This is a genomic window from Natronococcus roseus, from assembly GCF_043677095.1.
In the GTDB taxonomy this organism is placed as follows: Archaea; Halobacteriota; Halobacteria; order Halobacteriales; family Natrialbaceae; genus Natronococcus; species Natronococcus roseus.
In genome coordinates, this window is the sequence record NZ_JBHLJR010000010.1 from 1 (window position 1) to 81,711 (window position 81,711).

Genomic DNA, 81,711 nt, shown 5'->3' on the forward strand with positions numbered 1-81,711 from the left:
ATTACAGTCAGTCACTAATGGTGATGACGCTGTGGAGTTCTTACGTGAGTCCGCAGATAACGAACTTCCCGATCTCATCCTGCTGGATCTGAACCTTCCCGGTCGAGACGGATGCGAGATCCTTGAAGTAATTCGGGATGATCCCCGACTTAAGCCACTTCCTGTGCTTATGCTCACGAGTTCGGAGGCGGAGGAAGATGTTGCGCGGTGCTATGATGCCCGCGCTAACGCCTATCTGACGAAACCAACAGACCCTGCCGAGTTCATCTCTCTTCTAGATGCTTTTGAGGGGTTCTGGGTTGAGCAAGCACGGCTCCCACCAATCCCTCCCTAATGTTCACCTTTTGCGGATGTCGACCTGTGCTGAGTAGTTGGCTTGTACCGACCGCTACATCAATTCCCTGTACATGACGCGACTTTCACACGGTCTGGTCATCAAATCTGTGTCATCATCGACTTCTAATACTTTTGTACCGACAGATCGAGCGTATGGTAATGACGGACGACATCAGCGACGGAACTCGAGCGCCGTTACGACGACACCCGCTCGTCAGAGCCGGAGCCTCAGTGCTCCGGTACGACGTGTCCGTCGCGTTCCTCGTCCTGATCGTCGCGGAGATCGGCCTCCAGGCGTCGACGTGGCTCTCGGCGCAGCTAGTCGCTGGTCTCCTTGGGAGTGTCGTCCTCGTTGGTGTAGCGTGGGTCGTCGTCGAGCGGACGGCGCTCGACCGATCGGCCGACCAGGCCTTCCGGCGACACCGTCTGCTCGGGACCCTACTGATCGTGGTGTTCGTCGGCGTCGGCGGGATCGCCGTCTCGTCTGCACTCGAGGGGATCCCCCGCCTGTTCTCGCTGGCGCTCGCTCTCGGAGTGGTCGGCGGATCGGTGATTCTCGAGGGAGTCGCGGACTACCGACAGTAAAGGGTGTTTCGCGGTACCGGCCTCGAGCGTCGACCCCGTCACGACCGGTCGAGCGCCCGCCGAATCGGTGCCGTCCCCGGGTAGCCGTCGGCCCGCCAGAGCACGATTCCCGCGACGAGGATGACGGCCTCGAGCCACAGCGTCGTCGCCTCGACGCCGAGTACGGGGACCGTGCCGAGCGGCTTGACGCCGGAGTATGCGGGCATGTACGTGATCGGCCAGAGGAGGAAGCCGAGTTCGTGGAAGTCGCCCCAGAACAGGTGCCACGGGACGTCGGTCGCGATGTGGGTAAGATAGCCGATCGCGAAGGCGACGCCGAGGATCTCGCGGTCTCGACGTCGCATCAGGAGCCAGACGGCGGCGATGACGGGGAGAGCGAACACTAACGAGTGCACAAACGTCCGGCCGACGGGGGTCACGCCTGCGGCGTGGAGCGGGTGATCGACCAGATCAGGCAGCGCCGCGCCGAAGATGGCGGCGAGCGCGGGAAGCTCCGCAGGCGCTTCGTCGCGGCTCCAGCGCGTGTACGTCGCATAACAGAGGTAGCCGACGGCGAGATGAACGACCGGTTGCATTCGATATCGGGTACGGGAACGCCCCCCGTAAACGTCCGGCCGTCGACTGAACTAAGCGGTGACCGAAGACCGCCGTAAAACCACCTCAGAGTCTCGAAAACAACCATTGCATCGTTTGGGACGGTCCCTAAATCCGCTCGGCACTCAGAGTCACATATGGGACGAACACCCAGCGGTGACGACGGCGGGTCGACGGTCGCGACCGACGTCGCGGGCGTCGAAAACCGTATCGATGGCGGCACCGACGCCGCAGCCAGCGGCCTCGAGTACGACGTCGTCACGACGCCGGTGCTCGTCGTCGGCGCCGGAGCGGCGGGGGCGCGCGTCGCGATTTCGCTCGCCGAAGCGGGCGTCGAGCCGCTGGTGATCGGGAAGCGCGACCACGGCGACGCACACACGACGTGGGCGGCCGGCGGCATCAACGCCGCGCTTGGCTCGCTCGATCCCGAGGACGACTGGGCGATCCACGCGGCGGACACGCTGAACGAGGGCCACCACCTGAACGATCCCGAGGCCGTCGAGCTCACCGCTCGAGAGATGCCAGATCGGATCCGGGAACTCGAGGAGTGGGGGATGCCGTTCGACCGCACCAACGACGGGGAGATCAACCAGCGCTACTTCGGCGCCCAGTCGTACCGACGCACCTGTTTCGTCGGCGACCGCACCGGTGAGGCGATGCTTGGGACGCTGATCGACCGAGCACAGGCACTGGAGATCCCCTACCGGGAGAACGTGATGATCACGCGGCTGCTCTCGGACGGCCGGCGGGTATCGGGAGCCGTCGGCTTCGACATGGAGACCGGTCGCGGCCTGCTCTTCCGGAGCGAGCACGTCGTGGTCGCCGCGGGCGGCTTTTCGGCCCTGTACAACCGTCACTCCTCGCGGAACGACGAGAACAACGGCGACGCCCAGGCGCTCGCGCTCGAGGCCGGCGCACGGCTGCTCGATACCGAGTTCGTCCAGTTTCACCCGACCGGGATGGTCGGCGAGCGCTACGGCGAGGAGTGGGACGGCCGCCTGGTGACCGAGGCGGTTCGCGGTGAGGGCGGTCGGCTCTACAACGCGGAGGGAGACCGCTTTATGGAGCGGTACTCGCCCGACCAGATGGAGCTCGACGCCCGCGACGTCGTCGCCAGGGCGATCGCTCGGGAGGTCCGCGAGGGCCGAGGAACGGAGAACGGCGGCGTCTATCTCGACATCTCTCATCGAGACGACGACTACGTTCGCGACCGACTTCCGTCGATGGTCGAACGCTTCGAGTCGCTGGGCATCAACATCACCGAGGAGCCGATGGAGGTCGCGCCGACGGCCCACTACACGATGGGGGGCGTCGACATCGACTTCCGGACCGGCGAAACCGGCGTCGAGGGGCTGTACGCCGTCGGCGAGGCCGTCGCGGGGGTCCACGGCGCGAACCGTCTCGGCGGAAACTCGCTGGCCGAGACCGTCGCGATCGGGAAGCTCGTCGGCGAACACGTCGCGAACGCGGTGACCCCCGACGACCGCGAGCCGGCCGTCGAGGACGGACAGCGCGCGCTCGCCGAGCGCGAGTTTCGGGCGCTCGAGACGCTCTCGGCTGCCGACGGCGAGTACACCCCGGAGGCGCTGCTCGAGGAACTCGGCGAACTCCTGTGGGAGCACGCGGGGATCTTGCGCGACGAGGCGGGGCTCCGAGAGGGACTCGAACGGCTCGGCGAGCTGCGGGCGCGGACGGCCGACCTCCGGGTCGACGGCGACCGGACCTCGCGGTCGTTCGAGTACGCCGTCGATCTCTCCGTCAGCCTCACCGCCGCCGAGGTGTTGCTCCGGACGGCGCTCGAGCGAACCGAGTCCCGCGGCGCTCACTACCGAACCGACTACCCGGAGACGGCGTCGGACTGGCAGACGAACCTCGTCGTCTCGGTCGACGACGGCGGGTTCTCGATCCGTCGTCGCGGCGTCGGCGAGCCAAGCGAGTCGGTCCGGGAGGCACTCGAGGAGGGGTACGAGCTCGACTACCACCACCTCGAGTGAGCCTCCGTTGCCGTGAGGCCCGTGTCGGCCCCGCGCAAGCGCGATACATATGGGTTCGGGGTCCTGTACCTTCGCTGGACACACCACATGAGAGAAGAGGCTGAATCCGTCCTCCGTCAGGATCCCGTGATGGCGGAGATCGTCGAGCGACACGATCCCTACGAGGAGCCCGACTGGACCGAGTACGAGCGACTCTGTATTTCGATCATCAACCAGCAGGTGTCGACCGCCAGCGCGGCGGCGATCCGCGAGCGCGTGTTCGACGTGCTCGGCGACGAGGTGACGCCGGAGACCGTCCTGGCCGCCGACGAGGACGCGCTGTACGAGGCCGGGCTCTCACGAAGCAAGATCGAGTATGTCCGCAACGCGGCCGAGGCCTTTCGGGCGAACGACTACACGCGATCCGGCCTGGCCGACCACACCAACGAGGAGGTGATCGACGTACTCACCGAGATCAAGGGCATCGGCGACTGGACCGCGCGGATGTACCTCCTGTTCGTTCTCGAACGCCCCGACATCCTCCCGCTCGGTGATCTGGCGGTTCGTCGTGGGATCGAGAACCTGTACGCCGACGACGGCGAGGAACTCACTCGCACGGAGATGCGCGAGATCGCCGAGACGTGGCGTCCACACCGCAGCGTCGCGACGCGGTACATCTGGGCGGAGTACGAGGCCGACTGAGGAGTCGTCACTCGTGGTCGCTGCTGACGGGTCTCGAGCCGATAAAAAAAACGATCGCGGTTCGAGCGCGTTTCGACTACTCGAGGTCGAAGCGGTCGAGCTGCATGACCTTGCTCCACGTCTCGACGAAGTCCTGGACGAACTTCTCCTCGTTTTCGTCGGACGCGTACACCTCCGCGATGGCCCGGAGCCGCGCGTTCGAGCCGAAGACGAGGTCGGCGCGGGTCGCCGCCCACTCGACCTCGCCGCTCTCGCGGTCGCGGAGGTCGTAGATCTCCTGGGCGTCCTCGGATCCTTCTTGCTCCATGATGTCCTTGGACTCCTCGGAGGACTCCCACTCGTAGTCCATGTCCAGCAGGATCACGAAGAAGTCGTTGGTCAGCGTCTCCGGTTCGTCGGTGAAGACGCCGAGGTCGGTGTTCTTATAGTTCGCACCCAGCGCGCGCATGCCGCCGACCAGCACCGTCATCTCGGACGCCGTCAGGTCCAGCAGGTCGGCCTTGTCGACCAACAGCTCCTCTACCGACCGGTCCTCGCCGTCCTCGAGTTCGCCGAGGTAGTTCCGGAAGCCGTCGGCCTGCGGCTTGAGCGCTTCGAAGGATTCGACGTCGGTCTGTTCCTGTGAGGCGTCGGTTCGGCCCGGCTCGAACGGTACCTCGACGTCGTAGCCGGCGTCGGCCGCCGCCTGCTCGACGGCCGCGTTGCCGCCCAGCACGATCAGGTCGGCCAGCGAGACGCGTACGTCGTCGGATCGCGAGCCGTTGAACTCCTCCTGAATCTCCTCGAGCGTCGAGAGCGTCGTCTCGAGCTGGTCGGGCTCGTTGACCTCCCAGCTGCGCTGGGGCTCGAGGCGGATGCGGGCGCCGTTCGCGCCCCCGCGCATGTCGCTGTCGCGGTACGTCGAGGCCGACGCCCAGGCAGTTTTAGCCAGCTGGGAGACCGAGAGTTCGGAGTCGAGGAGCTCCTGTTTGAGCTCGTCGATCTCCGCCTCGCCGATCAGTTCGTAGTCGGCGTCGGGGATCGGGTCCTGCCAGAGCATCTCCTCCTCGGGAACCTCCGGACCGACGAGCCGGGTCGGCGGACCCATATCGCGGTGGATCAGCTTGTACCAGGCCTTCGCGAAGGCTTCCTGGAACTCCATCGGGTTCTCCCGGAAGCGCTCGATGATCTCCCGGTACTCGGGATCCTTCTTCAGGGCGACGTCCGTCGTCAGCATCATGACGTCCTCCTTCTCCGAGGAGTCTTCGGCACCCGGGGCGACGCCGTCGAGTTCGCCGTCAGTCGTCGTCCACTGCCACGCGCCGCCGGGGCCCTTCTCGGCCTCCCACTCGTGGTCGAGCAGGTTGTCGAGGTAGCTCGTGTCCCACATCGTCGGCGTGGCGTTCCAGGGACCCTCGATCCCGCTGGTGATCGTATCGGCACCCCTCCCGGAGCCGTGGCTGCTCTCCCAGCCCAGCCCCTGCTGTTCGATGGGGGCTGCCTCGGGTTCGGGACCCATGTGTTCGTCGGGGTCCTCGGCGCCGTGGACCTTCCCGAAGGTGTGTCCGCCCGCGATGAGCGCCGCCGTCTCCTCGTCGTTCATCGCCATCTGGCCGAACGACTCGCGGATCCGCTCGGCGGACCACTCCGGATCCGGATTTCCTTCCGGACCCTCGGGGTTGACGTAGATGAGACCCATCACGGTCGCCGCAAGCGGGTGCTCGAGGTCGTCGTCCTCGTCGAAACGGTCGGCCGTTTCCCACTCGTCTTCGGGCCCCCAGTCGACGGCTTCGTCGGGCTCGAACTCGTCCTCGCGCCCGCCGCCGAAGCCGAACGTCTCGAATCCCATCGACTCCAGAGCGACGTTACCTGCCAGGACGATCAGGTCGGCCCACGAGAGCTGGTCGCCGTACTTCTGTTTGACCGGCCAGAGCACGCGACGTGCCTTGTCGAGGTTCGCGTTGTCCGGCCAGCTGTTGAGCGGCGCGAAGCGCTGCGTGCCGCCGGACGCGCCGCCGCGCCCGTCGCTGGTGCGGTACGTGCCGGCGCTGTGCCACGCCATCCGGATAAACAGCGGCCCGTAGTGGCCGTAGTCGGCTGGCCACCACTCCTGGGAGTCCGTCATCACGTCCTCGATGTCCGACTTCAGTTCGTCGAAGTCGAGTTTCTGGAACTCCTCGGCGTAGTCGAACTCTTCGTCCATCGGACCAGCACGGCGAGCGTTCTGGTCGAGGATCTTCAGGTTCAACTGATTCGGCCACCAGTCTTGGTTGGACCTCGTCATGGCTGAGCAGTTGCGGCTTTCGCGTATTAAGATTACCTACTTGGATAAGGAACTCTTCGCTACCGCCCAACCGATCTTTCGAATTTGCGAAGTTTTCTGGCCGATAGGATCACGTCACGTCCACCGTACGGTCACAGCGCCTGTCGCTGACGAGGGTTTCAGACGGGGGCGAAGTCCTCCCCTCGAGGCCGTGAGAGCGAGGGATCGGCGGCTGCTCGCGGTCGGATTCCTGGGGGAGGTGATTCGCCCCAACACGAACCCGAAGTTCGAAGAGGACACAACAGTGGCTGCGTTCCGCGACGAAAAGGGCCGAGTTTCACGAACTACCCGATCCCGCGGGAGTCTACTCCTCTTCTTCCGGCTTGTCGGCCGCGTCACGATCGATCCGCCGGCTGACGTCGACCTGGTAGTTTTCGAGGATATCCCGGCCGAGCAGGACGGGGTAATCCATGTGGCTGCGGTCCTCGACGCTCGCGGTGACGGTGTGCTGGTTGCCGCCGACGCCGACGACGACGTCGACGACGGGTCGGCTCTTGGAGGTCTTGCTGCTGCCCGATTTGACCCGCGTGATCGACTTGATCGGGCCGGCGCCGATGTCGGCCGCGAGCGAGGTGTCGATGCTGGTTCGGGTCGCACCGGTGTCGGACTTCGCGAGGACCGTCTTCGAGCCGCTGGTTCCCGACAGGACGACCTCCTCGGTGTAGCCGATCACCGCGGACTCCTCGCCGAACGTCGACGCCTCGGGCGGCTTGGCCGAGGGCTGGGAGTCGTCGAGCACCGCCGAGAGCTCTCTGACCCGTTCGTCGTCGACCTCGCCGCCGGCGCGTTCGATCGCGAGCTTGGCGATGTAGGGTGCGGGGCTGACCTGGGTCGCCTCGTACAGCCCCTTGAACCCGGCCGTCGGGTTGACCTCGAGGACGAACCAGCCCTCGTCGCCCTCGACGAGGTCGACGCCGGCGTAGTCAAGGCCGATAGCGTCGCTGGCGCGTCTGGCCATGTCGCGGGCCTCCTCGGGGAGGTCGTCGGTCGCGTTCTCGACGGCGCCGCCGAGGGCGACGTTCGTACGCCAGTCGTTGTCCGGGGCGTAGCGGTACATCGCGCCGATGATCTCGCCGCCGACGACGTAGACCCGGACGTCGCGGTGGCGTTCGTCCTCGCGATCGATGAGTTCCTGCAGGAAGGCGTAGCGGTTGCCGACCTTCGCGTTGATCGGGTCGTCGCGGCCGACCTTCCAGGTCCCGCCGCCGTGGGTGCCGATCGCCGTCTTGTAGACGGCCTCCTCGCCGTACCGGGATCGGACCTCGTTGAGCTTTTGGTTGCCCAGCGCGAGGGTCACGTCCGGAACTCGGACGTCGTCGGCCGCGAGCGTCGTCGCGGTCGACATCTTGTGGATCGCCGTCAGCACTGACCGGGGACCGTTGAGCATCGGAACCAGTCCCGAGAGGGCGCTCGCCAGCCCAAGTTCCTCGCAGGGTTGTTCGGTGTTCGACAGCAGCATCCGGTTGGCGATCACGTCGACCGACGGCTCGAGCGTGGCGCTCCCGTCGGCGACGCTGACCGCGGTGTTCTCCGTGCGAAGCCACTCGGTGTCGTGGCCCAGCTCCTCGGTCGCGTTGAGTATCGCTTTGGTCTCCTTGCTGGTGTGCAGGCTCAGTACGCCGACAGTGACGGGATCGGAAACGGTCATACAGTATAGAGACGAACGGTATTGATAAGCGTTCATGAGCGATGGCAAGCCATCGAACGACGCTCGTTCCGCTACGTGATAACCGATCGAACTTCCTGGACGTCGATCATCCCGGTCGTCACGGCGAGCACCCACCAGGTGGCGACGCCGAGTCCGATCGCGACGAACAGCATAACGAGGTTCGAGATCAGCGGCGTCACGAGCAACACGGCGACGGCCATCACGCCCGTGATCGCACAGATCCGACCGACGGTCCGTGCGAGGGACTCGAGGCGCAGGGAGAGCTCGCTGTGGACGATGTAGAGGTTGACCGCAACGTAGACGGTGTGGGTCGCGACGGTCGCCGCGGCGGCGCCGACGACCCCGAAGGTGGGGATGAGGACGAGGTTGAGCCCGAAGTTCGCCACCGACGTCGTCCCCTTTGCAATCGCGCGCGAGCGGGCCCGGCCGAGGTAGTCCAGGCTGTCGCTTGTCAGGTTCGTGATCGCCTGCAGGATAACGAAGCCCGCGAGGATCTGCAGGACCGGGACCGCACCGGCGTAGTCGGCGCCGAACACCATCGTCACGAACGGGTCCGCGACGATGACGAGTCCGACCGTCGCCGGAACGTACAACAGGAGGACGTTCGTCAGCGACGTCTCGTAGATCCGGCGGGCGCTCTCGAGCTGGCCGGTCGCCTTCTGTTCGCCGAAGTTCGGCGAGATCGTAAAGCCGAGCGACTCGGCCGGCGCGAGCAGGAAGTCGGCGATCTGCTTGCCCAGCTGGTAGAACGCGACGGCGGCGGGCGTCAGGAAGATCCCGACGAGGACGACGTCGATGCGCTTGTCGATCACGTTCGCGCTCCGGGTCGCGGTCAGCGGAACGCTGTACTCGGCGAGGCGACGGGCGAGTCCGGGTTCGTACTCCTCGGCGGGCTCGTATCTGGTGTAGTACTCGAGGTACAGGATCGTCAGCCCGACCGCGGCCGAGAGCGCGTAACCGACGATGTAGCCGAACAGCGCCCCGAGTGCCCCCATTCCGAGCACGACGAACGCGACGGCGAAGAGCAGCCGCGCGGCGCCGCTGATCGCCTGGATCGCGGCGCTGTACCCCAGGCGGTTGAACCCCTGCAAGGCGATCTGGGAGCTGGTGCTGAAGGAGAAGGCGACGATGTACAGCGCCCCCGCGGCGAGGAAGGGCGCGGCGCCGGGATCGCCGAGCGCGGCCGCGAGCCACTCGTGGCCGAGCAACAGGCCGGTGGTGACGACCGCGAGCAGCCCGAGCTTCAGCGCCAGCGTCGTCCGGATCAGGTGCGGGATCTGCCCCGGGTCGCGCTCGCTGTACTCCGAGAAGTACCGCGCGGCCGACTTGCCGAGGCCGAGATCCGCGACCAGCTGGATCACCGCCAGCACGCCGATCGCCCAGTACAGCGCCCCGTAGCCGTCGGGATCGAGGAGAAAGCGCGCCAGTACGAGCATCAACAGCGCGCTCGAGATCATGTATATCGCCCGCGCGACCAGCGTCGCCTTGAATCCGCGAACGATGTGGTCCTGCCTGTTCATGCGTCGTCCCCGTCGCGATCGCCGAACGCCGGGCTACGGCGTCGGGAGCGGAACCGCGACTCGTCGGATACGTCCAGCGAGGAAGGGATTGTAATGCAGGGACAACTCCTGGAAGGGAGAGGCAACTGCACGAACGAAATCGACACCGGCGGCCCGCGGTCGGCGCTCGGGAGGGTAAGCGCGGCCTACTCGAGCGCGTCGCTCTCTCGCGGTGTTCGAACGGATCGAAACGGGCCGGATCGACGCTCCAAAAGAACCGCACCGGTTCGCTACAGGTACGAGGAGTCCCAGCGAGTCGGCTTGCGACGGTTGCCACAGGAGTTGCACTCGATGCGGCCCATCGTGTCCATCGCGTTGTCGATCGAATCGCAGTTGCCACAGAGCCAGCCGTAGCGATCGGACTGGTCCTCGCCCTCGTAGGCGCCGTAGAACGGCGCCTTCGAGCCGCGATCGGCGTCCCCGTAGCTGACGTACACCGTCCGGTCGTCGATCTCGAGTTCGTCGATGGCGTTCCAGTCGTCGCCGCTCTCGATCTCGCTTTCGACGTAGATGTTCTCGGTGAACGTCTCCTCGCCGATCTCGACCTCGCGCTGGTCGGCCTGCTCGAAGCCGTGGTCCGCGTAGAACTCGTTGCCGCCCTCGTTGTCCTCGAGGACGAAACACTGGACCTGATCGGCGCCGTCATCGAGGAGCTTCTCGCGGGTCCGAACGAGCAGCCGGACGCCGATGCCGTCGCCGCGGGCGTCGGGATCGATGTGGAGCCACAGTAGCTGGCCGTTGCTGTACTGCTGGCCGACCAGTTCGCTGTGAGAGAAACCGATGACCTCGCCGTCGCGTTCGATAACCAGGATCAGCGAGTGGTCGTCGGCGATATCGTCGGCGAACTCCTCGCCGTACCACTGGTCGATGGCGGTGTCGATCGTCTCCGCTCCGAGAAAGTCCGTGTAGGTCGACGAGAGCGAGTCGTGGGCGATCGAACGGATCGTGTCGGCGTCGGCGTCGGTCGCTTCGCGAATCTCCATGCGCGTACCGTACAAGTCGGGCATACAAAATCTATGCCCTGAATTTCAACTGCCTTACGCTACCTGGACGACCGGGCCGGACGAGTGACTCCGAGCATGTCGTGGCACGGTCCCGGAACGGCAAACAAAGATTCACGAGGGCTCCGGCCCAGGGGCAACTATGAGCGGTAACGACGCGGCCGACGACTCGAGCGAGTCGTCCGACTCGCCGCCGATCGACGACGACGACGTCTTCACCTACGACGGCGGCCGGGTCGATCCCGGCGAGTCGGCGAACATCCGGTACGGCATCAGCGAGACGTACCTCGGCGATCCCGTTCGGATCCCCGTTACGATCATCAACGGGGAGCGGTCGGGGCCGACGATGTTTCTCTCTGCGGCCGCACACGGGGACGAACTCAACGGAATCGAGGTCGTCCGCGAGGTAGCTCACGACTGGGACCACACCGACCTCCACGGCACGCTGGTCTGTCTGCCCGTAATGAACGTCCCCGGATTCCTGGCCCAGGAACGGTACCTGCCGATCTACGATCGGGACCTCAACCGATCGTTCCCCGGTCGCGAGGGATCGACCAGCGCGAGGCGGATGGCCCACCGGATCTTCACGAACTTCATCGAACCCTGCGACCTGGGGATCGACTTTCACACCTCGACGCGGGGGCGGACGAACATGCTCCACGCCCGGGCGAACATGGACGATTCCGGCGCCGCCCGGGTCGCGAGCGCGTTCAGTTCCCACGTCATCATCGCGGGTCAGGGACCGTCCGGAACCCTGCGCCGCGAGGCGACCGACGCCGGCGTTCCGACCGTTACGATCGAGATGGGCGAGGCCCACCGATTCCAGCGACGGCTGATCGACCGCGCGCTCACCGGCGTCGCCAGCGTGTTCGCGGAGTTCGGACTCCATCCGGGCGCGGCCGTCCACTGGCCGGGCTGGCGGACCGTCATCGACAGCGACGACGAGAAGACCTGGCTCCGGGCCGACGCCGGCGGCATCGTCGACATGAAACACGGACGGGGCTCGCTCGTCGAGGAGGGTGACGTAATCTGCACCATCACGAACCCGTTCAAGGAGAAAGAGGATATCGTCACCGTCGAGGCCCCCTTCACGGGGCTGATCGTCGGCGTTCTCGAGAACCCCGTCGTCTACCCGGGGAACCCGCTCTGTCACCTGGTCGGACTCTCGCAGGACACGCGGAGGGCACTGGAGAACGAACGGACCGGGACTGGAACCGAATCGCAGTCACAGCTTCGGATGTAGCGGTCCGGGAGCTGTCGGCGCGGACTGTGGCAAAGCGACGCGATAAAGGTAACTTCTATACGCTCACGGTCAAACGGTCCACACGAGCGTATGAGTCAGTCTTACAATCGCGGTCTCATCGAGGACTTCGGTCGCTGGAAGGAGTTCTCGGCCGGAATGTGGGCGTGGATCTTCCACAAGTTCACCGGGTGGATGCTGATCGGCTACCTGTTTACCCACATCGCCGTGCTGAGTACGGCCATCGGTGCGGCGGCCGGCGACCCGGCGGCGATCCAGCAGGAAACGGACGTGTACACGACGACGATCCAGGGTCTCGAGTCGCTGTTCATCATTCGCGTGCTCGAGGTCGGACTGCTGGCGGTCGCCGTCTTTCACATCCTGAACGGGCTTCGGCTGCTGATGGTCGACCTCGGCGTCGGCCTCTCGGCCCAGGACAAGAGTTTCTACGCCTCGCTGGTGCTGACCGGTATCATCACTATCGCGAGCGTGCCGACGTTCATGGACGGGGTGACGATCTGATGGCGGAACACTACTCCTCGTTCAGTCGCGGCGGCACCGGGTGGCTCCTCCAGCGCATCACCGCGGCGTTTCTGATCGTCGTGCTGGCGTTTCACTTCTTCCAGCTTCACTTCGTCAACCACGCTGCGGACGTAACATTTGCAGGGACGCAGGCCCGAATGGAGAACGTCGGATACTTCGTGACGATGGTGTTGTTCCTGATCACGGGGACGTTCCACGGCGTCAACGGCGTCTACAACGCCCTGGTCAACCAGGGGCTGGAAGGCACGCAAAAGAAGGTCGTGCTCGCCGTGTTGTCACTCGCCGGGATCGCACTCATCGCCCAGGGTATCTGGGTCGCAGTCGCCATGGCGGGGTGGACCTAACATGAGTACACAACAAGAACAACCGCAAGAACCCGAATCGCAGGAAGCACCGGAAGACCCCGAGATGCGGGGCACCGAGTCGCCACAGCAGGAGCGACTCAAGGAAAAAGAGCAGGGCCTCGCCCAGGAGGAGGCCGTCGACGAGTCCGACGTCGAAGGCGAGACGGTCCACCTCAAGGTGTTCCGCTACGACCCCGAGGTCGAGGGCAAGCAGGAACCCCGATTCGACGACTTCTACGTCCCCTTCGAGAAGGGGATGACCGTCCTCGACGCGGTGATGTACGCCCGCGACGAGTTCGACTCCTCGCTTACGTTCCGTCACTCCTGTCGGCAGGCCGTCTGTGGCTCCGACGCCTTCTTCGTCAACGGACGACAGCAACTGGGCTGTAAGACCCAGATCTCGGATCTCAAACAGCCGGTTCGCATCGAACCCCTCCCCCACCAGGAGGTCGTCAAGGACCTGGTCGTCGACATGGACCACTTCTACGACCAGATGCACGCCGTCGAGCCCTACTTCCAGCAGGAAGAGCTCCCGGACGGCGACTTAGAGGAGCAGCGCCAGTCCCGCGAGAACCGCGAGAAGGTCAAGATGTCGACGCGGTGTATCTGGTGTGCGGCGTGTATGTCCTCGTGTAACATCGCGGCCGGCGACAACGAGTATCTGGGCCCCGCGGCGATCAACAAGGCCTACCGCTTTGCGATGGACGAACGCGAGGACGAAGAGATCAAGGAGCACCGCCTCCGCATCGTCGAACAGGAACACGGCGTCTGGCGCTGCCAGACCCAGTTCTCCTGTACCGAGGTGTGTCCGAAGGATATCCCCCTGACCGAGCACATTCAGGAGCTCAAACGGGAGGCAGTCAAGAAGAACCTGAAGTTCTGGTAAGATGTACGAACACGACGTTATCGTGGTCGGCGCCGGCGGCGCCGGCCTCCGGGCCGCAATCGCAGCGCACGAGGCGGGCGCCGACACGGCGATCGTCTCGAAACTCCACCCGGTCCGCAGCCACACCGGCGCGGCCGAGGGCGGGATCAACGCCGCCCTCCGCGAGGGCGACGACTGGGAACTCCACGCCTACGACACGATGAAGGGGTCGGACTACCTGGCCGACGCCCCCGCGGCCGAGACGTTGGCTCAGGACGCCCCCGAGGAGACGATCCAGCTCGAGCACTGGGGGATGCCGTTCTCGCGCGAGGAGGACGGTCGGGTCTCCCAGCGGCCGTTCGGCGGCCTCTCGTTCCCGCGGACGACCTACGCCGGCGCGGAGACCGGTCACCACCTGCTGCACGTCATGTACGAGCAGGTCGTCAAGCGCGGCATTCAGGTGTACGACGAGTGGTACGTGATGAACCTCGTCACCGACGACGCGCCCGACCCGAACGACCGGGAGTGTCACGGCGTCGTCGCCTACGACGTCCAGTCGGGCAACGTCGAGGGGTTCAAGGCCAACGGCGGCGTCATCCTCGCGACCGGCGGTCCGGGGCAGGCGTTCGACCACACCACCAACGCCGTCTCCTGTACCGGCGACGGCCACGCGATGGCCTACCGCGCGGGCGCACCGCTCGAGGACATGGAGTTCATCCAGTTCCACCCGACGTCGCTGCCCTCGACGGGCGTCCTCATCAGTGAGGGTGTCCGCGGGGAGGGTGGGATCCTCTACAACGCGAAGGGCGAACGGTTCATGTTCGAGTACGGGTACGCGAACAACTCGGGCGAACTCGCTTCCCGCGACGTCGTCGCCCGCGCCGAACTCACCGAGGTCAACGAGGGCCGGGGCGTCGACGACGAGTACGTCCACCTCGACATGCGCCACCTCGGCGAGGAGCGCATCCTCGACCGCCTCGAGAACATCCTCCACCTCGCGGAGGACTTCGAGGGCGTCGACGGGCTCGTCGAGCCGATGCCGGTCAAACCCGGGCAACACTACGCGATGGGCGGCATCGACGTCGACGAGAACGGCCAGACCAACATCGACGGACTCTACGCGGCCGGCGAGGCCGCCTGCGTCTCCGTCCACGGCGGCAACCGTCTGGGCGGGAACGCCCTGCCCGAACTGATCGTCTTCGGCAAGCGCGCGGGTCGCCACGCCGCCGGCGACGACCTCGGAACGGCCGAGATCGAGACCGGCTACGGCCCCGATGTCGAGGACGAGACCGAGACCGAACTGCCGGTCCAGCCCGGTTCGGCCGGGCTCGATACCGCCGGCGGCGTCGCCGCCGACGGAAGCGGCGTCGCGACCGAAACGGACGGACTCCTCGAGCGCGCCGTCGAGGCCGAGCGCGCCCGTGTCGATCACCTGATGGAGAAAGACGACGGCGTCCAGCACGCCCAGATCCGTGCGAAGCTCCAGAAAGCGATGACCGACTACGTCAACGTCTTCCGCACTGACGAGGGTATCAGGAAGGCGCTGCGGGTCATCCGGGAGTGTCGCGAGGAGTACCAGAACGTCTACGTCGACGACCCCTCCCGCACCTTCAACACCGACCTCCAGCAGACCTACGAGACGCGCAACCTGATCGACGTCGCCGAGACGATCGCGCTGGGTGCGCTCGTGCGAAACGAGTTCCGGGGTGCCCACTGGCGCCAGGAGAACCAGGAGCGCGACGACGAGAACTGGCTCAAGCACACGCTGATCTCCTGGGAGGACGGTGATCCGAACATCTTCTACCGGCCCGTCATCCTCGAGGGCGAGAAGACCTACGAGCCGAAGGTGCGCAGCTACTGAATCGCGGCCGAAATTTTCACTCGCCGACACGAGCGCCGACCGAGACCAGCAGCGCTATGTGTCCGCTCGCGTTTCTGCCGGATAGATGGGACTCGAACGATTCGTCCGAGTGAACGCAGTTCTCGTTCCGATACTCGTCGTCGGTGGCTATCTGCTACTCGATTACATCCCGTTGCTCATCTGGTTTTTCGGCGTCGCCTACGTGACGTTTGCAGCCTTCATCTGCCTCCTGTGGGGGCTCTCGGTAGCGTCGCTGAAGATCCGACCCTGACGCCCGGCGAACGCACGGAATCCACAGAGCTAAACCGCTTCGTTGGCTACCGGAAGAGGGTATGTTGCTGTCGGGAACCGTCGTCGCCGACGCCGACACCGTGATCGAAGACGGTGCGGTCGTCGTCGAGGACGACGAAATCGTCGCCGTCGGGAAACGGTCCGACTGTCTCGAGACGTATCCGGATCACGAACGACTCACTTACGACGTGCTCGCGCCGGGAACGGTCGGCGCCCACGTCCACTCCGTCCAGAGCCTCGGTCGGGGCATCGCCGACGACACCGAGTTGCTCGACTGGCTCTTCGAGTACGTCCTTCCGATGGAGGCCGAACTCTCGGCCGAGGGGATGCGCGTCGCGGCGGAGCTCGGTTACCTCGAGCTGATCGAGAGCGGGACGACGACCTGCATCGATCACCTCTCGGTCGCTCACGCCGGGGAGGCGTTCGAGGCCGCCCGGGAGCTGGGGATCCGCGGTCGGCTCGGCAAGGTGCTGATGGATCAGGAGGCACCGGAGGGGTTGCTCGAGGACACCGACGAGGCCTTAGCCGAGAGCGAGCGACTCATCGAGCGGTACCACGGAGCTGCGAACGGGCGCATCCGCTACGCCGTCACGCCGCGCTTTGCCGTAAGCTGCACGGAGGCGTGTCTCCGCGGCTCGAGGGAGCTCGCCGACGCCTACGACGGGGTGCGGATCCACACCCACGCAAGCGAGAACCGCGGCGAGATCGAGACCGTCGAGCGGGAGACGGGAATGCGCAACATCCACTGGCTCGACGAGGTCGGGCTCACGGGCGAGGACGTCGTGTTAGCCCACTGCGTCTGGACCGACGAGAGCGAGCGGGAGGTGCTCGCCGAGACCGGCACCAACGTCACTTACTGCCCGTCCTCGAACATGAAACTGGCCAGTGGCGTCGCCCCGGTGCTCGACTACCTCGACCGAGGGATCACCGTCGCGCTCGGCAACGACGGCCCGCCGTGTAACAACACGCTCGATCCGTTCACCGAGATGCGTCAGGCCTCGCTGCTCCAGAAGGTCGACCGCCTCGAACCCCAGGCCCTGCCCGCGCGGACGGTGTTCGAGATGGCGACGGTAAACGGCGCCGAGGCCGCCGGCTTCGAGCGCGTCGGGAAGCTCCGTAAGGGATGGACGGCCGACATCATCGGTCTCGAGACCGACGTCACGCGCGGGACGCCGATCCACGACGTGCTCTCGCACCTGGTTTTCGCCGCCCACGGCGACGACGTCCGGTTCACGATGGTCGACGGCGAGGTCCTTCAGCGCGACGACGAAGTCGTCGTCGCCGACGCCGCGGCGATCCGGGAGCGAGCCCGCGAGTTCGCCGCGGGGCTGGACGTCGCTCCCTGAGGTGGGCGGCTGCCTCAGAGCCCGATCGACTCGAGAACGTCGAGCGTGACGCCCGAGGCTTCGACGAGCTTGTACCCGAGATAGATGCCGACGATCCCCATCAGCCCCGGCAGCTCCGGCGGCGCGGGGATCGGTACGTCGACGAGCGCGAAGAAGGCTCCGGTGAGCGTACCGGTTAGCAGACCGAGAACGATAAGCTGAATATTCATACCCGCCCGGAGGGCCAGCGACGACAAAAGCGTCCTGACTCGGTTACGGTCCACGGGGAGCGATGTGGATGCTGCTTTCGACAGATGACGAGGTTAGGTTTTAATATCGTCGAACTATGGAGAGGGAAGTATGCAACTGGAGACGAGACCCGACGTTTCGATCCCCGGGAGCCTCGAATCGGCGCAGGCGAAGCTACTCTACCTCTACCTTCGGGAGTGGCCCGACGCCAGCGCCGACGAGCTCTGTGCGGCGCTCGACGTCGAGAAGAGAACGGTGCTCTCCATCACACGAACGCTTCGAGAACGGGGCTACGTCGAACGGAACGACGGTCGGTACCGACTCGTCTAAAGCGCTCTCCTGTCGCATCGTTTCGGAGCGACCGCAGAGCTGATCCTCGAGACCGACTCACGGCAGTTCGTCCGACTACAGCTCGATTCGCTCGACTAACTGCTCGTGGTTCTCGTTGGTGTTGACGGCGACGATCCGGATCTCGTTCTGGAGTCCCGAATCTCGGAGCTTCGCCTTCAGCAGGTTGTCGACCTGGTAGACGCCCGCGGCGTTGGTCATCGCGATCTCGACCATCACGGGCCGGGACTCGCCCTCGTGTAAGGTAACGTGGCTGATCGCCTGGCTCGAGAGCGTGTTGATGCCGCGTCCGCCCTGCTCGTAGGGGATCCGCGAGCGCCCTCGCTCCATGTCCAGCGCGTCGGCGACGCGGATGACGCCGGCCTCGGTGGTCAGGGGGGTCTCGGCGGTGTGATGACAGAGGATCGCGTGGAGCACCTCGCCTTTCATCCGGACCGTTTCGGCGACGTCGTAGAACTCCGGCAGCACCCGCTCTAAGATGTCCGCGGCGAGGGGTATCGAGTAGTAGGCGTGCTGGTCGCGGTGGACGACGTGGCCGACGTCGTGGAGGGTCGCCGCGAGCGCGACGATGACCGCCTCGTCGGCCTCCTCGAGGCCCTGCTCTGCGGCGCCGTTGAACTCGACGTCGCCCGCCTTCAGCAGATCGTACAGACAGAGCGCGCGGTTGCGAACGATCTCGATGTGTTTCGCGCCGTGGTCGTTGTACCGCATCCGGTCGACGGCGTTGATGTTCTGGGCCTCGAGGTAGGTCTGGATCTCCTCGTCGGTTTTGACGAACTCGAGAATCTCGTTTAGCTTCTCGTCGGGGAAGTGATGATCCGCAGTAGGAACGTAGACGCGGCCCGCCTGCTCGTCGGTCGTAGAGTCGCTCATATCCGCACGAGGCCGCCCGGCTAAAAAAGGGCTGCGGGTAGTTACGCCGCGTCGGCGGCGGCGTCCTCGACCTCGGCGTACTCCGGCTCGACGCCGGGATCGTCGCTGACCCACGCGTAGGTGACCTCGCCGTCCGCGTCGACGACGAACACCGAGCGCTTGGCGACACCGTAGACGCCCATATCGTCGAAGTCCATCTCGACGCCGTAGTCGGCGATAACCTCCTTGTTCAGGTCGCTGAGCAGCCCGAACTCGAGGTCGTTCTGGTCGCGGAACTCGTTCTGGGTGAACGGCGTGTCACGGCTGATCCCGTACACCGTCGCATCGACGTCGTCGAACGCCGAGAGCCGATCCTGGAACGTACACATCTCGTCGGTGCAGACGCCCGTGAACGCGCCCGGGAAGAAGGCGAGGACGATCGGCGCCTCTTCCTCGAGGCGTTCAGAGAGCGTGAAGGAATCGACGTCGCCGTTCGCGAGCGGTACGGTAAAGTCGGGTGCGGCGTCTCCGGTATCTACCATCGCTCTCGAGTTACGGGTAGACAGGAAAGACAGTTTCGCTCCCGGACCGATCTCGAGCGCGCCGGGTCGCCGGGACGGCGACTGCCGCTTCGAACGACTCCGGTACCGTGCGAAGGAGTGGGTTCACGGTCCACGGTACGTCGTTACGCCGGAGGGCCCGTCGGGACCCGAGCGCTCGAGTTCGACGTGGGTAACGACTTCGTGATCGACGACGTGCCACTCCTCGTCCCGGCGCTCCTCCTCGGTCCGGTTCCACCCGCCGATCTCCCGGGGCTCGAAGGTCAGCCGGCGTCGACACGCGTTCAGCGGAGTCCACTCGAGAACGATCGGATCACTCACCCGTACCACCCGACGCTCTCGGTCGCCCCGGACGCAACCGTCGGCGTCCGTCCGGTCTTCCCGGCCGTGCGAACGCCGCCGAGCGACGGAGCATATCTAATCATACATGAGTAACAGTTTTTCTTACATAATATACTTACTGGCAGCAGAAAGGGATCGGACGGCGTCGTTCAGCGACGCCGAACGGTCTGTCCCGTTGGTCTCGGGACGATTCGGATCTCTCGAGATCGTTTCATACTGACCCGACAACGGCCGAGCTCGCCCGTTCGGGCGGTATCGGTTCGTGGTTCCCGTTGATTCGAACGGACTGTGGATCAGCGGAGCCGCTGATGGCGGATTCGCGCGATCGGTGAGTCGCGAGGCCGGGAGAAAGCGGGCGCACGATGGACAGCCGTTGACCACCGACGGCAGTTTCGGGGCGCTGACTGTCCGGAGCGCTGATTTACCGTCCGGTCCAAAAAGGTTATAATTGCCAGCCCGTAAGCCACGCATAGAGATGGTAGAAATCGCACCGCTGTTTGCCCCTATTCCAGGGGGTCCGGAACTACTGATCATCCTTTTCATCGCCATCTTACTCTTCGGGGCGAACAAGATCCCGAAACTGGCTCGGTCGACGGGTGAGGCGATGGGCGAATTCCAGAAGGGGCGTGAAAAGGTCGAAACGGAACTCGAGGAAATGCGCGACGGATTCGAGGAGGGCGACGAGGAGTTCGGTGAAACCGACGACTTCGGCGAGACCGACGAGTTCGACGACGGCGACGACGAGTTCGTCGACACGGAACCGGTCACCTCCGAGGAGGAGACCGAACCCGACACGGAACCGAACTAACACTTTTCTGACGGGGCGTGTGGCCTAGCGGAGAGGGCAGGAGGTTCCTAACCTTCTGATCGCGGGTTCGAATCCCGCCACGCCCGTCCGCGACGAACGGACGTGAGGAGCGGACGGGCACGGGATTCGAATCAGGGAGTGAAGCGAAGCGGAACGACCGTGGTTCGAATTCCGTCTCGCGAGCGTGACGTAGCTCGCGAACGCGGGGCGTTCGCTCACTCCCGCCACGCCCGTGTGGCGAGCTACGAGCCCCGCATTGCCCGCTCTCCTCGAATCGCCGCTTCTCACCCCTGCCTTTCGACCGGCTCACCGAAGCGGGTGAGGTACTCGAGTTGGGCCTCCTCGAGGCCTTCGAACGCGTGGCGAGCGATCACGCGTCGGTGCACCTCGTCGGCGCCGTCGACGATCCGGAACTGGCGGACCGACTCGGAAAACTCCGGAAACGCGTTCCGGAAAGCGACCCCGTTCCACCGGGAGCTGCGGCGCGTACACGTCGCGGTCGCGCGCTGCAGCGCGCAGTTCGGCGACGGTTCTCTCGGAGACGCCCACGCTACCGGCCAGCTCCCGCTCGAGCGGCAGGACGACCTCGTCCATCAGCGTCCGGACGCGCCTGGCGAGCTCCCGAGCGCGTTCCGAATCGTCGTATCGCATGCGAACCACTCGAGGCGCGCCCGCCGTAGAGAGCGAGGTCGATTTTCAATCAATAAAAATTAACGCCATTTATTTTCCAATGATTTCTATTACCGTATTTTACCTTACAAAGTTGTCTTCAGTTCGGGCGTCGGAACCACAGTCGGCCTCGTTCTCGGAGCCTGGAGTTTGACGACCGTACCAGAATCCCGCGACGATCGACCACGTGACCGCTACCGGGCCGTCCACCCGCCGTCGGCCGCGAGAACCTCGCCGGTGACGTAGCTCGCGGCGTCGCTCGCGAGAAAGACCACCGGTCCGGCGACCTCGGCTGGTTCGGCGAACCGCTCGAGAGGCGTCCGCTCGAGGATCGACTGGCGGAGCTCCGGGTTGGCCTCGAGCTCCTCGGTCAGGTCGGTCGAGACGTAGCCGGGTGCGACCGCGTTGACGCGGACGTCGGGCGCCCAGTCGAGCGAGAGGCTCCTCGTGAGTCCGACCAACCCATGTTTCGAGGCGACGTAGGGGTGCTGGCGGGGGAGCCCGACGAGCCCGCCGACACTGGCGACGTTGACGACCGTGCCACCGGTCTCCCGCAGCGACCGGGCCGCCGCCCGCGTCACCTCGTAGGCGCCGTTGAGGTTGACCTCGAGCACCCGGTCGAAGCTCTCGCTCGAGACGTCCTCCGGACGGCCGAGCGCGTCGTCGGGGTTGAGCCCCGCGTTGTTGACGACGACGTCGACGGGCCCGAACTCCTCCTCGGTTCGATCGATCGCGTCGGCGACGGCGTCGGGGTCGGTCACGTCGGCTGGAGCCGCGACCGCGTCGCCGCCGGACGCGCGGATCTCCGCCGCGACCGCCTCGATCTCGTCGGTCGACCGCGCCGACGGGACGACCGCGGCGCCGGCGTTCGCGAGTTCGACGGCGATCGCGCGGCCGATACCGCGGCCGCCGCCGGTGACCAGTGCGACTCGGTCCGAGAGATCGAAGATGTCCTGCATCGTCCCGTAGTAGGGGAGCCGGACCCGGTAGTTCTTTCCCGAACACCCGACCTCGAGTTTTTGTACTATCGGGCGGCCAGGCCCGGACGATGTACACCGACGACATCGGGGCCGCCGGTCGACGTCGGCGTCCGAGCGACGAGCCCGAGGACGGCGCCGTCCTCGAGCGACGGCTCTCGAGCGGCTCCCGGGCCGGAGCCGAACTCGAGGCTCTCGTCGACGATCGGACCCTGACCGTCAGAGCGGGCCTCGAGGAGGACGCGTTTTTTATGAGGGCGGACGGAACGCCGACGGTCGCAACCCGGTACGACCTCGAGCGGGCCGTCCCTGAAAGCGAGAAACCCCACCTCGAGGAACTCGAGCGGTACTGGGTGAACGAACCCTACGCTTTCGTCGTCGTCTTCCGCTCGGTGCGAGAGAACGAGCGGAAGTACTACCTCGTTGAGCCGCTTCTGACTCCAATCGAGCGCGAGTTGCGGACGTTTCTCGCGGACAAGCTCCGGACCACGATCAGCTACGCCGACGAGGGCCCTCCCGGCGTCGACGAGACCGATCGACGCGCGGTCGTCGAGGCGCAGCTACGGACGCTGCTCGAGCGGTACGACCTCGTTCGGAAACCAGCCCGCGGGAGCGACGGACTGCTCGGGACGGTCGCGAGTCTGTTCGGAGCGAGCGAGGACGACGGCGACGGCGGTGCCGACGAAGCCGGAAGCGACGGCGTCCGTCCCGAACGGGCGATCCTCGCGTCGGACCCGGAGACCCTGAACGACCGGCAGGTCGAACGGCTGCGGTACTACCTCACGCGCGACTTCGTCGGCTACGAGCGCATCGACGGGATCAAACGCGACAGCGCGGTCGAGGACATCTCGTGTAACGGTTACGAGTCGCCCGCGTTCGTCTATCACGCCGACCACGGACAGCTGGTCACGAACGTCCGCCACGGGATGGGCGAGCTCGACGAGTTCGTCGTCACGCTCGCCCAGCGATCCGGCGCCGGGATCAGCAAGCGGCGCCCACAGGTCGACGCGACCCTGCCCGACGGCTCGCGGGCCCAGCTTACCCTCGGGCGGGAGGTCGCCGACCGCGGCACCAACTATACGATCCGGCAGTTCACGGACGTCCCGTTCACGCCGATCGACCTCGTCAACTGGCACACCTTCTCCCTCGAGCAGATGGCGCTGCTCTGGCTCGCCATCGAGAACCGCAAGAGCCTGCTGGTTGCCGGCGGGACGGCCTCGGGGAAGACGACGACACTCAACGCCATCTCGCTGTTCATCCCCTCGAGCACGAAGGTCGTCTCGATCGAAGACACCCGCGAACTCGAGTTGCCACAGCGCAACTGGATCGCAAGCGTCACTCGGCCGTCGTTCGCCGACGGAGGGAACGAAGTCGACGAGTTCGACCTGCTCGAGGCGACGCTGCGCCAGCGACCGGATCACCTTCTGATGGGTGAGGTTCGCGGTGAGGAAGGGCGGACGCTGTTTCAGATGATGTCGACGGGTCATACCACCCATACGACGTTTCACGCGGACTCGGTGGACGAGGTGTTGCGGCGGTTCACGACGGCGCCGATCGACGTCTCGAAGACGATGTTTACGGCGCTGGATCTGGTCGCGATCCAGACCCAGACTAGCGTCGACGGGCGGACGGTCCGCCGGAACCGAACGCTGACCGAGATCAACCGATACGACGCCGAACGCGACGAGATCAACATTAGCGACGTCTACCGGTGGCGGGCCGAAACCGACGCGTTCCGCCGGGTCGGCGCCTCGAGCGTGCTCGAGGAGATCGCGTTCGACCGGGGCTGGAGCGAGGAGCGCCTCGAGCGGGCGCTGTTCGAACGGCGGGTCGTGCTCGCGTACCTCGTCGAGAACGGGATCGACGGCTACGCCGACGTCGCCGCGGCGGTGCAGGCGTTTATGAACGATCCGCCGAGGGTCCTCTCACTCGTCGCAAACGGCGAGCTGGAATCCCGTTTGCCGGCGCTCCGGAACCTCGAGAGCGTCTCGATCGACGTCGATCCGGAGACCGAGGCGCGCGCCGCCCGGCCGGAGCCGTCGGCTCGAACGGAGCGGACGGCAGCGGACGTACTCGAGCGAGCCGAGAAGTCGCTGTTCCAGCGGTATCGAGCCGGAGCGCCAGAATGAGTTTCGGGGCCGAACGCCTCCCGAGAACGACCGCGCTCGGCGACCGCTTCTACCCGGTGTACGCGCGTATTTTCGACGAGGACGATCGGTTCGTCACCCGCCTCGAGCGGACGCTCGCGCAGGCCCGGATCGACGACACCGTCGAACTCTACCTCTCGCGGGCGATCGGAACCGGCGCCGTCGCCGGCGTGTGCCTCACGATTCTGGGTTCGATCGTCGGATACGGGCTGTTCGGGACCGGGTTCGTCGACGTCGGCGAACCGTTCGGCGTCCACGTTCCGAACCCGACGATCCTCGCGCTGCTCGAGGCGCTCAGGCTCCCGGTGCTCGTCGCGACCACCGGTCTCGCGTTCGGCACGCTGGGGTTTCTGGGCGGGTTCGGCTCGCTCGTCGCGATCCCCCACGCGCGCGCCTCGGCGCGGCGACGCGAGATCGACGCGCTGCTTCCCGACGCCGTCTCGTTCATGTACGCCCTGTCGATCGGCGGACTCGACCGCCTCGAGATCGTCGAGGCGATGGCCCGAGCGGACGACGCCTACGGGGAGGTCGCCCGGGAGTTTCGAACCGTCCACGCCGAGGCGACGGCTCTCGATATCGACTACCGAACGGCGATCGGACGGCGAGCCCGAGAGACGCCCAGCGACGAGCTGAGCCAGTTCCTGACGGACCTGCTCTCGGTCGTCGATAGCGGGGGCGACACGGAGCGGTTCCTCGAGGAGAAGCGGCGAAAACACGCACGAACGGCGAGACAGGAGCAGGAACGCACCCTCGAGACGCTCGAGCTGTTCGGCGAGCTGTACATGACGCTCTCGTTGTTCCCGCTGTTGTTGCTCATCGTCACCGTCGTCGTGCAGCTGTTGCCGAACGCGACGGTTCCGCCCGAGATGCTGTACCTGACCGTGTACGCGTTGCTTCCCCTGATCGGGGTCGCCTTCCTCGTCCTGATCTCGACCGTCAAGCACGATGACCCCGGCGGCGGAACGCTCTCGCTCGGAACCGACGGCGACCGCGTTCGGAACGGCGAGGAACGCGCCTCGTCCGGCGGCAGACCCGTCGAAGAGCTCGCCGGAACGTACGCCGTCTTCGATCGGATCGGGTCTCGAGAGGCGACCCATCGAGCGCTGAGGATACTGCGACGCCCCCACCGCTTCTTTCGGGACAACCCGTCGTACACGCTCGCGCTCACCGTTCCCTCGTCGCTTATCGTCGTCGCGGTCGCGGTAGCGAGTGGTTCGGTACCGACCGACCGGGCTGGCGTACTCGAGCGCCCGCTTCGAACGACGGTCGTCTACGCGTACGTCCCGCTGTACGTCGTCGGCGGTCCCCTCGCCGTCGCCGCCGAGTGGAACAGACGCCGCCGCGCGGCCGTCACTGGGACCCTCTCAGAGGAGCTGTGGAAGCTCTCGAGTGCGAACGAGACGGGGCTGACACCGCTCGAGTCGATCGAATCGGTCGCGGGAACGGGTACCGGGAAGCTGAGTCGAGAGCTCGAACGGATCCGAGCGAAGGTCCGATACGGAACGAGCCTGCGGCGCGCGCTCGTCGAGTTCGCGAACGCCTACCGGATCCCGCGTTTGACCCGGACGGTGCGACTGATCGCCGAGAGCCAGGCGGCGTCGAACCGGATCTCGGCCGTCCTCCGAACCGCCGCTCGAACGAGCGAGGTCCACGACGAGCTTGAACGCGAGCGACGATCCCGGACCCGGATGCAGGTCGTCATCATCGTCATGACGTTCCTGACGGTGTTCGCCGTGATCGCGATCCTCGAGACGCAGTTCCTCGACGCGATGGCCGGCGGCGGGATCGCGACGCCGGGAGCCCCCGCCGACTCGGCGTCCGGCGGGGCGGTCCCGCCCGACGCGCTAAGCCTCTTGCTGTTTCACGCGGTGGTCCTGCAGGCGGTCATCTCCGGCACGCTCTGTGGGTACATCCGGAACGCCGACCTCCTGAGCGGGCTGAAGTACGCCCTCGCGCTGGCGACGGTCGCGCTCGTCGGCTGGGCGGTGGTGATATAGCGTGGGTCACGCATCTCTACCGGGCGCACGCGGCCAGACGACCCAGGACTTCGTCGTCGGGATCGGCGTCTTTCTGCTGGCGGTCGCGCTCGTCTTCGCCGCGATCCCGTCGGTCGCGACGCCGGCCGATCCCGTCGGGGACGCCGAACAAGGGCAGGCCGACCGGATCGCGGATCGACTCGTCGCGGAGTTCGCCACCCACAACGAACTCGACGGGGATCGGCTCGTCGATGAACTCGGAGCCGACGGGATCGGCCACCGGTCCGGACTCGAGGGCGGCCCGACCGACGAGGTCAGCGTGCGCCTCGAGCGACTCGACGGAACGACCCTCGAGCGCGCGGACGAGACGCCCGTTCTCGAAGCGGAAACGACGCCGTACGAGGACCAGCCCGCGGCGAGTTCGGGTCGGATCGTCGCGCTCGATGGGTCGTTCGAACTCGAGTCGGGAGCGGACGAACCCGCGTCCCGACTCGTCGTGAGGGTGTGGAAATGATCGGAAGCGACAGTTCCAGAGGCCAGGCGTACGCCCTCGAGGGAACGATCGCCGCGACGATCCTGCTGGTCGCGTTCCTCGTCGCGGCGCAGTCGGCGGTCGTCGCGCCGGCGACGGAGGATCCGGACCGAGCGACGCAGTCCCAGCTTCAACAGGAAATCCGAGATGCGCTCGTCGTCGCCGCCGGCGAGGGCGACCTCTCCGCGACGGTTCGGAGCTGGCACGACGATGCGTCGACGTGGGCCGACGACGCCGAGGCGGGCGAGAGCGCGTTCTACGGCACGGATCGACCGCCCGCCGACGGGGACGACGAGCGAACGTACGGCCCCGACGCCTTCGCCGAGCGGTCGACGCTCGGTGCGATCCTCGAGGCGCGATTCGGGGCCGAAGATCGTCGCTACAACGTCGAGATCGTCGCCGACGAGAGGAGCGAGGGGGCGATGCTGGTCGATCAGGGGTCGCCGTCGGCCGAAGCCGTCACCGCGAGCTACGTCGTGACGCTTCACGAGGATGATCGTCTCACCACGGAGGGGAACCGAATCGGACTCGAGCAAGCGTACGAGGATCAGGGGTATCCGATCGCACCGGCAGATGACGCCGGGACGGTCTACGCTCTCGTGGAGGTACGCGTGACCGTATGGTAGACGAGTCCAACCGTCCGAGCGAGCGAGCCCCGCAGAAACGAGGCCAGATGGTCGTCCTCGGTGCGATCGCGCTGGCGGTCGTCATGTTCGGGATCGTCGCCACAATCGGGGCGCTCGAGGCCGGATTAACGACCGAGACAGGCGTCGACGCCGGCGAACAGGCCGTCGTCGAAGCGGAGCTCGAGCGAGGGGTCGGCTGTCTGCTCGAGAGCGCGAACGAACGGACGGAGACGGAGGAGGGAGAGGTCGAGTCCGCCGTTCACGACGACGTCGAGGCGTTCGCCGACCGGTACCGGGACGCCCGCGTACACTCGAGCGCGACAGTGGTCGACGTCGAACTCGAAGGTGTCGGCCTCGACCGTGCCGACGGCGCGAACGAACTGGAGAGCGCGACCGTCCGCGTGACCACGGCGTCCGCAGATCACCGTGCCGAACGAACGCGAACGATCGAGGCGGGCTGTCCGGAGGACGAGCCGTGATCGACGACGACACTACGGACCGGGGCGTCACGATGGCCGTCACGCACGTCCTCGCGCTCGGGATCTCGGCTGCGCTGCTCGCGGTCCTGCTGGCGGGCGCCGGGGCCGTCCTCGAGGCCGAAACCGAACGGGCCGCCGAGCGCTCCCTCGAGACGGTAGGACAGGAGCTGGCCGGCGAGATCGAAACCGCGGATCGCCTCGCCGACGGCGAGGGCGCCGAAGCGGTCGCCCGTGTCGACGCCGCACGAGCGGTCGCGGGAACCGGCTACGCCGTCGAAGCCCGAGGAGACTGCCCCGAAGCTGCGAGCGACGAAAACTGTCTCCGATTGTCCGCACATACCGTCGACGCGATCGCCTACGTCCCGATTTCGGCCACAGCCGACCTCGAGTCGAACACCGTTTCGGGAGGACCGATCGAGATCGTCGTCGAGGACGATCGAGTCACGCTCGAGAGGGACGACCGATGAGCCGGGAGCGAACGGCGTGGGACGACTCCACGGGAGATCGCGGGGTCTCGGCGGTGCTCTCGTTCGTGCTCGTCCTCGGGATCGTGCTGGGATCGGTCGCGGTCCTCTCGGTCGCGGGATTCGAGTTGCTCGATGACCAACGGGAGGCCGAGGAGCTTCGAACGGCCGAACGGGGAATGACCGACCTCGCGACCGATCTCGGCGAACTCGCCCGCTACGACGGGCTCGAGGGTCGAACGGCCGCGCTGCCGGCCGGCGACGGGACGCTTGTCGTCGACCAGGGAGGAACCGAACTCGAGGTCGCCGTCGACGGCGACCCCGTCGCCGATGAGGGAACGATCGAACTCGGAACGTTCTCGTACCGGTCGGGTTCGGAGACGGTTGCGTACGACGGCGGCGCCGTGGTTCGGAGCGACGAGGCGGGGGGTCAGCTCCGCCGCCAGCCGACGGCGACCTGTCGCGAGGAGCGGGCAATCGTTTCGCTCGTCCGTATCGAGCCGGACGAGCGGTCGGTTCACACCGGTGGACAGGTTGCAGTAACCGCGCGCGTCGTCGAGCGCTCGAGTCGGACGGTCGACGTCGAGGACAGCGTCACGATAACGGCCGTCGAGACCGATCACGAACGAGCCTGGGAACAACTGGAGAACGAGTGGGCGGACTGCGATCCGGATCGGGTGCGACTGACCGTCACGACGGTCTCGCTCGAGAGCTGAGCTGAAGGGGAGAACAGTTGGGCTACTTCATCCCCGGCGGCGGTCCGTCGTCAGAGTCGTCGTCGATCTCGACGTCCAGTCCCATCTCCTCGCGCTGTTCTTTCAGCTTCTGGACCTTCCGGTAGTAGTAGGCCATCGCGGCGCCGCCGAGCAGGACGACGGTCCCGACGAGGCCGGCGAACAGCGGAATGTCTCGGGTGAGGTAGTAGCGCAGCGAGATCGTGCTGTCGACCTCGTCCCAGACCAGCCGCTCGCGGTCGTCGACGACCTCGCGTTCGTACCCGCCGGGGTTCACGTCGCCGAACAGGAAGTTCGAGGTCCGGTACCCCTCCGAGAGGGTCACCTCGTAGGAGCCGTGGACGTAGGCCGGGAGCTGGAAGGTTCGGCTGCCGGCGCTACCCGAGAACGCGAGCGTGCCGTTCCCGTCCGGCACCTCGACCTCGGTGCTCGAGCGACCCTGATCGATCTCGAGATCCGAGCCCGTTACCTCTGTCCCGTTGGGGTACCAGTAGCGGACGCTGTGGATGTCGAGTGCGTCCTCGGTGTAGAAACTCGAGCGGTACAGCGAGAGCTCATCGGTCTCGTTGAGGTCGTACACCGCACGGAACTCGCCGCTGGTGAGGACGGTGCCGCCCTCGATGTCGACGGCGACGTCGGCGTCGCTGTCCTGCAGATCGTCGTACTCCTGCTCGCGGTCGAGTTCCTCGTCGGAGATGCCGCCGAAGATCGCCGAACAGCCGGCCGTCGTCGCCAGCAACGCGACCGCGATCACCGCGAGAGCGAGCCGCCGATTCATGCTAGGGAACGACACATCGCAGCTCCGCGGGGAGGTACTCGCCGACGCTCGCGACCAGGCCCGGGGGATCGGTGCCCTCGGTACAGATCACGCTCTGCTCGAGCAAGCCGAGTCGCTCGACGGTGACGTAGTCCTGGGCGTGGCCCGCGCGGTTGAGCGTCGCCCGGACCTCGGCGCGCGTGGCGCTGTTGACGTTGAGCCGGCCGTCGCCGCGGGTCCACTCGTAGAGGCGGTCCTGTTCCTCGTCGGCCAGCCGCGAGGGGTCGCCCTCGCCATCGGATCGCTCGCCGCCGTAGACGAACCGCATCGGCAGGTGCTGGACGAGGCCGTAGCGCTCGCGGATCTGGGTCGGCGAGCCGGGGCCGAGCCCGAGCTCGTCGGTCGGGATCTCGACCGGTCGTCCGGCGTCGAGGACGAAACCCTCGTCGCTCCAGGAGTCGAGCGTGCCGACGTAGGTCTCGCCGGGCTCGAGTTCGGGGACGATCTCGCCGAACTCCTCGCGGAGGACGTTCTCGGCGACGACGGCGTCCTCGCCCTCGACGCTGACTTCGGGGAAGTCGTCCTCTCGGATCGAGAGGTCGAACGCGGCGTCGAGCTCACCGATCTCGTTGCCGATCAGCGACCGCAACGAGTCAAGCGAGCGTTCGCGGGCGTCGCCTTCGACGTAGAGTTTGGTTGCGAGTACGACCATCAGGCGTCCGCGTCGATGTTCAGTTCGTCCTCGAGGTCGTCGAGGCGGTCGTCCATCGCGTCGACCAGGCGGTTGTTGTCCATCGATTCGACCGGCGAGCCACACTCGGGACACTCGAAGCCGAAGTCCATCGCCTCGCCGAACTCGAAGCGGATCGAACAGATCTCACAGAGGTAGAACTCGTGGTTGCGCTCGTACTCCCGTCGGTCCTCGAGGGCGTCGTGGAGCCGGTACATCTCTTCCTCTAGGTTCTCCGGGATGTTGTCGTACTCGAAGGTCCAGAGGTAAGTCAGCCAGCCCGAGTCCTCGTCGCGCAGCCGGCGGTAGCTGGCGAGGTCGTTCTCGTAGAGAATAAACAGCGCGCGCCGGACGTCGTTCAACTCGAGATCCAACTCCTCGGCAAGCTCCTCGTCGGTCACTTCCCCGTCCGGCGGCGCCGCCGCAACGGGCATCCCCGTGGGACCGACCAGCTCGTGCAAGTACTTCTGGATGACCGGATCCTCGAGCAGGTCCTCAAAAGCCATTGCCTACACGTAGCGCGATGTGGCCATTAAGTCTTTTGAGCGACGACGTGCCGAACCGACAGCCTCCGCTCGAGGATCACAAAGGTATATAGGTTGATATGACGTTCGACCGAACGATGACGTCGTTTCGAGCGGCGCTGGGCGACGAGCTCGATCCGGTGGGGATCGCCGGAGTGACGGCCGTACTCGTCGTCTTCTACGCGCTGGCGGATCTCTCGGCCGGGTCGGTGGTCGCGATTCCGGCGGGACTCGTCGCCCTCGACGCGCTCAGGGCCGTCTGTACCACGCGTGGCTATCCGGACGCCGCCGCCGGAGCCGTCCTCGGCGTGGTCGGCGGAGTCGTGTTCGCGTTCCTGGCGGTCGACGACGGCTCCGTCGTCCTCGGCGTCCTCGCCGCCGTCGCTGCGTGGCTCTGTCTCGACTCGCTGTACGACCTCTGTCTCGGGATCGACCGCTCGAGCGAACCCGACGACGATATTTCGGAAAACGAGTACTACCTCGTCTCGGCCCACGGCTGGGCGGTCCTTCAGGAGCTTCGGGAGGCCGACGGGCCGCTGTCGCGTACGGAACTGCAGGATCGAACGGGGCTGCCCGACGAGGACTTCGAGCGCGTCCTCGAGACCGTCGGCGACTCGGGGCCGATCGAGCGGGTCGGCACGGGGTACGCCCTCGACGAGTCCGAGACCGGTGTCGGTGCGGTAGTACGGCTGGTCGGTGCTCGGCTGCTTCGTCCCCTTCGCCTGTTCCGGTCGGTCGTTCCCCGTTGAAATTATCCGCGGCTCGGAGGCGTTGTATTGCGCGTTGTAAGCGTAAAATTACCGTATTCGCTCCCTTGTGAGTCCAGACGACCACCTCGAGCGGCGGTGTCGTTCTGCTGCCGTGCCACAGTGGATTATATTTCGCCACACCTCGGAGAAAACATATGCCGTTCCGGTAGCGATGCCGATCGTATGGACGACGCTCGGAAGGGACGTATCGCCGGACTGCTCGGAATTGTCGGCTCCGTACTGACGATTCTCTGGGGATCGGGACTGCTCTAATCCTCGAGCGACTCGACGCGCTTGCCCGTCTCCATGGGAATTACCTCGCGATCCGCATCTTCCCACTCGCGCTCGAGTTCACGGCCCTCGAACAGCCGATCGAGAAACACTGCGAGGCCTGCTACCTCGGAGTGGGGCTGGTTAGTGACGCCGACGTTCCAGTCGGCAGCCTCGTAGACGTCGAACGGTACCTTCTCGGAGCCGACGACGACCAGCAGCGGCTCCCCGTCGTCCTCTCGGGCCGAACGGATCTCGCTCTCGACGTCCTGGATCCGCTCGCCGTACATCGTGAGATGGACGACTCGACCCTCCCAGTTCCGGATCAGCGCCTGTGGCGAATCGGTCAGTTCGGCCTCGAAGGGGCCGCCGAAGCGGTCGGTGATGTCGGCGACGGTCTCGAGGGACTGGCCGGCGTTGTCGGGGATCCAGACGCGGTCGGCCCCGAGCGCACGCGCCGTCAGCCCGACGTGGGTCGTCATCCGCTCGTCCCGGCCGGGGCGGTGACCGAGCCGGAGGACGGCGACCTCGGCTGTCTCGTTCATATCGAGGTTCAGTCCCGGCCGGGGTTAGGGGGTTTCGCTTCGTCAGCGGGAGTCGGCGGGACAGCGGCAGGCTTTTCGACGCGCCGACGGAACCGTCCACCCGATGACGAACTTCGGCGAGTGGCTCGAGAACGCGCGCGAACAGCGGTGGGGGATCTTCGTCGACCTGGTCTTCGCCGTCAGCTGGGTGACGATGGTCGAGATCATCTTCCGGGTCCTCGAGGGGCCGACCTGGGCGTACTACATGTTCATGCTCGCAGGGATCGTCGCGTACTTCGGGTTCGTCACGAGTCTCGAGGTGGCGTCGAACGAACAGTGAGAGCGGAAAACGGAACGTGGCGGAGCCGCCGGCGGGTCAGTCCTCTCTGTCGACGACCAACACCGGAACCGTCGTCGAGCGCAGCGTCCGCTCGGCGACGCTGCCGAGCAGTGCTCGCCGGACGCCGCTGCGACCGGCCGACCCCATTACGATCAAGTCGACGTCGTTGTCCGCCGCGTAGTTGCTGATCTGCTTGTGTGGCTGTCCGGCGACGACCGCCTCTGTGACGTCGATGTCGTGGGCCTCGGCTTTCGCCGCGACGACGCCCGTCGCCTCGTTGGCTCGCTGCTCGAGTTCGGGCATGTCGCCGAACTTGCCCTGCTGGATGCGATCGACCTGCTCGGTGCCCAGGCTGACGTCGATCGCGCTCGTGTCGACGACGTACAGCGCGTGGACGTCGGCGCCGTACTTTTCGGCGAGCTCGATCGCGTGTTCGACCGCGTATTCGGCGGTGTCGCTTCCGTCGGTCGGGACGAGTATCGTATCGTACATGGTTAGTCGTCTGCGGGGGTACCGCCGTCAGCTGCGGCGTCTTCGGCCGATTCCATCTTGCTCATCGGTTCGGGACTGTGACACTGTCGAACGAGGCGCTTGACGTCCTGTGGCGGCTCGTCGGTGACCAGCGAGACGACGATGATCACGGCGAACACCACCGGAACGCCGACGAGGGCCGAGGAGGTCCCTGGCAGCCACGTTGCGACTGCGGGAATAACGGCCTCCTCGTAGCCCGTGTACATCGGGATCGCAGTGTCGTTGAGGATCGCGCCGAACGAGAGCGCGATGCCCGTGAGCATCCCGGCCAGTGCGCCCTCCCGGGTCGTGTTCTCCCACCAGAGTCCGAGGAAGAACACGGGGAAGAACACGGTGCCGGCGATCGCGAACGACATCGCGACGAGTTCGCCGATCAGCGCCGGTGGGTTGAGTCCGATCAGCGCCACGAGGATACCGATCCCGACGATCGTCAAGCGACCGACGAGCATCTGTTCGCGCTGGGTCGCGTTCTCCTTGTAGAGGTTCGTGTAGATGTCGTGTGCGGCCGCCGAGGAGGCGGTGATGAACAGGCCGGCGGTGGTCGCAAGCGCCGCCGCGACGGCGCCCGCGGCGACCAGTCCGACCAGCCACTCGGGGAGGCCCGCGAGCTGCGTCGTAAGGACGACGAGCGCGTCGGCCTCGACGCCGAGCATCTGTGCGAACCCGTCACCGCCGGTCACCTCGCGATCGTACAGCAGGCCGCCGAACGCCGCGTAGGTGGCCGTTCCCCAGTACAGCAGGCAGATGAAGAACAGGCCCCAGACGGTCGACCAGCGGGCCGTCCGCTCGTTGTCGACCGTGTAGAACCGAACCAGCACGTGCGGGAGTCCACAGGTGCCGACGATCAGGCTGAACGCGAGCGCGATCCAGCCGTAGTAGCCCGCCGCCGCGAACGGCTCGACGAACTGCGCCTCGATGCTCGCCGCCTCGGCGACCTGCGGTCCGGCCTCGAGGTAGGGCAGCACCGTCGACCATCCCTCGGTCCAGCCGACGGCGTACAGACCGAGCGTGAAGGCGATGATCAGGATGGTGTACTGGATCGCCATGTTCTTCGTCGTGCCGAGCATCCCCGAGAGGGCGACGTAGGCGATGGTGACGGCCATCAGCCCGATGACGCCGGCCTCGTAGGAGATGCCGAAGATGTACTGGGCCATCAGCCCCATCCCGCTGGCCTGACCGATGGCGTAGGTAAACGCGATGGCGAGCGTGGTAAACGCCGCGATACCGCGTGCCCAGTCGGAGTAGAACCGGTCGCCGACGAAGTCGGGTGCGGTGTACTTCCCGAACCGGCGGAACTGCGCGGCCAGGAAGATCAGCAGGATGAAATACCCCGTCGTCCAGCCGACGACGTACGCCAGCCCGAAGTAGCCCGAGAGGGCGATCAGGGAGGCGACGCCGAGATAGGAGGCGGCGCTCATCCAGTTGGCGCCGATCGCCATCCCGTTCTCGATCGAGCCGATCGAGCGGCCGGCGACCCACAGCTCGTCGACCGCGGCGACGCGGAACAAGTAGCCGACGGCAAGGAACAACACCAGCATCGCGACGACGGTCAGCGCCGGAAGCAGCTTGAAGTCGCCGACGTCCAGCGCCGTCTCCTGCATGACGATCGGGTCGATCGCTTCGATCATTCGTTACCTCCGTCGGCAGCGACGGTGCCGGAGTCGGTCTCCTCTTCGGTCTCGTGAGAGATGCCGTACTTCGTGTCGAGCCGGTCGCGCTGCATCGCGTAGCCGACAGACAGCAAGAGTGCCGCCAGCGGCGTAAAGATCGCCGTCAGGACGAAGTGCAGCGGGAAGCCGTTGAGGATCGTCGTCTCGGTCATCAGATCCGGTGCGAGGAAGGTTGCGGTCGTTGGGCCAAAGACGACGAGGATCCAGGCGAGAAACGACAGCCAGATCACCTTCAGGTGATCCCGCATAAACGGTGTCGCTGGTTTGAAGATGTTTATCTCCTTATCGAGGTACTCCTCGGTCTTGACCCCGCCGTCGGTTTCGACGGCGTCGTCGGTGTCTTGAGTGGTATTCTCTGTCATATTAGCGCGTTCACGTGTCGTGTCGTGGTTTGTGAGTTGTTTCGAAAGGAAGACAGGACGCTTAGTCCTGCACCTGCTCCGCAATCTCGTCGACGACCTCGGGGTTGCGAAGCGTCGACGTGTTACCGAGTTCGTTTCCGCTCGCGATGTCCTCGAGCAGGCGGCGCATGATCTTGCCCGAACGGGTCTTCGGGAGTTCGGGCGTGAAGACGACCTCCTCTGGTTTCGCGATCGGGCCGATCGCGTCGACGACGCCCTCGACGATCTGCTCGGAGAGTTCGTCGTCGCCCTCGTAGCCGTCCTCGGTGATGACGTAGGCGTAGACGGCCTCGCCTTTCACGTCGTGGTCGCCGCCGACGACCGCAGCCTCGGCGACGCCCTCGACGCCGACGATCGCGCTCTCGATCTCCATCGTCCCCAGCCGGTGGCCGGAGACGTTGATCACGTCGTCGACCCGACCGAGGACGGTGATGTAATCGTCCTCGTCGATCTTCGCGCCGTCCTCGGGGAAGTACACCCATTCGTCGGCATCGGGGTCGGAGTACTCCTCCCAGTACTCCTCGATGAACCGATCGTCGTTCTGATACAGCGTCCGGAGCATACCGGGCCAGGGCTTCTGAACGGTGAGGTAGCCGGCCTCGCCGGCACTGACTTCGTCACCCTGTGCGTCGACGATTCGCGTGTCGACGCCGGGGAGTCCCGGACCGGCGGAGCCGGGTTTCATGTCGTTGACGCCCGGCAGCGTGGTGATCATGTGGCCGCCGGTTTCGGTCTGCCACCAGGTGTCGACGATCGGACACTCCTCGTTGCCGATGTGCGTGTAGTACCACTTCCAGGCCCGCGGATTGATCGGCTCGCCGACCGTTCCCAGCAGGCGCAGCGAGGAGAGATCGTGTTTCTCCGGGTACTCCTTGCCCCACTTCATGAACGCTCGAATGGCCGTCGGTGCCGTGTAGAAGACGTCGACCTCGTTCTTCTCGACGATCTCCCAGAACCGGTCTTTCTCCGGGTAATCGGGGGTTCCCTCGTACATCACCGTCGTCGTCCCCAGCGCGAGGGGGCCGTAGACGATGTAGGAGTGGCCCGTAATCCAGCCGATGTCGGCCGAACACCAGTAGGTGTCGCCGGGCTCCAGGTCGAGCACCGCCTCGGAGGTCCAGGCGGTGTACGCCAGGTAGCCCGCGGTCGTGTGTTTGACGCCCTTGGGCTGGCCCGTCGTCCCCGAGGTGTACATCAAGAACAGCATGTCCTCGGCGTCTCGAGTCACGGGCTCGACGGTCTCGCCGCGGTTCTCGTCGACCAGTTCCTCGTAGTCGTGCTGGCCGTCCTCGAGCGAGTGGTCCAGGTCGTCGCCGAGGCGGTCGACGACGACGGTCGTCGTCTCGTGGTCGACGTCCTCGAGGCCCTCGTTCGTCTTCGAGATGTGATCGAGCGCGTCGCCGCGGCGGTAGTAGCCGTCGGCGGTGACGAGGTACTCGCTGTCCGCGGAGTTCATCCGCGTCGCGAGCGCGTCGGCGGAGAAGCCCGCGAAGACGACCGAGTGGGGTGCGCCGATCCGCGCACAGGCAAGCATCGCGATCGTCAGTTCCGGAATCATCGGCATGTACAGCGTGACGACGTCGTCCTCCTCGACACCGAGGTCACGGAACGTCGCGGCGACAGCCTGAACCTCCTCTAAGAGTTCCTTGTAGCTGTACGAACGGGTCTCGCCGAGTTCGCCCTCCCACTCGACGGCGGTTCGATCGCCGTCACCCGACTCGACGTGCCGGTCGATGCAGTTGTAAGAGGCGTTGAGTTTGCCGCCGCCGAACCACTCGTAGAACGGCGCGTCCCCCTCGTCGAGGACGGTGTCGTACTCCTGCTCCCAGGAGAGCAGGTCGGCTGCCCCCTCCCAACACTCCGGCCAGTTCTCCTCGAACTCCTCGTAGATCCCCTCGTCCGTTACGTTCGCCTGTTCGACGAACGATTCGGGCGGCTCGAAGGTATCCTGCTCCTCGAGCCGCGCCTCCAGACTGACGTCGTCCTGTGACATGGTACAACCACTCAGTATACAACAGCCATAGTAAAGCCTGCCTCTAGTTGTACAAAACGAGCCCCGAATTCCGGGGGAACCAGTGACAGCGGTCTAACTAGTCGAGACGATATCGGCCGGAAATCGTGACCGTCATCGATCCGATTCGGTCGCGCGACGACGACCACCGAGGCGCGCCGTCGGCAGGTGGGCGACGAACGGCGGCCGACACTAAGGACCTAGGTTTGTGCCGTGAGCCCGTTCGTCGTTCGTCGATCCGACTACTCCTCGCCCGACGGGTCGTCAAAGAACGTCCGCAACAGCTCGTGTTGGCCCTTCCGGAGGTGGCTGTGCAGCGTCGGCGAGGAGACGCCCATCGCGTCGGCGATCTCCTCGGCCGTGCTCTCGCGAGGCCAGTCGTAGTATCCTCCGGAGTAGGCGGCCCGCAGCGCGGCCTCCTGGCGGTCGGTCAGTCGCTCCTCTAACCCCTCCCGGAACTCCCGACCGGTCTGAACCGGCCGTTCGGTCTCGCGCTTTCCGGCCAGTTCGGAGTCGGGAAACGCCGACCGCAGCCCGGCGACGATCGTCCGGATGTCGGCGTCGGCCGCACACTCGGCCGTGATCGTTGCGGTGCCCCCCTCGAAGCGCGCCTCGCAGACGGTGACGCCGTACTCGGTCAGCGTCAGCGTCGGCGAGGAGCCCTCGACCACGAACTCGAGCCGACAGGCGTCCTCGTAGGTCTCGATAAGTCGGCAGTCGCTGATCCCCGGATCGGCCTCGGCGCGCTCGAAGACCTCGGCCGGCGACGCGCCCTCGAGGCGGACGTAGTACAGCTGCGTCGAGTCCGAGAGCGGGACGAGCGAGTCCAGCTGGAACCGACAGTCGAGCCGCCGCGTCGTCTCGACGAAGAACGAGCTCTCGTCTCGGCAGACGAACTCGAGTTCGACTACGCGATCCGACAGCAGGAGGTTTCGCCGGCGGATCGCGGCGATCGCGTACCCGACCTGGCGGCCGATCGTCTCGAGCCACGCCCGTTCGGCCTCGCCGAACGCTTCCGTCCGTTCGGTCGCGACCGATAGTCGTCCGTACACCGTGTCACCGTACCACAGCGGAACGACCGCGACGCGGCCCTCGAAGCTCCCGGCGTCGTCCCCGAGCGTCGCCTCGACGTTCGTCACGACCGAAACCGACCGCGCGTCGGCCGTCTCCGGGATGCTGACGGTCGATTCGTCACTCCTCGAGAGCGCGGTCCCGGAATCCACCCCGTCACCGCGAGAGCTGGGCTCTCGATCCGGAGCCGAGGGGTGGGGCTCGCTCCAGTCCTCGGGAACGAGCCGATCGACGCGCTCGGCCTCGAGACCGCTGGCCGTTCGCCAGTTTCCGTGGCGGTCCGAGTGGGTCGTCCGATCGATCCAGGCGACGTCGTAGGTACGTCCCTCGGTAAGGGCCTGACAGGTCGCGGCTTCGACCGCCTCGTGGCTCGTGGCCTCGAGCAACGCGTCCGTCAACGCCCGGTGGCGGGTAGCGACGTCGTACACCTGCTCGAGCATCTCGCGGTCCGAGCGAACCTCCTCGAGGCGGTCGTGGTACTCCGAGACGTCGTAAACCAGCAGCGCGAACCCCTGTAGCCGGTGTCGATCGTCGCGCAGCGGCGTGACGATCTCGGTCGCGCGAAACCGGCTTCCGTCCCTGCGGACGCGCCAGCCCTCGGCCTCGTAGCCCGACTCCTCGAGGGCCCGGGTCAGCGTCTGGTCGGGCCGACCCCGCTCGACTGCCTCCTCGGCGTACAGCGTCGAGACGTGGGTGCCGACGATCTCGCCCGCGCGGTAGCCAAAGACCGACTCCGCGCTCCGGTTCCAGCGGTCGACGTAGCCATCGGCGTCGAGGCGAACCAGCGCGCAGCGCTCGCTCGCCCCGAGCAGCGATCGAACGACGCTGCTGTCGCTTACCGAAGCTCTGTTCCCGGAGCGAGCGCTCGAGCCCGTTTCGACCGCGGCGAACTCGTCGACGATCTCCGCATCGGTCGGGCTCGGCAGGTAGGATTCGAGGGCCTCGAAGCTCCCCCAGCCGCCGACGCGCTTGACGACCAGCGGGTTGATCTCGTGATCGGTCAGCGCGGTTTCGAGGAAGTACCGCCGGAGACCGTCCGTCGAAACGTCCTCGAGCGCAGGCTCGTCGAACCGCTCGCTTGCCCGCGCTGCGACCTCGGTTACGAGCATCTGCAGCCGCCGCGTCGAGACCGAGAACACCGGGTCGTCGCTCAAGAGCCCGTTGCTCCGCGCGTACCGTCGTAGCTCCCGCTCGACCCCGGTCGGCAGGTACGCAACTCGCGACTCGGGGAGGCGGAGCAGATACCGGGGGGGATCGGTCCGCACCTGGTCGATGGCGCCGATCGTCACCCGCGTCAGTTCGGCCGGACGGAGACCGACCTCCCCGCAACAGCGGACGACCAGCGCCTCACGGTAGGTCTCGGCGGCGTCGAGAAGCGACTCGTACTGCTCGCGAGAGACGGCGGCGGGCTCGGGCTCCTCGAGACTCACGCTTCGGGTATTCTGAGTCGGCGAAAATAACTGTATCGACACGGGCCGAGTAGGCGCCGGTTACTCACCGGGATGGCGATCGAAAGAGGGGAACTTCCACGTTTCGCAAACGTCGCGTTCGCGAAGCGTACTACTCGGTCTGTACCTCGGTCTGGATCTCCCCGACGATCTCGGGGTTGCGGAGCGCGCTCGTATCGCCCAGCTGGTTGCCGTTCGCAACGTCCTCGAGCAGGCGACGCATGATCTTGCCCGAGCGGGTCTTGGGAAGTTCGGGCGTGAAGACGACCGACCCAGGGGTGGCGATCGGACCGATCGAGGACTCGATGCTCTCGACGATTCGGTCGCGGAGGTCGCCGTCAGGATCGCAGTCGGCCTCCGTACTCACGTAGGCACAGACCTCGGTTCCGTCGGCCTCGCTCGAGCGGCCGACGACGGCGGCCTCGACGACCCCATCGACGCCGGTGATCGCCCCCTCGATCTCCATCGTGCTCAGCCGCCGTCCGGCGACGTTGATGACGTCGTCGACCCGACCCATGACGGTGATGTAGCCGTCCTCGTCGACCGTCGCCGCGTCGCCGCTGAAGTACCACCACCGATCGTTCTCGGGCTCGGCGAACTGGCTCCAGTACTCCGAGCGGTACCGCTCGTCGCCGTCGTACAGCGTGCGGGCCATCCCGGGCCACGGACGGGCGATGATCAGGTAGCCCGTCTCGCCGGGATCGACGCGGTCGCCCTCTGCGTCGACGACGCGCGCGTCGATCCCCGGCAGGGAGGGGCCGGCCGAGCCGGGTTTCATCTCGTCGACGCCGGGTAGCGTCGAGACGGTGATCGCACCGGTCTCGGTCTGCCACCAGGTGTCGACGATCGGTGCCTCGCCGCCGCCGATGTGGTCCCGGTACCAGTTCCACGGACGGGCGCTGATCGCCTCGCCGACCGTTCCCAGCAGGCGCAGCGAGGACAGATCGTGTTTCGAAGGGTACTCCTCGCCCCACTTCATGAACGCCCGGATCGCGGTCGGCGCGGTGTAGAAGACGTCGACCGCGTTCCGGTCGACGATCTCCCACAGGCGGTCCCGGTCGGGGTAGTCGGGGGTGCCCTCGTACATGATCGTCGTCGTCCCCAGCGCGAGGGGGCCGTAGACGATGTAGGAGTGGCCCGTGATCCAGCCGATGTCGGCCGCACACCAGTAGGTGTCCTCGGGTTTGACGTCGAGCACCGCCCGCGAGGTCCAGGCGACGTGGGCGAGGTAGCCGCCCGTCGTGTGAACAACGCCCTTGGGTTCGCCCGTCGTGCCGGAGGTGTACATCAGAAACAGCATGTCCTCGGCATCTCGGGTGACCGGCTCGACGGTCTCGCCGGCGTGGGCCGCGACCAGCTCGTCGTAGTCGTGCTCCCGCTCGCCGAGCACGTGGGGAAGGTCGTCGCCGAGGCGGTCGACGACGACGGTCTCGACGTCCTGGTCGAGGGAAATCAGGGCGTTGTCGGCCTTGCTCTTCTGGTTGAACGCGTCCCCGCGGCGGTAGTAGCCGTCACAGGTCACCAGGAACTCGCTGTCGGCGGCGTCCATCCGGGTCGCGAGCGCGTCGGCAGACAGTCCCGCGAAGACGACCGAGTGGGGCGCGCCGATCCGCGCGCAGGCGAGCATCGCGATCGGCAACTCGGGGATCATCGGCAGGTACAGCGTGACGATGTCGTCCTCCTCGACCCCGAGATCCAGCAGTGTCGCCGCGAACTCGTTTACCGCCGTCGCCAGATCCTGGTAGGTGTAGGTCTCGCGCTCGCCGCGCTTGCCCTCCCATCGGATCGCCGCGTGAGTCTTCCGTCCGGCCTCGAGGTGACGATCCAAACAGTTGTACGAGGCGTTGAGCCGACCACCCGAGAACCACTCGTAAAACGGGGCGTCGTCGGCCTCGAGAACCGTGTCGTACTCCCGCTCCCACGACAGCAGGTCCGCTGCTCGCTCCCAGCAGTCGGGCCACTCCGTCTCGAACGCGTCGTAGACGCCCTCCTCGGTCACGTTCGCCTGTTCGACGAACGACGCGGGCGGGTCGTGGGATGGTCCCGCCGACACCGACGCGTCGGCGTCCCACCCGTTGCGGTCGACCATGTCTTAGTTGACCCGAGGTCGCTCAGTCGAATAAACGTTCCTCCGATCGTCGTCCTCGAGCGGCATTCGGGATCGGCGCAGTGTCACCACGCCGCTACGAGCGCACGGAGTCGATGTCCTCGACGTTGCCGATCTCGGCCTCGGAGTGGCGAACGACGTAGACGTCGTACCGGTGGTCGTTCGCGACGGGACTCCCGACGCTCGACTGCGGAGAGATCACCGATCCCGCGTTCTCCGAGCCGATGAAGACGACGCTGGCGCCGATCTCGGCGGCGATCCGTTTGATCTCCCGGACGACGTTCGTCGTCGCGGTCGCGGTCGGCTCGTCGGAACTGACGCGCTCGACGCGGAACGTCGCCTCCGGTGCGATGTCCGCGACGCGTCGCTGCATTCCCGAAGCGATCGCCTCGGGATCGAACGGCTCACCCTCTCCGATCCAGCCCCGATTCCGGGCGTACTCCTCGTCGTCGGGAACGACCGTCAGGGCGACCACGTCTTCCTCGAGGAGGTCTCCGAACGTCGAAGCGCGCTCGAGCGCCTTCCTCGCAAGCACCGAACCGTCGAACGGAACGAGCAGTGACATTACGCCTACCCACACTGACGGTGGAGGTAAATGTTCGGTCTCGAGCAGTCCTCCCGGCGTCGAACGAAGGTGTTCGGCGGCCGATGTCCACGGGAACGAATCGATACAGGACCGAACGCACGCTCGAGTATGGACGCATATCATGTTATATTTATATTTATATCATATATTGTATGTAGTGCGCGTTCTCGCTTCAGTAGCGCTCTAGCGTATAAGTGGGTGATAGCGCTCGAGGACACAACTAAGAGCAAAATCAGGAAAATTACAGCAGACAGCCGTTGATACAGCTACTTCGGCGGTAATGATGGTCTCCGTAACGGTTCTGAGTATATCGGGACGATACGCTTAATAGATAGTTTCTTTATATTTCGTATATTCACTCGTATATCTTATATTCTTGAGTCGCCGGAAGCGGTACCCCATGACAGTCACCTCGACAGTGATGGAGCTCGAGTCGAACGCCCTCACCTCACTCCCTGGTTTTGATGAGAAACTTCATGTCGCCCTGAAAGACCACAGTGCCGTCCTGATTGGTCATCTCGGTGTCGAGGACGACCAGTCCGGCATCGTCACGGCTGCCGGCGTCCTTGACGTCGGTGACCTCAATCTCGAGCGAGAGCGTGTCACCGATGTAGACCGGGTTCGGCAGGTCCATGTAATTCATCCCGAGGAACGCGAATGCGGTCCGTTCGACGATTCCGGTACGGTAGACGAACCCGGTCGCCTGAACGAACGTCATCGGACCGTGGGCGATCCGCTCGCCGAACGCGCTGTCCTCGGCGTACTCTTTGTTCGTGTGCAGTTCCGTCCAGTCGCCGGCCAGCGCCGAGTGCATGACGAAGTCGGCCTCCGTTACCGTGCGTCCGACGCTCTCGAACGTCTGTCCTTCCTCGAAGTCCTCGAAGTAGTGTGGCTCGTAGCTGTACGCCATATGATACGTATCAGAATCACAGCATAAATAATTTACTTCGAGAATCGCCCGACGGAACGGGCCGTCGACGCGAGTTCGATCGACCGACGGTCGGCTCTCGAGTCATTCGAGTCAGGAGAACATCTGTTCGAACAGTGTCGCCTCGGCCCGGCGGAGTCGCTCGAGAAGCGCCGACTTGCTGATCCCGAGTTCGCCGGCGACCGCCTCGGAACTGGCCTGTCGCGGGATCTCGAAGTAGCCCGATTCGAGGGCCGTCCGGAGACACTCCTCCTGGGCCGGCGTGAGTTCCCACCGCTGGCTGGGCGACTCCGTGGCTTCCGATTCGAGAGGGTAGACTCGCTCGAGTTTGACGCCGATGGTCTCGCCGGCCGCCTCCATGACGCCTTTCAGCACATCGCGGCCGACGACCGCGCCGAAGATCCGTGCCTCCCCATCGCGGTATCGCAGGGTCTCGACGATGAGACCGCCGTCGATGAGTCGTCGGACGACGCAGGGGTGTTTCGAGAGACACCGATATCGCGAACGGCCGTCAGTCCGGGAAACATGTAGGTACGAGATCCGATCGTCGTCGTCTAAGTGCGCCGTGAGTCGGTCCGTCCTCGCCGAACTGAACTGCAGAAGGTCGTAGCCGTCGCTGCGCCGCTGGGGCGCTCGCGCGTCGATCTCGACACCGACGTCGCGACTCGCCTCCGCGAGCGGGCAGTCGTCGTTTCGAACCCTGAACTCCACGGCGAGACACTCGTCGATCATGCGAACGTATATTAGAAAACTTGTGCGAATACTTAAAACCCCGTTATGTGGCGGTCAACTGCTAAGGACGCAACTGTCGTAGTTTATAATGAGATCATGGACCTGGATACAGTCAAAGAACGCGCGGGCCCCCGGGAGTTCAGCCCCGCGGACGACCTGCCACGGGAGTACCGGGAGGCCGCGACGCGGATGATCGAGTTCCACGCCAACAGCGAGATCATGGGCGCCTACCTCGAGCGGCCGTTCATCCGCCAGGCGCCCAGTATCGACCGGAAGCTGGCGTTCTCGGCGAAGGTCCAGGACGAGATCGGCCACGGCCAGTTGCTGTACCGTGCCGCCGAGTCGCTGGGCGTCAAGACTCGCGGGGAGATGCTCGAGGATCTGGCGAACGGCGACGGCAAGTTCCTCAACTGTTTTCATTACCCGCTGAAGAGCTGGGTCGAGATTCCGATGATCTCGTTTTTCGTCGACGGGGCAGCGATGCGCCGGCAGGCGACGCTTCGTCGAACGAGCTGGGAGCCCTACGCCCACGCGATGGACAAGGTCTGCTTCGAGGAGGGCTTTCACGTCAAACACGGCGAGGACATCCTCAAGGAGCTGATGACCGGCTCGCGGAAGGAACAGCGGATGACCCAGGAGGCCTTCGAGGAGTGGTGGCCCCGCATCATCCAGTTCTTCGGGCCCACCGACGACAAGAGCACCCACCACGACTTCGCCGCCTCGGTGGGGCTCAAACAGCAGTCCAACGACGCGCTGCGCGACGCCTTCCTCGATCAGTACATCCCGAAGGCTCGCAAGCACGGCCTCGAGATCCCCGACGAACCTCGCATTCGCGAGCGCGACGACGGCACCTACGCCGTCGAGGAAAGCGACCTCGACTGGGAGGAGTTCTTCACCATCGCTAAAAACGACTACGAGCCCGGACTCGGACAGATCAACGGCCGGAAGCAGGCCCAGGAGGCCGTTCAGTGGGTTCGTGACACGATCGAGGACGACGCCACAACCGCCGGCGGCCACGCGCCGCAGGCGGCCGACTGACCATGATCTGGGAAGTGTTTCGCCAGGAGAAGACGGGTGGGTACCACACCCACTGCGGCAACGTTCACGCACCGGACCGCGAGATGGCCAAACAGTTCGCCGCGATCCAGCACGGCCGGCGCAAACCGACGAACAGCCTCTGGGTCGTTCCCCGCGAGGAGATCGGCGAGATCGACAGCGAAGACGTCGCCTTCGGCGGCGCCACCGACAGAAGCTACCGCTGGGCGACCGCCTACAACACCACCGGCGAGGACGCCCGCGAGGTCGTCGAAAGCGAGGACGAACAGGCCACCGCCGAGCGACAGCGGGGTGACGACTGATGGCGGCGACCCTAGACCCAGGGAAGCTCGAGGCCCGCGAGCGCGAGGCCCTCGAGACGCTGCTCAAGCGGCTGGCCGACGACGAGTTCGTGCTCGCCGAGCGCTACACCGAATGGCAGGTCCGGGCGCCGACCCTCGAGTCGGATCTCGCGCTGGCGAACAACGCCCAGGACGAGCTGGGTCACGCCCGGCTGTGGTACGACGTCCTCGAGGATCTCGGTTTCGAGGAGCAGGAACTGGTCTACGAGCGCGATCCCGCCGACTTCCGCCACGCCACGCTGGTCGAACTCCCCTTCGAGGAGGGCGACTGGGCCGACGCCGTCCTCCGGTCGTACCTCTATGACGCCGCCGAGGAGCTCCGACTCGAGTCCCTCGAGAAGTCGACGTACCCGAAGATCGCCGATCGCGTCGGCAAGATCCAGAGCGAGGAGGGGTACCACTTAGAGCACGCCCAGAACTGGGTCGAGCGCCTGGCCGACGGTGAGGGGGGTCACGAGCGCCTGCAGGACGCCCTCGATCGGCTGTTCCCCCACGCGTTGACGCTGTTCGAGCCGGTCGATCCCGACGTCGAGAACGACATCGTCGAGCTGAGACTCCGCGACGCGACGCTCGAGGAGCTGGGCGAGGAGTGGCTCTCGATCGTGGTACCCTACCTCGAGTCCCTCGAGCTCGAGGTGCCGGTCAGCCCGCAGGTCGACGACGACACCTTCGAGATCACCGAGGAGATGCTTCCCGAGAAGCGCGGCCGGGACGGGAACCACACCGACGCGTGGGCCGACCTCCACGACGAGCTGACCCACACCTATCGCGACCTCGGGCGCAGCGACACCACCAAAATCATGGAGAAACCAGAATGAGCAGCGAGATTCCGGATCCGGACGCCGACGCGACGCCGTGTGCGTACACCGACTACCGCGAGGGCGAGGGCGCCGAAGAGCTGCCGGCGACCGGCGAGGACGCCACGGGCGTCGAGGCCGACGTCTGGGAGGCCCTCTACGAGATCGAGGATCCCGAGATGCCGATCAGCATCGTCGACCTCGGGCTGATCTACGGCGTGACCCTCGAGGACGGACACGCAGTCGTCGACATGACGTTAACCTACTCGGGCTGTCCAGCCAGGGACATGCTCACCGAGCAGGTCCAGGAGACGGCGGCCGACGTCGAGGGCGTCGACGACGCGGAACTGCGACTCGTCTGGAGCCCCGAGTGGACGATCGAGATGGTAACCGAACAAGGGAAAGACGATCTCCGGGAGTTCGGGCTGAGCATATGAGACGGTCCCGAGATCCGAGTGTCACGACCGGCGGCGAGGACGCGGGCGCGGAGTGTCCGTACTGCGAGTCGACGGACACCGTCCGCGAACACCCGAAGGGGCCGTCGCTCTGCCGGTCGATGCACTACTGCAACGCCTGCGACCAGCCGTTCGAGAAGTTCGAATAGCGGACGCCGGTCGTTTTCTACAGCCGTCAGCCGCGAGCGAACGCGCTCGCTGACGAGCGGGGATCAAAACTTTGGTACTCGGTATCGTGCACTCGGGACGAGCCATGGCAGGCACTACCGAGCGAACCGGCCTCGAGGAGCGCCGGGAGCTGCAGTCCGAGCGGCTCCGCGACACCGTCGCTCACGCCTACGAGAACGTCCCGCTCTACCGCGAGCGGCTGGACGAGGCCGGCGTTTCGCCCGAAGACGTACAGTCAGTCGACGACCTCGAACGGTTGCCGTTCACGACGAAAGAGGACTTCCGCGACGAGTATCCCGACGGCCTCTTCGCCGTCGACGACGACGAACTCCTGCGTATCCACGCCTCGTCGGGCACGACGGGCAAACCCAAGATCGTCGGCTACACCGAGCGCGACCTCGAGCTGTGGGACGAGGTGATGGCTCGATCGCTGGAAGCCGCGTGGATCGAACCGGGAGATACCGTCCAGAACGCCTACGGCTACGGCCTCTTCACGGGCGGGCTCGGCTTCCACGGCGGGGCCGAGGCCCTCGGCGCGACGGTGATCCCGACGGGCAGCGGCAACACCCAGCGTCAGGTCGAGCTCGCCCGCGACCTCGAGAGCGACGCCATCGCCTGCACGCCCTCGTACGCGCTGTACTTCGCCGAAACCGCCCGCGAGGTGGGCGTCGATCCCCGCGAGCTCCCGCTCTCGACGGTGCTGTACGGTGCCGAGCCCTGTACGGAGCCGATGCGCGCGGAACTCGAGGACCGCCTCGGCGCGGTCGGGATCGAGAACTACGGCCTCTCGGAGCTGATCGGGCCCGGCGTCGCCGTCGAGTGCCGCGAGGCTCAGGACGGGATGCATATCTGGGAAGACCACTTCTTCCCGGAGATCGTCGACCCGAAGACGGGCGAGCCCCTGCCGGAGGGCGAGGAGGGCGAACTCGTCCTGACGTCGCTCTCGAAGGAAGCGCTGCCCGTCCTGCGCTACCGGACGGGAGATCTCACCTCGCTCACCATCGACGAGTGCGACTGTGGGCGGACGATGGCGCGAATGGACGGCGTTACCGGTCGAGCCGACGACCTGCTCACCGTTCGGGGCGCCAACCTGTATCCGAGCCAGATCGAGGACGTCGTCCTCGAGTTCGACGCGGTGGCACCCCACTATCGGATCGACCTCTCCCGCGAGGACGAACTGGATCGGCTGGAGCTGACCGTCGAGCTGACTCGGGGGTTCGACGGCGACCGCGAACGACTCCACGAGACGATCCTCGAGCGGCTGCGGAACGTCCTCTCCATCCGACCCGACGTCCTCGAGCTGGTCGAGTACGGAACGATCGAGCGGACGGAGGTGGGGAAGGTCAAGCGAGTCTACGATCACCGCTGACGCGCTCTCGTCGGGAATCGCGAGCGGCCTGTTACTTTTATTAGGATTCGTACGGCACCGTGTTGCATGGATATCGAAGCGTTCTTCGAGGGGATGCCCTTCGCATCCCTGCTGGGGATCGAGGTTACCGAGTGTGCCGACGGACACGCCGAGGGTCGCCTCGAGATGCGCGAGGAGCTCTCCTGGAACGAGGACGAACTGATGGCTCACGGCGGCGTCACGTTCACGCTAGCCGACACCGTCGGCGGCGCGGCGCTGGTCTCGCTGGTCGACCAGCCCGTCCCGACGATCGACATGCGTATCGACTACCTCAGCGCAGGAACGGGCGATCTCTACGCCGAAGCCGACGTCGTGCGCTGTGGCAGCGACGTCGGCACCGTCGACGTCAAGGTCTACACGGTGGGGGCCGAGACACTCATTGCCGACGCTCGAGGCGTCTACAAAACCGGTTAGTTCTATTCTACCGCGATTCGACTGGAGCTACCGAAGTTTGGGGGCGACTTCGTCGCCCAGCCGGTGAACACAGTCGATCATCTCGTCGGTCTCGACCCCGGGATAGTACGTTCGGAGGATGAAGTGAACGTCGTCGCCGAGCGTCTCGCGGTAGGTCTCGAGTTCCTCGCGAACCTGCTCGGACGTACCGAAGATGGCCTGTTCTTTCAGCTCCCGCTTGCGCCCCTCGTCGAGTTCGTCGACCGACTCGCCCGAAAAGATCTCCGCGTAGCGACGCTGGAGGTAGAAGTAGCCCTCGCGCATCGCCTCCCAGGCCGCCTCGCGGGAGTCGCCGACCCAGCCGTGCTGAAGGACGTAGATCGTGAACTCTCCCTCGAGCCCTTCCTCCTCGCGAACGCTCCGGATGTCCGCGACGCGTTTCCTGACGCCCTCGAGCGACAGTGCGGACGGCGCACACCAGCCGTCGCCGATTCTGGCCGCGCGGCGAACGGCGGGTTTGGCCGCGCCCCCGAGCATAACCGGCACGTCCCCACCGACGGGTTTCGGCGTGATCGAGACGTTCGTCGGGACGTCGTGGAACTCGGCGTCGTACTCGAGATTCCCCTCGCTCCAGGCACCCCGCAGGAACGGGACGAGATCCGCGAGCCGTTCGGCACGTTCCTCGCGCGGGACGCCGAAGACGTCGAACTCCCGCGGGTTCGACCCGATGGCGAGCCCGAGCGTGAGCCGACCCTCCGAGAGCAGATCGACCGTCGCCGCGTCCTCGGCGAGCCGGATCGGGTCGTACAGCGGCCCGAGCGCGACGCAGCTGCCGATCTCGAGGTCGTCGGTCTCGGCGGCCATCGCCCCCAGCGTGGGCATCGTCCCCGAGAGGTAGCCGTCCGCCTCGAAGTGGTGTTCGGACACCCACGCGCTGTCCAGGCCCGCGTCCTCGATCTCGCGGGTCAGCCGCAGGACGTCGTCGTACAGCTCGCTCGGCTCGCGGTCGTCGCCGGGCCGCCGCTGGGCGGTAACAAGGCCGGTCCCGAGTTCCATACTCACCGTATCATCGGGACTCGGCATAATTGTTAGCGAACCAGCTAGTGGTCGCGTTCCGGTTCGAAGACGAGGATACCTGCTTCACTTTCGTCATGAACACCACGAAAGCCCCTGCCGGTATCCGCTCGAGGGGCTTGCTGCGCGCTTCCCTCACTTCGTTCGGTCCAGTGCTTGCTGCGCCCGTCTTCGCGGATACCGGCAGCCCCTTTCATTCCCACCCGCGGTAGCCCGTCCGATCGGCCGATACGGGTGGGAAAGAAAGGGGCTGCTGTGGTGGACGAACCCGGCCGACGTAAGCACCACAGGACGAAGTCCGAGGCGCGCAGCGAGGCCTGGGGGTCCACCGCAGCAGGGGCTTTCTGGTGTTCGTAATGGATCCAACACCGCTCGAGATGCCCCGAATCGAGCGTTCAGTAGTCGATGACGGTGATCTCCTCGGCGGGCCACTGGCTCAGGATCTCGACGCCGTCCGATCGGACGACGACCATCTCCTCGACGCGGACGCCCTGTCGACCCGCAGGCTCCTGGGTCTCGACGGCCATCGTCATCCCCTCCTCGATCTCGATCGGGTGGTCGGGGGAGAGGCCACGCCAAATCAGGGGCACCTCGTACAGCTGGAGGCCGAGCCCGTGGGCCCAGTGGTTGGTCGTCAGTTGCCAGTGTTCCTCGGCGTCGTAGTAGTCGGCGTGCTCGCCTTCCATATCGGGAAACCCCTGCGCGATCTCGTCGGTCGTCGCGCCGGGTTCGATGCGCTCGAGGACGTCGTAGAGGTTGTCACGCGCTGTTTCGTACGCCCGCTGTTGCTCCTCTGTCGGCTCGCCCATCGAGAACGTCCGGTAGTAGCACGATCGGTAGCCCAAGTAGCCGATATTATAAAAATCGGCGTAGACGAGGTCGCCGGGTCGGATCGCCCGGTCGGTCGTGTTCGCCTGGTGTTTCGGCCAGGTGTTCGGCCCCGACGTGAGATACCCCCCGCCGACGAAGGCGCCGTGGCGCCAGAGTTCTTGAACCGCTTCACCCCAGACCTCGTTCTCTCGCATCCCGGGTTTCGCAGAATCCGTGATCCGCTGGAAGCCGGCCTCGCAGATCGCCGCGACCTGCCGCAGGCACTCGATCTCCTCGGTGGTCTTGATTTTTCGGGCGTCCTCCATCACCGACTGCGCGGTTCCGGAATCGGTCTCGACGCCACGCTCTTCGAGGGCCTCGAGCAGCCCCCAGTTACCGACGTCGACCCCCAGTTTCTCGTCGGCGACGCCGTACTCCTCCATGGCCTCGTGGACGGTTTCGGCCATCGTCGACAGCAGGAACCGCCGCGCCGAGGGGCTGCCCGAGGCCCGCGGCACGTTGCCGAGGCCGGGACAGGCATACCGGATGTCGTGGAGCCAGGGGCAGTTCGCCCGCTGGTTGCTCGCGTGATCCGCAGTATCCCAGTGGACGACGTCGCCGTTCTCGGTGAGCAGCGTGTAGTGATCCGCGCCGCTGCCGCCGGTCATCGCCAGCCCGGTCACGTACCGGATGTTCGGATCCGAGACGAGCAACAGCGCGCCGAGGTCGGTCTCCCGGAGCCGCTCGAGGGCACGTTCCTTGCGCTTCTCGCGCAGCCGCTGGGTGTCGATCCGTTCCTCCCAGTCGACGGCCTGCGTACCGAGCGTGCCCTCCATGTAGTCGCGCTCGTGGAACGTCATGGCGTGACGTATCAGGGGAGCCTACTAAACCGTACCGCTGTCGGACGGCCGATCGCACGCCGAGGCCATAGTATAAAAGCATCGACGTAGTGTGTTATCCTATGCCAGTGCCAGGATACGATCCGGAAGATATCGACGACACGCTCGAGGCGCTCCTCGAACCCAACGAGATCGAAGACTATCTGGACGACGAACAGCTCGAGGCGTACCGAAACGGTGGCCAGGACCTGGTCGACCTGCTGGAAGGCAACGAAATCCGCCGCATCCTGGACCGGAAGGAAGGGGCGATCGACGCCCCCGACTGAGTCGCGACGAGATCAGTCGTCGTCCGCGTCAGCCGAGCAGCTCTCGCCGTGGCCCGGGACGTCTTGGCCCTCGATCGCGTGCTGGGGCGGGACGTCGATCGCCGGACTTTCCTCGAAGAAGTTGACCGGCTGTAGCTTGAAGCTGTAGACCTGCACCGGCAGGATCGGCCAGTCCTCGGGCCGGGTGACGTGGTTCACGCCGAGCGTGTACCACAGGACCAGGTCCTCCTCCTCGAGATTTCGGTCCGCCGCGGTCCAGGCCGGGAGCCCCGCGCCACCGGGATGCTGATTGGGGTACCGACCCGACGGATACCGTTCGTCCTCGCGGAACGGCGTCGCCCATAGGTGGTACTCGATGAATCCGGAGCGTTTCATCACGCTCGAGCCCGGCTGCACTGCTGCCTCGACGTTGCCGCCGGGCATGAGTCGGTAGCCGGTCGGCCTCCCGAGCCGGTTCTCTTCGGTCGGATTCACGACCTGCCAGTAGCGGCCCTTGAGCGGATCGATCAGCTCCTTGGCAGACTCCTCGCTCGCGAGTTTCGTACGCTTCGCGTAGAAGGCGTTGCCGCCGGGGTTGTGGGTGCGGTCGTCGGCGTCGCCCATCGGCTCGAGGCCGTCCGGCCCGGCCGGGACCTGCTGGTTCTCGACGCGGTAGAGCGTGTTCGGCCCGTCGTCGACGTTCACGTCCAGCCGGAAGTTGAAGAAGTGCTGGTGGATCGGGCCGTTGAGCTGTGGCGCGACGAGTTCGCCGTACCCCGAGGGATCGTCGTCCGGACCGACGGCGGAGACGCTGTCGATCCCCGTCAGCCGGACCTCGACCTCCATCGAGGCGTCCTGGTAGAAGTACCAGTTGAAGATGTAGTCGTAGTTGCCGACCGCGGCGACGAACGAGACGACGAGTCGCCGGCGCCTGCGGACCTCGTCGCTCCCGGTGCGCCAGTCGCTTCGCTCCCAGAGGGTGCCGTTGTCCTCCTCGTGGAGACAGATCGCGTTCTCCAGTACGTTCGCCTCGCCGCCGGCGGTGTTCATCACGGCGTCCCAGTAGTGCATGTGGCCGAGGCAGTCACAGCCGTTGGTCAGCGACTTCGCGAGCCGGCCGATGTTGTACTCGCCGACGTCCATCGCGTTCTTAAATCGGTCGTTGATGTCCGTCGTACCGTACGGCACGGACATCTCGGCACACGACGCGCGGTCGATGATCGAGCGCACCTCGCCGTCGTCCTCGTAGCCGATATCGTGGAGGACGAGCCCCTCGCGTTGGGTCCAGCCGATGCGTATGTGCCACCCCTGCCACTCGAGCTTCTGCCCCTCGACGCTCCAGCTCGGGCCGTCCGGCTGGTCGACGTTGTACGCGGTCAGGTCGTCGCGCAAGTCGACGTCGTCCTCGCGGTAGGCCATTCCCTCTGGCGGAAGCGGCTCGTCCTCGTCCGGCGGACCGTAGTCGACGACTTTCACGACCGCCATCCGGTCCAGATCGACGAAGGTGTGAACTCCGGTGACCGGCTTCGCGTACCCCTCGTCGCCGGCGTCCTCGTTCGGCCGGAGAAAGGTCAGCCCGTGAGCCAGCCGCTTCGACCGGTCGACGCCCTCGGGGACAAATTCGTGGCCGACCGACCACGGGTCGACCATCGCCCGATCGGTGTTCTCGATCCCGCGGCGCTCGAGGGCCGCCTGCCACTCTTCGTTTTCCTTGACCGTCTCCTCGCAGGCGACGAACTCCTCGATCGCGATCGAGGGCTGTGCACCCTCGACGTGCTCCCAGGAGACGACGGCGTCCTCGTCCAGCGAGACGACGGCCTCGATCGTCTTCCGTTCCGCACCGTCCCTGACGACGATCCGCGCCCGCCGGTCGGGAGCGTCGCCGCCGTCGTCGTAGGCCTCGATGGCCTCCTTCGGCGGCTCCGCCAGTTCGATCTTGATACAGAGACTCGAGTCGCCGATCGCTCGCTCCGCTGTCAGGATCTCGTATGCGGATTCGATCTCGTGCGGTGAAAGCGGATCGAGCGGGTGGTCCGCCGTGTGCGTGGCTTCCTGTGCCATGTGTACGGGGTACACGACGGGAACCAAATAGCTTCGTAGCGGTCCGGTCTGCCACTCGAGCGCTGGCCCGTCGGACTCGCGCCGTAGCTTACACCGGCTCGAGTCCCTCCTCCTCGCGCAACACGTTGATGTACTTCCGGAAGCCCGACTCGAGGTCGTACTCGGGCTCGTAGCCGAGGTCCTCCTTGGCCTTCGTCATGTCGAGGTTCTGTGTCCAAGGAAGTTCGCCGTCGTCGGAGACGTCGATGTCGGCGTCGGGCAGCACGCTCTCGACGGCCTCGGCGGCCTCTCGCACCGTCGCGAGCACGCCGCGGACGTTGTAGACGCGCTGCGTGAGCTCGTCTTTCGGGGTAAAGGCCGCCTTCTGGAACGCCTGGGCGATGTCCTCGACGTGTTGCCAGTCGATCGCCTGGTCGCCGTACTCGACGCTGTAGGACTCGCCGAGCGCGGGCTTCTCGATGATGTTCGCGAGAAAGGCCGATCCGCCGGTCTCGCGGTAGGGGCCGTAGGCGACCGTCGGCCGCAGGGCGACGTGGTCGAGGCCGTAGTCCTCGTGGTAGACCCGAGCCTGATGTTCGTTGTACTCCTTGGTTGCCCCGTAGAGCGTGTCCGGATACAGGAGTTCGTCCTCGTCGATCCATTCGGCGTCGTAGTTGTGCGGCGGGGCGTACGCCGCCGCCGAGGACGCCCAGGCGACGCGCTCGACCTGGTCGTCGAGGGTCCGGGCAGCCTCGAGGACGTTGTTCGTCCCCATGATGTTCACCTCGGCCGCGCTCCGGGGGTTCTCGCGGGCGGTCGTCGTCAGCAACGCGGCGAGGTGGACGATATGAGTCGCCCCCGTCTCCTTGACCGCGCGGATCACGTCCGTCGGTTCGGAGACGTCGCCCGGTCGCACCGCGGCGTCGTCGGCAACGCCGAGTTTCTCGAGTATTTCCGTGTCCGTCGAGAGGTCGTAGGCCACGACGTCGTGGCCGTGCTCGAGCAGGTCCTGTACCACGTAGGAACCGATGAAGCCGGTTCCGCCGGTTACCAGCACGGTCGCGTTGTCGTCGGTCATGTGTTCAGCGTATGTCGATAGTTCACGTATAGGTTGGTGTTCGATCGAGCCGTCGACGTCGGGGGTCGACGGCCGCCGTCACTCGTGGAGTCCCCCGACCGAGTCGTAGAACGAGGAGGACAGCGTCTCGGCCATGTCCTCCTCGCGGTCGATCCGGACATCGATGACGTGCGGGGTATCTGCCGTCTTCCCCTCCGCGAGCGCGGCGGCGAACTCGTCGGGGTCGGTCACCCGGCACCCGACCACACCGAACGCCTCTGCGACTTTCACGAAGTCGGTGTCGTGGAACTCGACGCCCGCGATGTCGCCATCCTCGTGTTGCATCTGGCGGACCATCCCGAGGCTGGTGTCGTTCAGGACGACGAACGTCGGCGCGACGCCGTACTCGACGGCCGTCTCGACGCTGTTCATCGTCATCGAGAACCCGCCGTCGCCCGCGACGGCGATCACGTCCCTGTCCGTCGTCAACGCCGCCGACACTGCGGCCGGGTTCGCCCACCCCATCCCGCCGACGCCGCCGCTCCCGAAGTAGGAGCGGATCGCGGGCGTCTGAAGGTAGTACAGCAGCCAGAACCGGTTGTTGCCGGAATCGGCTGTAACGATGGTGTCCTCGTCGACGACGGCCTGGATCTCCTTGGCCGCACGCTGGGGCTTGATCGGTGCGGAGTCGTCCTCGCACTCGGGCGCGGTGAACCACTCCCTGGCCTCGGCGGCGCGCTCGAGCGCCCAGCCGTTCTCCCCGCTCCCGGCGTCGGCGAGCGCCTCGAGAGTCGCCTTCGCGTCGCCGATCAGGCCGACGTCGGCGGGGTAGACCCAGCCGGCGTTCCGGGCGTCGACATCGGCGTGGACGATCGTCTGCTCCTCTGGACGAACGAAGTCGGGCGCCTGCCAGTTCGTGTCCATCGGGTTCAGCCGGCAGCCGACGACGAGCAGCGTGTCGGCCTCGCTGACGACCTGGTTGGCGCCCTCGTGGCCGAACGAGCCGATGACGCCCGCGGCGCGCTCGTCGGTCTCCGGATACGTCGACTTCCCCAGGTAGGAGGTAACGACGGCGCAGTCGTAGGCGTCGGCGACTGCAGCGAGTTCGTCGTACGCTTTCGCTGCATGGATACCGTTCCCCGCGACGATCACGGGCCTGGCCCCGTTCTCGAGAGCCTCGGCGGCGCTAGCGACGTCTGCCGGGGTCGGCGCGGCGTCCCAGGTCCGGGTTTGCTCGCGCGCATCCCACGCGGGCGGGGTCGGGTCGTCGGGCACCGCGTCGCTGATCGCGTCCCCGTCCAGCACGACCGCGGTGGGACCGGGTCGGCCGGCGACGGCGTGTTTGAACGCCAGCTGCGTGCTCCGGAGCGTCTCGATCGGCGTGCGCGGGAACCACCACTCCTTCGTGACGCCGTCGAGGATTTTCGGGAGGCTGAACCCGCCGTAGTCCCCGCGGGCCTGCTGGTAGGGCGCGAGCGTGGAGTACTCGCCCCGTTCGGAGGCCTCGGTGAGCACGACCATCGGTGAGGAGCCGAGCCGAGCCTCCAGTTGCCCCATTAGTCCCAGGCTGCCGATCCAGGGTCCCTGTCCGGTGAGTACCCCTGGATTCCCGGTGAGCCGGCCGTAGGTCTCGGCCATGACGCTGGCCTCGCGCTCGTCGCGGGGTCGGACGAGGTCGATCTCCGATTCCGGCAGGTGCTCGAGCAGCTCGATCGCGCGCCCGCCGGGGTAGCCGAAGACGTACTCGACCTCGAGCTCCTCGAGGGTTTCGACGAGTGCAGCGGCGGTGGTCGTCATCTCTCGTCGACGTGGACCGTCTCCTCGACGATCATGCGCTCGCCGGCGTCGAAGTCGACGTAGTCGGCGGCGTCGGCCATCACCTCTTGGCCCGTTTCGGAGTCGAAGGCGTCCTCGAGCGCCGCCATGTCCTCGAAGGCGAGCTCGAGCACGCCGTCGTACTCGACGGCGTCGGGATTCGTCGGGACCGACGTGGTGTAGCGCTTCAGCCCGGGTAGGTCGCGCGCGAGGTCGGCGTGATCGCCCTGCCACCACTCGACGAACTCCTCGTGGCTGTACTCGTCTCCGCGGACCAAAAACTCGACCTGTTTGATCATGCAGTCGTACTGTTGCGAGCTCTTCCCTTCGTTCTGTCGGTGCGACGTGTCCCCGATCGGCGTGACGATCGTTTCCGCGGCCCGAACAGCTATGTGTGGAGATCACACTGTCGCCAGTATGACCGAGATGCCAGCGGTACGCGTCGACCACGTCGGGATCGCCGTCGAGTCGATCGAGGAGGCCGAGGAGCTGCTGTTCGCGCTCGGCTGCGAGAAGATCCACGAGGAGCGAAGCGAGTACGGGTCGTTCACCTGGGCGACGTACGTGTTAGGTGGTGCTTCACGGCTCGAGCTTATCGCTCCCAGAGAGGAATCGGAGTCGTTTCTGACTGAGTTCCTCGAGCGAAACGGTCCCGGCCTCCACCACGTCACGCTCGAGGTCGCCGACCTCGATCGAGCCGTCGACACGCTCGTAGAACGGGGCATCGCGGTCGTCGACCGCGCCGAGTTCGACCACTGGACGGAGGCGTTCCTCCCGCCGAGCAACCCGACCGGCGCACTGTTCCAATTAATGGAGTACCACGACGGCTACGCCGAGACGCGGGCGGCGGGTGAGGCGCTGTTCGTCGACGGGGAACCGCTCTGAGGATGTCAAGCGGTCACGATCCTCATACTTTATTGGTCTGTGTGGAAAATCACCGTCCCGATGTACAAACACGTCGCCCTTCTCGTCCGCCAGGACGGGATGAGCCACGAGGCGTTCGTCGACTACTGGCAGACCGAGCACACCCCGATCGCTCGCGAGATCGACGGCGTCGTCCGCTACCAGCAGGTTCTCCCCACGGAGCCCGACCACGCCGAGTTCGATGGGATCGCCGAACTTTACTTCGAGGACATAGAGAAGCTGTACGACGCGCTCGGCAGCGAGGGATCGCGGGACTACGACCCCGAGAAAGGCAAGGCCAGAGAGGCCCGCGAGGACGTCGATAACTTCCTCGCGATCGAGGAACGTCCCCGCGTCATCGGCGAGGAGATCGTCCAGAAGGACGAGGTCGACGGCGACACGGACGGTCTCTATAAACACTCCGCCTTCCTCGTCCGGAAGGAAGGGATGAGCCACGAGGCGTTCGTCGACTACTGGCAGACCGAACACACCCCGATCGCCCGCGAGATCGACGGCGTCGTGAAGTACAACACCGTTATCCCAACCGACCCCGACAACGCCGAGTTCGACGGCGTCGCCGAACTCTACTTCGAGGATCTCGAGAAACTGTACGACGCGCTGGGGAGCGAGGGGTCGCGGGACTACGACCCCGAGAAGGGGAAAGCAAGGGAGGCCCGCGAGGACGTCGACAACTTCCTCGCGATCGATGAGCGGCCCCGTCTCATCGGGCGGGAGCGACTCGTCAAACGCGAGGGCGAGCGCTGATCGCGATGGCCGACTCCGATTTCGAGCGACAGGTCCGCGAGGCGTTCCCCGAACTCGAGCGCATCGGGAGCGACGACCTCCGGGAGCGGGTCGTCGAGGCGTGGACCCTCGGTCTGGAACGCGGCGGCTGGCGAGACGTCGAGGACATCCCCTACGCCTGGAACATCCGAGAGGTGACGAACGTCGAACACGTCCGCGGGGTCACCCGTATCGCCCTCGAGAGCGCCCGCGAACAGCGGGAGTTCCACGGTGCGGACCCCGATACGGATACGATCGCGGCCGCGTGTCTTCTCCACGACGTCGGGAAGTGTTACGAGTACCCCGACCACGTCGACGACGCGCTCCTCGAAGAGCCCGACCCGCGCTACGTCAGCGAGGAGATCCCCCACTCCATCTCAGGATACGCGCTGGCCCACGAGGTCGGCTGTCCGCTCGCCGTCCAGCGGGCGATCCCCCACTTCCTCGGCGAAGTCCCGAAACGGACCCTCGAGGCCGAACTCGTCAAGAGCGCGAACTCGGCGTCCTCGAACGCGATCACGCAGGCGACGATGGGAATCACGCTCCAGGAGTGGGTCGAAGAGTATTCCCAGACCGCGTGAGCGACCGAGCTGTTCGAATAGCGGGAACACACTTTTGTCGGTGCGCTCACCACTACCGGTATGGGATCCGAACCGGGGTACAGACCGGTCGAGACCGTCGAGACCGCCCTCGAGATCGTTGCCCTGCTCAAACGCCGGGATCAAGCAGGTGTGACGGCGATCGCGGACGAACTCGGGATCGCGAAGAGCACCGCATCCCGCCACGCCCGAACGCTCGAGGATCGAGGCCTCCTCGTTCGGGAGGGTGAGGCGTACCGTCTCGGAACGTGGTTTCTGGACTACGGGACCTACGTCCGGAACCGGCAACCCGTCTTCGAGGCGGCAAAGCCGAAAGTCGACGAACTCGCCGCAGCGACCGACGAGAAGGTCTGGTGCGTGATCGAGGAACACGGCGTCGGCGTCCACATCTACGGCGCCGAGGGGCGCCACTCGGTGCGGACCCACGCTCGAGTCGGCAGGCGAACCCCGCTGCACCAGTTCGCCGCGGGAAAGGCGATCCTCGCGCACCTGCCCGAAGCGCGAATCGGGACGATCCTCGAGGAACGCGGGCTCGAGGCGGCGACCGACGAGACGATCACCGACCGATCCGAGCTTCGGGAGCGCCTCGAGACGATCCGCGAGCGGGGGTACGCGATCAACCGCGAGGAGTCGGTTCGCGGGGTCCGCGCGGTCGGCGCGCCGATCAGATCCGACTCCGGCGACGCCGTCGCGGCGATCAGCGTCGCCGGCCCCGCCAATCGGCTCCGCGGCGAGGTGTTGACCGAAGAGCTACCGGCGCTCCTGCTCGGCGCGACGAACGAGATCGAGGTTAACCTCGCCCACTCCTGACTCGCTGCGGTGTGATGTTCGAACTGCTCGAACGGTTCGTGCTCGAGCGACCCGTCACCCTGTCGAGTGCCGGGAGGGCATTACGAACATACCTCTGTAATATCCTGCCGACAGACGGGTAGGAGAGACCGCCCGAATCCATATCGTCCCTCGATGTTTCAGCAACTCAAACACGAGCAGGGTGACACTACCTCGAGCGGTGTCCATCAGTTCCGGCAATTGATACTGTTCGAAATGTCCGGAGGGATACACTACTAGTATTGCCAATATAGGGCATCACTATAGCACAGTATCAACCGCCGAGATAGTTCTACTGCTCGAATCACCACCGACCAGACAGTGGGTCGACTGGGTAGTTACCGAAGCAATCGTTCTTCCCATTCCTTCCGTTTTATTCGCTATATGTGCGCCTTTCTGGAATATATACAGAGAAAGAGTCGAGTCAACAAACCGTTCTAAATCGCTTTGTTTTCGCTATCAACTTCTGGAATAGCATAGAGCACTCGTATGAAAGCTGCAAAGACATAGTCGAAAAACGCAGTAGTATTGTATCAAATGTGAATATCCTATCCTCGGAATACGAATCAATCGGTTGTCAATTAGTCGATTATTGAACCGACAGCGTCGTTCCGCGGGATCCAGTCGATCGGTCGGTGCCGGCGCGCTCAGAGCTCCACCGATCGTTCCTCGTCGGCAGCCCGGTGTATCGCCTCGATGACACGCATATCGGCGAGCCCGTGGCGGCCGTCGGGGTATATCTCGCCGTCGGTCAGCACGCGGTCCGCGAAGTAGTCGAACACCTCCCGAACCTCTCGTTGGGCGTCGAACCCTTCGTGTTCGATTTCGACGGAGACGTCACCGCGAGAGAGTTGCAGGGTCGCCTCGCCGTGGAACGCCGGGTCGAGTTCGATCGTCCCCTCGGTTCCGGTGAGTTTTAGATGGGTGTCCTCGTGGGCGCGCTGGCTCGAGGTCGTGATCATGTGAACGTCGTCCTCGAGCAGCAGCGACGAGGAGGCGCGTTCGTCGGGCACGTCGTCGAACGCCTCGTGGTGAGAGGTCATCCGCGAGGAGACTGCCACGGGCTCACGCCGAAGCAGGTATCGCGTCGTATTGATCGAATAGATGCCCAGATCCATCACGGAGGTGCCGTACCCGGAGAGCTCCGGATCGAGTCGCCACTGGTCGTGATCGGGGTTCATCTCGAGCAGGGGCTGGCCGTTCGCGCCGTAGACCGAGACGGGCTCGCCAATGAAACCCGACTCGACGAGCTCCCTCGCCCGACGAACCGCGGGTTCGGTCTGCATTCGATAGGCGATCATCAGGGGAACGTCGCCGTCCTCGCAGGCCTCGACCAGCCGTTCGGCCCGCTCGACGGTCGCCTCCATGGGCTTCTCACAGAGGACGGCCTTCCCAAGGTCGGCCGCCGTCTCGGCGTACTCGAGGTGGTAGGCGTTTGGCGTGCCGACGTAGACGGCGTCGTAGGCGTCGCTCGCCGCGCCGTCGTGGTACTGGTCGTAGCTGATCCCGCGTTCGACGTCGTTCTCCTCGGCGAGCCGTTCGGCCTTCTCGGTCGAACTGCTCACCAGTACCGAGACCTCGCCGAGGTCGGAGTTTTCGATCGCCGGGATCGCGACGTCGACTGTCCACCAGCCGAGCCCGATCAGTGCGTACCGGACGGTACCCTCCTCGGTCGTCTGCCAGTCCCGCTCGTCGTAGCCGTCGATCCAGTCGTGCATCTATGGAAAAGGTACTCGGAGGAGGAATAAAACTCCTCACCCGCCGACGACGAGCACCGGTCGGGTCGCGAGCCTGACGACCGCGTCGACGGTGCTCCCGAGCAGGGCCCCCTTGAAATCCGACCGTCCGCGGCTGCCGACGACGATCGCGTCGACCCCGCAGTCGTCGGCGTAGGTGACGATCTCCTCGTGCGGGACCCCGACCCGAACGGCCGTCTCGACCGGAACGCCGGCCGCCTCGGCTCGCTCCTCGAGGGTTGCGAGCGACGCCTCGGCCCGCTCCCGGAGGTGGCGTTCGACCTCGTTCGGATCGACGATGGCGTTGTCGTACTCGGTCCGGGTCTCGAGGACGGCGACGCCGTACAGCGTCGCCTCAAGGCGGTCCGCGAGATCGATCGCGTGTTCGACGGCCACCGACGCCGTCTCACTACCGTCGGTCGCGACGAGGATCGAGTCGTACATATCGGATCTACGCGAGCAAGCGACAAAGAGCTACGGCTGCGATCGGCTACCGGTTTCGCTTCGGCATCGTCGAGTGGCGCTTGACCGCGTTCATGTCCGCCCGCTCGTTCGGCGGCGGCGCCATCGTCGAGTGCCGGGACGACTCACTCGAGCCGAGTCCGCCGTCGTCGGAGCCCAGCAGGCCGTCGTCGTCCTCGTCTTCGTCGTCTTCGTCGTCTTCGTCATCATCCTCTTCGGAGTCCAAAAGATCGCCCGCGGAGTCGAGGAGATCGTCCTCGTCGTCCTCGTCGTCCTCGTCCGACCCGTCGTCGGCAGCCGCCGCCAGCTGCTCCCGAACCGACTCGAGGTCGGCGTCGAACTCCTCGACCGACGAACCGACGGCGTCCCGGAGGCGCTCCTCGAGTTCGTCGGTCGCACTCCCGTCGTCCGCCGCTTCTTCGTCGTCCGTCACTTCCTCCTCGTCCCCTTCCTCCGACTCGCCCTCGGCGCCGTCGTCGTCGCCGTCTTCGGTGTCGCTCTGCTCGTCCGCTTCGTCTTCGTCGCCGTCGCCCTCCTCGGTCGCCTCGCGGAGCCCGTCGATCGCGGTCTCGAGCTCGCCTTCCTCCTCGCGGTCGCCGAGCTTCGCGAGCCGGACCAGCCGCCGGAGCTCCTCGACGCGGTCGGGCTCACCCTTGGTGATCGCCTCGGGAACAGTCTCGGGTTCGGTTCCGTCTTCGAGCGTGCCCAGTCCGACCGCCTCGAGCAGCTCGCGGGGGTCCGTCGACTCGAGGAGATCGGCCGCCTCCTCGGAGAGCTCGAGCAGGTCGTCGTCGGCGCCGTCGCCGTCCTCGTCCGGAACGGCGAGCGCGCCACTCTCGGTGCTGGCCTCGTCGAGAATCTCCGTAATACGGTCGTAAAGTTCGTCGGTCATGGTTCTAGATCGGGATCGGGTGAAAGCCCGGATTCGGTGTCGAGGGGATTACGACGACTCGTCGGATTCGTCGTCCGCCTCGGACTCGCCGTCGTCGGCTTCCTCGTCGGCGACCGCCTCGATGATCTCGTCGGTCATCTCCTCGCGGCTGAGGTTCGCCTTGACGCCGACGTCCTTGGCGACCGACTGCAGATCCTGGTACGACATCACGCCGAGGAAGTCCTCGAGGGTCTCGCGTCGCAGGTTCTCGAGTTCCTCGACCGACGGCTCCTCCGAGGGTTCGTCCTCGCCGTCGTCTTCGTCGGCAGCGTCCTTGTCGCTTTCGTCGCCGTCGGCCTCGTCTTCCTCGTCAGCGGCTTCCTCGTCGCTTTCGTCCTCCGTTTCGTCGTCATCGTCGTCGGAATCAAGAAGATCATCGGCGGAGTCGAGGACTCCGCCCTCTCCGTCCTCGGCCTCGCCCTCTGACTCCGACTCGTCCTCGGCCTCGTCGCTGGTGAGCGCACCGGTTGCCGACGAGAGGGCGTCCTGGCCGACGACGCTGGCGATCGCATCGCGGATCGCCGTCCGGATCGCGGCCACCAGATCCGAGACGAGCTCGCGAAGGCTCTGTCCGTTCTCGATCCCCTTTCGGAGGGTTTCCTGGATATCGCGACCGATCGTCGCGCCGAGCTCGCGACCGAGCTGTTCGCCGAACTGTCTGCCGACGGCCGCACCGACCTCGCCGCCGTCGAGGTTGTCCTCGAGGCTTCCGTCGCCGAGCAGATCGGCGACGTCGACCTGTTCGGTAACCTCGTCGGAGACCATCTGCTTCAGCCCGGAGTCCTCACTCATCGCACTCACCTCGAGTGGCTCGTAGTGGAGAACGCGGTGTCACGGCTACTCCCCTCCGTCCTCGCTCTCCTCGTCGTCATCCTCTTCGTCCTCTTCGTCCTCTTCGTCCTCTTCGTCCTCATCGCCGTCATCGGTCTCCTCCTCGTCGCTTTCGTCCTCGTCTTCTTCGTCGACTTCTTCAGCTTCGTCGTCCTCGTCTTCCTCGTCTTCTTCGTCGGCTTCTTCGGCTTCGTCGTCCTCGTCACCCGCACTGAGCAGCTCCTCGACGACGAGGTCGCCGATCGTACGCCCGACCTGCTCGCCGATTTTGCGACCGATGATTGCGCCGATTAGCCCGCCCAGCGTCTCGCCGACGGGTTCGTCCTCGCTGATCTCGTCTTCCCACTGCGTACCTTCGACGAGCTCGTCGAGCTCGAGGCTCTCGGTGATCTTGTCGTAGTCGATCTGTTCTGTCAGTGACTGGGATTCCTCACTCATTGTTATGCGCTCGCCTCCGCCTCGCCTTCCTGTTCGTTCGATTCCTCGTCGCCCTCGAGCTGGTCGATCAGCGCCTGGAGGATCTCACGGACGACCGTGGCGATGAACTCCTCGACGGGCAGGTCCGGAATCAGCCCGCGCAGGCTGTCGGTCATCGTCTCGATGGCCGACGAGATCCGACCCTGTGCGTCCTCGTCCTCGCCTTCGTCGTCCTCGTCACCTTCAGCATCCTCGTCGTCTTCGTCGCCGCCCAGCAGTTCGCTGACGAACTCCCGCGGTCTGCTCACGAGCGACGTCAGCGCCTCCTGCGAACGGTCGACGATCGACGAAAGCGCGTCTGCCGGGTTCGGGAGCAGGTCCTGAACGCCGCCGAGCAGGTCCTGCGAGCCGTCGAGGAGCCCGGAGACGGCGGACAGCAGGTTGCCGACCAGGTTCCCCTCTCCCGGCCGAGCCGAGAGGTTGAGTACGACGGGATCGAGGTTGACCTCGAGCCCGAGCAGATCGAGGAACAGTCCGTCGAGGTCGAGGTGGAGGACGTTCGTCGCGTCGTCGTCCTCGTAGGAGTCTTCGGCACCCTGTTCGTGACCGACGGGGTCTTCTTCCTCCTCGTCCTCTTCAGCTTCCTCTTCGTCTTCCTCGTCTTCTTCGTCCTCTTCGGCTTCCTCTTCGTCTTCCTCGTCTTCTTCGTCCTCTTCGGCTTCCTCTTCCTCCTCTTCCCCTTCGTCCGGCAGTTCGTCCTCGCCACCGTCGGTCATCACTCGTCGCGGTTCGCCCTCGTCGTCGGCCAGCATCGAACGGAAACCGGCGTCCTCGAGTCCGAAATCCGAACGGTCTTCCGAGTCGTCGTGCTCTCTCGTCTCTGTCATTATCTGGAAACACAGACGAGAGTGTCCGTTGTGGTGGTTTGCCTTGCGTATGCGATTTCTGCCTCAGTTACAGTGAAACGAAATGTGTGGGGCAGTCCTCGTGTCCCTACAGGGGATTCACTCTCGAGGAGCGACCGATCCGACGGCGAGAGCGTACTCGCCGCGTGTCCGTCCGTCGTCGTGGTAGGTGACCGGTTCCTCGATCGCGGCAACCGTTCCGCCCTCGACCGCTGCGGCGGTCGAAATCCCCTCGAGTCGCTCGTGCTCGAGCGGCCCGGACTCGAGATCGAATCGACGAACGGCGTGGGTGTCGGGGTCCCGATCCCGAAAGTTCTGCGCGCAGGGGACGGCGATCCGCGAGCCGTCGGTCGCGAGGGCGTGAACGAACCCGCACACGGAGTCGTCCCACAGTGGCCGACCGTCCTCGCCGAAGACGGCGATCCGGTGTTCGTTCGGGTGGCGGCCCGCCGTCTCGCGGCTCTCTGCGGCGTAGGTGTTGCCCGTGAGAAACGCCACCCGGCCGTCGTTCGCGTAGGCGTGGTTCGGGTACGCGTACAGCCGTTCGCCGTCGATCTCGGTCTCGGTCGCGAGATCGACCCGCCAGCGCTCGGCGCCACCCGACTCGAGCAGGTAGCCGCGCTTGTCGCCGTGGCTCGCGACCGCGAGGCGCCCGTCGTCGAAGGAGACGTCGCCGACGCGGCGGTCGCCCTCGGTGCCGGGGTCCCAGGTCCAGGCGAGGTCGCCGCCCACTCCGGCGGTTTCACCGCCTCCGTTTCGCGACGACTCCGTCGTCGCGCAGGTCTCGAGAACGACCAGTCCGTTGTCGTGCTCGCCCGTACAGCGGTTGTAGCCGACGGCCAGGCGCTCCCCCGACTCGTCTAACTCGAGCGCGATCGGCGAGGCGTCAGTGCCGTACCGCCAACGGACCGTTCCCTCGGAATCGAACGCGAGGACGGTGCTGTTCCACTGCCGGGTCTCGCCGTCGCGCTCGTAGCGGCGGGTCGCCGCGTACAGTCTGTCGCCGTCGGTCTCGAGGGCGACGACGTACGGCTTGGCGAAGACGCTCCCCCGAACCGGCTCGCCGACGTCGGCAGCGGTCTCGTACCGCCACCGGCACTCGCCCGTCTCGAGGTCGTAGACTGCGATCGTTCCTCTCTCCCCGCGTCCGGCGACAACGACCGTATCCGCGCGGTCGCCGTCGCTGCCGCCTCCCCCGTCGCCGCCCTCGAGCGTCACGATGCCGACCGCGTGGTCGGGGTGCTCCACGGACCACCGGGCCTCGAGCGAGTCGCTCTCGAAGGCCGTGACGGTACCGTCCCACTGCCCGGCGACGACGACCCCGCCGGTCGCGTGAACCGCCGATCGAGTCCACATATGCCGGCTGCGGGCGCTCTCGATCCGGCCGAGCGAGCGGCGTTGAAGCGTCGACTCCTGCCCGTTGCCGTCTCTCCCATCGGATTCTGCGTCAGCCTCCGTCATACTCACTCCGGTACAGGGACCGTCCCGTGACACGAGTCGCAGGTTGCTCGTCCGACAGCACGTCCCTCGAGCGGTCGGCCGTGCGTGAGGTCGTACTTGACCAGGCGATCCTCGGACGCGAGCGTAGACGCCCGTCCGGCGACGGCTCGGGCCGTCGCCGTCGTCGGCCTCGATCTCCGATCGTGTGACTGCGCGTTGGGTAGCATCACCCGAGGATGACCGCCGGGGCCACTAAAACAATTCTGTTTGATGTATGGAAACTGAAGTTGCCGGAATACGGTCATCGTACGGAACGGTCGGTCCGAACGCCGAGCGGCAGCTACCGGTCGATCGAGGACCGCCGCGAGTGTCGCCCCGAAAACGTCACGCACCGGCGTCGGATCACTCGCGGTCGGCCTCGACCCCGACGTCGAACTTGCCGCGCCACCGGTAGCGCCTCCCGCCCCAGACGAACGATCGACGAGCCAGGCCGTAGCACAGCAGTGGAAGCGCCGCCAGCGCCACGGGGTAAGCCGCGAGGAACGTCCAGCGTCGGATCCCGAAGGCGGCGTAGACGCCGGCCATCAGGGTCGTCGTCAGGAGGAACGCGGGAAGCGGGAACAGCACGCAGACGGCGGTCAGCGCGGCCCCGATCACTCCCTGGACGATGAGCCCCGCCGGATCGTAGTAGCGAACGATCTGGACGAACCGAACCTGGTTCTCGAGTGTCTCGCGGATCGAGCCGCCGATCTCGACGTACCGCGTTCGCCTGACGGTCGTAAAGTCGACGTGCTCCATCAGGAGCCCGTCGTCGCTGATCGTTCGCCGAAGATCGGCGAGAAAGGCCGCCTCGTCCTCGAGATCGCCGCGCTCGAAAACGAGGGCGCCGGCCCACGGGATGTTTGCGAGGTAGACGGCGAGCGTCCCGCTGATCGCGTGGGTCGGTTCGAGTACGGTCGCGAGGGGATCCCGCCCGACGAACACGGGCACCTCGGAGGTCGGCCCCTGCCGGTCGTAGTCGGCACGGAGCCCCTCGAGCCAGTCGGGCGGGTGGTAGAAATCGTCGTCCGTCCAGACGATCCGCTCCGTTTCTGCGGCCTCCATACCGGCCGCGATCGCGTTGGCCTTTCCGGAACAGCCCTCGGGCTCTCCGGCGACGATCAGCCTGACGTCGGCGTAGTCGGCGACGCGTTCGGCGACCGATTCGCAGGGGTCGTCGCAGACGACGAGGAGTTCGTCGCCCGATCGAAGCTGGGCGGCGACCTGCTCGCAGGCGTCGTTCCACCCCGTCGTCGGCAGGACGATGGTCGTCGGCGTAGCCGCTTCCATACCTCACCATTCGCGTCAGTTGTCATCAAACGACAGGATTGACCCGGTGACGGCCGGGCGAACGTGATGGGGCGCCGGAAGGCGATCCGAACTCAGTTCTCGACCAGATCGAGGAAGCGATCGAACGCCCCGCTCTCGGGGTGAACGTGGGCGTAGGTCCCCAGCGAGTCGTACTCGAGGAGGCCGTCGCGATCGCCGTCGATACCGTCGCCCCGGACCGTCTCGAACGCGAAGCGGGCGTCGCCGTCGACGTCGGCGCTCGAGTAGTGGAACTCGTGGCCCCGGATCGACTCGCCCGCTGTCGCGGTGAGCGTGCCGTCGACGGCCTCGAGTTCGACGTGGTCGAGCGCCTGGTAGCGGTCGTGCATCGTCACGTCCGCGGGCAGGATCCCCGCCATCTCGCCGCGCTCGCCGTCGGCGGTCGAGAGCGACCGGCTCATCGCCATCAGCCCGCCGCACTCGCCGAGGACGGGGAGACCGTCGCTCGCGCGCTCGCCGAGGTCGGCGAGGGTGCCGCCGGCTTCGAGCTCCTCGACGTGGAGTTCGGGGTACCCTCCGGGGAGGTAGACGCCGTCGCAGTCGGGTACCGGGTCGCCCGCGACCGGCGAGAACGTCACCAGTTCCGCCCGCTCGCGGAAGCGCTCGATCGTCGCCGGATACCGAAAGCAGAAGGCGGCGTCGCTGGCGACGGCGACGCGAGCGTCGACGGGCGTCGACCCCTCGTCGGCCCGTGCGTCACCTTCGAGCGCGCCGGGTTCGCTCGCTACCGCCGTCAGCCGTTCGGTCTCGAGGGTTTCGGCGGCCTCCCGAAGCGCCGCTCGCGGCAGCGCCGCCTCCGCGCCCATCTCGAGCCCCAGGTGGCGGTCGGGAATCTCGAGGGCAGGGTTCGGCGGAATCCGTCCGAAGTACTCGAGCTCCTCGGGCAGCGCGTCCCGAATTCCCTGCTCGTGGCGACCGCCGTGGGCGCGCTGGGCGACGATCCCGGCGACTTCGACGTCCCGGCCGATCCGATCGGCGTACTCGCGGAAGCCGAGCGCGGTCGCCGCGACGCTCTCCATTCCCGCGCTGGCGTCGACAACGAGCACGACGGGGAGGTCGAGCGCCTCGGCGACCATCGCCGTGCTCGAGCCGTCGCCGTCGTACAGCCCCATGACGCCCTCGACGACGCAGACGTCGCCCTCGCCGCGGCGGTAGTTCCGGCGGAGGCCGTCCTCGCCACAGAGCCACAGGTCGAGCGTGCGGGAGGGCCGTCCTGCGACCGCCTCGTGGTGGCTCGGATCGATGAAGTCCGGTCCCGCCTTCGCCGGCTGGACGTCGTAGCCGGCGTCCTCGAGGGCCTGGATCACCGACAGCGTCGCGACGGTTTTGCCGACGCCGGAGCTGACGCCGCCAAGAACGAACCCCTTCATCGCGGCTCCCCCGCACGGGGCGCCGTCCGCACGCTTCGGATCATTGTGGTTGCGTTAGCACAATCGGACTTGAATCCGTCGGTGCGGACGATGACGGCGTGCCGCTCGGGGAACGACGGTTCGTCGCAGCCGTTCCCGGAACCCTACGGCCGTCGTTGCCCAGGAGGGGTGGGAGCCCGCTCGAGTAGGGTCGGAACGCGCTCGAGTAAGCGAACACCGCCGACGAACTTAACAGCCACACGACCCTACGTTCGCCGCTGGTCCCCATGACCGAGGAGAACGAGCAACAGACCGAGCACCACCTTCGAGAGGCGATTCGACACCTCGGCGAGGCACAGGACGGCGACCTTCGCAAGACGAACGCCACCGTCATCGAGGACGTCTCGGACACCGTCTCGACGGTCCTTCGCGAGCAGGAACGGACCGAGTAGCGGGACCGTCCGGCTACTCGGCTCGAGACCTGCCGTTCGCACGCCAACCACAGCGTTATCAGTATTCTTCTCCAGGAGTACGATATGAGTGACGAAAGCCCAGCGACGGGTTCGACGCCGAACTGTCACCGACGCGACTGTGACGAGCCCGCGGCGTTCGTCGTCCTCGAGCGCTACCAGGAGGAGACCGGAAAGGGCGCCGTCGAGGCCGAAGCGACCCTCTGCCGGGATCACACTGACGAGGAGAGTCCGGCGAACCTCGACGGGGCGTACGACGACTACGTGTTCCGGATCGAGCCGATCGCCGAGGGCTGACGAGGGCTGCGGGCGGCGCGACGGTCACCACGATGAACGGCGTATCCCGCTCGAGGAGTTGCGAAATCCCGGGCCGGGACGGATCAGTACGCATTTGAGCGGGCTCTCTCGTTATGCTATCAGAGAGGGATGACGGAGGACGATACGGTCGACAGGGAGGAAGCCGAGGGGATCGAGTACGGGATTGAGGACCGACCACCGCTGGGCGAGTCGACGGTGCTCGGAATCCAGCACTATCTGACGATGGTCGGGGCGAACATCGCGGTGCCGCTGATCCTGGCCGACGCGATGGGGATGCCGGGCGACGTCACGGCCCAGTTCATCGGGACGTTCTTCGTCGTCTCGGGAATCGCGACGCTCGCCCAGACGACGTTCGGGAACCGGTACCCGATCGTCCAGGGCGCACCGTTTTCGATGCTGGCGCCGGCGCTCGCGATCATCGCCGTCGTGACGGCTGGCGGGGTACAGGGCCAACCCGACTGGCAGGCCGCGTTGCTCCAGCTTCAGGGGGCGATCATCGTCGCCGCGGCGGTCCAGGTCGCGATGGGGTACTTCGGGCTGGTCGGCAAGCTCCGACGGTTCCTCTCGCCGGTCGTCATCGCGCCGACGATCGCCCTGATCGGCCTGGCGCTGTTCGACGCCGGCCAGATCACCGACACCGACCAGAGCTGGCTGCTGCTCGGGCTCACGCTCGGACTGATCCTGCTGTTCTCGCAGTACCTCGAGATCAGACACCGGGCGTTCAGACTGTATCCGGTCCTGCTGGCGATCGGCATCGCCTGGATCGTCGCCGCGGTCCTCTCGGCTACGGGCGTCTTCGGCGGGGGCCACCCGGGTCACGTCCCGCTCGGCGACGTCACCGACGTCGATCCCCTGTTGCCGATCCACCCGCTACAGTGGGGCGTTCCGGAGTTCACGACGGCGTTCGTCGTCGGGATGTTCGCCGGGGTGCTCGCCTCGATCGTCGAGAGCATCGGCGACTACTACGCGGTTGCGAACCTGACCGGTTCGGCGGCGCCGAGCGAGCGACGGATCAACCACGGGATCGGGATGGAGGGGGTGATGAACGTCTTCTCGGGCGTGATGGGGACCGGGGGATCGACCTCCTACTCCGAGAACATCGGCGCGATCGGGCTGACCGGCGTCGCCTCGCGATACGTCGTCCAGATCGGCGCCGCGGTCATGCTGGTCGCCGGCTTCGTCGGCTACTTCGGCCAGCTGATCGCGACCATCCCCGATCCGATCGTCGGCGGCCTGTTCGTCGCGATGTTCGCCCAGATCGTCGCCGTCGGGATCTCGAACCTGAAACACGTCGATCTCGAGTCCTCGAGGAACGTCTTCGTCGTCGGCTTCGCGCTGTTCGTCGGTCTCGCGGTCCCCGAGTACATGGCGAACTTCGCGGATCCGATCGCGTTTCGGGAGGGAATCGAGCTGGCGGCGACGATCGCGCCGCTGGTCGAGGCCGAGCCGATCGCCGGCACCGCAGTTGCAGTCTGGATCGAGGCGATCGCCCAGGCGCTTGCGGACTCGGTGTTCATCATCGGTTCGACGGGGATGGCCGTCGGCGGGCTGGCCGCGCTCGTCCTCGACAACACGATCCCCGGCACCCGCGAGGAGCGCGGGCTGGCCCAGTGGGAGCGACTCACCGAGGACGAGTCGGAGTTCGACTCCGCCTGGGACCGCTGGATCGGCTCGAGCCGAGACGGCGACTGAGGCGGACTCCCGTCCGTCAGTTCCGAAGCCGGGAGCCGTCGTGCGGTCGCCCCGGGTAATCGGGACGACAGACCGTCCGAGCGAGCCGCGAACGCCAGCCGGGGATCTATTACCGAGCGGTTCCAGACGAAGGTATGGCAGAACTCTCGCTCGAGGACGGCACGCTCTGGTACGACACGCGCGGCGACGGCTCGCCGCTGGTGTTCGTCCACGGCGGCTGGCAGAACGGTCGCGCCTGGGGTCCCCAGGTCGATCGGTTCGAATCGACACACCAACCCGTCACCCTCGACGTACGCGGCCACGGCAACACGGGCGCGACCGACGCCGACGAGTACTCGATCGATCTCTTCACCGACGATCTCGAGGCGCTGCTCGACCACCTCGCGCTCGAGAACCCGGTGCTGTGTGGTCTCTCGCTGGGCTCGATGGTCATCCAGAACTACCTCGGTCGTCACCCCGACCGCGCCGCGGGGGCGATCCTCGGCGGGGCCGTCAGATCGATGCCGCCCGTCGAGTTACCGATGGGAGCAAAGTCGTTCCTGTCGCCGATGCCCGCCCTGTCCGCGTCGCTGTCGATGACCGGACCCGAGGCGACGTTTCGGTCGATGCTGACCTCGATCCAGGCGACGACGGGCCAGCGGTGGCTCTCGGTCGATCCCGAGGTCCGATCGATGGCGATGGACGCCGTCGGCGAGGTCGAAGACGAGGAGTACCGGAAGATCTTCGACGCGCTCTACCGGTTCGACCCGCCCGAACTGACTCACGTCGAGACGCCGACGCTGGTCGTCCACGGCGACCAGGAGGCCCCGCCCGTGAAACGACAGGGTCGTGCGATCGCCGGCGAGGTCGAGGACGGCGCGTGGCTCGAGCTGGCCGACTCCGGCCACCTGGTCAACCAGGACCGTCCGGCGGCGTTCAACGAGGCCGTGACCGAGTTCCTCGAGCGACGAGTCCGCGTCTGAAGACGGTCACGGATCGATGGAGGTAGCGATGTCATCAAGAGGGTGCGAATCCTACGCATAGTCGATCACGATCGGTTCCGGCTACTACCTATGAGTTCGAACACGATACCAACGGACGCTACCGACATCGTACCGGGTCCCGAACGCTGGGCGACGATCTCACAGCACGTTCTCAACAGCTACGCCGAGGCGAACAACGCGATGCTGGCTGCGATGGGGCTCCAGTCCTCGAGCGAGGCGACCAGGGTCGACCCGACGGTTCCGGAGGTCACCTACGGAGACGCCGACTGGACGACCGAACGGTCGACGGACAGTCTCGCGGAGCTCTCGGTCGGTGACGCCGTCCGGTTTACCAAATCGGTCGAGGACGCGGACGTCGCCGCCTTCGCCCAGGTCTCGGGCGACACCAACCGGCTCCACCTCGAGAACGACTTCGCCGAGAACACCCGCTTCGGCGGCTCGATCGTCCACGGCACGCTCGTCGCCGGCGCCATCAGCGCGGCCCTCGCGCGGTTTCCGGGGCTGACGGTGTATCTCTCCCAGGACCTCGAGTTTCAGGGCCCCGTCGAGATCGGCTCGACGATCACCGCCGACTGCGAGATCATCGAGGAACTGGGCGGGGACCGGTATCGGCTGCGGACGACCGTCGACGCCGAGGGCGAGCGCGTGGTCGACGGCGAGGCCGTCGTCTTGATCGAGGACCCGCCCGAGTGAGGTGGGTCGGCGACCGGGAGCTGCTTACTCCTCGCCGTCGAAGACGCCGTACACTATCGCGCCCGACTCGGGATCCTCGAGATCCTCTTCGAGGCCGACCTCGATCACTCGAGTCCAGGTTCCCTCCGCGGGCGCGTTCCACACCTCGTCGATGCAGTAGCAGTTGAGCACCAGCCCGCTGTCGATATCGTAGGGCTCCCCCTCGGGTTGGTGAGCGTCGAAAGCCACATCCTCGTCGCCCCGGACGACCAGCGCCATCGTTCGGGTTTCCCCCGGCGCCAGCTCGAGGGCGTACAGCGTGATCTCGTCGGTGTCGAGGGTCGGCAGCTCCTCGACCGGATCCGCGACGAGGTCGACGTCCTCGAGCTCCTGGGTGTCGTACTGCTCGGTGTCGCTGATCTCGGCGTCCGGATTCGGCTCGTACAGCTCGCTCGTCATCGGGAGCTGCTCGTCGGCGAACCCGACGCCCAGCGTCACCGACCCGTCGGAGGCTTCGGACTGCTCGGCGACCGTCTCCCGAAGGGCGTCCATATCGAGCTCCTCGAGCTGTGGGTGGGAATCGCCGTCCTCCGTATCCGCACAGCCGGCCGCGCCGACGACGAGCGCGCCCGCAGCCGTCTGGAGGAATCGGCGTCGCTCGAGATCGGGGCTCCGTTTCATACCACCATCCGGCGGTTCGACGTATATAGGGGTTGAGATACCCCACGTCGCTCGCTGTCAACTCGCCGAGAGGTCGCGCTCGAATTTCCAGCGGAGTCGCCGCTGTGAGACGTCGTCAGTGTCTCGACGAGGACTGCTCGAAAACGCACTACTCGGGTGAGCTATAGTAGCCACTGAAAGCTAGTACGCATCCGATCGCACGACAGCTATGTGATCGGTGTGCAAACAGTTTCAGTTGTTACTATAGGAACGAGGCTCGAGGAGAAGCTGCTGCAGGATTTGAACCACGCGAACGGCTCGTTTCACTCGCCGTTCTCTACTTCAAATCCTTCGCGAGCCACGTACTCGAGGCTCGCGGGGTTGCTCGCCTCGAGAAGTGGGCGCTGCAGGAACATCACATAACAACTGGTATTCCGGAACATATTACCCCAACCCTTAAGCTAAAGTAGAGAATCCACCATATTCCGTGACAACTTCGACGCGAACAGTTACACCAGTCACCGCTCCTATCGGATAAACATCACACCCAGATCTAGACGCGAAAACCCGATCGCCGCCTACTCGCCACGCGCAGCCCGCAACTCCTCCTCCAACGCCTCGCTGGCTACCGTGACAAACTCCTCCCACACGTCCCCGTCAACTTCCTTCACCGCTTCGAGTTCGTCGTCGTCCACGGCGAGAATGACGCCCTCCCAATCACTGACCGCCCACGAAGATTTCAATTCGTCGCAGCTGAACGTGAACTCCTCGCCCAATTCTGCCGTCGTCTTGGGACTTACCTTTCTGCCGAGTGACGTGTCGTAGATCTCAACGGTAGCCTCACCTCGCTCCACCCACCCAGCGAACCCTTCCAAGGCCTCCCCGTCTCTCACGCCTTATCCTACGCTTCCCGAAGCTCGTCCACGTCCACGTCCCACCCTTCGACGTGACCGCACACCTCAACAAACAACGGCCACTCCTCTTCACTCAACTCCTCAACTACCCCAAGTTCACCCTCATCAATCCTCTCAATCAAAACAACATACATCGACTGGAACTGAGGCAGCGGTCTCGTACCACCCAGACCCATTTCCCCCATAGAGCCTCCATAACTAATCCCCACCTTCCGCCCGAACGGAGCATCAATAAACTCCAGACTAACCACCCCATCACGCAAATCCTCAGCAAACACCCGCAACACTTCAATATCACGCTCATTCTCCTGTTCCGAATCATCACTCATCGCCAACCACCTCCACACGCTCAACCAACACAGACTCCGCCTGATCCGTTTCTGGATCAATCACAGCTGAAACGTCACCCCACTCCCATTCACTTCTCTGGCGATCAGATTAGGCGGCATAACATCACCAGGGTATTCATCCCACTCCCCATCCTCGATCTCCGTCACGACAAACAATTCACCGTCAGTCTCGCTCCTCTTGGCAGAAATCGGTACTATCTCGACATCATCAACATAGGCCCGCCACGACGATCCCCGCTCGTCAATCACCTTAGTCACACTACCCTCAGCGCCTCGAAGCCGTTCAACATCATTCTTTCTCGACGTCATACTCTGTTCTGTGACATTATTTACTTAAAAATGTTCACCCCGCCCCTCTGCTAAAATGGTTTCGTCAGGCGAAAGCATCCACATTTCCAAGGCGGCATGCACTAGCATACGGCTGCAACTTCTCCACGCTAATCTCGTGATCCCTGTATAGTCTTGCAATCACAGGACGAACGTCCTCCTCAGCATATGCACCATCCTCCTCAATGCGCTTGTCCATCCACGCCAACGCTGCTGATTCGTCAACAAACGTTGCTTCTAACTGCTCATCTTTTACATATACTCCACCCATTCCTTCCAATACCTCATCGACATACGTCTGCCGCTTATACGGGGATCCGACACCGACGAACTCCTCCGCTACGGTCATCACCTTCTCGCGTGTAATTGCGTTATTTTCGTAGCGGACGACAGCAGCGATCAGCTCTTGCTTCACTTCCACATCACTTGGAATGGCTCCTTTCGGCACGTCGCCGCGATTGATTTCTGGATCCTCGTCGATCCGTGGAAGTGTTTCCAAAGCAGCACGGCTTAGACGAGTGCCGCCATCCGGACTGTAATCTTGCAAAGTCGAGACAGAGGAGGTGGCCGTTACATTGTCGGTTTCAACGCCTCCGTCCGCGGTGACCGTTTTGGATTGGTTAGTCTCTATGTCGTTACTGGTGACTATTTCGTGGATATCGTCAAGTCGAGCATCTTGATCTCGCTGAGCAATGTAGTCGGTCATTAGTCGTTCAAGGGCCTTCTTGGGGTCTTCACCTCGGTTCTCGGCCTCAGATTTGAATCTGTCTTTGATGATTTGTGGAACTTCCATCCTTACATAATAATCTATAGTTTTGGGGACATTTACGACTTTCTTCCCTTAAGTATCTAGTAGAATTATTTAAAAGTTATTTTTTCATACTCCGTCAGGACTCAGACGGATAGTGAGAGGAATTTCGTCTGCACAACGCTGCTCATAGAGTTAACGTGAGTGTCGATAGATGCCGTTAGAGGAAATGAAAAGTCTTCGAAACCATAGATTTAATTAAGTTTCTTGTTCCCGAAGTAGCATAGTCTTTTCAAGCATACTGCTAGAGGAAAATGTTTATTAATCTAACACTCTTACACTACACCGAGGGTACTGATACAGTCCAAGGTGATCTACGATCACCGATGGACAGCGGTTGTTTCCGCGGTCTGCACCTGCTGATTCTCCGTTATCTTCCGTTTTCGGCCCTAATTTGTCCTCGTGGTTTGAAGTGAGTGTAGTAGCAGATACACCTATACTGTGAAAAAATTATTTTGAAATAAATACCTATGCTATTTAAATGGGAACGTATGGAACATTCGAGCATTTAATGTTCTTTACGGGGCGACGGATTCTATCTCTCTTTGCGTCTCGATTTCCATCGAAGATACGTGCGAGTGGCAGCATTGTGTGCCGGCATTTATTTGAAGTGACCTATTGGGCTCACAGCGGCGATTGGGGTATCACCACGTAGAAAATCAGCTCAATCTCGGCGGTTGATGCGAGCGTTATCATACACGTACTCAACCGCAGGGCGTACGTGGTTTTGAAGTGTGTCTTTGATGTTTTTCATCGTCTGCTCCACAAGGTTGACCCGTTCTTCTAGCTTTTCAATACGGTTCTCGAACCCGTTTAGCGCCGAGTGCTGATCGTCTAGTTTCGTACTCACCTCGTTTTCGAGGGTATCAGCAGTGCTTTTCGCGGTATCGGCTTTTTCTACCGCTCGGTTGACGCGCTTTTCGATGATATCAATACGGCCGTGGATTTCACTGATTTCGCCCGCTGTGCCCATTCGTTGTTCAAGATAGTCGACATCATCCAGCAATTCATCTATCTTTGAGACTGCTTCCTCAAGCGATTCGACTGCTTCTTCACGTACGTGGATGTTCTCGTTAATGACCTCTCCGTAGCTGGTTAGTGAAGCGACTCGTGAGTCTGCGAGGACACCATCGTTTTCGACGTACTCTGTCTCGATCACACCCTGTTCTTCGAGGCTGTCGAAGACGCGGGATATCTGTTTGTTGTGCTGGATAGTTTCGTCGTAGTCTGCTGCTCGGTGTTTCACCTCACCAGTCTTCAGAGAGTTATCTGCTTCGCTAAGGGTGGTGATCACTATCTTCTCGCGGCGTTCCAATTCGGTTTTGTCATGTGTTGGGTCTGTACTCATCACGTTTATTTATTCGGCCTCTGATAGTTTATCCTCGACGCGACCGCAGGACGTGTTCCGTGACAATTCCTCGACGACCAGCTGATCGTCAATTATAGAGGTGTTCCTCGCCGGGCAAGACTGGATTCTCGAGATCCCTCGAGCGGGTTTCAAAACTGCTTTTCGAGGGAACCGGGTTCCTCAATGCCCCTTCTCCATAGTGGGTTCTCGATGTAATTCGAAATGAGGGGTGCCCATCTTTTTCGAGATCTCGAGCGACCTGCAAAGGAGAAGGGACACCACCACCGCTGCTCTAAATCACTCGAATTCCAGCACTGGGTGAGTGAGGCGTGTATTTCTTCGCCAGTAGCGTCTGTAATTGCGACTGTCGCTCGCTCGGTGCGGATGATGACCTGCGTTTCTTCGCCGTCCTCGTCTCTGATGTGGATGAGGCAGTGATCGGCTGGGCTGTCGCGTGTTACGTCTTCGATGTTTAGTCGGGTATGGTCACGCACTACGCATGCCAGTAGGGTCGGATAAATGCTTGCTCGAGAGGGCTGCTATCCCGCTTGAATAGATAGCAGCACGGTTTCTTTATTCGGATTTTGTATGAAGTTTCGCGTTACGTACACATCCGATAAATAATGCTGCAACAATCGACTCCTGCGATGTTTGTCAAAAGAAGCCTGTTAATTATAGAGGCTGCATGCAGCGGCCGATAGAAACAGCACCTAATTCCCTAAATCCAGAGTTCGGAGATACAGACAATCAAGAAGGCAAAGATTCACGCAACCAAGGCTGACTCACTGACTACTGACACGGCAGGACAGTCCCGAGTGATTGAAGATGGTACATGGAAAATTGTAGATAATGACTCATATTCTGAGTAAAGGCTCTCACCTCCCATTTGCAGATACCAATGCGGATTGGGACGAAGAAGAGAACTTAATTGACCACAAGATTGCTTTCTACAACCTGCAGGATCTCTGGGAACGAAACCAAGAGTTCATCCACCCCTACTTCAACTTTGATAACAGCCTCCAGATACCTACCAAACAGGATGTCATCGATTTCTTAGCCGGCGACAACCACATGGTGGTCAGGCTGCCCCAAGAACCAACCATACATCTTGAAGGAGAAAACCGGGATGGCGAAGAAGAGTGGTACGAGTTTGACCCGTTCTGCTGGCTTCCAGTGAAAGTAGAACTAAATGGTGAAAAGGAGGGAACAATTGTAGAACCAAGTGATAATTGGAGATGGTACTTTGGAAACGAATTCCACTGGGACTACACAGTATCAGTATACTCAAGAATACGTAACACCGGGAAAGGATACCACGACCCCCGCCCACCAGAAAATAGAGAAGCCAGATCTATGCAACTCCCTCCCTCAGGCGCTTACTTTCCATCACCTCCACTCACAGTTCTCGCCGTTAATAACGTGGAACAGAAAATCGCAGCTAGAGCAGCGTTCCGGAACGATGACTTCACTACCGAGGGTCAAATCTATTTGATTCCTTCATCATCTTCGACGACCTACGAGGACTTCGTACGAGGAGTCCTGAACCATGAGTTCGATATAGAAGTGGAAGCCAAACGAAGTTGGATCGATAGCTACCCTGTCCCCGGGGGACAAGATCTCCATCAGGATCTTTCCAGTATTGAAACCAAACTAAAGCTAATCGAAGAAAGCCTGGAAGACGGTCGATACTACCGGCAGATGCTGAACAAAAACGACAACAAACTCGAGAATCCAGTGAGAGACGCCTTCCGACACTTCGGATTCACCGTAGACGGCGAAAAGCCGAGCAAGAGAGATGGAGCAATACAGCTCAACGATCGAACCATCATAATAGAAATTACAGGAACAGCCACCGGCGTTGATGAAGGAAAAATTGGCCGCCTGGAAAGTCATGTAAGAGACGCTAAGAAAGAAGGCTATGGACGCAACCACACTGGATTACTTATCGTCAACCAATTCAAGGAGAGAGACCCGGAAGACAGACCACTCAACGTCAAAAACTTTGAAGAAGAACTAGAACATCATGGTTATAAGCTCCTCCCAACTGTCGACCTGTATCAAATGCTATGCGCCTATGAAGCCGGCGAACTTCCTAAACAGGATATCGCTGATCTACTACTCAACGAGGATCAAACCGTTATACAGTACAGCTACACCCGCGAAGAATCAGAGCCTGATGTGGAACAAAGAGTAAGTACAATTATTGACCGACTCAACGATCTATTCTAATTAGGCTCTGTTGAAACCTTCTTCACGTCTTGCGATTTGCTAAGGAACTAGTTTTCAGTCGGATCCGCGAAACCCGGTGGAAAGAGTAGCTCTTCTCAATGTCCTCTCTGAAGGATTTCAACGGAGCCTCTAATTATTAAGAAGTGAAATACAATTTATTGTCACACGCTTATTTAATCGTTTGAGTATTTCAGTAGAAGCATTAAGAAAACAGGCTTGATCTAGTTTACCAGAACTGTGTGAGACATGCGCTGTGTATTCAGCACGGCTCTGCAAACACACATATTAGCTAATAAATATGATCGCGCTAGATTCGAATCTGTAGGTAACGAATCGACCACTTCACTTCACTGATCAGGGCGAATAAAGAAAACGCCTTCCCAATTACTGTTAGGTTTAAAATGCGAAAGCGAGGCCAGGAGTGGCGTCTGCTTCCAACGGAGCACCCCCAGGATGACCTGCTCCTCGTAATAGTGTTAGCACGATACTCGTACGACTTCGAACAAGCTGAACCTGGGAACGCGTCGCGGGCTTGGCAGCTCACTGAGGAACTCGCTGAACTGCACGGTCTAAACCCCGCGGACGCAGTCACCAGCTCAAGTCGAAATAACGGGGTCTACTCGTGCGGGACGAGATCGAAGTGACGAAAGTCGATTGGCAGTGGGTTCTCCTCGTTAAGAGGTTTGACACGGTACCAGTACTGATCAAACTCTCGACCGGTCTCCTCATCCAAATTGTCCTCAAATCGGTCTACGACAACACACGGTGTGCCGTGGAAGCGGTGATCAGGATCGCTTGCACCAACATACACTCGAACGCGTTCTCCTTTAGAGTAAGGCGAGTCGGCAGGTTGAGGTATATCTTCCATTTCGACTGGTGAATGTCTAAGAGGTATTCATTTGAAAGGGTTAGGTAATATCTGAGTCGTGGTGGAGTTGATGGAGAAGTGAAGCGTGTCTTAGAACTATTTCCATAGGGTTATTTTCGCCGCTATTTCGGTGAACCAACCGCTACGTAGATCTGTGAACCTAACGCAGTATCTTCTGTTAGATATCAGTGATGTTGGCGAAGCCCTGCTATATTCAACCGTGAGTTCCGACCACATCGTCTGTGCGATCGCTGTTTCGAACTCTGCTGATTCCCGTATGCCGATGAAGATCCGTGTCCTATCAATCAATACAAGTTCAACGGTACGGTTACCGCGGAGATGACACACCGTATCGCTACCAGAATACCGGCCAGCCCTCAGTGCCACCATCAGAGGTCGTTGCCAAGTAGGTTGCAACCCGTTCGTCATCAACCCCATAGAACGAAATATAGCGAAACGACCGCTGAAACAGGCCGGGACGTACAATTTCACCAGTCTACTGATAGAGTTATTGTGCCTGGGAGGGTGGGGAGAATACCCTTCCACGGGTATGATCTCTATGACCAAACTGGAGCCAATTCATCCGGCAGAAGCGTTCGAGATCTACCTTGATGAACGACGTGCCGAAGT

Annotated in this window: 85 protein-coding genes, 1 tRNA gene and 1 pseudogene; 42 read left to right on the plus strand and 45 right to left on the minus strand. The window is 64.4% G+C overall.

Annotated features, from left to right (window positions below; translation table 11 throughout):
• Both ACFEMD_RS20995 and ACFEMD_RS21000 read left to right on the plus strand, forming a co-directional pair.
• Window positions 1–334, plus strand: a 334-nt coding sequence (locus ACFEMD_RS20995) for a response regulator (protein ID WP_394743224.1), incomplete at its 5' end; no start/stop codon positions are given.
• 161 nt (window positions 335–495) lie between these two features.
• Window positions 496–921 (plus strand): hypothetical protein, encoded by a 426-nt coding sequence (locus ACFEMD_RS21000; RefSeq protein WP_394743225.1) that lies wholly within the window; start codon window positions 496–498, stop codon window positions 919–921.
• Window positions 922–959: 38 nt separating this feature from the next.
• Here ACFEMD_RS21000 and ACFEMD_RS21005 read toward each other — a convergent pair whose 3' ends face one another.
• Window positions 960–1,496 carry a metal-dependent hydrolase gene (locus ACFEMD_RS21005; protein WP_394743226.1) on the minus strand — a complete coding sequence of 179 codons (537 nt, stop codon included), beginning with the start codon at window positions 1,494–1,496 and terminating at the stop codon, window positions 960–962.
• Window positions 1,497–1,652: 156 nt separating this feature from the next.
• Here ACFEMD_RS21005 and ACFEMD_RS21010 point away from each other — a divergent pair, with 156 nt between their 5' ends.
• A complete protein-coding gene (locus tag ACFEMD_RS21010) occupies window positions 1,653–3,509 on the plus strand; it encodes an L-aspartate oxidase (protein ID WP_394743227.1) in 1,857 nt (618 codons plus the stop codon).
• A gap of 87 nt (window positions 3,510–3,596) precedes the next feature.
• The gene (locus ACFEMD_RS21015) at window positions 3,597–4,190 is read left to right on the plus strand and encodes a DNA-3-methyladenine glycosylase family protein (protein WP_394743228.1); all 594 of its coding nucleotides are present in this window, start codon (window positions 3,597–3,599) and stop codon (window positions 4,188–4,190) included.
• Window positions 4,191–4,266: 76 nt separating this feature from the next.
• On the opposite strand, the gene katG is transcribed toward ACFEMD_RS21015, so the two are convergent.
• From katG to ACFEMD_RS21035, 4 genes are all read right to left on the minus strand, one after another.
• Complete coding sequence (gene katG, locus ACFEMD_RS21020) at window positions 4,267–6,453, minus strand: catalase/peroxidase HPI (protein ID WP_394743229.1); 2,187 nt, start codon at window positions 6,451–6,453, stop codon at window positions 4,267–4,269.
• A 343-nt stretch (window positions 6,454–6,796) separates the two neighbouring features.
• Window positions 6,797–8,140: an ATP-grasp domain-containing protein gene (locus tag ACFEMD_RS21025; RefSeq protein ID WP_394743230.1), complete on the minus strand. Its 1,344-nt coding sequence runs from the start codon at window positions 8,138–8,140 to the stop codon at window positions 6,797–6,799.
• Between the two features lie 71 nt (window positions 8,141–8,211).
• On the minus strand, window positions 8,212–9,681 hold the full coding sequence (locus ACFEMD_RS21030; RefSeq protein WP_394743231.1) for an oligosaccharide flippase family protein: 1,470 nt from the start codon (window positions 9,679–9,681) through the stop codon (window positions 8,212–8,214).
• Between the two features lie 269 nt (window positions 9,682–9,950).
• A complete protein-coding gene (locus ACFEMD_RS21035; protein WP_394743232.1) occupies window positions 9,951–10,703 on the minus strand; it encodes a GNAT family N-acetyltransferase in 753 nt (250 codons plus the stop codon).
• 160 nt (window positions 10,704–10,863) lie between these two features.
• Between ACFEMD_RS21035 and ACFEMD_RS21040 the strand changes: the two genes are divergently transcribed.
• The 7 genes from ACFEMD_RS21040 (at window position 10,864) to ACFEMD_RS21070 (ending at window position 17,211) form a co-directional block, all read left to right on the plus strand.
• Complete coding sequence (locus ACFEMD_RS21040; RefSeq protein ID WP_394743233.1) at window positions 10,864–11,964, plus strand: succinylglutamate desuccinylase/aspartoacylase family protein; 1,101 nt, start codon at window positions 10,864–10,866, stop codon at window positions 11,962–11,964.
• A gap of 90 nt (window positions 11,965–12,054) precedes the next feature.
• On the plus strand, window positions 12,055–12,483 hold the full coding sequence (gene sdhC / locus ACFEMD_RS21045) for a succinate dehydrogenase, cytochrome b556 subunit (RefSeq protein ID WP_005556027.1): 429 nt from the start codon (window positions 12,055–12,057) through the stop codon (window positions 12,481–12,483).
• A complete protein-coding gene (locus ACFEMD_RS21050) occupies window positions 12,483–12,848 on the plus strand; it encodes a succinate dehydrogenase hydrophobic membrane anchor subunit (protein ID WP_394743234.1) in 366 nt (121 codons plus the stop codon). The genes sdhC and ACFEMD_RS21050 overlap by 1 nt, the downstream gene beginning before the upstream one ends.
• Window position 12,849: 1 nt before the next feature.
• A complete protein-coding gene (locus ACFEMD_RS21055) occupies window positions 12,850–13,734 on the plus strand; it encodes a succinate dehydrogenase/fumarate reductase iron-sulfur subunit (RefSeq protein ID WP_278303662.1) in 885 nt (294 codons plus the stop codon).
• Window position 13,735: 1 nt separating this feature from the next.
• A complete protein-coding gene (locus ACFEMD_RS21060; RefSeq protein ID WP_394743235.1) occupies window positions 13,736–15,574 on the plus strand; it encodes an FAD-binding protein in 1,839 nt (612 codons plus the stop codon).
• An 85-nt stretch (window positions 15,575–15,659) separates the two neighbouring features.
• The gene (locus tag ACFEMD_RS21065; protein ID WP_394743236.1) at window positions 15,660–15,845 is read left to right on the plus strand and encodes a hypothetical protein; all 186 of its coding nucleotides are present in this window, start codon (window positions 15,660–15,662) and stop codon (window positions 15,843–15,845) included.
• 61 nt (window positions 15,846–15,906) lie between these two features.
• Window positions 15,907–17,211, plus strand: a complete 1,305-nt coding sequence (locus ACFEMD_RS21070; protein ID WP_394743237.1) for a 5'-deoxyadenosine deaminase — start codon at window positions 15,907–15,909, stop codon at window positions 17,209–17,211.
• Window positions 17,212–17,225: 14 nt separating this feature from the next.
• Here ACFEMD_RS21070 and ACFEMD_RS21075 read toward each other — a convergent pair whose 3' ends face one another.
• A complete protein-coding gene (locus ACFEMD_RS21075) occupies window positions 17,226–17,420 on the minus strand; it encodes a XapX domain-containing protein (RefSeq protein WP_394743238.1) in 195 nt (64 codons plus the stop codon).
• Between the two features lie 130 nt (window positions 17,421–17,550).
• Here ACFEMD_RS21075 and ACFEMD_RS21080 point away from each other — a divergent pair, with 130 nt between their 5' ends.
• A complete protein-coding gene (locus tag ACFEMD_RS21080; protein ID WP_394743239.1) occupies window positions 17,551–17,769 on the plus strand; it encodes a winged helix DNA-binding protein in 219 nt (72 codons plus the stop codon).
• Window positions 17,770–17,844: 75 nt separating this feature from the next.
• On the opposite strand, the gene ACFEMD_RS21085 is transcribed toward ACFEMD_RS21080, so the two are convergent.
• From ACFEMD_RS21085 to ACFEMD_RS21095, 3 genes are all read right to left on the minus strand, one after another.
• Window positions 17,845–18,660 (minus strand): HD domain-containing protein, encoded by an 816-nt coding sequence (locus tag ACFEMD_RS21085; RefSeq protein WP_394743240.1) that lies wholly within the window; start codon window positions 18,658–18,660, stop codon window positions 17,845–17,847.
• A gap of 41 nt (window positions 18,661–18,701) precedes the next feature.
• A complete protein-coding gene (locus ACFEMD_RS21090) occupies window positions 18,702–19,181 on the minus strand; it encodes a redoxin domain-containing protein (protein ID WP_394743241.1) in 480 nt (159 codons plus the stop codon).
• A 123-nt stretch (window positions 19,182–19,304) separates the two neighbouring features.
• Window positions 19,305–19,520 carry a hypothetical protein gene (locus ACFEMD_RS21095; RefSeq protein ID WP_394743242.1) on the minus strand — a complete coding sequence of 72 codons (216 nt, stop codon included), beginning with the start codon at window positions 19,518–19,520 and terminating at the stop codon, window positions 19,305–19,307.
• 496 nt (window positions 19,521–20,016) lie between these two features.
• On the opposite strand from ACFEMD_RS21095, the gene tatA reads away from it, so the two are divergent.
• Together tatA and ACFEMD_RS21105 are read left to right on the plus strand one after the other, a co-directional pair.
• Entirely contained in the window at window positions 20,017–20,349 is a 333-nt protein-coding gene (gene tatA, locus ACFEMD_RS21100; RefSeq protein ID WP_049891756.1) for a twin-arginine translocase TatA/TatE family subunit, read from the plus strand.
• Window positions 20,350–20,362: 13 nt separating this feature from the next.
• Window positions 20,363–20,435, plus strand: a tRNA-Arg gene (locus ACFEMD_RS21105).
• Window positions 20,436–20,633: 198 nt separating this feature from the next.
• Here the strand turns inward: ACFEMD_RS21105 and ACFEMD_RS21110 are convergent.
• Window positions 20,634–20,783, minus strand: a pseudogene (locus tag ACFEMD_RS21110) (acyl-CoA dehydrogenase family protein); the annotation flags it as partial.
• 429 nt (window positions 20,784–21,212) lie between these two features.
• Window positions 21,213–21,977 carry an SDR family NAD(P)-dependent oxidoreductase gene (locus ACFEMD_RS21115; RefSeq protein WP_394743243.1) on the minus strand — a complete coding sequence of 255 codons (765 nt, stop codon included), beginning with the start codon at window positions 21,975–21,977 and terminating at the stop codon, window positions 21,213–21,215.
• Window positions 21,978–22,066: 89 nt separating this feature from the next.
• Between ACFEMD_RS21115 and ACFEMD_RS21120 the strand changes: the two genes are divergently transcribed.
• The 7 genes from ACFEMD_RS21120 to ACFEMD_RS21150 are packed head-to-tail and all read left to right on the plus strand — an operon-like array spanning window position 22,067 to window position 28,935.
• A complete protein-coding gene (locus tag ACFEMD_RS21120; RefSeq protein WP_394743244.1) occupies window positions 22,067–24,124 on the plus strand; it encodes a type II/IV secretion system ATPase subunit in 2,058 nt (685 codons plus the stop codon).
• A complete protein-coding gene (locus tag ACFEMD_RS21125; protein ID WP_394743245.1) occupies window positions 24,121–26,139 on the plus strand; it encodes a type II secretion system F family protein in 2,019 nt (672 codons plus the stop codon). The genes ACFEMD_RS21120 and ACFEMD_RS21125 overlap by 4 nt, the downstream gene beginning before the upstream one ends.
• A gap of 1 nt (window position 26,140) precedes the next feature.
• Window positions 26,141–26,632, plus strand: coding sequence for a DUF7287 family protein (locus tag ACFEMD_RS21130; protein WP_394743246.1), 492 nt, complete (start codon window positions 26,141–26,143; stop codon window positions 26,630–26,632).
• Window positions 26,629–27,276 (plus strand): DUF7288 family protein, encoded by a 648-nt coding sequence (locus ACFEMD_RS21135; RefSeq protein ID WP_394743247.1) that lies wholly within the window; start codon window positions 26,629–26,631, stop codon window positions 27,274–27,276. Before ACFEMD_RS21130 ends, ACFEMD_RS21135 begins: the two co-directional genes overlap by 4 nt.
• Window positions 27,270–27,755, plus strand: coding sequence for a hypothetical protein (locus ACFEMD_RS21140; protein WP_394743248.1), 486 nt, complete (start codon window positions 27,270–27,272; stop codon window positions 27,753–27,755). The genes ACFEMD_RS21135 and ACFEMD_RS21140 overlap by 7 nt, the downstream gene beginning before the upstream one ends.
• Window positions 27,752–28,222 (plus strand): DUF7266 family protein, encoded by a 471-nt coding sequence (locus ACFEMD_RS21145; RefSeq protein ID WP_394743249.1) that lies wholly within the window; start codon window positions 27,752–27,754, stop codon window positions 28,220–28,222. Before ACFEMD_RS21140 ends, ACFEMD_RS21145 begins: the two co-directional genes overlap by 4 nt.
• Window positions 28,219–28,935, plus strand: a complete 717-nt coding sequence (locus ACFEMD_RS21150; RefSeq protein ID WP_394743250.1) for a DUF7289 family protein — start codon at window positions 28,219–28,221, stop codon at window positions 28,933–28,935. The genes ACFEMD_RS21145 and ACFEMD_RS21150 overlap by 4 nt, the downstream gene beginning before the upstream one ends.
• Before the next feature lie 22 nt (window positions 28,936–28,957).
• On the opposite strand, the gene ACFEMD_RS21155 is transcribed toward ACFEMD_RS21150, so the two are convergent.
• From ACFEMD_RS21155 to ACFEMD_RS21165, 3 genes are read right to left on the minus strand one after another with little or no spacing between them, the layout of a single operon-like run.
• Complete coding sequence (locus ACFEMD_RS21155) at window positions 28,958–29,731, minus strand: DUF5803 family protein (RefSeq protein ID WP_394743251.1); 774 nt, start codon at window positions 29,729–29,731, stop codon at window positions 28,958–28,960.
• 1 nt (window position 29,732) lies between these two features.
• Window positions 29,733–30,422: a DUF2110 family protein gene (locus tag ACFEMD_RS21160; RefSeq protein WP_394743252.1), complete on the minus strand. Its 690-nt coding sequence runs from the start codon at window positions 30,420–30,422 to the stop codon at window positions 29,733–29,735.
• A complete protein-coding gene (locus ACFEMD_RS21165; RefSeq protein ID WP_005556060.1) occupies window positions 30,422–30,946 on the minus strand; it encodes a transcription factor TFIIE subunit alpha in 525 nt (174 codons plus the stop codon). The genes ACFEMD_RS21160 and ACFEMD_RS21165 overlap by 1 nt, the downstream gene beginning before the upstream one ends.
• Window positions 30,947–31,062: 116 nt before the next feature.
• Between ACFEMD_RS21165 and ACFEMD_RS21170 the strand changes: the two genes are divergently transcribed.
• The gene (locus tag ACFEMD_RS21170; RefSeq protein WP_394743253.1) at window positions 31,063–31,713 is read left to right on the plus strand and encodes a hypothetical protein; all 651 of its coding nucleotides are present in this window, start codon (window positions 31,063–31,065) and stop codon (window positions 31,711–31,713) included.
• Between the two features lie 269 nt (window positions 31,714–31,982).
• Here ACFEMD_RS21170 and ACFEMD_RS21175 read toward each other — a convergent pair whose 3' ends face one another.
• Window positions 31,983–32,528, minus strand: coding sequence for a tRNA (cytidine(56)-2'-O)-methyltransferase (locus ACFEMD_RS21175; protein ID WP_394743254.1), 546 nt, complete (start codon window positions 32,526–32,528; stop codon window positions 31,983–31,985).
• 103 nt (window positions 32,529–32,631) lie between these two features.
• Between ACFEMD_RS21175 and ACFEMD_RS21180 the strand changes: the two genes are divergently transcribed.
• Entirely contained in the window at window positions 32,632–32,847 is a 216-nt protein-coding gene (locus ACFEMD_RS21180) for a hypothetical protein (protein WP_005556065.1), read from the plus strand.
• Between the two features lie 36 nt (window positions 32,848–32,883).
• Here ACFEMD_RS21180 and ACFEMD_RS21185 read toward each other — a convergent pair whose 3' ends face one another.
• The 9 genes from ACFEMD_RS21185 to ACFEMD_RS21225 form a co-directional block, all read right to left on the minus strand.
• A complete protein-coding gene (locus ACFEMD_RS21185) occupies window positions 32,884–33,339 on the minus strand; it encodes a universal stress protein (protein WP_394743255.1) in 456 nt (151 codons plus the stop codon).
• A gap of 2 nt (window positions 33,340–33,341) precedes the next feature.
• Window positions 33,342–35,006 carry a solute symporter family protein gene (locus ACFEMD_RS21190; RefSeq protein WP_394743256.1) on the minus strand — a complete coding sequence of 555 codons (1,665 nt, stop codon included), beginning with the start codon at window positions 35,004–35,006 and terminating at the stop codon, window positions 33,342–33,344.
• On the minus strand, window positions 35,003–35,410 hold the full coding sequence (locus ACFEMD_RS21195; protein ID WP_005556071.1) for a DUF4212 domain-containing protein: 408 nt from the start codon (window positions 35,408–35,410) through the stop codon (window positions 35,003–35,005). Before ACFEMD_RS21195 ends, ACFEMD_RS21190 begins: the two co-directional genes overlap by 4 nt.
• Window positions 35,411–35,471: 61 nt before the next feature.
• Window positions 35,472–37,442: an acetate--CoA ligase gene (acs, locus tag ACFEMD_RS21200; RefSeq protein WP_394743257.1), complete on the minus strand. Its 1,971-nt coding sequence runs from the start codon at window positions 37,440–37,442 to the stop codon at window positions 35,472–35,474.
• 260 nt (window positions 37,443–37,702) lie between these two features.
• Window positions 37,703–39,961, minus strand: a complete 2,259-nt coding sequence (locus ACFEMD_RS21205) for a bacterio-opsin activator domain-containing protein (protein ID WP_394743258.1) — start codon at window positions 39,959–39,961, stop codon at window positions 37,703–37,705.
• A gap of 130 nt (window positions 39,962–40,091) precedes the next feature.
• Window positions 40,092–42,068 carry an acetate--CoA ligase gene (acs, locus tag ACFEMD_RS21210; RefSeq protein ID WP_394743259.1) on the minus strand — a complete coding sequence of 659 codons (1,977 nt, stop codon included), beginning with the start codon at window positions 42,066–42,068 and terminating at the stop codon, window positions 40,092–40,094.
• Window positions 42,069–42,162: 94 nt separating this feature from the next.
• Complete coding sequence (locus ACFEMD_RS21215; protein ID WP_394743260.1) at window positions 42,163–42,651, minus strand: universal stress protein; 489 nt, start codon at window positions 42,649–42,651, stop codon at window positions 42,163–42,165.
• 469 nt (window positions 42,652–43,120) lie between these two features.
• Complete coding sequence (locus ACFEMD_RS21220) at window positions 43,121–43,582, minus strand: MaoC family dehydratase (protein WP_394743261.1); 462 nt, start codon at window positions 43,580–43,582, stop codon at window positions 43,121–43,123.
• 111 nt (window positions 43,583–43,693) lie between these two features.
• Window positions 43,694–44,332 carry a helix-turn-helix domain-containing protein gene (locus ACFEMD_RS21225; RefSeq protein WP_394743262.1) on the minus strand — a complete coding sequence of 213 codons (639 nt, stop codon included), beginning with the start codon at window positions 44,330–44,332 and terminating at the stop codon, window positions 43,694–43,696.
• Between the two features lie 96 nt (window positions 44,333–44,428).
• Here ACFEMD_RS21225 and paaA point away from each other — a divergent pair, with 96 nt between their 5' ends.
• From paaA to ACFEMD_RS21260, 7 genes are all read left to right on the plus strand, one after another.
• Complete coding sequence (gene paaA / locus ACFEMD_RS21230) at window positions 44,429–45,370, plus strand: 1,2-phenylacetyl-CoA epoxidase subunit PaaA (RefSeq protein ID WP_394743263.1); 942 nt, start codon at window positions 44,429–44,431, stop codon at window positions 45,368–45,370.
• A 2-nt stretch (window positions 45,371–45,372) separates the two neighbouring features.
• A complete protein-coding gene (gene paaB, locus ACFEMD_RS21235) occupies window positions 45,373–45,690 on the plus strand; it encodes a 1,2-phenylacetyl-CoA epoxidase subunit PaaB (protein ID WP_394743264.1) in 318 nt (105 codons plus the stop codon).
• Window positions 45,690–46,547 carry a 1,2-phenylacetyl-CoA epoxidase subunit PaaC gene (gene paaC / locus ACFEMD_RS21240; protein WP_394743265.1) on the plus strand — a complete coding sequence of 286 codons (858 nt, stop codon included), beginning with the start codon at window positions 45,690–45,692 and terminating at the stop codon, window positions 46,545–46,547. The genes paaB and paaC overlap by 1 nt, the downstream gene beginning before the upstream one ends.
• Window positions 46,544–46,963 carry a 1,2-phenylacetyl-CoA epoxidase subunit PaaD gene (gene paaD / locus ACFEMD_RS21245; RefSeq protein ID WP_394743266.1) on the plus strand — a complete coding sequence of 140 codons (420 nt, stop codon included), beginning with the start codon at window positions 46,544–46,546 and terminating at the stop codon, window positions 46,961–46,963. Before paaC ends, paaD begins: the two co-directional genes overlap by 4 nt.
• Window positions 46,960–47,130: a 1,2-phenylacetyl-CoA epoxidase subunit PaaE gene (gene paaE, locus ACFEMD_RS21250; protein WP_394743267.1), complete on the plus strand. Its 171-nt coding sequence runs from the start codon at window positions 46,960–46,962 to the stop codon at window positions 47,128–47,130. Before paaD ends, paaE begins: the two co-directional genes overlap by 4 nt.
• Window positions 47,131–47,234: 104 nt before the next feature.
• A complete protein-coding gene (gene paaK, locus ACFEMD_RS21255) occupies window positions 47,235–48,518 on the plus strand; it encodes a phenylacetate--CoA ligase PaaK (protein WP_394743268.1) in 1,284 nt (427 codons plus the stop codon).
• Between the two features lie 66 nt (window positions 48,519–48,584).
• Window positions 48,585–48,971 carry a PaaI family thioesterase gene (locus ACFEMD_RS21260; RefSeq protein WP_394743269.1) on the plus strand — a complete coding sequence of 129 codons (387 nt, stop codon included), beginning with the start codon at window positions 48,585–48,587 and terminating at the stop codon, window positions 48,969–48,971.
• A gap of 27 nt (window positions 48,972–48,998) precedes the next feature.
• Here the strand turns inward: ACFEMD_RS21260 and ACFEMD_RS21265 are convergent, their stop codons facing one another.
• Window positions 48,999–50,006 (minus strand): LLM class flavin-dependent oxidoreductase, encoded by a 1,008-nt coding sequence (locus ACFEMD_RS21265; RefSeq protein ID WP_394743270.1) that lies wholly within the window; start codon window positions 50,004–50,006, stop codon window positions 48,999–49,001.
• 413 nt (window positions 50,007–50,419) lie between these two features.
• Window positions 50,420–51,694, minus strand: coding sequence for a M24 family metallopeptidase (locus ACFEMD_RS21270; RefSeq protein ID WP_394743271.1), 1,275 nt, complete (start codon window positions 51,692–51,694; stop codon window positions 50,420–50,422).
• 101 nt (window positions 51,695–51,795) lie between these two features.
• Here ACFEMD_RS21270 and ACFEMD_RS21275 point away from each other — a divergent pair, with 101 nt between their 5' ends.
• Window positions 51,796–51,999 (plus strand): hypothetical protein, encoded by a 204-nt coding sequence (locus tag ACFEMD_RS21275; RefSeq protein WP_394743272.1) that lies wholly within the window; start codon window positions 51,796–51,798, stop codon window positions 51,997–51,999.
• A gap of 12 nt (window positions 52,000–52,011) precedes the next feature.
• Here the strand turns inward: ACFEMD_RS21275 and ACFEMD_RS21280 are convergent, their stop codons facing one another.
• The 4 genes from ACFEMD_RS21280 to ACFEMD_RS21295 all read right to left on the minus strand — a co-directional run bounded on the left by ACFEMD_RS21280 (window position 52,012) and on the right by ACFEMD_RS21295 (window position 57,189).
• The gene (locus ACFEMD_RS21280; RefSeq protein ID WP_394743273.1) at window positions 52,012–54,039 is read right to left on the minus strand and encodes a primary-amine oxidase; all 2,028 of its coding nucleotides are present in this window, start codon (window positions 54,037–54,039) and stop codon (window positions 52,012–52,014) included.
• Window positions 54,040–54,127: 88 nt separating this feature from the next.
• Window positions 54,128–55,096 carry an NAD-dependent epimerase/dehydratase family protein gene (locus ACFEMD_RS21285; RefSeq protein WP_394743274.1) on the minus strand — a complete coding sequence of 323 codons (969 nt, stop codon included), beginning with the start codon at window positions 55,094–55,096 and terminating at the stop codon, window positions 54,128–54,130.
• A 78-nt stretch (window positions 55,097–55,174) separates the two neighbouring features.
• The gene (locus tag ACFEMD_RS21290; RefSeq protein ID WP_394743275.1) at window positions 55,175–56,872 is read right to left on the minus strand and encodes a thiamine pyrophosphate-binding protein; all 1,698 of its coding nucleotides are present in this window, start codon (window positions 56,870–56,872) and stop codon (window positions 55,175–55,177) included.
• The gene (locus ACFEMD_RS21295) at window positions 56,869–57,189 is read right to left on the minus strand and encodes an EthD family reductase (RefSeq protein WP_394743276.1); all 321 of its coding nucleotides are present in this window, start codon (window positions 57,187–57,189) and stop codon (window positions 56,869–56,871) included. Before ACFEMD_RS21295 ends, ACFEMD_RS21290 begins: the two co-directional genes overlap by 4 nt.
• A gap of 118 nt (window positions 57,190–57,307) precedes the next feature.
• On the opposite strand from ACFEMD_RS21295, the gene ACFEMD_RS21300 reads away from it, so the two are divergent.
• From ACFEMD_RS21300 to ACFEMD_RS21315, 4 genes are read left to right on the plus strand one after another with little or no spacing between them, the layout of a single operon-like run.
• On the plus strand, window positions 57,308–57,775 hold the full coding sequence (locus ACFEMD_RS21300; protein ID WP_394743277.1) for a VOC family protein: 468 nt from the start codon (window positions 57,308–57,310) through the stop codon (window positions 57,773–57,775).
• Between the two features lie 60 nt (window positions 57,776–57,835).
• On the plus strand, window positions 57,836–58,558 hold the full coding sequence (locus ACFEMD_RS21305; RefSeq protein ID WP_394743278.1) for an EthD domain-containing protein: 723 nt from the start codon (window positions 57,836–57,838) through the stop codon (window positions 58,556–58,558).
• Window positions 58,559–58,563: 5 nt separating this feature from the next.
• Window positions 58,564–59,157 carry an HD domain-containing protein gene (locus ACFEMD_RS21310; RefSeq protein ID WP_394743279.1) on the plus strand — a complete coding sequence of 198 codons (594 nt, stop codon included), beginning with the start codon at window positions 58,564–58,566 and terminating at the stop codon, window positions 59,155–59,157.
• A 60-nt stretch (window positions 59,158–59,217) separates the two neighbouring features.
• A complete protein-coding gene (locus ACFEMD_RS21315) occupies window positions 59,218–59,985 on the plus strand; it encodes an IclR family transcriptional regulator (RefSeq protein WP_394743280.1) in 768 nt (255 codons plus the stop codon).
• 665 nt (window positions 59,986–60,650) lie between these two features.
• Here ACFEMD_RS21315 and gfo6 read toward each other — a convergent pair.
• The 9 genes from gfo6 to ACFEMD_RS21360 all read right to left on the minus strand — a co-directional run bounded on the left by gfo6 (window position 60,651) and on the right by ACFEMD_RS21360 (window position 69,463).
• Window positions 60,651–61,721, minus strand: a complete 1,071-nt coding sequence (gfo6, locus tag ACFEMD_RS21320; protein ID WP_394743281.1) for a D-xylose 1-dehydrogenase Gfo6 — start codon at window positions 61,719–61,721, stop codon at window positions 60,651–60,653.
• A gap of 36 nt (window positions 61,722–61,757) precedes the next feature.
• On the minus strand, window positions 61,758–62,183 hold the full coding sequence (locus ACFEMD_RS21325; RefSeq protein WP_394743282.1) for a universal stress protein: 426 nt from the start codon (window positions 62,181–62,183) through the stop codon (window positions 61,758–61,760).
• A 46-nt stretch (window positions 62,184–62,229) separates the two neighbouring features.
• Window positions 62,230–63,093: a hypothetical protein gene (locus tag ACFEMD_RS21330; protein ID WP_394743283.1), complete on the minus strand. Its 864-nt coding sequence runs from the start codon at window positions 63,091–63,093 to the stop codon at window positions 62,230–62,232.
• Window positions 63,094–63,141: 48 nt separating this feature from the next.
• Window positions 63,142–63,924 (minus strand): hypothetical protein, encoded by a 783-nt coding sequence (locus ACFEMD_RS21335; RefSeq protein WP_394743284.1) that lies wholly within the window; start codon window positions 63,922–63,924, stop codon window positions 63,142–63,144.
• Window positions 63,925–63,969: 45 nt separating this feature from the next.
• Window positions 63,970–64,401, minus strand: a complete 432-nt coding sequence (locus tag ACFEMD_RS21340) for a hypothetical protein (protein WP_394743285.1) — start codon at window positions 64,399–64,401, stop codon at window positions 63,970–63,972.
• A 2-nt stretch (window positions 64,402–64,403) separates the two neighbouring features.
• On the minus strand, window positions 64,404–65,267 hold the full coding sequence (locus ACFEMD_RS21345; protein ID WP_394743286.1) for a hypothetical protein: 864 nt from the start codon (window positions 65,265–65,267) through the stop codon (window positions 64,404–64,406).
• A 117-nt stretch (window positions 65,268–65,384) separates the two neighbouring features.
• A complete protein-coding gene (locus ACFEMD_RS21350; RefSeq protein WP_394743287.1) occupies window positions 65,385–66,746 on the minus strand; it encodes an outer membrane protein assembly factor BamB family protein in 1,362 nt (453 codons plus the stop codon).
• Between the two features lie 381 nt (window positions 66,747–67,127).
• Complete coding sequence (locus tag ACFEMD_RS21355; RefSeq protein WP_394743288.1) at window positions 67,128–68,054, minus strand: glycosyltransferase; 927 nt, start codon at window positions 68,052–68,054, stop codon at window positions 67,128–67,130.
• A 92-nt stretch (window positions 68,055–68,146) separates the two neighbouring features.
• Window positions 68,147–69,463 carry a cobyrinic acid a,c-diamide synthase gene (locus ACFEMD_RS21360; protein WP_394743289.1) on the minus strand — a complete coding sequence of 439 codons (1,317 nt, stop codon included), beginning with the start codon at window positions 69,461–69,463 and terminating at the stop codon, window positions 68,147–68,149.
• Between the two features lie 266 nt (window positions 69,464–69,729).
• Between ACFEMD_RS21360 and ACFEMD_RS21365 the strand changes: the two genes are divergently transcribed.
• The 5 genes from ACFEMD_RS21365 to ACFEMD_RS21385 all read left to right on the plus strand — a co-directional run bounded on the left by ACFEMD_RS21365 (window position 69,730) and on the right by ACFEMD_RS21385 (window position 73,598).
• Window positions 69,730–69,894, plus strand: a complete 165-nt coding sequence (locus ACFEMD_RS21365; protein ID WP_394743290.1) for a hypothetical protein — start codon at window positions 69,730–69,732, stop codon at window positions 69,892–69,894.
• Between the two features lie 84 nt (window positions 69,895–69,978).
• Complete coding sequence (locus tag ACFEMD_RS21370) at window positions 69,979–70,209, plus strand: hypothetical protein (RefSeq protein WP_394743291.1); 231 nt, start codon at window positions 69,979–69,981, stop codon at window positions 70,207–70,209.
• 129 nt (window positions 70,210–70,338) lie between these two features.
• Window positions 70,339–71,922 (plus strand): uracil-xanthine permease family protein, encoded by a 1,584-nt coding sequence (locus tag ACFEMD_RS21375; RefSeq protein WP_394743292.1) that lies wholly within the window; start codon window positions 70,339–70,341, stop codon window positions 71,920–71,922.
• Window positions 71,923–72,056: 134 nt separating this feature from the next.
• Window positions 72,057–72,884 carry an alpha/beta fold hydrolase gene (locus ACFEMD_RS21380; protein ID WP_394743293.1) on the plus strand — a complete coding sequence of 276 codons (828 nt, stop codon included), beginning with the start codon at window positions 72,057–72,059 and terminating at the stop codon, window positions 72,882–72,884.
• A gap of 90 nt (window positions 72,885–72,974) precedes the next feature.
• Entirely contained in the window at window positions 72,975–73,598 is a 624-nt protein-coding gene (locus ACFEMD_RS21385; protein WP_394743294.1) for a MaoC family dehydratase, read from the plus strand.
• A gap of 24 nt (window positions 73,599–73,622) precedes the next feature.
• On the opposite strand, the gene ACFEMD_RS21390 is transcribed toward ACFEMD_RS21385, so the two are convergent.
• The 6 genes from ACFEMD_RS21390 to ACFEMD_RS21415 form a co-directional block, all read right to left on the minus strand.
• Window positions 73,623–74,258 (minus strand): hypothetical protein, encoded by a 636-nt coding sequence (locus ACFEMD_RS21390; protein ID WP_394743295.1) that lies wholly within the window; start codon window positions 74,256–74,258, stop codon window positions 73,623–73,625.
• Between the two features lie 557 nt (window positions 74,259–74,815).
• On the minus strand, window positions 74,816–75,130 hold the full coding sequence (locus ACFEMD_RS21395) for a hypothetical protein (RefSeq protein WP_394743296.1): 315 nt from the start codon (window positions 75,128–75,130) through the stop codon (window positions 74,816–74,818).
• 8 nt (window positions 75,131–75,138) lie between these two features.
• Window positions 75,139–75,480: a hypothetical protein gene (locus ACFEMD_RS21400; RefSeq protein ID WP_394743297.1), complete on the minus strand. Its 342-nt coding sequence runs from the start codon at window positions 75,478–75,480 to the stop codon at window positions 75,139–75,141.
• A 60-nt stretch (window positions 75,481–75,540) separates the two neighbouring features.
• Complete coding sequence (locus ACFEMD_RS21405; protein ID WP_394743298.1) at window positions 75,541–75,810, minus strand: hypothetical protein; 270 nt, start codon at window positions 75,808–75,810, stop codon at window positions 75,541–75,543.
• 64 nt (window positions 75,811–75,874) lie between these two features.
• Window positions 75,875–76,621: a hypothetical protein gene (locus ACFEMD_RS21410; RefSeq protein WP_394743299.1), complete on the minus strand. Its 747-nt coding sequence runs from the start codon at window positions 76,619–76,621 to the stop codon at window positions 75,875–75,877.
• A 679-nt stretch (window positions 76,622–77,300) separates the two neighbouring features.
• Complete coding sequence (locus ACFEMD_RS21415; RefSeq protein ID WP_394743300.1) at window positions 77,301–77,984, minus strand: hypothetical protein; 684 nt, start codon at window positions 77,982–77,984, stop codon at window positions 77,301–77,303.
• 849 nt (window positions 77,985–78,833) lie between these two features.
• On the opposite strand from ACFEMD_RS21415, the gene ACFEMD_RS21420 reads away from it, so the two are divergent.
• Both ACFEMD_RS21420 and ACFEMD_RS21425 read left to right on the plus strand, forming a co-directional pair.
• On the plus strand, window positions 78,834–80,213 hold the full coding sequence (locus ACFEMD_RS21420) for a hypothetical protein (RefSeq protein ID WP_394743301.1): 1,380 nt from the start codon (window positions 78,834–78,836) through the stop codon (window positions 80,211–80,213).
• Window positions 80,214–80,835: 622 nt separating this feature from the next.
• A complete protein-coding gene (locus ACFEMD_RS21425; protein ID WP_394743302.1) occupies window positions 80,836–81,093 on the plus strand; it encodes a hypothetical protein in 258 nt (85 codons plus the stop codon).
• Window positions 81,094–81,711: the final 618 nt, after the last annotated feature.

Excerpts from the sequence above, each read along its gene's own strand:
- ACFEMD_RS21000 (WP_394743225.1), top strand. The coding sequence starts at position 496 with ATGACGGACGACATCAGCGACGGAACTCGAGCGCCGTTACGACGACAC.
- ACFEMD_RS21005 (WP_394743226.1), bottom strand. The coding sequence starts at position 1,496 with ATGCAACCGGTCGTTCATCTCGCCGTCGGCTACCTCTGTTATGCGACG.
- ACFEMD_RS21010 (WP_394743227.1), top strand. The coding sequence starts at position 1,653 with ATGGGACGAACACCCAGCGGTGACGACGGCGGGTCGACGGTCGCGACC.
- ACFEMD_RS21015 (WP_394743228.1), top strand. The coding sequence starts at position 3,597 with ATGAGAGAAGAGGCTGAATCCGTCCTCCGTCAGGATCCCGTGATGGCG.
- katG (WP_394743229.1), bottom strand. The coding sequence starts at position 6,453 with ATGACGAGGTCCAACCAAGACTGGTGGCCGAATCAGTTGAACCTGAAG.
- ACFEMD_RS21025 (WP_394743230.1), bottom strand. The coding sequence starts at position 8,140 with ATGACCGTTTCCGATCCCGTCACTGTCGGCGTACTGAGCCTGCACACC.
- ACFEMD_RS21030 (WP_394743231.1), bottom strand. The coding sequence starts at position 9,681 with ATGAACAGGCAGGACCACATCGTTCGCGGATTCAAGGCGACGCTGGTC.
- ACFEMD_RS21035 (WP_394743232.1), bottom strand. The coding sequence starts at position 10,703 with ATGGAGATTCGCGAAGCGACCGACGCCGACGCCGACACGATCCGTTCG.
- ACFEMD_RS21040 (WP_394743233.1), top strand. The coding sequence starts at position 10,864 with ATGAGCGGTAACGACGCGGCCGACGACTCGAGCGAGTCGTCCGACTCG.
- sdhC (WP_005556027.1), top strand. The coding sequence starts at position 12,055 with ATGAGTCAGTCTTACAATCGCGGTCTCATCGAGGACTTCGGTCGCTGG.
- ACFEMD_RS21050 (WP_394743234.1), top strand. The coding sequence starts at position 12,483 with ATGGCGGAACACTACTCCTCGTTCAGTCGCGGCGGCACCGGGTGGCTC.
- ACFEMD_RS21055 (WP_278303662.1), top strand. The coding sequence starts at position 12,850 with ATGAGTACACAACAAGAACAACCGCAAGAACCCGAATCGCAGGAAGCA.
- ACFEMD_RS21060 (WP_394743235.1), top strand. The coding sequence starts at position 13,736 with ATGTACGAACACGACGTTATCGTGGTCGGCGCCGGCGGCGCCGGCCTC.
- ACFEMD_RS21065 (WP_394743236.1), top strand. The coding sequence starts at position 15,660 with ATGGGACTCGAACGATTCGTCCGAGTGAACGCAGTTCTCGTTCCGATA.
- ACFEMD_RS21070 (WP_394743237.1), top strand. The coding sequence starts at position 15,907 with ATGTTGCTGTCGGGAACCGTCGTCGCCGACGCCGACACCGTGATCGAA.
- ACFEMD_RS21075 (WP_394743238.1), bottom strand. The coding sequence starts at position 17,420 with ATGAATATTCAGCTTATCGTTCTCGGTCTGCTAACCGGTACGCTCACC.
- ACFEMD_RS21080 (WP_394743239.1), top strand. The coding sequence starts at position 17,551 with ATGCAACTGGAGACGAGACCCGACGTTTCGATCCCCGGGAGCCTCGAA.
- ACFEMD_RS21085 (WP_394743240.1), bottom strand. The coding sequence starts at position 18,660 with ATGAGCGACTCTACGACCGACGAGCAGGCGGGCCGCGTCTACGTTCCT.
- ACFEMD_RS21090 (WP_394743241.1), bottom strand. The coding sequence starts at position 19,181 with ATGGTAGATACCGGAGACGCCGCACCCGACTTTACCGTACCGCTCGCG.
- tatA (WP_049891756.1), top strand. The coding sequence starts at position 20,017 with ATGGTAGAAATCGCACCGCTGTTTGCCCCTATTCCAGGGGGTCCGGAA.
- ACFEMD_RS21115 (WP_394743243.1), bottom strand. The coding sequence starts at position 21,977 with ATGCAGGACATCTTCGATCTCTCGGACCGAGTCGCACTGGTCACCGGC.
- ACFEMD_RS21120 (WP_394743244.1), top strand. The coding sequence starts at position 22,067 with ATGTACACCGACGACATCGGGGCCGCCGGTCGACGTCGGCGTCCGAGC.
- ACFEMD_RS21125 (WP_394743245.1), top strand. The coding sequence starts at position 24,121 with ATGAGTTTCGGGGCCGAACGCCTCCCGAGAACGACCGCGCTCGGCGAC.
- ACFEMD_RS21135 (WP_394743247.1), top strand. The coding sequence starts at position 26,629 with ATGATCGGAAGCGACAGTTCCAGAGGCCAGGCGTACGCCCTCGAGGGA.
- ACFEMD_RS21140 (WP_394743248.1), top strand. The coding sequence starts at position 27,270 with ATGGTAGACGAGTCCAACCGTCCGAGCGAGCGAGCCCCGCAGAAACGA.
- ACFEMD_RS21150 (WP_394743250.1), top strand. The coding sequence starts at position 28,219 with ATGAGCCGGGAGCGAACGGCGTGGGACGACTCCACGGGAGATCGCGGG.
- ACFEMD_RS21155 (WP_394743251.1), bottom strand. The coding sequence starts at position 29,731 with ATGAATCGGCGGCTCGCTCTCGCGGTGATCGCGGTCGCGTTGCTGGCG.
- ACFEMD_RS21160 (WP_394743252.1), bottom strand. The coding sequence starts at position 30,422 with ATGGTCGTACTCGCAACCAAACTCTACGTCGAAGGCGACGCCCGCGAA.
- ACFEMD_RS21165 (WP_005556060.1), bottom strand. The coding sequence starts at position 30,946 with ATGGCTTTTGAGGACCTGCTCGAGGATCCGGTCATCCAGAAGTACTTG.
- ACFEMD_RS21170 (WP_394743253.1), top strand. The coding sequence starts at position 31,063 with ATGACGTCGTTTCGAGCGGCGCTGGGCGACGAGCTCGATCCGGTGGGG.
- ACFEMD_RS21175 (WP_394743254.1), bottom strand. The coding sequence starts at position 32,528 with ATGAACGAGACAGCCGAGGTCGCCGTCCTCCGGCTCGGTCACCGCCCC.
- ACFEMD_RS21180 (WP_005556065.1), top strand. The coding sequence starts at position 32,632 with ATGACGAACTTCGGCGAGTGGCTCGAGAACGCGCGCGAACAGCGGTGG.
- ACFEMD_RS21185 (WP_394743255.1), bottom strand. The coding sequence starts at position 33,339 with ATGTACGATACGATACTCGTCCCGACCGACGGAAGCGACACCGCCGAA.
- ACFEMD_RS21190 (WP_394743256.1), bottom strand. The coding sequence starts at position 35,006 with ATGATCGAAGCGATCGACCCGATCGTCATGCAGGAGACGGCGCTGGAC.
- ACFEMD_RS21195 (WP_005556071.1), bottom strand. The coding sequence starts at position 35,410 with ATGACAGAGAATACCACTCAAGACACCGACGACGCCGTCGAAACCGAC.
- acs (WP_394743257.1), bottom strand. The coding sequence starts at position 37,442 with ATGTCACAGGACGACGTCAGTCTGGAGGCGCGGCTCGAGGAGCAGGAT.
- acs (WP_394743259.1), bottom strand. The coding sequence starts at position 42,068 with ATGGTCGACCGCAACGGGTGGGACGCCGACGCGTCGGTGTCGGCGGGA.
- ACFEMD_RS21215 (WP_394743260.1), bottom strand. The coding sequence starts at position 42,651 with ATGTCACTGCTCGTTCCGTTCGACGGTTCGGTGCTTGCGAGGAAGGCG.
- ACFEMD_RS21220 (WP_394743261.1), bottom strand. The coding sequence starts at position 43,582 with ATGGCGTACAGCTACGAGCCACACTACTTCGAGGACTTCGAGGAAGGA.
- ACFEMD_RS21225 (WP_394743262.1), bottom strand. The coding sequence starts at position 44,332 with ATGATCGACGAGTGTCTCGCCGTGGAGTTCAGGGTTCGAAACGACGAC.
- paaA (WP_394743263.1), top strand. The coding sequence starts at position 44,429 with ATGGACCTGGATACAGTCAAAGAACGCGCGGGCCCCCGGGAGTTCAGC.
- paaB (WP_394743264.1), top strand. The coding sequence starts at position 45,373 with ATGATCTGGGAAGTGTTTCGCCAGGAGAAGACGGGTGGGTACCACACC.
- paaC (WP_394743265.1), top strand. The coding sequence starts at position 45,690 with ATGGCGGCGACCCTAGACCCAGGGAAGCTCGAGGCCCGCGAGCGCGAG.
- paaD (WP_394743266.1), top strand. The coding sequence starts at position 46,544 with ATGAGCAGCGAGATTCCGGATCCGGACGCCGACGCGACGCCGTGTGCG.
- paaE (WP_394743267.1), top strand. The coding sequence starts at position 46,960 with ATGAGACGGTCCCGAGATCCGAGTGTCACGACCGGCGGCGAGGACGCG.
- paaK (WP_394743268.1), top strand. The coding sequence starts at position 47,235 with ATGGCAGGCACTACCGAGCGAACCGGCCTCGAGGAGCGCCGGGAGCTG.
- ACFEMD_RS21260 (WP_394743269.1), top strand. The coding sequence starts at position 48,585 with ATGGATATCGAAGCGTTCTTCGAGGGGATGCCCTTCGCATCCCTGCTG.
- ACFEMD_RS21265 (WP_394743270.1), bottom strand. The coding sequence starts at position 50,006 with ATGGAACTCGGGACCGGCCTTGTTACCGCCCAGCGGCGGCCCGGCGAC.
- ACFEMD_RS21270 (WP_394743271.1), bottom strand. The coding sequence starts at position 51,694 with ATGACGTTCCACGAGCGCGACTACATGGAGGGCACGCTCGGTACGCAG.
- ACFEMD_RS21275 (WP_394743272.1), top strand. The coding sequence starts at position 51,796 with ATGCCAGTGCCAGGATACGATCCGGAAGATATCGACGACACGCTCGAG.
- ACFEMD_RS21280 (WP_394743273.1), bottom strand. The coding sequence starts at position 54,039 with ATGGCACAGGAAGCCACGCACACGGCGGACCACCCGCTCGATCCGCTT.
- ACFEMD_RS21285 (WP_394743274.1), bottom strand. The coding sequence starts at position 55,096 with ATGACCGACGACAACGCGACCGTGCTGGTAACCGGCGGAACCGGCTTC.
- ACFEMD_RS21290 (WP_394743275.1), bottom strand. The coding sequence starts at position 56,872 with ATGACGACCACCGCCGCTGCACTCGTCGAAACCCTCGAGGAGCTCGAG.
- ACFEMD_RS21295 (WP_394743276.1), bottom strand. The coding sequence starts at position 57,189 with ATGATCAAACAGGTCGAGTTTTTGGTCCGCGGAGACGAGTACAGCCAC.
- ACFEMD_RS21300 (WP_394743277.1), top strand. The coding sequence starts at position 57,308 with ATGACCGAGATGCCAGCGGTACGCGTCGACCACGTCGGGATCGCCGTC.
- ACFEMD_RS21305 (WP_394743278.1), top strand. The coding sequence starts at position 57,836 with ATGTACAAACACGTCGCCCTTCTCGTCCGCCAGGACGGGATGAGCCAC.
- ACFEMD_RS21310 (WP_394743279.1), top strand. The coding sequence starts at position 58,564 with ATGGCCGACTCCGATTTCGAGCGACAGGTCCGCGAGGCGTTCCCCGAA.
- ACFEMD_RS21315 (WP_394743280.1), top strand. The coding sequence starts at position 59,218 with ATGGGATCCGAACCGGGGTACAGACCGGTCGAGACCGTCGAGACCGCC.
- gfo6 (WP_394743281.1), bottom strand. The coding sequence starts at position 61,721 with ATGCACGACTGGATCGACGGCTACGACGAGCGGGACTGGCAGACGACC.
- ACFEMD_RS21325 (WP_394743282.1), bottom strand. The coding sequence starts at position 62,183 with ATGTACGACTCGATCCTCGTCGCGACCGACGGTAGTGAGACGGCGTCG.
- ACFEMD_RS21330 (WP_394743283.1), bottom strand. The coding sequence starts at position 63,093 with ATGACCGACGAACTTTACGACCGTATTACGGAGATTCTCGACGAGGCC.
- ACFEMD_RS21335 (WP_394743284.1), bottom strand. The coding sequence starts at position 63,924 with ATGAGTGAGGACTCCGGGCTGAAGCAGATGGTCTCCGACGAGGTTACC.
- ACFEMD_RS21340 (WP_394743285.1), bottom strand. The coding sequence starts at position 64,401 with ATGAGTGAGGAATCCCAGTCACTGACAGAACAGATCGACTACGACAAG.
- ACFEMD_RS21345 (WP_394743286.1), bottom strand. The coding sequence starts at position 65,267 with ATGACAGAGACGAGAGAGCACGACGACTCGGAAGACCGTTCGGATTTC.
- ACFEMD_RS21350 (WP_394743287.1), bottom strand. The coding sequence starts at position 66,746 with ATGACGGAGGCTGACGCAGAATCCGATGGGAGAGACGGCAACGGGCAG.
- ACFEMD_RS21355 (WP_394743288.1), bottom strand. The coding sequence starts at position 68,054 with ATGGAAGCGGCTACGCCGACGACCATCGTCCTGCCGACGACGGGGTGG.
- ACFEMD_RS21360 (WP_394743289.1), bottom strand. The coding sequence starts at position 69,463 with ATGAAGGGGTTCGTTCTTGGCGGCGTCAGCTCCGGCGTCGGCAAAACC.
- ACFEMD_RS21365 (WP_394743290.1), top strand. The coding sequence starts at position 69,730 with ATGACCGAGGAGAACGAGCAACAGACCGAGCACCACCTTCGAGAGGCG.
- ACFEMD_RS21370 (WP_394743291.1), top strand. The coding sequence starts at position 69,979 with ATGAGTGACGAAAGCCCAGCGACGGGTTCGACGCCGAACTGTCACCGA.
- ACFEMD_RS21375 (WP_394743292.1), top strand. The coding sequence starts at position 70,339 with ATGACGGAGGACGATACGGTCGACAGGGAGGAAGCCGAGGGGATCGAG.
- ACFEMD_RS21380 (WP_394743293.1), top strand. The coding sequence starts at position 72,057 with ATGGCAGAACTCTCGCTCGAGGACGGCACGCTCTGGTACGACACGCGC.
- ACFEMD_RS21385 (WP_394743294.1), top strand. The coding sequence starts at position 72,975 with ATGAGTTCGAACACGATACCAACGGACGCTACCGACATCGTACCGGGT.
- ACFEMD_RS21390 (WP_394743295.1), bottom strand. The coding sequence starts at position 74,258 with ATGAAACGGAGCCCCGATCTCGAGCGACGCCGATTCCTCCAGACGGCT.
- ACFEMD_RS21400 (WP_394743297.1), bottom strand. The coding sequence starts at position 75,480 with ATGAGTGATGATTCGGAACAGGAGAATGAGCGTGATATTGAAGTGTTG.
- ACFEMD_RS21405 (WP_394743298.1), bottom strand. The coding sequence starts at position 75,810 with ATGACGTCGAGAAAGAATGATGTTGAACGGCTTCGAGGCGCTGAGGGT.
- ACFEMD_RS21410 (WP_394743299.1), bottom strand. The coding sequence starts at position 76,621 with ATGGAAGTTCCACAAATCATCAAAGACAGATTCAAATCTGAGGCCGAG.
- ACFEMD_RS21415 (WP_394743300.1), bottom strand. The coding sequence starts at position 77,984 with ATGAGTACAGACCCAACACATGACAAAACCGAATTGGAACGCCGCGAG.
- ACFEMD_RS21420 (WP_394743301.1), top strand. The coding sequence starts at position 78,834 with ATGACTCATATTCTGAGTAAAGGCTCTCACCTCCCATTTGCAGATACC.